Origin of the sequence: uncultured Chitinophaga sp. (genome assembly GCF_902168175.1) — a bacterium.
Taxonomy (GTDB): Bacteria; Bacteroidota; Bacteroidia; order Chitinophagales; family Chitinophagaceae; genus Chitinophaga.
Genome location: NZ_CABHOU010000041.1, coordinates 1 through 115,343, shown reverse-complemented (window position 1 = coordinate 115,343; position 115,343 = coordinate 1). Strand labels below are relative to the sequence as shown.

Below are 115,343 nucleotides of genomic sequence, written 5' to 3'. Positions count from 1 at the left end.
CATGTTATTAGATTTAGTTGTGAACAAAAATTGGATCCGCGTTTTTATCGGATGTTTGCTGTAAAGATTATACAGCGGGGCATTATGGGATGTCCCCGCGCTGAAGCGGAGCAGCATTTCCGCGTAATCTGTGGCGGGCACAGCACCTGCCACCAGGGCGTCGGCCTCATATTCGTGTACCTCCTTCAAAGCCTTACCGAGTCGGTATATAAATGGATTAAACCAGAAAACGATCTTCGCCACTTCTACCATCATTGTATCCACACTATGCCACAACCGGCGATGCGCCGCTTCATGTAACAGTATCATCTCCTCCTCTTCCTGTTGAATGCCCGCCTGTATAAAAATGTAGTGAAAGAAAGATGCATTTAACCGTGCAGTACGCACGATGTTCACCCCTCCCAGTACCTCGTGCCGACTGTTGCGGATGGTGCGAGCAATATTAGCCAGTCCTGCTGCGAAGATGATAAAGGCAATGGTAACACCTGCCAGGTAAATGACCAGCGCCCAGTTATCCCACTGAACACTCACGTCAGGAACCGCCGACCGGACGGGCGAAACGGGTATTTCGCTATGAGCCGCTACGCCTTCCATCGGCACAACAGCAGCGGCAACCTGCGGAGTATAAATAGTAAACACCGGCTTCTGCACCAGTGGCACTAACAACGAAATCACCAGGGAGGCTAAAAGGTAAATGCGGTTCCAGCGATAAAAGCTAAGATCACGCAGCCAGGCATTATACACCAGCCAGAAAAACAACAGGCTGCCGGAACTATATAACAAATAGGTAATGAAAAGCGTCATGGCTGTTTCTTTTTAGCGTCAATCAATTGCTGCAACTCCCGAATCTCCTCATTATCCAGGTCGCGCTCTTTCATTAATAAGGATAAAAGATTGGAAGTCCTATCGTTAAAATAGTTTTTTAACATCTTCTGTAAACTGCCCTTACCATATTCCTCGCGGCTCACCTGGGGTATATACTCATGCGTTTTGCCATACGCCTTATGGCCTACATACCCCTTCGTTTCCAGGTTACGAACGATCGAGGATACGGTAGTATAGGGCGGCTTCGGATCATCCATCTTCTCCAGTATATCCTTCACAAAAGCCCTTTCCAGTTGCCAGAGAATTTGCATGATCTGTTCTTCTGTATGATTCAGAGGTTCCATGTTCATCTATTGTGCAACAAACGTATAACTAATAATCCAGTTAAACAACTATTATTTAGTTATACAACTAAAATTAAGTTAACCGATGCGAAAAAGAGTATAGAATAATTGTAACGGGCAACACTCCTGATCCGCCCTTACTAAGAATAAAGGCTTGTTAATCCGACATTTAGCGCTACGTAAAAATGACTACCAGCGCTAACAATCGTATCTTTTTATAGCACAATTGTACTCCTGATTTTGTAACTTTCTGTACGTATCATATATTCATCAGGACCACAAACTATGCCCGAGTATGCCGCGTAAAAGCTACCTGCAGAACGTTGATTTAACACCGCCCCACCAGTTGCAGACCCTGGTGGAAAACAGGCGGGTATTTAATCTGAAGAATTGTGAACTGAACATTTTTGAATGTTACCAGCCAGCGTGGCACCTCCCCCTGGCCTTTTCCGATTTCGTTATCACCAGTATGATGCGGGGTAAAAAAGTAATGCACCTGTACGATGATCCCGCGTTCGACTACCTGCCCGGCGAAACGGTGATTATTCCGGCACATGAAACTATGCACATCGACTTCCCGGAGTCTACGACCGACACCCCTACCCAGTGTATGGCACTGGCGGTGGATGAAGGTTACATGCAGGACACCCTCTCGTATCTCAACAACTACTATAATAACAGTCCCGACGAAAACACGCCCTGGGATTTACAGTTTTCGCAGTACCATTTTTCCAACAACACGGAAATCACCGATCTTATTAATAAGATCATCCGTGTATGCAGCAGTTCCGACAAAACAAAGAACATATTCGCCGACCTGTCTATAAAGGAACTACTCATCAGGCTGATTCAAAACCAGCGGATGTACAAAGTGAGTGCAGAACGTACCATCAGCACAAACGAAACGCGCTCTCATTTTGTACTCAGCTACATACACGAGCATCTGTCAGAAAAAATAGCAGTGGATGTGTTATGCCGCAAGGCGTACCTTAGCCGAAACATGTTCTTTAAGTGGTTTAAGGAACAATTTGGTATCAGTCCGCTCGAATACATCAACAACGAACGGGTAAAACAAGCCAAACAGCTGCTTACTGCCGGCGGACAGGATATTCGTACCATCAGTGAAATGTGTGGTTTTAACGATGTAAACTATTTTACGCGGGTGTTTAAGAAAGTAGAAGGCATAACGCCCGGCGGCTACCGGGAATATGTAGGGAGATATCAACCTGACTCGATATAAGAAAGGCCTGCATCGCTGCAGGCCTTTCTATTAAATATAATAGTGAGCCAGGCGGCGGATATCGATTAAGCCCCCGTTGCGTCGCACACTTCAACAGTATTTACAACATGGGGCAAAAAAAAATCCCCCGGGCCAAAAGACCCAGGAGATTACTATATTAAATCAAATTAGTATACTATTCTAAAGCTCCGTTGTAATCAGATTCTTTCAACGGAATTTTCCAGGTCCATTTGTTGTTGGCTTCCGGAGTAATGGTAAGTGCCAGTACAGACAGGAAGTTACCACCACCAGCATAATCATGCCTTACAACAGGATCGCCCCAGCGTTTCAGATCGAACCAGTCAAAACCTTCGCCCCACAGTTCAATGGCGCGGTAAGTTTTGATCTCATCGAGCAGCGCCGTACCAGTTGCCACGCAGTTGTAGCTGGCATCGCGACCTGAAGTGGCCGTGAGTGCGTTCAATACCGCCTGAACTTCAGCTGCTGGTTTAGTCTGGAAATACTTGGCTTCTGCTTCGATCAGGTACATCTCCGCAGAACGGAAGTGGTTAAGGTTACCCACACCAGGCAGATCGTTTGCTTTCACTTTAAACTGCATATAAGCGAATGCAGAAGAAGTGCTGTAAATATCAGGATACAAAGCAAATGCCCTTGTTTTTAACGCCGCGCCTGCCGCACCGGTAGCAGTAGTATACGTGTAGCCGGTAGGGTCAAGGAACATACCTTTACGGATATCCGTTGCAGGAATTTTGTTATACAGTTCCCGGCTGATACATTTAGGCGTAGTTCTTACAGCCGACGCACTTGAGTTGTAAGCGATGTAAGACTGGTAAGAGTAGAAGTACAGTGTTTCATCAGAGGCACCGTAGCTACCCCAGATCCATTCCTGGTTAGGTGTGGAAAAACCAGCTTTATACTCGGTGTTAGTCATTAGTGCGTAACCTGTCCTTGCTTTTACAGCATAAGACTCTGCGGTAGGATAATCCTGCCTGTTGAGTGCTGCACGGGCGTAGATGGCGTACGCTACGTTTGCGTCCACTTCGTAGTTTTTAGTCCTTGCGTTGCCAGAAGTTGTGTACAACTCGATCGCCTTGTCAAGGTCGTCATAAATCAGCTCATAAGTTTCAAGCATGGTAGATTGAGGCAAATCACCGGTAGAAAGATCGACCCTTAACACCAGGCCTTTGGTAGCACCACTGTTGGTATCAGACCACCTGTTGCCGTACAGTTGCGCCAGCATCATGTAGCTGTAGGCCCTGTAAGTGTAAGCCTGCGCTTTAATGAATTGTTTATCCTTTTCCGGACCAGTAGCACCGTCAATGTTAGCGATGATAGCGTTTGCGTTACCGATGATCTTATAATAATAATACCATGGGTAGTACAGGTAAATGCTGGATACGTTTTCGTTATAAGTAGAGTTAATGATCGCAGCCCAACCAGAAAGGTTTACGAAAAAGTGGTTACCGGGGTAGTTGCCGTAGTACATCTTAATCGTACCCTCACCGTTAAAGCCTTGTGAGCTCAGGTATTGCTGGGTCATCATTTTTGCCAGTCCGTTAACCGCACCTTTTGCATTTTCAGTATTAGCAAATACAGTGGCAGTACTGGTAGAGTTTGTTGGTGTAGTGTCCAGGTAATCCTTCTTGCACGAAGCGGCCAGCAGGGAAACAGACAGTAAACCTATACTTAGTATCCTATTCATCTTCTCTTTAGTTTTTTTGTTATAAACCAATGTTTACACCTACAGACATTACGCGTGGCGTTACGAAAGCGTTTACGCTTCTACCGTTCCAGGACTGCTGTGGGTTCATACCCTGCAGTTTGGTGAAGGTGGCCAGGTTTTCAATGCCTGCGTTGATACGTACAGAGCTCAGATCGATCCTTTTGAGCAGTGATGAGGGTACGCTATAGCTTAGTGCAATGTTTTTTACCACGAAGTAAGAACCGTTCTGCAGGAAGCGGGTAGACATACCGTTATTCAGTATGCTCTTAGAGAAATCTACCACAGGAATACCATCAGGATCGATGCGGTTGGCCGAAGTTTCAGTCATACCTTCAGGAATACCGTCCCATGCTTTCAGCAGATCTTTATGCAGGTTGCTAACAGAACCAGACATGCTCATCAGGCTCAGGTAAGAGTCATCGTAAGTTTTACCGCCGATAGAGTAAGTAAAGATACCGGAGAGGGTAAAGCTTTTGTAAGATAAACCGGTAGAAAAGCTACCATACACATCAGGAATAGCACTACCGCTCCAGTCGCGTTTAGCGTACGTATTATTAGTGGTATAGTTTTTATCGCCGATCGTTACCAGGTATGGAAACCAGGCGCCACCGGTGTTTTTAGGATCAAATGCAACATCATCGGCCAGGTACAGTGATTTACCTGTCATCTGATCAACACCAGCGAACTGGTATGTCCAGAAGTCATAGATACCGTGACCTTTCAGCAGTTTGTAGTTACCAGTGATAATACCGTTTTCGGCATTTTCTTTAGGCAGTTTTACCACTTCATTTTTCATCCAGGTTGCGTTAGCACCAACGTTCCATCTCCAGTTTTTGGTTTTAACGATATCCACATCAAAAGTAACCTCGATACCTTTGTTAGAGATAGAACCGATATTAGCCGTTTGTACCGATTCAGCTGTACCAGAAGAAGTACCGCCTGCAGAAAGTGGCAGGTTTACGTCGAACAACAGGTTCTGAGAACGTTTATCGAAGTATTCTACAACGATGTTAGCCCTGTCGTAAATACGGGTTTCGAGGGCAGCTGTAATAGAAGAGGAAGTTTCCCACTGGAGGTTCTTCGCTTCATTCTGTATTTTATAGAGCGCTGCAGAGTTACCGTTCTGCTCCAGGGTGTACAAAGCCATCCAGGCATACGTATCAGCACCGGCATCGTTACCAACTTCACCGTAAGAAGCACGCAGTTTAGCGTAATCTACTACGTTAGTAAGCGGCAGGAAGAAGTTTTCTTTTGACAGTAACCAGCTACCACCTAAAGACCAGAAGTTACCCCAACGAGAATCTTCAAAGAATTTAGACGTTCCATCTCTCCTGTAAGAACCATCGAGGTAGTACTTTTCATTGAAATTGTAACGGGCGCGGGCAAGATAGCCTTCCGTTCTGTAATCTACCCTGTAACCATCAAGGTTAGTAATCTGGGTGAAGTTCGAGAAATCGGGCTGACCTGCAAAAGTCTGGTTAGTTTTATAACCATACAGGTAGTTATAGCTATCATAATAATTCTCGTGCGCTACTAATACATCTACATTATGCTGGCCAAACGATTTGCCCCAGTTCAGCAATTGCTGTGCAGTGTAATTTTTATAACGGTAGTTCTCTGAAGATGCGCGGCCGTTGTTACCGGAACCATCGCCAATAATCGCGTTGCTGTATGTATTGTTATCGTTGTTACGAACGTTCATGTCGCCTTTAAGGGTTAAAGTGAAATCCTTCAGGAATTTAACATCAATGAAAACCTGACCCTGCAGGGTGTTCCTGATCGTTCTGTCCTGGTTCAGTTCATTTTCCCAGATAGTGTGGCGGCCGATCAACTGGTTACGCGAGCTGGTACCGTCATCAAACTGTTTGTTTCCATCCGCATCTAGTGCAAAGCCGCCAGTGGCTTCGTCATGCAGGTATATAGGATAGATAGGCGCTATATTTCTTGCGAAATAAAACGGGTTTACGATAGATCCTGAACTACCGGTAGTACCAGGAGCACCGTTTGATTTCTGGTGAGAACCGGCGATGTTGAAACCGTATTTCATCCATTCCTTCGCTTGTATATCGGCATTAATCCTACCTGTTACACGCTGGAAGTCGGTAGTTTTTACATAACCCTTCTCATCGAGGTAACCCAGCGAGTAGTACAGGTTGCTCTTTTTGCTACGGGCACTACCGCTAAGGGTATAATCCTGGCGGTAACCAGTTCTTTCCATACCATCAAACCAGTCGAGGTCACCCCTGTAACCGTCGCGGATCTTAGCATTGGCCACCAGTTTACCATTCGCATCGAACAGCGCGCCGTCCGGCTGATCGTAAATATTCAGGTATAAGTAGTCAGAAATAAGGCTGGCAGTAGCTTTAGCACCTGCAGCAGCATCTGTAGGATACACTGTTGGGTTGGTAGACCGCAGGTTGTTCCTGTAACCTTTCCACATGGTTTCCATGTACTGGTTGGGGTTAAGAGTTTCGTACTCCTTAATACCACGGCCATAAACACCCTGGTTAATTACCAGGTTCATAGAACCATCTGCACCTTTGGCCCTTTTGGTGGTCATAATAACAACACCGTTAGAAGCCCTTGCACCGTACAATGCAGAAGAAGCCGCATCTTTCAGCACAGAAATAGATTCGATATCGTTAGGGTTGATGTCGGCAACGTTGCCTGCAAAAGGAACACCATCAATTACGTACAGCGGCGCGTTATTGGCATCGCCGCTAACAGTCGTAAAACCACGGATACGTATAGAAGGCGATGAACCAGGCTGACCGGTCGTGTTGTTTACCTGTACACCAGCAGCAGCACCTTCCAGTACGCTCATGGCGTTAGTAACAGGACGCTTCTCAATATCTTTGGCAGTAATGGCCGATACAGAACCGGTAAGTGACTCTTTCTTAGCCTTACCAAATGCTACAACCACCACCTCGTTAAGGTCGCCTGATTCAGCGGTAAGTATGATGTTAATAACATTGGAAGCGCCTACTGTAATCGTTTTCTCGGCGAAACCAATAGAACGTATCAGCAATTCCTTTCCTTGTGGAACCGTAAGGGAAAAGTTACCATTACCATCAGTTTGGGTGCCGGAATTAGTTCCTTTAATAATTACAGAGGTGCCTGGGATAGCACTTCCATCATTGGCGTCGGTAACTCTACCAGTTACCTTCTTGTCCTGCGCGAATGCCACTGTAACCTGTAGCACCGTCATTAAGAAAAAACCAAGCAATTTTTGCCTCATGTAGATTTTGATTTAGATTTAATATAGATAGTAGGAAACCCTATAAACAAAGTATAGAAGCTGGTATAGATGAAGACTCGCTTATAGAAGTGCCTTTACAGTGACGGTCACTGTAACATTACGCATAAATAAAACTTGTAAAAAGGGACGGTTTGCTGTACATGTACAGACAACGTTTACTTACTGTTAAATAAGCTTGCTTGCTCTCATAAACTTTTTTCCCTCAATCTCTTAATTGCTGTAATACGATTTAAATTCTGGTTTAGAAAAGGAAACAATGCGGTTATTCTATTAATAAATAACGACAGCTGCTTATTGCTCACTTTTAATTACTCACGTTCTAACTTCTCATAAACGATACGTCTCACAAACTTTCTCATATACAATTGCCTCAACAGAGACAAGACGGCTGCGTTAAACTTTTGTTGTAATTTTTCACCATCAAGACAAAAATCGTAAATTTTTGGATTAAATCGGTCAATTCTTAACAAAAATTTTAGTATCCGGTAACATTTACATCTTTTGTGTCACATTGATTAAAAAAAATACTGATTTATTATTTGCTTAATCTATAGACCTTATAGAGCTTACAACCCATGCGCTGTCATTACAGTTATTATAGTAATTTCGTTTCTTCATTAAGAATATTATGATTGGTAAACTGCCAGGGCATCATGACACAATAGTTGCAGTAGCAACAGCACCGGGAATAGGCGCTATCGCGGTAATAAGGTTAAGCGGGGTGGAGGCGATTACAATTACAGATAAACTATTCCCGGCGAAAGATCTTACAACCGTGCCGGGGCATACGTTGCACTTTGGTGTACTATTGCATCCGGAAACAGGTAAAGCGATAGATGAAGTAGTGGTGAGCATTTTTAAGAACCCACGTTCTTATACCGGTGAAGACGTTACAGAAATATCCTGTCACGGCTCTCCATATATACAACAGCAGATTATAGACGCCTGTATACAATCCGGTGCGCGTATGGCGCAGCCGGGTGAATTTACACAGCGCGCCTTCCTCAATGGCAAACTCGATCTTACCCAGGCCGAATCAGTAGCCGACCTTATTGCCAGCAATACCGCCGCATCGCACCAAACAGCTATGCAACAAATGCGCGGTGGTTTTTCGAAGGAGTTAAAAGCATTACGCGAACACCTGATCCGCTTCTCCGCCCTTATAGAGCTGGAACTGGACTTCAGCCAGGAGGACGTAGAATTTGCCGACCGCACGCAATTTTTCGACCTGGTCACATCAGCGACCGTCACCGTTAAACACCTCATCGATTCTTTCAGCATGGGTAACGTGATCAAGAATGGTGTAAACACGGCAATTATCGGCAAACCCAATGCAGGTAAATCCACGCTGTTAAATACCCTTTTGAACGAGAACCGTGCCATCGTAAGCGATATAGCCGGCACTACGCGCGATACCATTGAAGAAGTATTAAACATAAAAGGCGTTTTGTTCCGCCTTATCGACACGGCAGGCATCCGCGAAAGTGTAGACGCCATTGAAAGCATTGGCGTACAGAAGTCGCTCGAGAAAATGCGTGAAGCCGGATTAGTGATCTACCTGTTTGATGTAAACGAGTACAGTGCAGCCGACATTCAAAACCAGGTCACTGCATTTGAAGCCGAAAATATCAACTACTTACTCGTAGGCAACAAAACAGATATCACACCTGGCGCCACTGCAAAGTTTGCCGCCATCCCCAACATCCTTTTCATATCTGCCCGCAACCACAACGATATCGACCAGCTTAAAAATACACTGGTAGACAAAGTAATGAGCGGCAACATTAACACCGAAGACACTGTAATCACGAACTCGCGGCATTACGCTGCACTCCAGGAAGTGTTACGTGCATTACTGGATGTGCGCAATGGACTTGACAATAAACTACCCGGCGATTTGCTGGCATTGGATATCAGGATGTGTTTGCACCATTTGGGACTGATTACTGGTGAAGTGACGAATGAGGACAGGTTGGATTTTATATTCTCAAAGTTCTGTATCGGTAAATAATTACTACAATCACTGACAAATGGCTACACACCTTTTCGCTCAAAAGGATTGTAGCCATTTTTGTTTGTATCGAAGCCACGCAACCATTAATAATTCAACCGCTGCCGAAAATACTCACGCACACTGAATTCGCCAACCACTGCCACTGATTCTCCATTGCCACTTACAAGGTTTTGTTCAACATTTGCATAGTAAGGTAAAACGGACGAAACTCAAGCCCCAAAGGGGCATCGACCTTTTATTGCCATCACCCTGAAACGTTCTAAAAAATACATCATGCAAAGTGTAACCGCAACCGTTAATGCAACAAACGTCAGCACCCTGTTTGCTACCGCTAATGGTAAAAACATCGCTTACCGCTCGCTGGGCGAAGGCACTCCCTTTATATTATGTCAGCGGTTTCGCGGCAACCTCGATGATTGGGACCCTTTGTTTCTCGACCTGCTGGCCGTAAACTACCAGGTAATTATTTTTAATTATAGCGGGATGGGATCATCTACGGGCGAGCCTAACAGTGATATGAAATCCTTTGCACAGGATGTAATTGATCTGGCAGATTACCTGTCCATCGACCGCTTCCTGCTCGGGGGATGGTCGCTGGGCGGATGGGTAGCGCAAATCGCTACCACCTCTTTTCCTTCACGTGTACAGCAGCTCGTACTGATAGGTACTAAACCGCCGGGACAGGTAACGCATCCTGTGGAAGAAATTTTTCTAAAAACGGCTTACATAGAGGATTACACTTTTGAACATGAAATTATTCTCTTCTTCGAACCTATCTCCGAACGCAGCAAACAGGCCGCCTGGGCCAGTCACCAGCGCATCAATGCGCGTACCGACCGTGACCCTAAGGTAAAACCCGAAGTGTGGCAGTATTACGGAATGGGAGCGGAAGATTATTCAAAAGATCCTTACGATGCGAGGAGAAAATTAACGGAAACGAACATCCCCATCCTGGTGATCTCCGGCGATCATGAAGTGTGCTTTCCACCGGAAAACTGGTTCGAACTTAACCGCCAGTTGCCAACAACCCAGGTCGTAGTAATGCCCAGGGCCGGCCATGGACCGCATCATCAACATCCGGAAATGACAACGCGGTATATACATGCTTTTATAGAGGAGCATGCAAATGCCTAACTGCGCCGGCACCAACTTATAAACACACAAATTAATACATATGAAACGGATATTAACACTTATCTGCTGGGCCCTTATGCCCGCAACCGCCGCTTTCGCAGGAGAATATTGCGACTCCTGCCAGAAGTTAAAAAAGGAAAAATCGAACATCAACGAAACTGATTACAAAATAACAGGCGCCTCAGTTACGCACAACAAAAAGTGGGGCCAGTTAGAGTTTGAAATTAATGTGCAGGGACAAGCAGGCCGCAGTGTTTCTTCGCCCGCGGGACAAATGAACGGCGCGCCTGTAGATGGTTATGTGTTCCCCACCACCCTATCTTCAGAAGATATTGGGTTTAGTAAAACAGATGGCATTGTAGCCCTTGCCCTAACTGCCCATCCTGATTTCGACGACACCCCGCTTTGGGATGAAGACGGTGATGGAGACTATACCAACGACAAAATAATATGGCATCCGCACTGGGTGGTATTGGTAGAGGACAAACGCGTGCCGGGCGGTTTATCGGTGAAAGAATTTAACGCTGCCGACAAATCAGTTGTTCTTCCCAAAACCAATCCGGGCATGCCCATGTACATGGACTCTCCCGGCTTCCAGGTGGTTACAGAAGGGAAATCTATCAGGGTAGTGGTACCCGACTACAGGGTGCGGTTTAAAACTGATTTTAAGTATGATGCTGTGGGCGCTTATATGCAACTTTCTACCGGCGAAGGCGGCGCACACCTGGCAGATGGAAAAATGCCAATGCTCGGCGTTTACAAGGTGTACAGCGTGTTATCCAAAAACCTGTCGCTCCCCTACCAGGTAAAAGGGAAATAACATCGGGGGATGAATTAGATTTTGTACATTTCGTTACCTAATCTGATTACCCTATGACACCCGACAAGATAGAACTGATAGCTGTATTTAAACAGCCGGTGGAGCTGGAAGATGCGCAGGCACTCCTCCGCATCAAAGCAATAAGATATAGAACAGGGATGGACTCCAGCCGGGGCAAACTTTATTTTTACAGCACAGGCCCGAAGTTCATTCTTACTTTTCTAACAGACATAGAAAAGACCGATGCAAAAGCTTACCTGGAAGCACTGACTGAAATACATGAGGTGTATACACCGGACTGGGATAAATGTAAAGACTAATAAAAAAGCCGGCCCCTGACAGGCCGGCTTTTTTATTGATACAAACATTCCTACTTCTGCGGTTCCTGCGATTTTGTAAAATCCATGGATGATCCATCGTCATAATAAATATGCCATGATTTGATCTTACCGGCTTCCTTCTTAAATTCGATATCCGTATACTGTACCTGCTTTTTAGGGTACAGTTCATCGGCGCCGTACTTTTTGGTTTTACCGTTGTCAGAACCGCCGCAGGACTGGTACCCACGGTAGTTACCGGCGGCCGAATAGAATTTGAAACTGTTGTTGGTGAGATCGACTTCTACCGTACCTTCTTTGTAGCCCAACACCTGCGAACGGCAACCACTGTTGGTATTGGTGTAATAAAAATACTCCCTCGCCCTGCCATCTTTAAACAACATATAACCCACTGCCAGTTCGAAACCAGCGCCCTGGTAACTGCCATCGTAGCCCCAGAAACTTCCGATGGAAGTAGAGCCCGCCAGCCAGTAACCCACAAGATCGTCCGGAACAATTGTTTTGGGGTTGTTACCATAATTGCCATTTTCATCTTTGTCTTTTGAGCAGCTGTTCAGGGTTACCATCAATGTTGCAAACAGGATTAACGTCAATGTTTTTTTCATGCTTCTTTTAATTTTTTTGCGAAACTATCATTGCAGCAGGTAAACTTTTTTTGACGTATTACCGGGATGTATCAATTTTAAGCTGAGTTGTAGATATTACGGGTCAAATTAATTAGCACCTCCGCTCCACCCAGCGTACATCCGCCCCGCATCACCAGCACCCGCATACTAACGAGTAGCTATTTATACAACAGCTTCCCAAACAGTCATATATACACAGCCCGGCAAGGCCTTACTTTCATTATGTATCTCATCCCCCTAAACCCCGATCACCAATAACATAACATGTACGGTAAACGGAGCCGCCATTCACCGTTTATCCGAACATGTCTGTAAGCCAGGCGCTACAGTTGAACACCCGAATTCTACATCTCATCACCATTACCGCATTTATTAAGCGGGAAAGGGGGAACTTTGTGCCGGACAAAACCCCAATAATTATTAACCCCGAAAGCTGCCATTATTTACGAGTGTAACTGCTGACAACAACACTTCTTCGCCATTGCGTGGAGTGGCTTAGCATAAACGGAAACTAAAAAGAAACAACTTATGAATTTGAAATTGATGATGCCCCTGGTATGTTTGGTTCTCACATTGGGAACATCCTGCACAAAGGAAATTGACGGACACGGGCCCAGCAGAACAGAAACAAGAACGGTATCGGCATTTACTGACTTAGTAGTAGATGTTCCCGCCCGTGTGATAGTGACACAGGAACAAGATTACAGTCTCACCATTGAGGGCCAGCAAAATGTACTCAACGTCATTCGTACCTCGGTTGGTGCAGGCGAGTTGCGTATTAAGTTTTTAGAAAAAACTTCTATTGGCCGCCACAATCGGGTAGTGATCAGGGTAAGCGCGCCATTATTTAAAAAATTATTTATTACCGCCGACAGCGATTTAACCTGCGACGATGTACTCAATACCTCTAACATTAAACTGGAGGCAAAGGCCAATGCAAACATCAATCTGACCGGTGTGGAAGCAACCGGTCGTATAGATGCCTATATCAACGGTTCCGGCAACATCCAGATCCATTCCGGATATGCTGTAGCCGGTGAGATATCGATCAACGGAAGTGGCGATATGGAGATGACGGACCTGATCTTTAAGAAAGTAACTGCAATCGTAAACGGCTCTGGCGATATTCGCGCTGGTGTTTCGGATGAGTTGAATGCGAGAATATCGGGTAGTGGTTCAATTTACTACAAAGGTAATGCGGCCGTTACGAGTAAAATTAGTGGTTCGGGTGAGGTGAAGAAGTTGTAGGTTTTTAATATAGGACCCTCAATAGCTTCGACCGCCGGTTAATAACCCAGGCGTAGCAACACCTTCAGGTGATCCGTTGCAGCTCCGGTTGAAGTGCGGGTTATTCGTTTTAAATATTACTTCTTGTAAAAGCAAGGGCTGTCTCCGGTAAAAGGGACAGCCCTTTTTATATGGCACTGGTTATTATTTCAGCACTTCTGCTAACTTAAGGTCCAATGCTTCCCCATTAAGGTTTCTTGCAATAATCTTACCATCAGGCCCCACGAGGAAGTTCTGGGGAATAGCCATTACACTGTAAAGGTCAGATGCTTTCTCCTCGCCGAGATCAATCACCTGCGGCCAGGTAAGCTGGTCGTCAGCAATGGCCTTCAGCCAGGCAGACCGGCCTCTTTCCACATCGAGCGACACGCCGAGTATCTCGAAGTTCTTGTCCTTAAACGCTGCGTAAACTTTGCGCAGGTGTGGATTTTCCGCACGGCAGGGTTTACACCACGATGCCCAGAAATCGATCAGTACGTACTTGCCACGGAAGTCGGTCAGTTTAAGCGTAACGCCACTGGTATCTGCCTTTTCAAACAACGGCGCCAGTTCGCCTACGTCTGATTTCTGCAGTTTAGCGATATTGGCGGCATACAGTTTACCTTGTTTGCTATTTTTCACACCAGGCGAAAGGCTGTTAAATAATGGGCTGATGTCATGCGCTGCAGGCATAAATCCTACGTAATCCTTAATCACGTCCATACTAACGATCGTATTGGGGTGCGATTTGATGAAGGCGGCCTGCACGGCTTTCCGTTCTGCTTCCAGCGCATCCATTTTGGCAGCGCGGGCTTCTTTGTTTGCATCTGCACTTACCTCTTTTCTCTTTTTGTTGATGAGGGCCATCCGCTGTTTCAAGTCTGCATGCGCTTTGTTAGTGGCACCGGCTGTTACAGTAGCGCCACTCATCACCGTACCACTTTTTATGTTGATAGTGCCGCCCTCTATATAAAATGTAAGCCTGTCCGCATACGTTTCTTTTATACCAGGGCCTTTGACCAGGGTAAGATAACCTGATACAGGTTCGTCTACCTTTCCTTTGATGTTATATACACCTTTCACTACTGCGGCGGAATCCCTTACCGGTTTTCCATCCTGCACATAATATAGATAAACTTTGGCCGGAGCGTCTATACTGTCGGCATATCCTTTAATGGTAAAGGATTGGGCAAATAAAGCCCCTGGCGCAGCGATGGCTGCGGCTAAAAATAGTTGCTGAAACATATGTCCTGGTGTTTGTTAGTTAAAAGGTCTGGTGTCTGGCTGTAATCCCCATTGCGGATTAAAAAACAGGACGTTGTTGGAAATTGGCAGTACAAAAAGTGAGTGATCAATGGTGGCTTCAAATGTTTCTGCCCCCATAGTATGCATCACTTTTGTTTTTCCCCAGGGTTTACCCGGTTCCAGGCAAAAGCGCTTGAGGTCGAGCAAACGTTTGATGTGTCCCAGCGGTAATTCGCGGCGGCGTTCCTCCAGTACGATCTGTATCACTTCGTCCTGCGATGCGGGCGTTGGCAGGTCGGCGGTGCCGGTTACAAAGCGGTTGCGTCTCAGCAGGTTTACATCCGCCATGGCTTCCGTCAGTTTGTTCGTACGCGCATATCCCTCTGCTCTCATCAGCAATAACTCCGGATAGGTAAAACCTGCTGTCATCTGGAACCTGGATATTCCCGAAGTAGTGGTGCCGCGATAGTATTGTAGTCTTTTGCCATCATCGTACACCGTTCCGTTGTAAGTAGTTTTATACCCATTGGCCATCAGCAAAAAATACTTAAAACGGAGGTCACGGGCCTGGTCGAATAATGCGATAAATTCCTGAGAAGGATAACCGTTATTAGCCTTCCCTACACCGTTATCAGTACTACGGAAGAACAGGATTTCGCGGCTGTTGGGGAGTTGGATCTTACTGTCCGGGCTCCTGATCTGGCTCACCAGTTCATTGGCAGGATCGGCCAGTGAAAGCGTATTGTAATCGTACAATACCGTGTTTACTCCTTTAGCCGAAGCTGCCGTCCAGGCGAGGTTGGCGTAATACGCTACGCTGTCGTATTTGGCGGTAAACAGGTGGTAATAGGCCAGCATAGCCTGCGTAGCTGCCTTATTCGGGCGAGAGGGATAATTGGTCACCTCGGGCACGTTTGCCAGGCCGGCATGCAACTCCGCCAGTACTTTGGTAAACACCTCTTCCTGTGTAGAGAGGTCGGGCATTTTCGCCGCCACATCGCTGCTGGTGAGGTAAGGGATGGTTTTGGTAGTATTGGCGCCTCCCGGTTTATATACCGGCCCATATATAAGGGTGGTGTGAAAATAACTCCAGGCCCTGTTTACATAAGCCTGTGCAAGCACCGCATCGGCCTGCGCGGCATTATCCGCCGTACGTAGTTTGCTCACGCCATCTATTACATTGTTGAAGTATTTCATAGAGCGGTAAGTACCCCAATCCCAGAAATAGTCAACATTATTGGGATTTCTAAACGGCGCGCGAAAAGTATAGCCGTAAAAATTATCAATGTTAGGTGAATTATTGGCTTTGTAGTACACTTTTCCAAGTCCTTCCGACAGCTCCACATTATCGGTCATATAACCTAACATGCTGCCGTTGTTGTTATTCAGGAAAGGATATTGCACAATGTCCGCATTATCGAGCAGGTGATCGAATTCTGCAATGCTGGTGGGAATAAGTTTGCCTTTGGGTTTTACATCCAGGAATTTGTTGCAGGACGTAAGTGTTACACAGGCAGTAAATATGATGATGGATATTGATCGCATGAGCATTACTGTTAAAGTTTAAAGATTGATACGCAGGCCCAGGTAAAATTCAGGCATCGGGCGGAAGGGGGTGTACCCAAGTTCCGCATTCACCGGATCGGCGGCATTCAGCTCATAAGCTTCCGGATCGAGCTTATCGCTGTTAGCGGCAAGCAGCAGCAGGTTACGGCCCTGGAAGGTAACGCTGGCATTAGTTAGGCCAATTTTACGAAGCAGGATGCGGTCAAAATTATAAGTGAGCGATGCGTCGCGCAGCTTCAGGTAGTTGGCGCTTTCCATGAAAATGTCTGAATAGGGAAAATAAAACATCTCTACGGAATAGGGTACTAGCTTAGGATACATCACTGTAGCTTCATCACCCGCTTTTCTCCAGCGTTTTGCTACGTCTGCATGTTGAATGGCCGACCCGTCATACGCATATCTCCGCATCACCCCACCTGTTTTAGCCAGCAGCATGAACGAAAGGTCGAAGCTTTTATAATGGAATGTATTTGTAAGACTATATGCCGCTTTAGGACGGAAGGTACCGCTGTACACTACATCGCCCAACGCCAGCGCACCGCTATTAATCTTTTTACCCGACTTGTCCAGGTAAAGTGGCGTACCGTTGTTATCGATGCCACCAGCACGATAGGTAAATACAGCGTTGGCTGGATAACCTTCTCGGTTTACAGACAGCATGGTGAGTGAAGAATGGCTTGGATAACTGGCGTTGTACTCAATTACCTTATTGTTGTTAAAACTGGCGGTACCCAATACATTCCAGCTAAAATCGCCCTGCTTCATCACAGTACCATCTATAGTTATCTCCAACCCGTTATTATTGATCTGGCCTAAGTTGCGTATAAGACTGGCATAACCAAGCGTGGGATCTACCACGTTGGTAGCCAACAATTCTTTGCTTTTACGCAGGTAATAATCTGCCGATACATTGATGCGCGAAAGGAAGGTCATATCTACACCAAAGTTATTCGTGGCGGTTTTTTCCCAACGCAGTGAGTTGTTGGGCGGTGATACTATTCTCCATGAAATATCGCCGGTAAGGTTGGAATAAGTGCCCGGGGCAATAATCAGGAAAGGGCCTGCATCGAGGGAGATGTTACCGTTAATGCCATATGATCCTCTCACATAGAGTTTGGTTAACCAGCTTACGTCAAAAAACTGCTCATTCGATAACTTATAAGTGCCGCCTACCGACCATAACGGTTTGTAACGGAACTTTGGATCGGTACCAAAAAAGTTCGTCTGATCCAGACGAATACTGCCGCTTACCAGGAATCGGTTATCATACTCGTACGATCCATTGGCGTACCAGGAAACAAAACGGTTATCGCGGAATACGATGGAGCCAATATTTACAGGCGATTGCGGCTTGCTTGTACCGAGCATATCCGCGTTATACAAACCGGCGTTGTAGTCGGCATAGTTAAAGGTAGCGAAAGTGCCTGCCTGGTCGTTGTACCCGAAACGCGTAGGAAAGATGTTATTATCCCTTGTATCTCTCGACACTTCGGTACCGGCAATAGCAATTACGCTATGTTTACCAAACTCCCTGTTAAAATTAAGTTGGGCACGTACGGAGTAGGCCTGGTTAATGTTCCTGCTTTCTGTAACCATATCGCCTTCGGGCAGATAGTGTTTAGAAGGATTAGAGATAGAGGTACCGTCGTTGTAGCCTACACGCATGCGGTACGAGTCTTTACTGTACACGCTGCGGCTAAACAGGTTACCCCTCGTCCACGAGCCGCCTGCCTCTACATTCAGCCCCTGGGCCAGCAATATATTTATACCCCCGTTAAGGCGAAACTGCAGGTTCTGCGTTCTGCTCATCTCCTGGGCAAGATCTAATAGCGGGTTAAAAGTCATCGGTTTTAAACCGGGTATATTCGCATAACGCGCCATCTTTTTCGGGTTGATGGCGAACATCTCCTGCGGCTCGCCAGTGGCAGGGTCTACCACCAGGTCGTAGGGATGAAATATTTTATTCGACAGGTACTCCAGGAATTCGCCTGCCTGCCTCACCGGTGCCTTAGCGGTGCTATAGTTCACATTTGATAACAACCTAACGGAGATGCGCTTAGAAGGTTTCCAGTCGTTACGCAAATCAAGTATCAGCCTGTTATCGCCGGTAAAAAGCATATTACCCCTGTTGCCAATAAACTTGGCCGTGGCGGTGGTTTGCAATTTATCACTGCCGCCGGAAAGCGAAAGGTTATGTTGCTGCGTTTGCTGGTTGCGGAACAGGTGCTTTTGCAGTTGTCCTATTCCATCATAAGTTTTCATTCGTGCTATTTCGGCATCCACGTCTGCGGCGGGCATAAGACCCAGATCTTTTGCTACCAGCAGGTAGTTAACACGGGAAATATTACGGTCTACGTTATACGCGTTTTGCACCGATACCGGGTCTTGCTGGTAAATCTCCATTTCCGCATCTATATAATCCGCTGAATTGGCTCTGCGCAAATAGCCCAGGTCTGGTTTTTGGGTGATGCCATAAGAGCCGCTATAGGCAACGTTTAACGCGCCCTTGCGTCCTTGTTTGGTAGTAACAACAATTACTCCGTTAGAGGACCGTGCACCGTAAATAGATGCTGCCACACCATCTTTGAGTAACGTAATGGTTTCTATGTTTTCTACGTTCAGTGTTTCCAGTCCACCGGTGAGTATAAAGCCATCTACAATTACCAATGGCGCCAGCTCGGCGTTAAATGTGGATATACCACGCACCTCCAGGTTACCGTCATTCTTTAACACCATACCAGCTACCTGACCTTCCATGGCCGCTTTAAGGTCGGGCCGTATTTTATTCTCCAGTTGTTTGCTGGTAATGATAGAAAAAGCACCCGTAGCACGTTCGCGCGGAATACTTTGGTAACCGGTATTGAGTGTTACTGCTATTCCTGCCATGGTAGTACTTTCGCGGAGCATAGCGATCATTAGTGTACGTTCGCCGGCAAAACGAATTTCTTTTGTTTTGTAACCTACGTAAGAAATCACCAGCACATCGCCAGGCTCGGCCTGTATCGTAAACTGGCCTACGTTGTCGGATACTGTTGATGTTTCGGCACCCTTTATTCTGATACTCGCCCCCGCCAGTGGTATGCCTAAGGAGTCGGCCACAATACCGTTCACGGCTACCGGTACCGGTACGGGAGCTGCATTGCCCGTCGCTCTTTTACGAATAAAAACGGTTTGCTTTTCCACACTAAATTCGAGTGGCTGGCCTTTAAGCACCATCGACAGGAAGTTTTCCAGCGGCACATTTTTCGCGTCCACCGTAACGGGTGTAGCCTGGTTTAATAACTGTACACTTACAAACACTACATGCCCGGTTTGTTTTTCGATCTCAGTAAAAACCCTTTCCATCGGCACTTTTCGGCCGGAAAAAGTGATGGTTTGCGCTACACTGTTTGCTGTTACATGTAAACAAAAAGCAAGGAGCAGGAAAAAGGTCAGTTTCATGACACGTACCATTTTGGTTGCACACCGGGAGTATGGCGCCAGACTGGCTAAAAGCCATGTGGGCAGCACATAGTAATCCCGGTTACGAAAAGCTTGAAAAAACATACTTTTGTAACGGTTTTTGGTTGATTAAGAAAGGATCGCCTGAAACTTCCGCCGCTTCGTGATTCAGACGGAGCGGCTTCGTTTTTATCTTTATCTGTTATGGTAACACCACTAGTTTTTTCCCATTATTTTCTATCCTGAATTTTACACCTGCACCTTCCAATCCCTTCAGTACCTGCAACAGGCTCAGGTTGCGGCCCATCTTACCCCAGAACTCTGTCGTGGGCGCAGTGCCCTGGTACTCCACCTCTATATCGTACCAGCGCGATAGCTGGCGCATCACCTCTTTTAGTTCGGCATGACTAAAGTCGAACACCCCGTTTTTCCAGGCTACTACCTTGTTTACATTAACACTGTTCGTTGTCCTGATACCATTGGCTGCCTGTGCCTGTTCACCCGGTTTCAGTATGGCCGACTGCTGACCGTTCCATACCCTGACGGCACCAAACACCAACGTGGTTTTAATACTTTGCTCATCTTCATAAGCATTGATATTAAAACTGGTGCCCAGTACTTCAACCGTGTTCAACTCATCCACTTTTACACGAAAAGGCATAGCCGCATTTTTTGCCACTTCGAAATACGCTTCGCCCGTTACTTCCACTTTACGTTCATTACCATTAAACACCGTAGGGAAGCGGATCGACGATGCTGCATTCAGCCATACGCCTGTACCGTCGGGCAGCGTTAACTGGAACTGGCCGCCACGGGGCGTGCGCAACGTGTTATAACCTACAGTAGCCGCTCCGTCCTGCACATCGTATGAAAGTTTACCGCCTTGCTGGCGGATATTAACGGCACCTTTCACCAATACCTGGTTCCCGGCACTGTCCAGCGTTATTACAGCACCGTCATCCAGCGTAAGGGTGGCTTTTGAACTGCCGGGTAAGGCGTCGTTCACAACCGTTTGCTGCGCCAGTTCTGTTAATGGTTTGGCCGGGCGTAGCAGGAAGAACGTGCCTGTTGCCGCTAATAGTAGTACTGCGGCAGCAGCGGGCCAGTAAAACCTCATACGTTTCACTTTTACCGGCTGTTTTTCTACGGCCAGTACCGCCTCCACTACATGGTTAAGTTCACCCTGGTTAGCAGCAGGCAGGTGGTCCGGCAGGTCGTTTAATACCGCGTTTATTTGGGCTGTATAAGCACCTTCTTCGTCCTCCCGCAGGTACAACTGCAGTTCGGCCAAAACATCGGCCGTGGCACTGCCGTCCAGTACCTGTTTTAACAGTTGGCTGATATGAGTTGATTTATCCAATTTCCGGCAGATTGATAATGAGGAATAATTACGTTGGGGAGTCCCCACATACAGCAGATGCGCGGAAAATCATTTAGTACCTATCTGCCTGGAAAAAATTATGGAAGGTCCCTGAACATCATCAGGCAGAGGGGCAGGAACACGCCATGTTTAAGCAGGTACTCTCGTATGCTCTTAAGGGCACGGCTCAGGGTGTTCTTTACAGTTTGAAGGGAGAGTTGCAGCTCGTCGGCTATATCGGCCAGTTTACGGCCTTCGGTACGGCTTAACAGGTATACTTTTTTTGCCTGAGGAGGCAGTAATTCGATGGCCTCGTTTACCAGTCGGGCCATCTCCCTGAGTTCCACCGTTTGTTCCGTATAGGTTTCGCTTGTTTCCGTACCAACAGCACGGTTACGTACTGCGTTTTTACGCAGGTACCCGAAACAATCGTGAAAGGTGATTTTTAGTATCCAGGAGCGGGGATTCTCGATATCCGGCAACTGCCCCCTCGACATCCAAATCTTAAAGAAAACGTCCTGCAGGATGTCTTCGATGGAGTATTCTGTTTTGGTCAGTTTGTAAATAAGCGGGCGCAGTATGGGGGTATAAATACGGAAGAGTTCCCGGAAGGCATCTTCATCCCCTTCCGTTATCTGTAAAAACAGTGCCCGTTCTTTATCTCGTGTACTCTCCATTCCCATTAACCCGCATATAGAGCTTTGATATCTGGTTGATTTGCGGGTTAAAAGTAAATAAAAACAGCCGCAATTTATTGCTCATCCTGCGGCTCGGGGCCTGGCCCGCGTTCTATCATGGGTACTACGATACTGATCATATCCTGATATTGCTTAGTAGCGGTTAACACTGTTACGCGTTCGTATGCCGTTTTCAGCGCCTCCAGCATAGTAATATCCGTTGCCATGATCTCTTCGGCAGGCACCGTGGTCAGGTCTTCTGCCATCGGCCCCATATCGGATATCACGGCATTATAGAACTTCACCGACTCTTCCGCCATGCCTATATCTTCCATGGCCATGCCTACGGCTACCATATCGGGCCCCACGCTATGAGGGTAATGACTCATGATGGCAGTGGTGATGCTGCATTTATCATACAACACGCTGTAGCGGGCATCTTTATCTCCCGTTACTAAAAATCTGTCGGCCAGCACACCGCACCATTCTCTGATCACAGCACCGGCCATCCATACATTGGCTTTAATGGAAGTATTGGGGTAGTCGCCCGCGGCTTCCTGCATCTGGCCTGCCAGGTCTTCAGTTATCTCCAGCAGCAGGTCAACAAAATCGGGGCGGGCAGCTGCGTAACGGCCATTCTGTTCCAACGCCATGAATAACCTTACCAGTTCAGCAAACTGGGCATCGCCCCCCGTAACAGCGTTCAGTTTCGGGTCGGGCAGGCGGGTTTGGCCGGATAATATAACGCCGGCTATCTCCAGCGGGGCAGGAAACACTTTACCCGAGTGGGGCTTGGAGGCGGCAGCCTTATATGGTTTGATGAAGAAGCCGGCTTCCTCTATACGATTATCGGCAATTGCCTGCCACAGCGGCTGGTATTCGTCACTTGGTTTTATATGGGAGAACTGCGTCAACTGAGTGGTTTTGAGGGAGCAAAAGTAAGTAAAAAATCAGTTGCGGCTTGTTGGCAGCGGTCATGTTACAGCCAGAGCAGGTCAATAAGTATCAAAAAAAATCCCTCACCGGCTAACCAGTGAGGGATTTCTATTATGGAAGAGCAGGGTACTACTCTTGCAAAGTAAAGCGGATCGGCAGGTTAAACTGTACAGATACCTGGCGGCCGTTTTGTTTACCTGGTTTCCATTTAGGCATACCACGTACAACACGAACAGCTTCTTCTTCCAGGCCGCCACCTTTTTTGGCGCCTACAGTTTTAACGTCCTTAATATTACCATCCGAATCTACCACGAAGGTTACGAATACAGTACCAGAGATACCATTTTCTGTAGCCAGGTGAGGATAGCGGATGTTTTTGCTAAGATATTTGTTAAGTGCTTCCTCACCACCCGGGAAGGTTGGAGGTTGCTCCACAAATGTGAAAATCTCTTCTTTTGGAGGAGGAGGCGGAGCCTCTACTACACCAGTACCTTTGCTATCGCTCAGCAATCCGGGATCTATACCGTTTACATCGCCTTCAACAGTTTTGGTACTTACCGCTTTATCCTTGATATCTTCGATTTTTGGAGGTTCCTCTTCAGGTGGTACCTCGTTATCTTTTTTAATCACGGGCGGCGTGAACTGTACTGTTGGTTTTACTGGTGGTGGTGGTGCCGGAGGCGGCGGAGGTGGTGGAGGTGTTTTAGGATCCTCTGGTGGGATCTCTAAATCCTGCATCTTGATCTCCTCAACCTTAGGCTTGTTGCTGGCATCGTTATCGGCGGCGTTCAGATTACTATAAATCAGATAGCTGCCGAAAATCAATAAAGCCAGCGAGGCGGTCCCGATGATGGAATTCCGCACGCGCTTCTCATACTGCCTTCTCAGGTCGTATGCACCGTACTCCTTGTTCCTTTGTTCAAAAAGGATGTCAAGAAAGTCGGACTTTAAGATTTTAGCTGAATCCATTTGCTTGTTAATTTATGGATGCAAAATAAATTGCTTGATTATTTAATGCCGTTTGCAGTTTCGGTAGACGCAATCCATTGCTTGTCCTGGTCAGTAATGTCTACGGTCGCATACTTCTGAATGCGGTTGATAGCCATTTCATCGAGGATGTCCACGAAGTTCTGGTAAACAGCTTGGTCGTCAGCTTTGATCATGATCACTACGTCTTCGGGTTGTCCTTTTGCGTTACGCAGTCTGGCAACTTCATCCCTCTTTTTGATGATCACATCGCGGATACCGTCTTTGTTTGCAAAGGTGGTAGCCTTGAAGAAATCGGGGCTAGCCGAGGCGTTAGGGTCTTGAGCAAGACCTTCGTAATAGTAAACCTGGTTCTTTTTGCCAAGCAGAATAGTGAGTGCAGTACTTTCTTTTACTTTGTTCTGCTCTTCCACTTTTTCTGTGTCCTTCGGCATTATCAGGTCCATAGTCTTAGGCTTCGCCATAGTGGTGGTGAGCATGAAGAAGGTAATCAGGAGAAAGCCCAGATCCACCATCGGAGTCATGTCCACACGGGTACTCTGCTTCTTCGATTTCGTTCCGCCGTGTTTACCTTTACCACCACTACTGCTGGTATCCATTTCAGCCATGGTAACTTGTTTTTTTGGTTTTTAAATCACCGTTAACCTCTCCGGCTAACGACTATTTACTCTTCTCTTCTTTCCTGAAGATAGCTGCTGCCGATCCGGCCGGTGCTTCTTCCAGGTTTGTTACCAGGTTGAGTTTCTGGATTTTCTTCTCTTTGAAGGTGTCCAGCACTTTTTTGATAACAGGATAAGGCGTTTGGTTATCGGCCTTAATACAATACTTGAGATCTCTCAGGTCTTGTCCCTGTGCAACTCTACCATACTCGATCCAAACTGCCAGTTCATTGTTGGCAGAATCCAACGGTATACCTTTTTCAAAACCTTTACGATCGTCGGGCTTCATATTGAGCACGCTTTTCAGGGCTTTGATCTCGGTACCGAAGCTTGAACCCAGAGCGAAAGCAGTTTGCTCTGCGTCAGAAAGACCAAGATGATAACTTTCGTTAAGATCAGAGATCAGTCTTTTTCTTTTCGGCTGGCCGTCCATGCTAAAAAACACTCTGCCATCTTTATCGATCGTGATCAGGATCACGTCAGCATCGGGAAGCAGGGAGGTGTTAATAGATGACGGAGTAACTACCACTACCGGCTCATCCGGCTTAAACTTGGTAGCCAGCATGAAGAAAGTCAAAAGCAGGAAGGCCACATCACACATTGCCGTCATATCGATAGCAGTGCTCTTCCTTGGCATTTTAATCTTTGGCATGTTTACTCCTTTTTGTGTTTACTTTAATTAAGATTCAAATCCTCGCTAATTCCATACAGAATGTACGAAATTATTTGTGGTTAGCCGCGAAGCTCTGAGTTAAAGTAAAGCCAGACTCGTCAATAGAGTAAGTGATAGCGTCGATATTGGTAGTAAAGTAGTTGTACATTACGATCGCAATAGCAGAAGTACCGATACCTAAAGCTGTGTTAATCAAGGCTTCAGAGATACCAAGTGCCAGTGCAGATGAATCTGGAGCACCAGTGTTAGACATCGCAGAGAACGCCTTGATCATACCCAATACTGTACCGAACAGACCCACGAGGGTCGCTACAGAAGCGATGGTTGACAGGAACACCAGGTTTTTTTCCATCATTGGCAGTTCCAGGGCAGTTGTTTCTTCGATCTCATTTTTGATGGTCAGGATTTTCTGATCTGTGTCCAGCTCAGTGTTACCGATCATCTCTTTGTACTTTTTCAGACCAGCTTTCAGTACGTTACCTACAGAACCTTTCTGTTTGTCGCACTCAGCCAGCGCTGCGTCAATGTTTTTGTTAGCCAGGTGATACTGAACTTTTCTTACCAGCTCAGCACCGCTGAATTTACCTTTAGCTTTAGAGAGGTACATGAACCTTTCGATTACGAAAGTCAGGCACACCAACAAAATAGCAATCAGGACAGGTACTACCGCTCCACCTTTATAAATGGTACCAAACCATTTACCAATACCCTCAGCAACAGGGTGTCCCTCTGTTGTACCACCTTCAAAGTTTGCTGGGTTACCCAGTACAAAGACATAAAACAAAATTCCTATCGCGATGCAGATCGGCACAGCCAACACGGCAAACAGGTTAGAAGACTTCTTAGGTTGATGAGATGATGTTTTCGCAGTAGCTGCAGTCACAGTTGTTTTAGTCTCAGCCATGTTGATTGAATTTTTAGTGTTAAAAATTAACTGTTTGTTTTGTTAGTAATTATTTAAAAATCAGTGATTCGCAAAGTTATACGCTTACCCCAAAAAAACAAGTGCCGCTCAAAAAATGTCCCAAAATTTAACTCACCGTCGAAAGCCCTGTCAGTAGGGCGTTTCGTTCAATTACACATTTTTATGAGCAAACACTTAGATAACAATACAAAATATGGTAAACATGCCCTCCTTTGGGTCCACCGATTCCATGACGTGGGAATCGATTGGAAAATTTTCAAAGTTGGACGCACAATTTAAGAAAATTATTAAAAGTTCCAACAGAAATTTTGTTTTCCACATTATAGGGGTATTTCCCCGCTGGTATTGACAATGCCGCCTTTATCCATAACCTAGCATACCCGCTTATCATCGAAAATGTCATTTTGACCCTTTTTAACGCGTTCTCATTCCTACACCCCTCCTTATATATATAATAGTTATTTATGCAACACTTCCTACCCTCTCAAACCGCCTCTTTTTTCCATTCTTAACCCTTTTTAGACGTTTATGGAATTTACTGATAAGTTAACACTTTATGACTTTATTTGCATCCTGGCATTTTACCAACCATTTTTAGTAGTCTATGCCTGTTCCTAACTGTATATCGAAATCAAACAATCATTAATACCAGATCAAACATGCATTTACACGGCAAATTTGTGAAGGCCGTTACGGGTATCATATGCGCAACCTGCATATTTACCGCAAACGCCGACGCACAAAGAAAAAAGAAAAAAGATCAACCCACCACTCCTACGCCAGCCAGCACTACTGCCCGTAGAGACACTACAGCCAGACCAATGATGGGTCAGGGCGGCCCTTCTACCGGCGCCCCTAAAGCTGCACCTAAAAAATTCGCTGAGTTCATTACACCTAAAGCGGTTTCGGATTCGGGCCTCTTTAATGTGTACAAACAAGACGACCGTTACTTCTTCGAGATCGCTGATGCCCTGCTGGGTCGCGATATCCTCGTTGTAAACAGGATCAGCAAAGCTTCAGCTGATATGCGCTCGGGCATGAGCGGTTACGCCGGCGACCAGATCAACGAAAACGTGATCCGCTTCGAAAAAGGACCTAACAACAGGATATTCCTTAAAAACATCTCTTTCTCCGAAAGGTCGAAAGACTCCTCTATGCCTATGTACACGGCGGTGATGAACTCTAACCTCCAGCCGGTAGTTGCGTCTTTCGATATTAAGGCGTTCTCTAAAGGCAACAACGGTAGCGTTATTGATCTTACTGAGTATATCTCCGGCGATAACGATATCCTCTTCTTCGATGCCCGCTATAAAACTGCCCTGAGACTGGGTATGCCACAGGCGGATAAATCTTACATTCAGGATGTAAAATCTTTCCCGAATAACACGGAAATCAAAACGGTTAAAACGTACAGCAAATCCGGCGCCTCTCCGGTACCTGGCATGCCGCCTTCTGGTGGCGGTTCTGCTACCGTGGAACTTAACAGCTCGATCGTATTGCTGCCTGCCAAGCCAATGCAGCCGCGTTACTTTGATAACCGCGTAGGTTACTTCGCTACGGGTTACACCGACTTCGATGCCGATCCACAGGGTGTTAAAAGAATTGCGATGATCACCCGCTGGCGCCTGGAGCCTAAGGACGAAGACAGGGCTAAATGGATGAAGGGCGAACTGGTTGAACCTAAGAAGCCTATCATTTTCTACATCGACCCTGCTACTCCTGAAAAATGGCGTAAATACCTGATCCTCGGTGTTAATGACTGGCAAGCTGCCTTCGAACAGGCTGGTTTCAAAAACGCGGTAATGGCTAAAATGGCCCCTACCAAAGAAGAAGATTCTACCTGGAGCCTTGAAGACGCCCGCTACTCTGCGATCGTTTACAAACCTTCTGATATTCCTAACGCCAGCGGTCCTCACGTACACGACCCCCGCTCCGGCGAAATCATCGAAAGCCACATTAACTGGTACCACAACGTAATGCACCTGCTGCGCAACTGGTACCTGGTACAGTGTTCCCCTAACGATCCGCGCGCACGTTCTATGCAATTCAGTGATGAGCTGATGGGCGACCTGATCCGCTTCGTATCATCTCATGAAGTGGGTCACACCCTGGGCCTCCGTCACAACTTCGGTTCCAGCTCTGCCTTCCCTGTAGAAAAACTGCGTGATAAAGAATGGGTAAAAGCTAACGGCTTCGCTCCTTCTATCATGGACTACGCCCGCTTTAACTACGTAGCACAACCTGGCGACGGTATCACCGGCGCCGACCTGTACCCCCGCATTAACTTCTACGACAAATGGGCGATTGAATGGGGTTACAAATATGTACCTGCTAACTCTGCGGAAGAAGAAGTGCCTGTCCTCAATCAGTGGACAATCAACAGGCTGAAAGATAAAAAATACTGGTTCGGTACAGAGTCTAACCCCGACGATCCACGTTCGCAGAACGAAGACCTGGGCGACGATGCGATGAAAGCCGGCACTTATGGTATCAAAAACCTGCAGCGCATTATTCCTAATCTGCTCGAGTGGACTAAAGTGAAGAACGAAGGTTATACCGACCTCGCTGAAGTGTATAGCGAAGTATTAGGTCAGTTTGGCCGTTACAATGGGCACGTGGCTAAAAACATCGGCGGTGTTTACGAAACGCCTAAAACGGTAGAACAAACCGGTGCTGTGTACGAAATCGTACCAAAAGCTACGCAGAAACAGGCAGTGGCTTTCTTACAGACTAACCTGTTCACCACGCCTAAATGGATCATTAACACTGATATCATCAGCCGCATCAACGCCAACGCTACTACCCTGGTATTGTCCAGGCAGGAGCAGGTGCTTGCCCGCCTGTTAAGCAGCAACACGCTTAACAAAATGGTAAACGCCCAGGCTAACTATGGCGCGAAAGCGTACCCTGTAGACGAGTACCTGAACGACCTGAAAAGAGGCATCTTTAAGGAAGTGGCAGCGGGCCAGCCTATTGAGGTGTTCCGTCGTAACCTGCAGAAGTCTTATGTAACGGCAATGATCAACATCGTTAAACCTCAGGAAACTGCCCCTAACCCAATGGTAATGGCGATGGGCGGTGCAGCCAGCGCTTCTCCGATGAAGAGCGATGTATACAGCGTTTCCCGCGCTCACCTGGTAGCACTTCGTAACGAACTGCGCGCCGGTGCCGGTAACGCCGATGCCCTGAGCCGCTACCATGTTCAGGACCTGGTGGAAAGGATCAACAACACACTGGACCCTAAATAAGTTCGGTATATATACATTATAGCAAGGGGGCGACTAAAAAGGTATTATACTTTTTAGTCGCCCCCTTCTTCGTTTTAGAAGATGCTCACTATCGTTCCTAATTTGCTCCTATTTAAAAGGAAGCTGTAAGCGTTATTGAAACAGGGTTTTCAATTTTTCTTCGAGTTCTTTCCCATGTAGCGTTTTTGCAATAATCTTTCCGTCGGGGCCAATCAGGATATTGTCCGGAATAGCTTTGATGTTGTACAACCCTGCTGCTTCGTTTTTCCATATCCGTAGGTCCGATACATGGTCCCACGTGAGCCCGTCATCTGCAATCGCTTTTGTCCACGCCAGCGAATCTTTATCGAACGATACGCCAAGTATTTTGAAATTCTTATCGCTGAATTTCTCATAAATACGTTTCAGTTCCGGATTCTCGTCGCGGCAGGGCTTGCACCAGCTGGCCCAGAAGTCGACCAGCAGGTAGCTGCCTTTATAGTCGGCGGTGCTGATTGTTTTGCCTTCCGGGGTTTTGGACGAAAAGTGCAGTGCGGCCTGCCCGGGCTCCACCCGGCGTATAGTGGCCAGCTCCTGCTGCAATGCAACGCCAACGGCTGATGTCAGTAGTTTTGGCGACAGGCGGGCAGCGAGGCTGTCAAGTGTTGCCAGTGAACTGAATCGCACCATTTCCCGGAGTTTATACAAACTTACATAGCTGTCAGGATACTGTTTAATGAATGCCGGTAAGATCACACCGTATTCCTGCTGCTGCAGTTTTTCGAATACGCCAAGTAAACTATCTCTCTTACTCCCATCTTTTTGAAGCGCAACAAACAGCTCATCACTTCTTCTGCTGATCTCTGCGGTCGCTTTTTTATAGCGTTCGTACGAGACCTGTGTCGCTCCCCCGGCTACCTTTGAATAGGCCACGGAATCAGGTTTGATAAACACATTTGTTTCACCTGCATCCACGAAAAAAGACAGCGATGCTTTATTTTTCATATAAATAGATGCCTGCTGCGGATGTTCCAGTTTGCCGGTGAATGTAAACTTGCCATTAACGATCTGCGTGGAGTCTGTTGGAGAACTTACCCCCGTATTTCGGTACATGTATATCTTCTTCCCTTCTGCCCCATCTATATGGCCTTTTATTGTATAACCTTCACCCGTTTGCAGGTTAACCGCCATTAACAGGCACATTAAATTAATAACCATCATTCTGATCCAGTTTAATATTACGTGTTAGTTCAGTGGCCGGGAACGGGAAGTACAGGCGAGTGCTGTCGCGACCTTTATCCTTAAGAAATGGCAGGGCCGATTTAAAGCGGCGCATATCCTGCCAGCGCCTGCCTTCGCCCACCAGTTCACGGCGGCGTTCTTTTTCAATCTCAGCGAGAAAGGCTTCCGGACTGGCAAAATCGCCGGCTGACTGAATGCTGGCATTTCGTGCGGCACGCAGCTCGTTGAAATAGGTTACGTCTACAATACCCTGCCTGGCCGCAGCTTCTGCCGCAATCAGGTAGGCCTCGCTGATGCGCAGCTGGGGGTAAATACAGTACACATTGCCGGCGGCCTGTAAGGTGTCGCCGGAGTACTTCAGCAGGTAGTTCAGCTGCCTGCCTACAGTACCGTTCATCTGCATGCGGATCACTTCACGACGGGTATCGCTGGTTTCGTACAGGGCTACCAGCTGGTCATCCATCCAGGTAAGTCCGGTGCCGTTACCGCGGAAAGGAGCGGGAGGGCTATACAGGGAGAAGAGCCCGTAACGATCGTAGGCCGATTGTACCGGCCCTTCGGCAGTTTGAAACAGCATTTCACGCGCGCTGCTGTTAAAGCGGAAGATCGGCGAAAATGATCCGGTTAAAAGCTGTCTTTTACCGGATGTAATCACTGCAGTAGCGAGTGTCTGCGCTTCGGGCGCACGGTCGCGCTGCAACAGTACACGGGCCAGCAGCAGTTGTGCCGATTGTTTAGACATCCGGTTGGGGGAAGTAAAATCACCCATCAGCGGAATGGCTTGCTGCAACTGGCTGATAATAGTGTCATACACTTCCTGTTCGGGCTGTTTGTTGCGCCTGATGACATTTATATCGGTTTCACTTTGTGTGGTGATAATAACGCCGCCGAATATTTCCGCCAGTTGTAAAAAAGCGAATGCCCTTAAGGTAAGCGCCTCTCCTAATGCCTGATGAAGAGCAGGATTGTTGCGCTGGCGTATAAAGTTGATCAGGAAGTTTGCGTTGCCCACCGTACCATAGGCCGACGAATAATACCGGCCAATGCCGAAACCATCGGCCGGATAGGGTTCGCAGGCCTCGTAAGCCTGCGGGTTAAACTGAGCCGGGTTACCGCCCTGTATGGACACAATATCGTCACTGTAGATGTCCGTCATCGGGTAGGACTGTGGGGGCCACGAACTAAGTGTTGTTTTGTAAACACCGTTCAGCAATAATGGTACATCCTGTTCGGTGATCTGTTTCTGGCTGATGGCCGTATCGGGCACGGGCTGATCGAGGTAACGGTCGCAGGCTGTTAGCCCCGCTATCATGATAAAAAGTATGGTGATAATATTTTTAACAGACATGTTTGATCTTTTTTAAGGTGATGCTAGAAACGTATATCAAAGCCTATGGAAAAAGAGCGCGGCAGTGGTGCAACCGACTGCTGTATGCCGCTTTCCAGCGCCTGTTCGGGATCATCGGCAAGCAGGGCTTTATCTTTGATCGTAAATACGTTTTGTGCGGATACATACAATCTAACCTGCTGCATCGCTATTTTACCCGTGTACTGTGCCGGTACATCGTAACCGAATGTGATGTTCCGGCAACGCAGGTAAGAACCATCGAACAGGTAGTGGGTAGATGCCCGGGTATTCCAGTCGGTGGTACTGCCTTCGCCATGCGGACCTGTAATGGCCCTGGGATAATAACTTTTATCGCCTGGTGTTTTCCAGCGGTCCAGCACCCAGTCAGGCTTATTGCTCATTACGCCGGTATATATATCAAACCCATAGTTGCGTGCAGTTTGCTCGCTGAAGTTGAATATTTTGTTGCCAATGGTAAACGCAAACTGTGTATTCAGCGTAAATCCTTTCCAGCCTAAATCTGCGGTAAAGCCGCCGGTTGATTTAGGTTGTGCAACCGCTACAAATACCATGTCCGCGGGAGTAATCATCCCATCTTTATTACGGTCTTCGTACATCAGGTCGCCCGTTTCGGGATTCACGCCCAACGATTTATATAATTGCAGCATGCCCACGGGTTGACCCAGACGGATGAACCCCTGCGGACTGCCGGGGTAATACACGCCATAACCAATTACGGAATCGCGCAGTTGTGTTACTTTGTTACGATTAAAGTTGGCCACTGCGCTAAGCTCCCACTTAAACTGCTGCTTGCCCGAGGTTTTGTTACCGTAGGAAACCGACAGGTCTATCCCTTTATTTTCCATACCGCCGAGGTTCACACGCTGCGATATAAATCCGCCACTGGACCAGGGAATCTGCATACTGGTAAGCAACCCATCGGTTTTCTTCATATAATATTCAGCGGTAATGCTCAAACGGTCGTTCAGCAATTGTACGTCCAACCCTATATCGTACTGGCGCGTGCGCTCCCATTTCAGGTCAGGGTTACCCATGGTGGTACTCAGCCGGAGTGCGGGTGAATTAAGGTGGGGCACGCTGTTTACGAGGTCTTCCACATCAAACAATCCCAATGGCCTGATGTTACCGGTAATACCATAGCTGCCGCGTACTTTCAGCAGGTTGACCAGCGACTGTTGCTTCAGGAAAGCTTCTTCCGATAGTATCCATCCGCCGGAAACAGCCGGGAACCAGGCATACCGGTTATTACGGAGCTTCGAGGAGCCGTCGCGACGCAAACTTGCGCTCAACAGGTATTTGCCATCCCAGCTCATATTACTGCGCAGGAAGTAAGATTCGGTAAAGTCTTCGTATTTACGGTTGCCCGACATATAGTAATTGGTTACCGATGAGGCATTACCTGGTTCCCACAGACCAGACGACATGGGAAAGCCCTGGTAGTTAAATGCTGTCGTTTTATACTGGTTGCCGGTAAATTCCTGCCCCAATACTGCATCGCCCTTCAGTTTGCTGAACAGGAAGCGCCATGTAAGTACGTTATTCGCTGTATACCTTAAGCCGCTATTGCCTTCGCTGATATAATCGCCTTTTACGCCCTGGCCGCCATAACTGAGGGGCGACATGAAATATTCCTGGAGAATGTCACTTTTGGAGCCTGCAAGCATGGAGCGGAAGGAGATGTTCTTAGTAAGGCTGGCTTCTGCAAATACATTACCGGTATAGTTCCAGGCGTCGTTCTGGTTTTTATGATAACCTGTTAAAATGCCTAAAGGATGTTCCTGTAAGCCATAGGCGTATGCCCAGGTACCATCCGCAGTTACCGGAATAGAATCCGGCGTATCGGGGCGGGCGTTAATGGCGCCTCCGATGGCACTGAGAATGCCATCGCGTACCACTTTTGACACTGCCAGGTCGGCCCCCATTTTAAGCCAGCGGTTCACCTTTTGTGTAACGGCCAGTTTGCCTGAATAGCGATCGAGCTTCCCCACACCATCGGCCGCCGATTCGCTGTACTTTCCGAACGAAAAGTAATAGCTGGTTTGCTCGCTGCCACCGCTCACATTAGCCTGGATGTTGCTGAGTGGCGCGTTGCGTGGTACCACGCGGTCCAGCCAGTTAATATCCGTATCGCCCATTTGCAACTGGTTAATCTGCGATTGCATAATCTGCCTTTCGTTTTGCAGCTGCGTAATTTGTCCGGGTGTAAGCCCGCCGGCACCCAGTTGCCGGTCTATATCGCCGATGCGGTTGCTGCGGGCCTCTTTAAATACGGTTTCGTATTCCGCACTGTTAAGCGGCCTGTAACTAAAACGCGAACTGGCTTTACCCCAGTAACTGTTTACGGTTACCACGGGTTTGGCACCGAATGTTCCTTTTTTGGTGGTGATCAGTATAACGCCCTGTGCGCCACGCGCACCGTAGATGGCCGACGAAGCGGCATCTTTCAGTACCTCGATCGATGCAATGTCCTGAGGATTCAGGTTCATCATACTAAAGTTGGCGTTCGCACCACTCGGCGCCGCATCTATTACCAGTCCATCCACCACGATCAGCGGGTTGGAGCCGGAGCCGGATACATTGCTCTGGGTGGTTTGTATGCCGCGGATCATGAAGTTGGGCATGGAGCCGGGCCCCGAACCTGTATTTTGTACGGTAAGGCCTGCTACCCGGCCTTGTAATGCCGTAATGGAATTGCTCACCATGTTTTCTTCCGGCTTAAGCGTACCTATTTTGGCAATGGAGCCAGACAATTCCCTTTTCTGCTGGGTACCATACCCAACCACCACTACTTCATTTAAACGCGAACCGCCTGTTTGCAACGGTAGTTGTATAAAGAAGTCGTTGCGGGCGTCCAGCGCTACTTCCATTTGTTTGTAGCCTAATGAACTGATCACAAGCACTGCATTTTCGCCAACACCGTTTAAGGAGAAGTTGCCTTCTTCGTTGGTGATCGTTCCTAAACGCGTTTGTTTCAATATTACGGTAGCGCCTATTACAGGCTGCCCGTCGTCGCCGGTCACTTTGCCGGATATACTCCTGGAGGTGTCGGCGGTAGTAGTGGTTTGGGCCTGTACGAGTATGCGATTGTCTACCTGTTTAAAAGTAAGCGCGGCGGGCGAAAGCAGCGACCGGAGTACTTCGGCCAGGTTATGTTTACCCGGGCGGGTACTAAGGTGGCGAATGTTGCTGACATCCGATTTACGGTACATAAAACGGTAGCCTGTTTGCTTCTCGATTTTACGGAAGGCATCCAGCAGCGTTTCATCTTTCAGCGATAATTCGATCACCTGATCTTCGATACGCTGTGCATTTGCATTGGCTGCCAGCAGTATGTGTGTAAACAAAGTTACCAGGAAGGCGGCTAGTACGGATATGCGCATAATTTTAATCAATAGTGGCCATAGGGCTCGTATAAGAAAAACAAGCCCGTATCCTGCCTCGCGTGCAGAAAAAATCATAATTTTGGTTGTTAGAAGTGATACAAATTCCCGTTACAGCGGGTGTTTGAAAGCTAAAACATAAGCCTCTGCATAAAGCTTACCTGCAAGTAAGTTGAATGCGGAGGTTTTTTAATTAAGGTGGCTGGTTGTTACGGAACATACATTTCATTTGGTTGTTAGTTATTTACGGCTGATGCGCACGATTTTCTGATCTTTATCGTAAGTGTATGATGCGTTGTTGAAAGCGCAGATGCTGGTTAATACCTGTTCCAGGCTTTCGTTTTTGCCGAATGTGGTGGAGAAGCGCTGGTTAATGAGTTGTTCATCTTCGATTACGATGTTTACGCCAAAACGTTCTTCAAGCAGCAGTGCCGCATTTTTCAGCGTCACATCGTCGAATAACATATCATCGGCCTTCCAGGCCATCAGCAGTTTGGCGTCTGTTTTTTGCCGTATGGTTTCCAGGCTGGCGGTTTTAATCACAACCTGTTCATCCTTTGTAAGTACCGCCAGTGGCTGCTGCTGTTTCGTCACCTTTACCTTACCACTTACCACGGTTACAGTAATATTGTCCGCGCCCGGCAATGCCTGTACTTCGAAGGCAGTACCCAGTACTGTAGTTTGCAGGTTGCCGGTATGTACAATAAATATTTTGGATGATGCGTGACGAATGTCGAAAAAGGCTTTGCCTTCCAGGTATACTTCCCGTTTATCGTGACCTTCGAAAGAGGCCGGGTACAGCAGGCGGCTGCCCGGACTTACAATAGCCGTGCTGCCGTCCGGCAGTTGCACCAGGCTGTTTTCGCGCTCCGGTGCTACTTTTTGCTGATCAGCGATTACGGCCTGCTTTTCGGGCGACCGTTTCAATACCATTACACTCAATGTGCCGCCGGCCAGTATCGCAAATACGGCAGCGGCCTTCCACCAGCTAAAATAAACACGCCGCACAGCAGCCTTCTTACTTTCCTGTTGTGCAATTTTGTCCCATATGCCGGCGTGAAGCATGGTTTTGAGCCGCTGTTTTTCCGCGTCGGTAAGCAGGCCGGTAACGTCCTGCTGCGACTCAAAAATATCATAGTAGGCATGAATAAACCGTTCTTCTTCGGCAGTGGCAACACCTTCGCGGTAACGTTTTAATAATTCAAGAAAATAAGCTTTGTCCATAGATTGTAGTACGCTCTATGATAATGACAGGCGAAAAGAATAAAATCCCACGCGTCGGCAATTTATTTTTTCTGACGGGGATTACCGGGGCCTTCCCGCTATGGCAGATGAACAAAAGCGATCCCCCACATCAGCAGCGCCAGCGACGCCCGCAGTTGCGCGAGTGCTTTTCCTAACTGGTTCTGTACTGTTTTACGGGAAATCTGTAATTGAAGGGCAATTTCTTCTGTAGAAGCACCTTCTTCGTAACTAAGACGGAATATGGCCTGCCGGGCGGCGGGCATGGTGTTTACCAGCGCATTATAAGCCAGTAATAATTCATTTTTCAGCGCGTTCGCATCGGCCTGGTCGGCCCTGGAAGAGGGGAGTTCCATCAACAGTAGTTCGGGAATGGACACAAACTTTTTGCCCGCTTCTATTTGATTGAGCACCCGGTTGCGTACCGCGGTAAACATATAGGCAGGCAGGTTGCGGATCTCCAGTTCATGCCGTTTGGTCCAAAGCGTCAGGAAAATGTCCTGCGTAATATCTTTGGCCATATCGGCATCGTTCAGGCGTTTGAAGGCTGCGGAGTACACCTGTTGCCAGTAACGTTCGTACAACTGATTGAACGCATCACTGCTGTTGTTTTTCATCCTGCCCAGCAGCAATGCATCGTCCCCTGTATGTCCATTATTCACCATGTGTCCGCCATGAAGATAAAAATAGGATTTGACTTATTCCAATTTATGCAGCAGCGAATGATGGATGGCCATACGAACAGCAAGCGAATGATCTTCAAAATAAAGTGGGACAAGCTTTGGGAATTCTACTCAGCCGCCGTTGTGTCACTCCCTTCAGCGGGCACAACAACACTGGGCGGGCCATACAGTGCTACTATGATAATAACGGCGGCCCGGGTGACGTTCCTGCTGCCTGTTCCATATCTATACCCCTGTCGCAAACACACCCGTGTGCTAAAAACAGGTCTCACCCTCCGCTTCACCATACTCTCTCCTTACTTCCACCTAACTCCTGAACCTGTATTTACAGGGGGCTACCATGATGTTAAACTCCCTGCCCTTACCATACTCTCCGTCAAGGTGCATATCCAATGGCGCGGGCGACTCTATCCGTATACCACGGGTGCGTACGGAAGAGATGAAGGGAACGTTTTCGTGGCGGCCTGTCCTTACCTTGTGCAAATTAAACAGCCGGTCCCAAAGAGAGGTTTCGCGGATGAGTATCACGTCGAGCATAGCGTCGGCAAGGTTAGCGTCGGGGGCTATACGGAAGCCGCCGCCGTAAGAGGAGCCGTTGGCGATCGTGATCATGAAGAAATAACCGTTAAAGGCGGCGTTGTCGGTATTGATGGTGAGGTAACGTTCCTTATAGGAGAATAATAGCAGGAACACCTTGGTATAATAGGCGAGGTGGCCGCTGAGCCAGCTGCCGCGGCGCATGTTTTTCACTACTTTGCCGTCAAAACCCAGTCCCACGCCGTTCAGGAAAATGCGGTTGTTGCACATGCCGGCATCCAGCCAGCGCACCTTGCCCTCTATGGCTATCCGTATCTGCTCGTCGATCCCGAGGCGGGCACCGTGCAGGGAAAAGGCAAAGTCGTTGCCCGTACCGGCACTTATGAGGCTGATAGGTATGATAATCTCTCCGAAATGGTTCGCCACATGGTTGAGCGTGCCATCGCCGCCAATAACCAGCAGGTCGGTGAATGTGCTGAGCGAGGGTGGTAACTCGTTGTCAAAAACGGTGTAAAGGATGCCCTGCTTCCCGAAAGCGCTGCTCACCTTTTGCAGCAAAGTGCGCATATTGCCCGTTCCGGCAGTGGGATTGCCGTAAATGGCGAAATTTCTGGGGAAATTTTCAGTTCTTAACATCCAGGCGATTATAAGGAGTAGGGGTGTTTACTAAAGTTAAGGATAAAACCAGCGATATCGTATTAATTCCTTAATATAGCTACCGATTATAAGCACCCAAAGTGAAAGAACGTAACAGCACCAATAAAATAACGATCTACGACATCGCTAAAGCGCTTAGTCTTTCCGCTTCCACGGTATCGAGAGCACTGCAAAACAATCCCCTGATTAACGAGGATACGCGTGAAAAGGTGCAGCAAATGGCTACCGAAATGGGTTATGTACCCAACTGGATAGCTTCGAGCCTGCGCAAAAAGCGGTCGAACATCATCGGCCTTATTGTACCCCGAACCTCCATGTACTTCCAGAGCACCGCCATCAGCGGTATTCAGCACGAAGCACATAAGTACGGGTTCAGTATCGTTATAGGCCAGTCGGACGAAACCGTGGCCATGGAAAAAGAACTGGTACACACCTTTTACTCGCTGAGGGTAGACGGGCTGCTGGCCGTATCGTCCATGTTCACCACCAACTTCGACCACTTCAATCCCTTTGTTAAAAATAATATCCCCCTGATATTCTACGACCGGGTACCGGCCGATTTCAAGGGGTATACGATTACGGGCGACGACTTCAAAGGCGGTTTCCTGGCAACGGAGCATCTTATAGAACAGGGCTGCAAACGTATTGCCCACTTCTCCGGGGTGTTAACCTGTAACCTTTACCAGCAACGCCTGGCGGGTTATAAGGCGGCACTTGAAAAGTATGGCATCCCTTTCGACGAGAAACTCGTATCTGTTCATAACCTCACCCTGGACGCCGCACTGGAAGCCAGCGAGCAAATGCTGGCCGGTCCCGACCTGCCCGACGGACTGTTTTCTGCGAATGATATGTCGGCCGTAGGTTTCATACAGGAGGCCAGGAGGCGGAACATCGCGATACCGGAGCAGATCAAGGTGGTGGGCTACTCCAACGACCTTTCTTCCCGTATTATCACCCCCTCGCTTACTACCGTGGAGCAATCGGGGTATAAAATGGGCGAAAAGGCCATAGAAACGCTTGTACAACTCATTAACCAGGACGAGAAAAGCCGTATCATCAAAAATTATGTATTTGAAGTAGAACTCATCAAAAGAGATTCGACCCGGAAATAATGCCTGAATTGTAACATTTTCGACCATTCCAACATCTATATTACGTACCTACAATAAACTATATGAGAATCTATGTATTCCTGTGCCTGGCTGTTATTACCTGCGCCTTTAGCGCATGTACAGAAACCATGCATGTTTATGTGCCCAGCGCCGTAAACGTTCCCCTGTTAAAAGAAAAAAATGAAGTTAAAGGTCTCGTATCCCTCAACGCCGCTCAAATTGCCTACGCTCCCACCGATCACTTTGCCGTTATGGCTGGCGGACAGTGGGTATTTAACCGTAGCTGGCTGTATGGCGGCGATAATGGAGAGTACTATGGCGACGACGACGTGATCGACTACGATGCCCGGGGCAGCTCGGTGGAAGTAGGAGCAGGTTACTTTACCGCCCTCGATGAAAAACGCAGAGCGGTGTTCGATGTGTATGGCGGTGTTGGCATAGGTAACTTCCGCACCATCGACGATGCGTATTATCAAAACGCGGGCACCGATAAGAAAGTCGATTACAAGGTAGGCAGCCGCTTTACTAAATTCTTTGTGCAGCCTTCCATTGGCCTGTCGCATAAAGTAATTGAGGTAGCGTTTACGCCGCGCTTTTCTGTAGTACGCTTCCATAGTCAAACCAGGAACTCACTGGCGTTTGCCAATGATCCGGAGGGCCTGGCCAACTTTACTTCCCTTAACAATACCTGGGTACCTTTCCTGGAACCTACCGTTACTTTTAAGGTGGGTTACAAGTACATCAAATACTCTATGCAGCTCACCGTATCAAACGCGCTGCGCGATGATGAATACAGCGACACTTACATCACCGACTACTTTCAAAGGGTAGCCTTTAACGTAGGCGCATCGTTCAACTTCGGCAGTTGGCTGAATGCGAAAAGATAAAACACGCTCCCCTGTCGTTACCGCGGCAGGGGATTTTTAGTTTGGCCCAAAATCTATCACCGTATGAAACATTTATCGGCCCGGACTTCGCACTCAGCTGCTCCCGGTAATGAAGAGATCACCGCTAAATGACCGCAGCCATGAAATAAAAAATACCGATCTTTAAGCACTGTTATACTGATCTATAAACATCCTTTATCACGCTCAACCATCCCCTGCATGAAACAATCACTTATTCTGATTCTTTCCGCGTTTACCGCCATCCTCTGCTCCTGCTCCGACAAGATGCACATTTATGTACCAAACGCCGTAAATGCGCCTGTTTTACAGGAAAAGAACGAACTGAAGGCCAACCTTACGTTTACCAACTATCAGCTGGCCTACGCTGTTACCGACCACATAGGCATTATGGCCAACGGCCAGTACGTGTTCCGCTTTGACAACGGCAACAATCCCGACGACGATCCTACGTACCCTTATGATAATGATGTACGGGGCGGACTGTTTGAAGTGGGCGCCGGTTACTTTAACAGGTTCGGCAGGTCGCGCACCAAGGCTAAAGTGTTTGAAGTATATGGCGGTTATGGGCGTGGTAACTTCAGAACAGTAGCCGCTAATTATTACGATACAGAAGATCCGGTGCGCAGCACCAAACGTGATTACAAGATCACTGCCGGCTTCGATAAGTTTTTTATCCAACCTGGGTTCGGGATAGCGCACAAAGTGGTCGACTTCTCAATTGCCAGCCGCTTTTCGGTACTGCACTTTAACAAAGCGTCTATAGGCCCTCTGGCTTTCCAGGACGATGATTATTACCAGCAAAACTTCCTGGAATTCCGGGACAAGTGGATGGTAAACTGGGAACCTGCGGCTACTATCAAAGTAGGCTTTAAGTACGTGCGTTTTATGGGACAGATCGGGTTTGTTCTGCCGTTCGACAGGGCGCCGAACGTGACCGGCAGCAATAATGCCGAATATGACGACTGGGACCATGGCGAATACTTCCAGCCGATCAACTTTCACCTTGGCGTATCCTTCCACTTTGCCAAATGGCTGAACGAAATAAAGTAGAAAAAGCAGAAGGCCATCCGTAACGGAATGGCCTTCTGCTTTTCTATCTATTCAAAAATTATTACCCCAGTTTAATAGCTACTGCGTGTGAAAAAACACTTTTGCGGGCCGACGCTGGTATAGCGATCACGGTTTCATCGCCGTTCGCTTTCCAGGATAAATTTCCTTTAGCGCCCAGGATAGATACTTTCGTTCCTTTTTTCAGGTTCAGTCCTTTGAAGCTGATGGTGGCAGGCAGGCCTTCATTTTCCTCCAGCAGGTAGATGGCATAAATAGCGCCGCCGTTCTTCTTCTGGGTGAAACATACCTTTCCATCTTTGTAAGGCGCTACTGCACGGGTGCCATAAATCGCCTCACCGTTCTGTTTCATCCATGCACCTATTTCTTCCATGCGGGTATAAGCTTCGTTGTGCCACTCGCCGTTCGGGCCGGGGCCAACGTTGAGCAGGTAGTTACCGCCCTTGGCCACAATATCCACCAGGTTATGAATGATGGTATTTGTTGGTTTATACACATCATTCGGCACATACGACCATGAGCCGCCCATGGTCATACAGGTTTCCCATGGATAACTCAGTGGCTTCTCAGGGATCTGTTGTTCCGGCGTACGGTAGTTCTCGAACGGACCATGTACGCTGCGATCGACCACGATCAAACCCGGCTGATGCTGGCGCGCCATTTTAGTAATGCCGGCCATATCAATGTCCTGGTCCTGCGCAGGTGTTTTATTCCAGGAGAGTGATTCTTTGTTGTGCATATTCAGCGGACGTACCCAGCCGCCGTCCAGCCAGAGTATTTCCACGTTACCGTAACCCGTCATCAGTTCTTCGATCTGGTTATAAGTAAACTGCCGGAACTTCTTCCACCTGTCAGGATATTTAGCGATCTCGTAGTTCACGTTCCTGTCTTTCGGCGGGAAGTACGACCACCAGTAATTCTCCGTATTCCAGTCGGGCTTTGAAAAGTAAGCGCCTACATGGATACCTTCTTTGCGGAAAGCGCCGAATACTTCTTTGGTGATGTTCGCACGCGGGTTCTTGCTAAAAGGCACATTAGGTGCGGTTACACGATAGTCTGTTTGCTTCGTATCGAACATACAGAAACCATCGTGGTGTTTGGTGGTGAAAATCATGTATTGCATGCCGGCGCCTTTTGCCGCTTTGGCCCATCTTTCAGGGTCAAAGGCAGATGGGTTAAAGGTGTTGGCCAGGGCTTCGTACTTTTTAACATAGTCGTAGTAAGGAATGCCTGCGGGCGTACGCTGCGTCCATCCTTCATCCTCCGGGCAAAGGCTCCACGATTCAACGATACCCCACTGGGAATAAGTGCCCCAGTGCATGATCAGTCCGAATTTCCAGTCCTGCCAATCGTCCAGCTTCTTCGCCACCACCGGGTCCTTTTCGGGCACGTAAGGCGTTTCCTCCTGCGCTTTGGCGGCTGTAAAACACAGCATTCCAAGGCAACATGCAATCAATACTCTTTTCATATTGGTTAATTGTAGTTCTAATTATTTCCCGCGTTGTAAAGGCTGCTCACCTGCAGGCCTTTCTTCACCTGCTCCAGGCTGTTAGTAGTTGTTATCGTCACTGTTCTTTCCTCACCCGGCATCATGTCAAAGTAGTTATCGCCGAAATGGGAGGCATTGTCACTGTTTAAGAAAAGATACACGTTTTTCGCCAGCTTCTTTGTTTTCAGTGTTACGCTTATCACCCCATCCTTTTCACTTATTTCCTGCGTAATACCTGGTTCCGAAAGTGCCAGCGATTTCGGTTTAGCAAAATAAAACACATTATCGCCCGTTATCTGAGCGTTCTTTACCAATTTCGAATAGAATATTACCCTCGAAGTATCTACACCCTTTAATAACGCTGTTAAAGCGATGCTATGCTGCACCGCGCTGGTGTTCGCCTTTGCGGTAATCACCTGCTGCTTTTTCCAGATCACTTTACCCTCCAGGTCTGTTAGCGACAATTCCAGTTGCAGCTTTTCATCGGTGAGTTTGTCCGACACCACGTAAGTGTTTAGTTTATCTTTCTCTATTACGTTCGATACGAGTACCGGCTCGTAAGCTTTCTTCACGTAATAGTGCATTGCTTTCCATCTCCCGTAATAATCAATGCCCGACCACGAAGCGGCCGGCCAGCAGTCGTTTACCTGCCAGTACAGTGTTCCCATACAATAAGGCATCGCGCGACGGTGTGCTTCCATGCCCACTTTCATACCTTCCGCCTGCAAAACATGGTTGACGTATAAAAAAGATGAGAAGTCCTTTGGTTCATTGTAGTAATGTAACATGTAAGTGCGGATGGCCGCATTACCACGCGTAGTACTGCGCTGGTGAGCCATCATCACAAACGAATTGATATTATAATCACTTTCGTTCGCAAACCTGCGCACCGTATGCAGGTCGGGAAACGACTGAAAGCCATACTCACTCATAAAACGCGGCACTTTGGTCAGGAAAGCCTCAAACCATTCCATACCGTGCCATACTCCCCAGTAATGGTTATCGCCTTTGGTAAAATCCTGCGGCGTACCCCAGTTGCTGATAGGTGAGGAATGGAAATAGAAACGTTCCGGATCATTGGCTTTTACCTGGGCAGGCAACAGTTCTTTAAACAACTGATCATAACCTTTCAGCAGGGTGTTCCACTGCGCATCGGTATAACCATAACCATCTTTCCAGCCCCAGTTATTAATGGCAACACCAATTTCATTATTACCACACCAGAGTGCAAGCGATGGATGTGTGCGAAGGCGTTTGATATTTTGCGCAGCCTCTTCGGTTACCTGTTGCAGAAAGTCTTTGTCAGAAGGGTACAGTGAGCAGGCAAACATAAAGTCCTGCCATACCAGTATACCGTTTTCATCGGCGAGGTCGTAGAAGATATCGTTTTCGTAAATGCCGCCGCCCCATACGCGCACCATGTTGAAGTTGGCTTCTTTCATATCGGCAAACAGCTTGCGGTAGCGGGCGTCGGTAACACGTGGTAAAAAGTTATCCTGCGGAATGTAGTTGGCGCCTTTCATGAACACCGGCACGTTATTCACTTTTACGTAAAAGCTTTCGCCCAGGCTATCCGGCTTATTCACCACTTCGATGGAGCGCAGGCCTATTCTTTGGGTTTGGGTAGATAAGGTATCCTTACCATCCAGCAAGGCCACCTGCACATTATACAGTTTTTGCGCACCTAAGCCGAGCGGCCACCAGCGCTGCGGATTGCTGATGCTGAACGGCAGGGCCACGGTATGTTTTCCGGGCTGCAGGTCCAGTGGTAACACCTGATCTTTAAACGCTTTATCGAGGCTATGCACCAGCAAACGGTATTTACCGGCCTGCTGTACATCGATTACTGCGGTGGCGGAGAGGTCTGCCTTTTTATCGTCGAGTTTCAGTTGTTTCACCCACACGTCGTGCTGTGCGGCTTTTCCTCTCGCCTGCAGGTAAACCGGTTTCCATATACCGGAAGTGACAAGGCGCGGGCCCCAGTCCCAGCCGTAATGGTAGGGCGCTTTACGGGCGTAGATGCTTAAAGGGATGTCCATCTGGTCGTTGCCTGCGGGGTATAAGAAACCATCGCGCAGGAACTTCGGCATATCCTTTTTTATCGGACTGTGAAACACGATGCGAATGCTGTTGCTGCCTGCTTTCAGGTGTTGTTTTATTTCCGTTTGATGCGCCACGAACATGTTCTGCGACTGCAGCACCTGCTGGTCGTTTATGTATACATCGGCGTAGGTGTCCAGGCCTTCCGTTACCAGGTCAACAAACGGCTGTTGAAGCAGGCTGGCCGGGATATTTACATTAGTGCGATATTCCCAGTCGAGTTTATCCAGCCATTGCATTCCCTTTTCATTGGTACCGAAATAGGGATCAGGAATTTTCTTATTGTTGATCAGGTCCGTATGCACGGCACCGGGCACTGTGGCCGGCAACCAGTGGTTGTCGTCCAGGCGGCGGAATTCCCAGCCTTTATCCAGTGGAATACGTTGTGTTTGTGCAATAATGGTGTTCATAGCCCCCATCATTAAAAAGATCAAAATCACCGATCTGATCGAAAAAAGCCTGCTCTTCATGAAAAATCTTTGCATAAAAATGCTCAATTAATCACTGGCAGCCAAATTTGGGGGATATTTGCAGGAGAAAAGGACATTTATGAAAAGTATTTTTCAACAGATAGCGCAGTACCTGTTTCTCAGGAAAAAAGACCCATCGGCACCCGCGGGCATTAACACCCGCATGATGCATGGTATGAACAGGATATCCATCCTGCTGTTCCTGGTAGCATTGGTGATTATGATCATCCGCCTGTTCAGGCATCATTAAAGCATGTCTACAATTGCTTTGGCGGCGCGGCGCGAAGCGTTGCCTTCGCCCAGCAGCGTCCAGAGGGCAGCGTAGTCGGCTTTCATCTGCTGCTTTCTGTGTTCGTCTTTTAGCAGGAGGGTTAATTCTTTCAGCAGTTTTTCTTCCGTAAGGTCGTGTTGTATCAGTTCTTTCACCACCGGTTTATCCATGATCAGGTTGACCAGCGAAATGTATTTTACTTTAATCAGGCGTTTGGCCAGGAAGTAGGAGATGGAACTGCCTTTGTAACAAACCACTTCGGGCACACCGAACAAGGCGGTTTCCAGGGTGGCGGTGCCGGAAGTAACCAGTGCGGCACTGGCCTGCATCAGCAAAGAATATGTTTGTCCTTTTACCAGCGATACGTTGGGATAAGCTGATACAAAACTGTTCACGAAAGCATCGTCAAGACTAGGGGCCTGGGCTACCACGAACTGGTATTCGGGGAAGTAGCGGGCCATGGTGAGCATGATAGGCAGTTTCATCGTTACCTCCTGTTTGCGGCTGCCGGGCAGCAGGGCAATAACAGGCTTATCGGAAAACTTCGGCGCGGCAGGTTGTTCTCTCGCCTCTTTCACCACTTCTATCAGCGGATGGCCTACATATTCCACTTCGTAATTCCACTTATCCCGGTAATAGTCTTTCTCGAAAGGCAGTATCACCAGCATCTTATCCACCGTTTCCCTTATCTTTTTCACCCTTCCTTCTTTCCAGGCCCATACCTGGGGAGAGATGTAAAAAGCGACCTTGATTCCCTGCTGTTTTGCCCATTCGGCAATACGCAGGTTAAAACCGGGGTAGTCGATCAATACGAGAATATCAGGTTTATAAGCGAGTATATCTTGTTTGCAGATGTCGAGGTTCTTAAGAATGGTGCGCAGGTTCATCACCACCTCTATAAAGCCCATGAAAGCCAGGTCGCGATAGTGTTTCACTACTTTTGCGCCAGCCTGTTCCATCATATCGCCGCCCCAGCAACGTATATCGGCCGCTGTGTCCAGTTGCTTCAATTGTTTGATGAGGTTACTCCCATGCAGATCTCCCGAAGCCTCACCGGCGATAATGTAGTATTTCATGCTCCTTCTCCTTTCTAAAAAATAAGTTTGAGCAGCAAGATAACAATTGCGTACAACATGGTAACCAGGAAAATGCCTTTAGCCGTTACATCGCGGCGTTTGCGGGTGTACAGGTAAAACACCAGGCCATTGAGCAACAGCGATACGCTGATGAACTTAGGCAGCAGAAAACGATTAGTTCCCAGCAGCTCGACGAAACCGGTAAACGACAAACCTTTCGGTAAAAACGCGAGGAAATAATAGAGTATCATACCTACCACCGGGGTAAGCAGACCAAGTATGACGCCCAGCAGGAGGTTATCTTTTTTTAACATGGTATTAATGGGATTATTGGTCAGAACTTCCATTCGGATATAAGTTGTTGCTTTAGTTTATAATCGGTAAGATCATACTGTACAGGTACCAGCGATGTATACCCGTTTTCCAGCGCCCACACGTCGGTATCATCGCCCTCATCCAGGTTACGGAACTCACCGGTAAGCCAGTAATACTTCTTGCTATGCGGATCAACTCTTTCCTCAAACTCTTCTACCCATTTTGCATTGGCCTGCCTGCATATACGGATGCCTTTATAATCTTTAACGTCCAGCTTCGGAATGTTTACATTGAATAACGTTCCGGCCGGCAGTTTGGTATTGATCATTTTTGCTGTTACCTCGTGCGCTACCTGCTGCGGCAGGGTGAAATCCGCATCGTAGTTGTAATCGAGGTACGAGAAACCTACTGAAGGCACACCTTCCAGGGCTGCTTCCATCGCGGCCGACATGGTGCCGGAATAAATGATATTGATGGAGTGGTTAGCGCCGTGGTTAATACCGCTTACACAGATATCGGGCCTGCGGTGCAGGATTTTGGCCCGGGCCAGCTTTACACAATCTACCGGTGTTCCTGAACATTGCCAGGACTCTACTCCTTCGAAAACATCCACCTGGTCCAGCCGCAGCGGTGTTCCAATAGTAATAGCATGCCCCTTGCCCGACTGCGGACTGTCGGGCGCTACCACTACTACCCTGCCCAATGATTTTACCGCATTTACCAGCGCACGTATGCCCGGGGCGGTAATGCCATCATCGTTGGTAACCAGTATGGTTATTTCCTCATTTTTCAATTGTAAAGGCTTTAGACAACAAATTTAACCTCCGGCGGCTACAATCAGAAATATTAAATGTTAAATAAAAAAATATAGTATAAGAATATGAAAAAAAGGGAGGAAGATGGGAGATATTACCTCCCGCCTTCCTCCCTTGCTAAACCAGCTGTGATCTTATTACAGATCGGCCTTTGCCATTTTCCGGTACACCAGGTAACCGAACAGGCCTATATAAGCCACTATCGTAAGCGCATACACTGTAGGAGAATAAAGGCTTACGTTGGGTACCATTTTGTCCACTATCGGCAGGGGCATCATTTCATCGCCAGCCTGTATGGGCAGTAATGTAAATACCGATCCCACGTACTTCTTGCCTACCGCTACGATCAACTGCTCTACCCCCATGGTATAAGCCAGGTACAGCACCATGGCCAGTCCCGCACGTTTCACAAACATGCCGACAAACAACGCCATGGTTAACATCAGCACCATTTGGCCGAAATAGAACCACACGGCACTGAAATCGTCGAAGCCGATGTCGCTCTTGCCATACACCAGGCCCAGGCACAACCCGGTAATAACGGTGATGATCAGCGCAAATACGGAGAGGAACAATACCCAGAATACTTTGGAGAGCAGGAAATCAACCCGGCTCCAGCCATCGATTACGTTCTGGCGGTGTGTTTTAAAGGTGAACTCATTGGTAACCAATATAATAACCAGGAACCCGAAAAAGATGGTGAACAGGGACGTTACATTCCCCATCATGCGCCACACGGTATCGAAGTCGTAAAGGGCGATAGAAAACAGGCCTTTTGTTTCGCCTTTTATATTCCGGTTAAATTCGGCCACGATAATGTTAATGGCCGGTATAAAAAGCACGGCTACGCCAAACAGTACCCAAAATGTGCGGTACGTTCTTACCTTCAGCCATTCTGTACGTATAATATTGAACATGATGATTAAGCTTTGGTGATTTCAAAAAATGCCGCTTCCAGGCTCTTTTTGCGGATGATGAGATGGTTAAGACGTACGCCGTTCTCGAAGCACCAGGCGTTTACTTCTTCCGCGGTAGTTCCATTGTGGAAGCTTACCTGCAGCGTTTCTGTACTGGCTACAATGCTTGAAAAGGCAGGATGCCCGGCTATCACCTGCTTCAGCCTTTCCAGGTCGGCAGCACCCATCTCTATAAAATCTTCCCGGCTTATCACCTGCGATACAGGCCCGCTCATCAGCAGGTTACCTTTTAACATGATCGCCACATGATCGCACACCTTCTCTACCTCATCCAGCAGATGGCTGGCCATAATTACGGTTTTACCCATACCGGCCAGCTCCTTGATCAGGCGCCTTACTTCAGCAATACCCACTGGATCGAGGCCGTTGGTGGGCTCATCCAGCACCAGTACGCCTGGGTCGCCCAGCAGCGCGGAGGCAATGGCCAGGCGCTGTTTCATACCCAGGGAAAAGGTTTTGAATTTGGAGTGCTGACGCTCGGTAAGACCGGCAATGCCAAGTACACGTTGTATATCATCCTCGCCACGACCTTTAATAGCCGCTGCAATGCGCAGGTTATCGAAGGCCGACAGGTAATGGTAAAAGTTGGGCGTTTCCAGCAGCGTGCCTATTTGTTTACGGGCATCGGCACCCGCGGGGCCGTCAAACAGGGTAAAGGTGCCGGAATCGGCTTTGAGCACATCGGTTACTATACCTAACAGGGTAGTTTTACCACTACCGTTAGGCCCGAGTATGCCGAAAACGCTACCCGCCGGGACGTCGAACGAAACGCCTTTTAGCGCCTGTATACGTCCGTAGCTTTTAGCGATGTTGTTGAGGGATAGAATTGACACAGTTGATAAATTTTAGGTGAATATAGGGCGAGATATAAAAAAAGGGGTGTTTGTTTGACCAACACCCCTTTTCTATCACCCAACAGGTTAAAATTTCTAGTTACGGAGGGGTTTGCCGGTTTTAAGCATCGCCTGCAGGCGTTCGAGCGTTTTCCTTTCACCACAAAGGCTCAGGAAGGCTTCCCTTTCCAGGTCCAGCAGGTATTGCTCGCTCACCAGCGTAGGTTCGCTCAGGTCGCCGCCACACATTACGTACGCCAGCTTGCCTGCTATCTTAGCATCATGCTCGGAAATGTAATTACCGAACTTCATCCCGTTCACACCGGCCAGCATAGCGCCTAAACCACCGCGACCCAATACTTTCACATCGGTACGTTCTACCGGCCTGGTATAACCATCGGCCGCTATCTCTATCACACTGCGTTTCGCATCGGCAATCACCCGGCTTTGGTTAAGACTTATTTCATCTGTACCATGCCTTAAAATACCTAAGTCAAAGGCTTCGTGCGCGGAGGTACTCACTTTAGCGGTGGCTATTGTAAGATAACGCTCCTGGAGGATATTATTCTCCACTAATCCATCTTTAAATTCATCGGCTGCCCTTAAAGCCATTTCTTTAGTACCGCCGCCGCCTGGAATAAGACCTACACCAAATTCCACGAGGCCAATATAACTTTCTGCTGCGGCCTGCACTTTATCTGCATGTAAACTCATCTCGCAGCCACCACCTAACGTAAGACCATGAGGAGCCACTACTACAGGGATGGAGGAGTAACGCAGGCGCATGGTCGTACGCTGGAACAGGCGAACGGCCATGTCCAGTTCATCGTACTCCTGCTCTGCCGCAAACATAAATATCATACCCACATTGGCGCCTGCCGAAAACACGGCACCATCGTTCCCTATCACTAAACCAAGGAAATCTTTTTCCGCACGGTCTACTGCTTTATGAATTCCTTCCAGCACTTCACCGCCAATGGTGTTCATCTTTGTTTTCCAATCGAGGCAGGCTACACCATCGCCCAGGTCGTACAAACTACAGGCGGCGTTTTTCCAGATAACGTTGCCTGCATAGTTTTCAAGTATCACGAAGTTATCGGTACCCGGTATAGCTTCGTATTGCTGCGATACCTGGCTGTAGTAATACTTTTTACCGTTCTCTATTTTGTAGAAGTGCTTAATGCCTTTGCCCAGCATATCTTTCACCCATTGGGCAACGGTTAAACCTTTCGCTTCGATGGTTTTGATACCGCTTTCCACGCCCAGCAAATCCCAGGTTTCGAAAGCACCTATCTCCCAGCCAAAACCGGCTTTCATGGCATCGTCCACTTTATAAAGATCATCGGCTACTTCGGGAATACGGTGTGAGATGTAAGAGAAAAGATAAGCATGGAAAGATTGATAGAACTGCCCCGCTTTGTCGGTGCCATTCGCCACTGCACGTATCCGCTGTTTCAGGTCGTCTATCGGTTTGGCCGCTTCTATGCTGCCGAACCTTGCCTTCTGGCGCGGGCCATACTCCATGGTTTGCAGGTTTAGCGTCAGTATTTCTTTTCCGCCTTCTCCTTTTGTTTTCTTATAAAACCCCTGGCCTGTTTTATCGCCCAGCCATTTGTTGTCTACGATCTTTTGCAGGAAAGCGGGTATTTTAAATATCGCTTTTGCTTCGTCCTGCGGACAGTTTTGTTCCACTCCCACGGCCACTTTCACGAGGGTGTCGATACCCACCACATCGGCCGTACGGAACGTGGCCGATTTAGGGCGGCCAATTACAGGGCCGGTCAGCGTATCTATTTCATCCACGTTTAAGCCCATCTCCTCCATAATATGAAAGATGGCCATAATGGAAAATACGCCCACGCGGTTAGCGATGAAGGCAGGAGTATCTTTCGCCAGCACCGTGGTTTTACCCAGGTACAGGTCGCCGTAGTGCATCAGGAAATCCACTACTTCAGGATCGGTATGCGGTGTTGGAATTACTTCCAGCAGGCGCAGGTAACGCGGCGGGTTGAAGAAGTGCGTACCGCAGAAATGTTTTTTAAAGTCTTCGCTCCGGCCCTCCGTCATCAAATGAATAGGAATGCCCGATGTATTGGAAGTAATGAGGGTACCGGGTTTACGGAATTGTTCTACCTGTTCGAACACCGACTTCTTCACCTCCAGGTTTTCCACCACCACCTCAATGATCCAGTCGTAACCCGCAATATCTTTCATATTGTCGGTAAAGTTGCCCGTCCTGATATGTTTAGCCACCTCTTTATTAAAAACAGGCGAAGGGTTCGATTTTAAAGCAGCCTGCAAAGCCTCGTTTACAATACGGTTTTTCACAGCCGGATGATCAGTACTGAGGCCTTTCGCTTTCTCCGCGTCGTTCGGTTCTTTCGGTGCAATGTCCAGCAACAGTACTTTAACGCCAATGCCTGCAAAATGACAGGCAATTCTTGAGCCCATTACCCCTGATCCCAGCACAGCTACTTTATTGATTCTTCTTTGCATGTTTCCTGCTTTTATGCGGTTATTGAACTTGTGGAATAATAAATGAATTTAGTGTTTTTTGCCATTCGTACATCAAACAGGCAGATGAAACTTTGCCTCGCCCGCCAACCCGCGCTGGTAAACAAGCTACCGTACGCACCACCACTGTTTGCAGCAGAAAATATTGCCAATGCCGCTTTCACAACGCCCTATATAGTAACAATCAATTGATTGTGAACAACATTAAAACAAAAAAACACAACAAACGCTGACGCCTGTTGTGTTTTTAAAGCCTTTAAAGCAGTATTATAAACGGCCGTTGATAGGCGGCCATTCTTATTTCAGTAAGATTAGCTTACGTTACTACCGGGCGCTACCGCCTCGGCAGGGTTCACGAATACCAGGCGGCCATCTTCATCTTCCGCCATCAGTATCATACCCTGGCTTTCGATACCGCGCATTTTGCGTGGGGCCAGGTTGGCAACGAGCGTAACCTGTTTGCCTACGATATCCTCTGGTTTATAGTGCATGGCAATACCAGAAACTACAGTGCGTTGTTCGCTACCCAGGTCTACGGTCAGTTTCAGCAGTTTGTCTGCTTTCTCGACCTTCTCAGCCGCGGTAATGGTACCGGCTTTCAGTTCCAGTTTCGCGAAGTCGTCGTATTGGATTTCTGCTTTCTTTGGCGCTGCTGGTTTAGCGGGTTCTGCGGCGGCTTGTGCGGCGGCAGACTGCGCTAAACCTGCATGCAATTTATCTACTTGTTCTTTCACCTGTTCGTCTTCTATTTTCTTAAATAATAATTCCGGCGCGCGTAAAGTATAACCCACGCTCACCAGCTTCATGCTGCCGGCGTTGCTCCATTCAAGCATACGATCGACCACCTTCAGCATATGGCAGATTTTCTGCGCGGTGAAAGGCAGGAAAGGATTGGCGAATATCGCCAGGTTAGCGGTCAGTTGTAAACACACGTGCAAACAGTTATCGATCACCTTTTGATTTTCGGCCTGTAGTTCTGGTGTTTTTGCCAGCAGCCATGGCGCCTTTTCCTGTAAATAACGGTTGCCTTCACGCGCTACGTTCATCATTTCCGACAGGGCTTCCCGGAAACGGTAGTTTTCCAGCGAATCGGTGATTTTCTGTTTTGCGCTCTGCAACATCTGAAACACCGCATCGTCCCTTTCATCCTTCACATCCGCATGTATGGGCGGCACTTTACCCCCACACAGCTTGTGCATAAGCACCATGGTACGGTTCACGAAATTACCGAAGATGGATACCAGCTCGCTGTTATTGCGATCCTGAAAGTCTTTCCAGGTAAAGTCATTATCTTTTGTTTCCGGCGCAGTGCTGCATAATACATAACGCAGCACATCCTGCTGATCGGGAAAGTCCTTTACATAATCGTTTACCCACACCGCCCAGTTGCGCGATGTTGATACCTTTTCGCCTTCAATGTTCAGGAACTCGTTAGCGGGTACGTTTTCGGGCAACACGAAATTACCGTGCGCCTTCAACATAGCCGGGAATATAATACAGTGGAACACGATATTGTCCTTACCGATAAAATGTACCAGTTTGGTATCGTCCTGGCACCAGTACTTTTGCCAGTCGGGCGTCAGTTCTTTGGTGGCAGATATGTAACCGATAGGCGCATCGAACCAAACATATAACACCTTGCCTTCCGCATCCGGTAAAGGCACTTTAATGCCCCAGTTGCTGTCGCGGGTCATGGCGCGACTTTGCAGGCCACTGTCTATCCAGCTTTTACACTGTCCGTATACGTTATTTTTCCACTCTTTATGTCCTTCCAGCAACCATTCTTTCAACCATGGTTCGTACTGCTGTAAAGGCATGTACCAGTGTTTTGTTTTCCTTTTCACAGGCACTGCATCGCTCAGTGCAGATCTTGGGTTGATGAGTTCATCCGGGCTCAGCGAGGTGCCGCAACGTTCGCACTGGTCGCCGTATGCTTTATCGTTACCACATTTAGGGCAGGTACCGATAATGTAACGATCGGCCAGGAACACGTTTTTCACTTCATCATAATACTGCTCCGATTCTTTTTCTTCGAACAGTCCTTTTTCGTACATGTTGGTGAAGAAGGCAGAAGCGGTTTCGTGATGTACTGTATTGGAGGTACGCGAGAACACATCGAAAGATATACCCATCGCTGCGAAGCTGTCGCGTATGATCGCGTAATATTTGTCTACAATATCCTGCGGGGTTACGTTTTCCTTCATCGCCTTAATGGTGATGGGAACTCCATGTTCGTCCGTGCCGCATATGAATTTTACGTCTGCCCCGGTTGCCCGCAGGTAACGCACGTATATATCCGAAGGTAGGTAACAACCCGCCAGGTGCCCGATATGCACGGGGCCATTGGCGTATGGAAGCGCTGCTGTGACCAGGTATCTGTTAAACTGTTTCATCCGTACTTATTTGTCTTTTTTCCGGCGGATGAAACCTGGCAGTGTGAATTTATTTTATTCATTACCGGGTTTCAATTTCCGTCTTAAAATATTGCTTATACTTGTTGGCAATATTATGTCAATTAATCAGCAAAGGTAACTAAAGCACTTAAGAATGATAAAAATTCCACCATATCTGAAAAAAGGTGACCTGATCGGTATTACCTGTGCGAGTAGCAAAATGGAGTTGTACCAGGCCGAATACGCCGCCAGTGTGTTGGAATCGTGGGGGTACAGGGTACATCTGGGCATTACCGTAGGCACCAGTTTTCATAACTTTTCGGCCCCGGAGGAACTGCGCCTCGAGGAACTGCAGGACATGCTAGACGATCCCGAAATCAAGGCTATACTGTTTGGCCGCGGAGGGTATGGCATGATCTGTATCATCGACCAGCTTAACTTCTCAAAATTCCGTAAAAATCCTAAGTGGTTATGCGGCTACAGCGATGTTACTGTACTTCATGCCCATGTACATCAGAAAGTAGGGGTGGCCACCATCCACTCTATGATGAGCAGCGGTATTACCATCGCTACGCAGGAAGACCAGTACGTGCAGAGCCTTCGCCTGGCCCTCGCCGGCAAAAGTTATAAATACACTCATGGCCCGCACCCCATGAACCGCAATGGATCTGGCTCAGGCGAACTGGTAGGGGGTAACCTTACCCTGTTAGCCGCCTCCTCAGGCTCGCCTTCACAAATCGATACGAAGGGAAAAATATTGGTATTGGAAGATATCGGGGAGTACCGTTATAGTGTAGATCGTATGATGTACACCCTGAAACGGGCTGGCTGGCTCGATAAACTGGCGGGCCTCATTGTAGGTGGGTTTACCGACCCCCGTGAAACCGAAACGCCTTTTGGCCAAACAGAGTACGAAATCATTCGCCACGTAGTGAAGGAATTCAGCTACCCGGTATGTTACGGCTTCCCGGTAGGCCACCAGGAACAGAACTTCGCGTTAAAACTGGGCTTAAAACATGAGTTGAAGGTGGGTGCCACGGGTGTTAGCCTGAAACCGCTGAAATAATCGTTTACGATACTAAGTTAAATGCCTGCCGGTAACCGGCAGGCATTTTTTAATTATTTAAGATGGAATCTATCTTTTGTTCGTACACCTTAAACTTAGTTAATCCGTTATGATGCCCCTCCGGGATGGTGATAAACTCGTCCGTCGGCTTTAGTAACGGCTTCAGCTTCTCAGCCGACCCGTAAGGTACCACGGCGTCTTCTGTTCCATGAAATATGGTGATCGGCTCCTTTACATCTGGAATAAAAGAATACGTAGGAAATTTAAAGTTCATCAGGTAGTCGTACGGGTATAGTGGTGCGTACTGCATCACCACATCGGGCAAACTGTAATAAGGCGTTTCCAGCACCAGGGCCTTACATTCCCTTACAGAAGCCAGCTGCGAAGCAATACCGGTACCCAGCGACTTCCCGTAAACCACTATTTGCCAGGGTGCGTAGTGAGCGCGGGCCACTTTGTACATCTGCAGCGCATCTGCATAAAAGGTTTCTTCCTTTAAACGCCCCGTGCTTTTTCCAAACTGCCTGTAATCCATGATCAACGCATCATAACCGTTGCGGGTAAAGTACTTCATGTACCCGGCATAACGTTCTATATTCTGCCCGTTACCGTGAAAATACAGCACCATGCCACGGGGCTTGTCCGCTTTAAATAACACTGCACTTATCTTTTCCTTCTTATTTACAGGTATCAGCAACTCTTCAAAAGGTACATCGAACTTATACTGGTAGTTAACCGGTAGTACGGTGGGGTGAAAAATGAGTCGCTCCTGGACGTAGTACAATACTACCCCGCCACCGATATACAGCGCAATAATCCATAACAGTGCCCTTTTCCAGGGGAATTTTGATAACGATGCTTTCATGTACTGTTTAATGTTGCAAAATGTCTCTTATAAAGGCATGATACTCGTGAAAAACCGGCAGGTTGTTATGCCTCCCTCCTTCTATCCTGATAAGTGTAATCATGTTCGGATTGAGCGCCTGCAGATGCTCGCTGTGGCGGATAGGGATCAGCCGGTCTTTGGTGCCGTGTAAAATATAGGTGTGGCAGGTTACCTTTTTGATCCACAGGTCGGTACGCAGGTGATAACGCAGTACCCAGCGCAGGGGCAGTATTGGTAAAAACCTTTTTACTACCCGGGCAAAACTATAATAGGGAGCATCCAGTATCAGGTAGCGCGGGTGATTATCACTGGCCACTTTGGCGGCAAAACCACTGCCAATGCTTCTGCCGTACACCAATATGCAATGTTCCGGCTGGGCGGCTAACAGCGTGTCATACACGAACTGCGCATCTTTCAGTAACTGCTGTTCGCTGCGTTTACCGGTGCTTTTGCCAAACCCGCGGTAATCGATCATGATCACATCGTAACCATACCGGGTAAAATCTTTCGCGAACTTACCCCAGCCTTTAATGCTGCGGCTGTTGCCATGAAAATACAGGATGGTACCGTGCGGTTTATCTACCAGGAAATGTAACCCGTTAATGCGTACACCCGGCGCTACTTCGTAAAACAACTCCTCAAACGGCTGATCGTACTTAAAAGCGAAGTCCTGGCGCAGCTTTTCCGGCTTAAAGATAAAGAACTCCTGTACCAGGTAGGCCAGTACAATTAATGCCAGGTAGCCGGCAATGATATAGATCACCGTTGGGCTCATGCTTCCCTTAAGGTACGTAAAATCTAATCCTCCACGTCGGGCTCTATCACCATTCCGTATTCCTCAGCCGTAAGCAGGCCTTTGGCCAGCGTTTCTTCAATTACCACCGCGTCTGGTGTTATGCTTTCGATGTTGAATTGCTGGTGCAGGAAGTCGAAGCTGAACAGGCGACCAATACCTGGCACTTCCAGGATGTACTGGATAACCCCGTTTACGAGCTGGGTAGCCGCTGCACCATGCGTAAAGGCCAGGGCACCGGCGTCGAAATTGCGAAACTCATCAATCTTCTTACTCACACAACGGTAACTGGCGCTTTTGCTGCCACCTGCCAGCGGGAAGTTAAATCCACCCCACCAGGCTACCCAGTTATGCACTTCGCCTATAACGAAAGGTTTGCCTGTGGTTATACAGGCGTCGTTCACCACCAGGTGTGTGGGCTGGTGCTGACTGCAATCTATTATAATATCGAATTCACGGATTACGGTGAGTACGTTTTCGGGCTTTACCTGTATCAGTAAAGGATAGTGTTTGGTAAAGGGATTAAAGGCCCACATCCTGCTGGAGGCCATTTTCGCTTTATGTTTCCGGATGTCCTGTATCTGGAAAAGCGGGGTACGCGCCAGATCTTCTTCGAGCAGCACTCCATAATCGGCAATGCCTATTACACCTACGCCGGCGGCGCTCAGGTATTGTATTACGGTAGCACCTAAACCACCGCAGCCGATCACCAGTATACGGCTGTTCTTTATTTTGTCCTGCATATCAATACCTACACCGGGAACGGCAATAGGGTGTTTGAAACGCAGCAGTTCTCTTTCTGTTAATGCCATTTTTCCTTGCTGTTATAGTATTTAGTCCTGGGGGAATTCCAGTGTAAATTTACTGCCTTTACCGACGGCGCTCTCCGCTTTTATCTTTCCCTTGTGCGCGTCCACAATGGTTTTTACGTACGACAAGCCCAGGCCGAAGCCTTTTACATTGTGTACATTGCCCGTGTGCGCCCGGTAAAACTTCTCAAAGATACGTGAAACCGTATCCCTGGTCATACCTATACCATTATCGGAAATAGTGATAATGAGATGTTTGCGGGTATTATGGGTGTGGATTTTTACTTCCAGGTTCTGTTTAGAGTACTTGATCGCGTTATCCAACAGGTTAAAGATCACGTTGCCAAAGTGTACCTCGTCTACCTTCAGGATGGGCTGGATGGCCTGTAACTGCAAGTCTACTTTACCATTTTTACTGTCCAGTTGTAGTTGCAAATTTTCCACGGTATGGGTAATTAACTGGTGCACATCGATCACCTGCAGGTTGAGCGCGATCTCTTCTTTTTCCATCATGGCACTTTGCAGGATCGTTTCTACCTGTTTATTCATCCTTTTGTTCTCTTCTTTGATCATGCTGGAGAACTGGCGGATTTTGTCGGGGTGACCAATTACCTTTTCATTGCCGATGGCGTCGATGGCCAGTGAGATAGTGGCCAGTGGCGTTTTCAGCTCGTGAGTCATATTATTGATGAAGTCCGACTTTATTTCTGATAACTTTTTCTGGTTAAGCAGGGTGCGGATGGTAAGTAAAAAGGCCATGATAATGATGGTGGTAAACAGGATGCTGCCCACGATCATGAACCCGAGGTACTTAAAAATATAGGGGCTTTGCTGGGGAATAATTACCTGCAACGACTCGGGGGCTACCAGTGTGGGCATCTCCATATCGCTTAAAAACACCCCGTACACCCGGTAGCTGTTAGAGTCTACCACGGTAGCATTGTACACCATCTTCTCAAAACCTGCCGACTTTAAATGATAACTTCTTTCGCCTACCACTGCAAACTCAAAGTCCGTTTGGATCTTATTATTGGCCATGGCCCTTTTCAGCAAAGCTGTCACTTCGTCAGCCGAAAAACGGGCACCAATAGGTTCAAATAGTGGCATTATGTCACGGCTCAGCCGGATATTCCGGGAGTCGGCTAAGGTTTGGTCGAGGCGGAGTGTTTTAAAATTGCGGCTCATCATCGACCTGGCCACGGTATCCATAACGCGATACATACGCTGGTCGCGTTCTTCGCGTTTAATTACGGCTGCGTTCCTTATCCAGCTTACCTGTATGTAAATAATACCGGCGAGGGAGAGTGTGATCAGGACAACTATCAGGGGAAATGTTTTCTTTAAAGGCAACATGCTTAAATCTGGTGAATATTTTTTAAAGATAGCCAATCAAACTGACCGGGAAAGGCTACAATTTGTTAAAAATCAGCGTATAACCGCCATAGATGTGAACCCGGGCCATAGCAGGGCCATTGCTGACAATTATTATTGCTATAGCAACGATGATACAAAATTAAAGCGCTGAAAGGCGCATCCATACTGTTTTTACGAAAACACTATCACTTTAACGTAACTTTAACGCAAAATTTACATCATATTTCCCTGCACTTTACCTAACTTTGCTGAGCAATCTGGTACTAAATTTGATATTCTAGTACTGGTTGATAAAAAGATAAAAATTTATTTCTACATACATCGACGTGGATTCTTTCCATAAGCGATTTAGATTTTGGTTGATAAAATGGTAAGGGGGTTGTCTAGCCTCCTTCTTTTTTTTATATACCCCTCCCATTCTTCCCCTCAAATAGCTAAATTTGGTTAGACGCAAGCAAAAATTTAGTGTATGGTTCAGTTATCGCCAGGTATATTGCTTATTGCGGACCCTTTTTTGAAAGATCCGAATTTCGCCCGTGCTGTTATACTACTGTGCGAACATCAGGACAGAGGAAGTTTTGGCTTTGTGATCAATAAGCTGTTCGATCAGCGGCTCGACGAGCTTATTCCCGATATTATTCCCTCCAACATCCCGGTATTTAACGGCGGCCCTGTACAGCAGGACACAATTCATTTCGTACACCAGGTACCCGAGCTTATTGAAGGCGGCTTTGAGATCGTACCCGGCCTTTACTGGGGCGGGCGTTTCGATGCGGCTGTTGAGCTTATTAATGCCGGCAAAATGGATTTGAGCAAGATCAAGTTTTTCATTGGTTACTCCGGCTGGAGTACCGGTCAACTGGAAGCCGAGTTCAAGGATAAAAGCTGGATACTCTCCCATATTAGTGTACCGCTGGTATTTAAGGAAAAAGACCAGGACGTCTGGAAACTGGCGCTTAAGAACCTGGGGCATTCTTTTGCCATGATGGCTAACTTCCCTATCGACCCATCACTGAACTAGCATTTTTAAAATGAACAGGAATGAACAGCCCTTTATCTGCATATTGGGTTAACTTAGTTATGCTATAACTGTAAAAGGCGAAACACCCGTCCATGGCTGTTTTAGTCATTTCATACCAACCGTTATAAACGATTTAGGGGTTTAATATGCGCCAGGCAATGACTCATAGCGTTGTCTTCGTATATCTAAACGTAGGGTAACCCGGTCTGCATTCTTACCGGCCGGTTGTATTTCATCTTAGACTTTAATGGATTAAGTACAAAAAAAGGCCGGGTAATCTTACCCGGCCTTTTACTATCTGCTAATCTTACGATAATCGTAATTACTTGCCAGTTGGCACAACACCTTCTACCAGTACGGTAGCTTTGTTGTTCAGCACTTCTACGAAGCCGCCTTCAATAACATAATGTTCTGCATGCGTCTTGTCGGCCAACACCTTCATTTTGCCGTTAGCCAGCGCAGCAATCAGCGGCGCGTGCCTGTCGAGGATCTCGAAAGAGCCGTCTACGCCGGGCAGTTGTATACCGTATACTTCGCCTGTAAAAAGCTTTTTTTCCGGTGTTAATATTTCTAATAACATGATTGAATGCGTTGCGTTAATGGATCCTTTTTACACCGCTGTCCTCTCGGGCAGCTCTGTCCTTAGCGGGCAGATTCGAGCAGTTTCTTACCTTTCTCCATCGCATCTTCGATGGTACCTACCAGGTTGAAAGCCGCTTCCGGATAATCATCCACATCGCCGTCCATGATCATGTTGAAACCTTTGATGGTATCTTCGATCGGAACCAGTACACCTTTAAGACCTGTAAACTGCTCTGCCACGTGGAAAGGCTGTGACAGGAAACGCTGTACTTTACGGGCGCGGAATACGGTTTGTTTATCTTCGTCGCTCAACTCGTCCATACCCAGGATCGCGATGATGTCCTGCAGTTCTTTATAGCGCTGGAGGATCATTTTCACCCTTTGAGCACAGTTGTAGTGTGCTTCACCGATGATAGAAGGTGAAAGGATACGGGAAGTAGAGTCCAATGGATCTACCGCAGGGTAGATACCAAGGTCAGCGATTTTACGGCTCAATACCGTAGTCGCGTCAAGGTGGGCGAAGGTTGTTGCCGGAGCCGGATCGGTCAAGTCATCCGCAGGTACATATACCGCCTGTACGGAGGTAATTGAACCGTTTTTGGTAGAAGTGATACGTTCCTGCATCAGACCCATCTCAGTTGCCAGGGTTGGCTGGTAACCTACCGCTGATGGCATACGACCTAACAGCGCGGATACTTCAGAACCTGCCTGGGTGAAACGGAAGATATTATCTACGAAGAAGAGGATGTCTTTACCACCACCTGCAGTACCATCTCCATCACGGAAATATTCTGCGATAGTAAGACCAGACAGGGCTACCCTTGCACGGGCTCCGGGAGGTTCGTTCATCTGACCGAAGATAAAGGTAGCCTGTGATTGCTCCAGTTCCTTTTTATCTACAGCAGACAGGTCCCATCCGCCTTCTTCCATTGAATGTTTGAATTTCTCGCCGTATTTAACGATACCAGCTTCGATCATTTCACGCATCAGATCGTTACCCTCACGTGTACGCTCACCAACACCGGCGAATACAGACAAACCTTCGTAACCTTTTGCAATGTTGTTGATCAGCTCCTGGATCAATACGGTTTTACCCACACCAGCACCACCGAACAAACCGATTTTACCACCCTTTGCGTATGGCTCGATCAGGTCGATTACTTTAATACCGGTAAACAGCACTTCAGTATCAGTAGCCAGGTCCTCGAAGCGAGGCGGCTTACGGTGAATAGGGTAACCATTAGAAGCGTCTACGTTACCGAGACCGTCGATAGCCTCACCTACCACGTTGAACAAACGACCTTTGATCTGTTCGCCTACGGGCATTTTGATCGGGGAGCCAAGGTCTGCAACAGCCATACCGCGTACAAGACCGTCGGTAGAATCCATCGCTACTGTACGAACGCTGTCTTCACCCAGGTGCGTCTGAACTTCCAGGATCAGTTTCTGGCCGTTATCACGTGTAATTTCCAGGGCGTTGTAGATTTCGGGCAATTTTCCTTCAAAATGCACGTCCACTACGGGACCGATGATTTGTTTGATCTTACCTGTGTTAGGCATATTAATCGAAATTTATAGTGCGGTTTTATGAAATTTTGCGCAAAGGTAAGGGTTAGAAACAGAAATTCAAAAACCCCGGCAACCCTAATTGCCTGATTTTTTAAACTTATTTTCTGCCCGTTGAAAAACCTTGTAAAAGTCACGCAATATCGGTGATAATATTTATTTAACCTGCCTTTTATCATAAAACACTGGAAATAAATCTCCCACCGGCTATTTTTACGCACTCCTACCTAACACATATAAAAGATCTATTGAATGAAGAACAAACAACTTCACCGCCGCGACTTCCTCGGCAACCTCTCCAAAGCCGGCCTGCTGGGCACTATTGGTTTTGGGCTGGCCCCGGCGGCAAAAGCCGGCGGATTATTACGCCAGGAAGAGCCCCTAACTGAAGGCAACCACGTTTTTACCACTAAACCTTATCTGCAGTGCCCTACACCTACGTCTATGACCATTATGTGGATGACGGCCAAACCCTGCTATAGTTGGGTGGAGTATGGCGAAAAGGGCCAACGCGACAAAAAAGCCCATCACCTCACCAACGGTATGGTGGAAGCCTACGAGCGCCTGAATAAGATACGCCTCGAAGGACTTACACCCGGCACCACATACAGCTACCAGGTTAAATCGAAGGAAATAACCGAGTTCCAGCCCTATAAACTTACTTATGGCGAAACCATTGAAAGTGATGTACTGACTTTTACCACACCGGCCAGTAACCCGAAAGAGGTGAGCTGGCTGGTACTGAACGATATTCACGACCGCCCTGCCTCGTTCGCACCACTGGTGGCGCTTAACAAAGGCGAACACTTCGACTACCTGTTCCTGAACGGCGATATGTTTGATTACCAGACAGATGAACAGCAGATAGTAGACCACCTGCTTACCCCGCTGGGCGACACCTTCTCTTCTACCACCCCGTTCATATTTGTACGCGGCAACCACGAAACCCGTGGTAAATTCCGCATGCACCTGCACGAGTACTTCGATACACCGGAACACCGCAATTATTTCCAGTACACCTGGGGACCCGTACACTTTACCGTACTGGATACCGGCGAAGACAAGGAAGATACCGCCCCTGTGTATGCCGGCATCGTAGACTTCGACAATTACAGGAGCCAGCAGGCCGAATGGCTGAAACAGGTAGTAAAATCACCCGCTTTCAGGAACGCCAGGTTCCGCGTGGTAATGATGCACATCCCCCACTATCACTCCGGCGACTGGCACGGCCCTATGGACTGCCGCAAGAAGTTCGGCCCTATATTCGAACAGGCAAAGATCGACCTGCTCATTAGCGGGCATACGCACAAATTCGGCGTACATGAAGCCCAAACCGACCATAGCTACCCGATCGTCATCGGTGGCGGACCTAAAGACGGTAACAGAACACTGATTAAGGTAAAAGCGGACCAGAAGGAACTGAACCTGCAGATGTTGAAAGATGATGGAAGTGAGGTAGGAAAGCTAAACTTCAGGAGTAAACGATAGTTGATTGTGCCCCGGTGTTACAGCCGGGGCTTTCCTTTACCAGTTGCGTGCGGTGTATACACCGCCGCCGACATCAATCCTCCACATGCGGCCGGCACACATACACCTTCGTATGTAACTCCGACCTCACCCGGCGGAACACCTCGTGCCCATCCCCCATACCTTTATACATCAGCATCATGGGTATCGGGTCTTCACCCTGCCGGTAAGGCGGTTGCTCATAAGGATATCCAAAAGCGCGGAAGCCTGCCCGCTCGTAAAAGCGGATGCGGCGCTCCGCATCTGCATCACCTGGCAGCTCTACCTCCAGGATTATCGCATGAAAGGTTTTACAGAACAGTTCCATCACCTGGCTGCCCATCCCATTACCGCGCATAGCAGCCAGTACCGCAAAATGTTCGATATATGTAAAGCCATTCAGCGGCCAGTAAAACAGGAAACCGGCAAAGTCGCCGGCCTGTTGCAGCAGCGACAAACGCAGGTGACCATCGGCCAGGAACTGTAGTTGTGGTGCCCAGTCGCGCCGCTCGGCCAGCGGAAAACTTTCTTCATAGAGCAACTGTACGTCGGGTGTGGCTTCTGTAGCCGGTTGTAATATCAGCATAGTGCTAAGATAACGCAACCTGGCTGCACATGGTTCGCTGTGGGATAATCTGTATATTTGAGGCTAATGATCAAACCTGAACTAATGAGAAAAATAATATGCCTGATAGTGGCGGGCCTGCTTAGCACCGCTGCCGTTTTTGCCCAAAAAAACATCCCTTCGGCACAACCGGGTGCCACCTATGGCCGCACTATCGATGCCAGCCATGCTATCAAAATGAACGAACTGCAAACCAAACTGAAAACGGACAGTGTATATACCGGCAAGGTAGAAGCTACCGTAGTGGAAGTTTGCAAAAAGAAAGGCTGTTTCATGAAACTCACCCGCGCTAATGGCGAGCCTGTAATGGTACGCTTCAAAGACTATGGCTTCTTTATGCCGCAGGACATTGTGGGCAAAACTGTAGTGATAGATGGTATCGCCAAGGTGAAAGAAACCTCTGTGGAACGCCTGAAACACTTTGCGGAAGACGCCGGTAAAAGCAAAGAAGAGATCGAAAAGATCACCCAGCCTAAAACCGATATCGAGTTTATGGCCGACGGTGTATACATCGTAAAATAACCAGAACGGTATTATATAGCGAAGGGCTTCCACACTGGGAGCCCTTTTCTTTTACATAAAAAACCGCCCCATTTACACGGGGCGGCTGCTGATTGTTCCAGGGGTTGGCAATACTATTGCAAATTCGTGCACAGGTAAGGGTCCGGATCGTCGGCCGCCACCTTTTTATCTTTCGACCAACACAGGTTCATCGCCTGGCTGGTAATACTTTTTAACGCTACCTCTACTTTCATGCCCTTACGGCTGTTGCTCGCTTTCACGCTACCACGGCCCTTTGCGGAGATATTTTTGATCGCATATTCTTCCGTTTTAAATACCTTGCCCTTACTCTTCAGGTACGTCACCTTCACCACCACATTATCCACCGGGTACTCGCTCTGGTTTTGCACTACGATGTCCAAGTCCTTGATACCGCCCAGTAAGCCGGTCCGGTAATCGCTGGTCGTTACTGTGATGAACTGTTTCCAGTTATGGCGGTAATACGTACGCTGATCAACAAACTGATCTGCCTGGTGCTGCATCATGTCTTTACGATCGGCTATTTGCCGGGCAGTGCCGGATGTAAGTTCCAGATTGGCGCGCAGGTCGCGGTTTTCACGGAGCAAACGTTCATTCTCCTTATACAGCCGCGCCGACTGCCGGTTTTCGCGGCAGGCATTCACGCCAAAGATCAATACCAGCAAGGCAGCTAATCCAAAAAACAACAGGTTCTTTCGCTTCATGCCCATCAGTAATGAAAAAATAATGCCGGATTTTGGTAACCAACCACAGAATAAGCATGAGGCCGCCGTTGTGTCACTCCCTTCAGCCGCAACCACACTATCAACAAGCTTTTCAACACCTGATCCACTGTATACCGTCCGCACCGGATAGCTGCATCCTTTACAAATCCTTTAGAGATGTCCCGTATATGTCCCGTATATGAGCCGTATATGACCCGTAGATGAGCCGTATCTTTAAAGATATGGGACATCTATGACTTAACTATGGCTCATATATGACTCATATATGGGACATCTCTAAACGATCCCTATAGGATCTGACAACTACAGAGGGAGTATGCTGAAGCGTAGGACAAGACATATTTCAGTCAGGCGGGTGTGATTGCGACAGGTTAATTATACATGCCCGGTATTGTTCCAACCGCTGAAGGGAGTGACCTTTAGGTTTGTACCCGGTACCACATGTTATTGCAGCGAAAGCCCCCTAAGGATGCCCAATTATTCCATTGTGTGCCCGCGTTAGCGGGCATCACCCTGACCGTCATCGCGAGGAACGAAGCGATCCTCGTGCGCAGTCTTCGCATCAGTAAAACAGTGTGGGCCAGCGTATATCAGTACGGGCAAAGGAGTCGGGATTTCGCAAGGCACAGCCTATCATGCAGGTAATGCCCGCCTTCCTTACAACCAATTATTTCAGGCAATGACTACACAGGAGGATCGCTTCGTTCCTCGCGATGACGGGAAGGGAGTTGCCGCTGAAGGGAGTGACACAACGGCGGCCTCATGCTTATTCTACTGCCTGTCCCATCATTAAAAAACCCGCACCCGTTAGTACGGGGGCGGGTGTATAGCTGTTGATCACTTGCTTATTCTTCGAACTGGTAACTGATACGCTCGTTTTTCTCGAAATCATAGAGCGTGAGGGCGCGTACGGTGTAGTAGGCGTTCCAGAAAGAGCGGAGGGCACCTACGTAACTCTGGCTGGCGGTATTTTTCTCCTGTTGGGCCAGGTTAAGGTCTGTAATGGAGATTTTACCGATCAGGTAACGTTGTTTGGTGATCTCGTAACGCAGGCCAGCAATGGTATCGGCTTTGCCGGCGCTGGCGAGCTGCTTTTTCTGGATATTAAAAAGCTGTGTTTGCAGGTATACTTCCTGTTCGAAGCTACGCTCCTGTTGCTGCACATCTATCTCTACCAGTTCGGCGTTGGCCTTGGCCTGCTTTACGCGGTAGCGCGATTTACCCCAGTCTACGATCGGGATAGAAACACCCACCGACAACAACTGGTTCTGTTGCAGGGCGCGGCCTGCATAGGCATCTTTGATACTTGCACCACTCTGGCTTTGACCCAGGCTGGCGGCGAGATTAAACTGGTAACCGTTATTACCGCGGGCTTCGGCCACATCGCGTTCGGCCTGTATTCGCATACGGCGGAACTCAAGTACCGCCTGCCGGTTGTTGGCAGCTTCTAACACCGCACGTTCCAGCAATACGTTGAATTGCGGCACATCTGCGGGTGGCAACACTTCTATTTCTGCGTCCTTGGGCATGTTCAGGAAGCGGGTCAGTTCGCGGTAAGCCATTTGTTTATTTAGCTGCGCCTGTTCCAGGGCGGTTTGGGCATTCAGCAGGCTCAGTTCTATCTGCAACAATTCGTTTTCAGCGATCCTACCGAGTTCGTAACGGCCTTTGGATATTTTATACAGCGTATCCGTATTACTTACGTTGGCTTGTAAAATGGACTCATTCTGTTTAGCGGTCAGCGCATCGAAAAAGTAGCGGGTAGCTTCCAGCGCAGCGCGTTCCAGGTCTTCCACATAACGGCGGGTACTTTCCTCGTACAACAACGGGCTGATCTTCTTCTCCCATTTATATGGGTTGTACAGCAACATGGGCTGTGCATAACGAATGGCGAAGGGCGTAGACAGGAAACTCACCGTATCCGGGCGAAACAGGTCGTTTCGCTGCAGGTTCGTTTCCAGTGAAAAGGTACCACCGGTAAACGGCACTATCTGGTCGAGCGACATGCCCACATTGGTATAGGAGAAATAACTCCTGTTAAACGCATAACTACCATCGGGCTGGCGAATGCTGGATATATTACCCAGGAAGCTGCTCGTATTATCAGCCGCCAGTCTGAGTTGCGGGCGACGGTTAGCCACGTAATAACGGTAGGAATACAAACTATTCATGGCATTACTACGCGCACGATAGTACGAAGGTGAACTTTTCTGCGCCTGCGATATGACGCCGGGCAGCGTAAGCATTTGTTGCGAATAGCCAGTAACAGCCGTCAGCAAAGCAAAAAGATATATGACAATGATTTTCATGATCAGGTGTGTCTTAAACATTCAATAGGGTTCTGATTAGAAGCCTTACGGGCGGGCGATATACCGAATATGAGCCCTACCGAAGACGCCAGCACAAAGGAAATAAAGATGGAAACGCCGGAGATGAGCGTATTAATATCAGCAATTTTATCGACCAGGTAAGCACCCAGTACGCCCAGTATAATACCGATAATACCGCCACCCAGGCTGATTAACACCGCTTCGAACAGGAACTGCATCACGATATCTTTCTTCTGCGCGCCCATGGCCATACGTATGCCTATTTCCTTGGTACGCTCCAGCACAGAGGCCAGCATAATGTTCATAATACCAATACCACCCACCAGCAGTGATATACCTGCAATGGCGCTGAGTACAATATTGAAAACATCCTTGGTTTTCTGTTGCTGCTTCAGTAACTCCTCCGGTATGGCGATCTCAAAGTCCGTTACATCACTGTGGCGGCGTTTGAGCATACGGTTGATGATACCCGCTGTTTCCGTAAGCTGCGAAGCGTCGTATACCTTTACCACCAACTGATCGAGCTGATGCTGCGTTTGCGCTTTTTGCGCCATCGACTCCATATACTCGGGGCTGTAATACACACCCTCCTGCCTGCCGGCATTCAGGATAGCAGGGTTTTTATACCGTATGAGCATGGTGCGGATCGGGATATAAATATCCATGTTATAATCGCGTATACCCAGGTTCGATTTGGTAGCGCTGCTGATGTATTTTTCTTCGGTAACACCTATCACCTTTACCCATTGCAAACCGCACTTAATACTTTTTCCAATAGGATCTTCAGTAAGAAAAAACCGGCGTTTCACACCACTGCCGATAATACATACCGCTTCGCCAGTTTGCTGCTGTTCTGCATTAAACATGACACCCGACGAAAGCCCGATATTATTAATGGAAAAAAACGAAGGCTCTACACCCGCCATCTTTAACCTCCCGCTTTTACTGCGGTAAATGATATCCTCTTCCTCCAGCATTTCGGGGCTGATGGACTCTACAGAAGGCAGTGTGTTACGAATGTTCTGCGCATCAAGAATAGTGAGGCCGCGGCTGAAACGTTTCTTCTTTTGTTCCGTAGGTTGTTGCGAATCTTTGCTATCGGCCGACTCTCCCGAGTCGCCCTTATCATCGTTACCCTTTGCGTCTTCGCGCATGGGTTTAATTACAATATTATTGACCCCGACCAGTTTCATCTGGTTAAGAATTTCTTCCTTGGCACCTTTACCGATGGCCAGCATGGCAATTACGGCACCTACGCCGAAAATGATGCCCAGCGCGGTAAGGAACGATCGCAGCCGGTTAGCGGCGAGCGAGTCCAGTGCTATCTGGAGGTTATTAAGATTACGAGTGCCCCATAATGGTCGCATGCATGGTTAATTTAGGGGTGATGTGTTAAAGGCGTTTCACCTTATGATCTTTTGCAGCAGCGGGTTCGGCCAGTAATACTTCATCCCCTTCTTCCAGTCCCTTTTCAACAATCACCGCTTCGTCGTTAGAGCGGCCCAGTTTCACTTCTTTCTTGGTGGGCACGCCACCGTTCTTCAGGTATACAAAGCTGATATCCTTCCCATCTTCCTTGCTGGAAAACACGGCTTCCAGCGGGATCATCAGCTTATTCGGTATTTCATTAATGAGGATGTTATTGGCGGTGGTCATACCCGGTTTGAGGATAGAGTCCACTTTATTAAGGCGGATCATTACCTCGAATACTTTAGCATTAGAGCCGGGACGGTTTTCACCGATATTGGCCACCGACTTAACAATACCTTCCAGTTTAACATCAGGAAAGGCATCGAGTCCTATATTTACTTTCTGATCTTTTTTCAGTTTGCTGATATCTACCTCATTGATGTATGTTTTAGACAACATGCTGGAGAGGTCGGGCAACATGGCCAGGCGCGCATCCCATGGGCGGATAGACGAACCTGTTTTCTTTTTACCCCCATAGTCGTTGATATATACCAGCAGGCCGTTTTTAGGCGCTTTGATCTCGAAGCGGTTGCGGAGGTCGATAAGATCGTTGATCAAACTTTGATAACGGGAAACACCTGCAGCAGCCTGTTGCATTTTAGAAGCAGCCTGTCGGTTTTTCAGCAGGTAGTTTTCCTGCATCTGTTTCAGGTCGCGTTCCGCCTTTTCCAGGTCTATTTCCGCCTGGCGGATGGTAGCGGGAGGTTCGTACTTGCTAAGCTGGAGGGCAAGACCTTTTTGTTCCATCTGGAATTTGAGGTTAGTAATACCATCGCGGGCTTCGCGCATAGACAGGGCAGTGTCCAGCGCAGTTTGGCTTACCGTAGCTGCGGCGCGGTCCAGTTCTACCTGGAACTCCTGGATACGTTTGTTGACCAGCGTTGGGTCCAGGGAGGCTACACGATCGCCCGCCTTCACGAACGTACCTTCCGGCACCATGTCCTGGATTTTTACGTCCTCGTAAATCTGGTTCGACTGCATGTCGGACGGGCCATTGATGTATTCCGTATTCTCGGCCATTAATTCTCCCGGGCTCACCACCACATCGCGGAAGCTCGATTTTGCGACCTTCACGCTAACGCCCTGGTCTTCGGCCTTATTTCCTAAAACCACATAAGCAACGATTGCGGCCAGGATAACTAATGCGGCGATAAGCCACCATTTTTTCTTAAACATAGGTGAAACTGATAGTAATAAAAGAGTGAATTAACAATATGACGGTTAAATGTTGAATGTAAATGTTTGATAAGCTGCACAGGGACCAGATGCGACGGGTTCAATATTCCATAAAAATAGCGGCCGTATCTATAACGATTTGTTAATTGTGCCGAACGGGTGAATAACGAGGATAGACTCATCATTATTATTTATAAGATTAAAAATATCAATAAGATAGCCACTAGATAAGCAATACAAACTCCGCAAGTTTTTTCTTAACTATATTGTGCTTAATTTCGACATTTGGAGTGCAGTTAGCTTATGGAAAATTTCATCGTTTCGGCAAGGAAGTACCGTCCTCAGAATTTCTCAACAGTAGTGGGCCAGTCCCATATTACTACCACGCTTAAAAATGCGATACGTAACAGTCAGCTGGCGCATGCATTTTTATTCTGCGGCCCCCGTGGTGTGGGTAAAACCACTTGTGCGCGTATTCTTGCCAAAACAATTAACTGCGAAACGCCGCTGGCGGACGGAGAGGCCTGTAACCATTGCCAAAGCTGTCTGTCCTTCAACGACGGCGCTTCATTTAACATTCACGAGCTGGATGCCGCTTCCAACAACTCGGTAGACGATATCCGTACGCTCGTGGAGCAGGTGCGATTCGCTCCCCAGGCAGGCAAATACAAGATCTATATTATAGATGAGGTGCACATGCTAAGCTCCTCGGCCTTTAATGCCTTCCTGAAAACACTCGAAGAACCGCCATCCTACGCGATCTTCATCCTGGCTACCACCGAAAAGCACAAGATCCTGCCCACGATCCTGAGCCGATGCCAGATATTCGACTTCAAACGCATTACCATACAGGATACTGTTGACCACCTCAAAGAGATATGTGAAAAAGAAACTATCTCCGCAGAAGGCGACGCCCTGCACCTTATAGCGCAGAAAACCGACGGGTGTATGCGCGACTCTCTCAGTACACTTGACAAGATAGTAAGTTTCACTGCGGGCCAGCTTACATACCAGAATACCCTTGAGCATCTTAACATCCTGGATTACGATTACTTTTTTAAGGTGATGGACTGCGTTTTGCAGCAGGATATAGGCGGGGCGCTGCTCATTTTTGATGAGATATTGCAGAAAGGCTTCGAGGGCGACAACTTCCTGGGCGGCTGGGCCGAGTTCCTGCGTAACCTGCTGGTATGTAAAGACGAGAAGGTGTTACACCTGATGGAAGTATCGGCCAACCTGAAAGACCGTTACAAACAGCTTTCCGGCAAAGTGAGTGCCCAGTACCTGGTAACTGCCCTGCACCTGCTGAACGAAACAGAGATCAACTACCGTATGGCGCGTAACAAACGCCTGCATGTGGAAATGGCCCTGATCAAGCTGTGTTACCTCCAGCAGGCCGTTAGCCTGGTAAGCAACGACCAGAACGGTGAAGTATTAAAAAAAAACTTAGTTCCTGAAGCAGCACCGCAAAGGCTGCGGGCGCCTTTTATGGTGGCCGCATCGGGTAAAATAACTGCCTATACGGAGGCTGCTGAAACGCCGGCAAAGAACCCGGCTGCACGACCAGCCAATGGTGGCAGTCCGGCTACGGCGCCGAAACTCACTATAGAATCCGGCGTAACGCCGCCACCAGCAACAACTCCGCGCCCAACAGTGACGCCAACGCCCATCAGCAAACCGGCCACCGCACCGGCAGCTACCACCAGCGCCACAGCAGCCACCTCCGGCATTAAACTTACCGGGCTGGCAGCGATGAAGCAGGCATTGGCCGCAAAACAAAACGCCGAGGTAGTAACCAGCATACCGATTACCCTGGGCGCACTGTCGGTTTACTGGGACGAGTTTATCGACGTATACCGCCAGGCCAAACGGACCAGCGTGGTAAGTAACCTGCAGCTGGCCGAACTACAGCTGCCCGATCCCCAGGAAATAGCCATCATAAGCCGTAACATTGTAATGTTGCGCTTCCTGGAAGAAGAAAAGCTCGATATATCTGAGTACTTTAAGAGAAAGTTCAGGAATAAGGACATTACGGTTACCCTGTCGCTCGACGAAAGCAAGCAGGTAGATATCGATAACGGGCCACAACCCATGTCCAGCAAGGAACAATACCTGAAAATGCTCGAGAAATACCCGCTTATAGCGGAATTGAAGAATGGCTTGGGAATGGAACTGGATTTCTAGGAAGCCGGAAAACGAGGAAAGAGGAAAAAATATTATCTGAAAATATCACCCGATTTTTAAACACTCACCAACTCTTACTTTGCGTTTTTGCGCAAAATCATGTAGGTTTGGGCAAAATTTTGAAGAAACACTATGGCAGAAGTTATCAGAATGCCCCTTTTAAGCGACACGATGACCGAAGGGGTGATTGCGGAATGGCATAAGAAAGTAGGAGATACCGTTAAATCCGACGACGTTATTGCTGAAGTGGAGACAGACAAGGCTACCATGGAAGTAATGGGTTATGCGGACGGCACTATCTTATATATAGGTGTAGAAAAAGGAAAGGCTGCGAAGGTGAATGATATCATTGCCATTGTAGGGAAACCGGGAGAAGACTATAAATCGCTCCTGTCTGGTGGTAGCAGTGCGCCTGCTGCAACAGAGGCACCAAAAGCAGAAGCAGCTGCTCCTGCCCAGGAAGCCGCTCCCGCCGCCAAAGCCGACGACGCTGCTGTAGCAGAAGCTCTCAAAAACGCCACTGTTATTCGTATGCCGCTGCTCAGCGACACTATGACAGAAGGTAAAATCGTTGCCTGGAATAAAAAAGTAGGCGATACTGTTAAATCTGATGATGTACTGGCCGAAGTGGAAACCGATAAGGCGACCATGGAGGTTATCGGTTATGCCGATGGTACATTACTTTATATAGGTGTTAAAGAAGGTGAAGCTGCCAAAGTAAACGGCATTATGGCCATCGTTGGTAAACAGGGTACTAATGTAGATGCTATCCTGGCCGCCGAAAAAGGTGGTAACGCCGCTCCTGCAGCCAAAGCAACAGAGCAACCGGCAGCACCGGCCGCCAATGCAGCTCCCGCAGCAACAGCCGCTCCTGCCGAAGCACCAGCCGCCAGCAACGACGGTGGCCGTGTTAAAGCATCTCCCCTCGCTAAAAAACTCGCAGAAGATAAAGGCATCGACATCCGCCAGGTTACTGGTTCCGGTGACAATGGCCGTATCGTGAAAAAAGACGTTGACAGCTTTGTACCTGCCGCCAAATCAGCACCATCTGCACCAGCAGCTACCGGTTCCGGTTCTGCCGCAGCAGCACCACAGGTTGCAGCGTTCCTGCCTGCAGGCGAAGAGCGTTTCGAAGACATCGCGGTTACCACTATGCGTAAGGTGATCAGCAAACGCCTCAGCGAAAGCAAATTCACTGCTCCTGAATTCTACCTCACCATGGAAATTAACATGGACGAGGCTATGAAAAACAGGGAAGCGATCAATAAAGTATCTCCTGTAAAGGTTTCCTTCAACGATATGGTGATCAAAGCCGCCGCACTCGCACTGCGTCAGCACCCGTACGTGAACAGCAGCTGGCTGGGTGATACCATCCGCATGAACCAGCATGTTCACATCGGTTCTGCCGTGGCAGTAGAAGAAGGCCTCATCGTTCCGGTAATCCGTTTCGCCGATCAGAAGTCGCTGAGCCAGATCGCTGCCGATGCGAAAGAGCTGTACGGAAAAGCCAAAAACAAAAAACTGCAGCCGAATGAGTTCAGCGGCAGCACCTTTACCGTGTCTAACCTTGGTATGATGGGCATCGAACAGTTCACCGCCATCATTAACGCGCCTAACTCCGCTATCCTGGCAGTGGGCAGCATTAAAGAAGTGGTAGTATCTGACAAAGGCCAGTTCAAAGTAACCAACATCATGAAAGTGACCCTTACCTGCGATCACCGCACGGTAGACGGCGCTGTTGGTTCGGCCTTCCTGGTAACATTCAAAGGTTTCCTTGAGAACCCTGTTACCATGCTCGTTTAGTAATATTTATCATATTTTTCTATATAAAAGCGCGGTACTTACCGCGCTTTTTTTATATTTAGGCAAATTCTTATCCATGTACCTGTTGCTCGACGTTAATGCCTGGTGGGCAGAGAAAGCCGCCTTTGAAAGGATCTATTGGATCATCACCCTCGCTTTTACCCTTTTCTTCATATTACAAATGGGCATGACCCTGCTAGGCGGCGACCACGACGGCACAGTAGGCGATGCTGACGATGCCGTTTCCGGCGACGACGGGATAGGATTCCAATTCTTCACCATCAAAAATATGCTGGCCTTTTTCACCATCCTGGGTTGGACAGGACTGGCCTGTATTAATTCCGGCGTGAGCCCGATGGCCACCGTTGGCATCTCCGTATTCTGCGGCCTCGTGATGATGGTGATCATGTCGGCCTTGTTTTACTATACCAGCAAATTATCCCACAGTGGCACCCTCAATATCAAAAACGCGGTTGGCCAAACTGGCGAAGTATACCTGAAAATACCTGCAGCCCGTAGCGGCACGGGCAAGGTACTGGTCAAAGTACAAGGCTCCATCCGCGAGCTCGATGCCCTTACCGACGACTTTACCGACCTGCCCAGCCATAGCCGCATCCGCGTACAGCAATCACTTGGCGACGACCTGTTACTCGTTACACGGTTGTAAAAATTATCCCGTTATAAACAATTACTCTATATGCAATACACTTTCATCGCGATACTACTGAGCGTAGTATTTGTTTTCGTTTTTGTCTATGCGTTGTTCCGCCGTTACAAGCGCTGCCCCTCCGACCGTATACTCGTAGTGTATGGACGCGTAGGATCTAATGCAGAAGGAAACCTGAGCGCCAAATGTATACATGGCGGCGCGGCCTTTATCTGGCCTATTATCCAGGATTACGCCTTTATGGACCTTACACCTACTTCGATAGAAGTAAACCTTACCAATGCACTGAGTAAGCAAAACATCCGTATCGACGTACCCTCCCGCTTTACCATTGCCATTTCCACCGAACCCGGTGTAATGACCAATGCGGCAGAACGTTTGCTGGGCCTCCAACGTCCACAGATACACGATTTGGCGAAAGACATCATTTTCGGCCAGCTTCGTCTGGTGGTAGCCACCATGGATATCGAGGAAATTAACAGCAACCGCGATAAATTCCTTTCCAACGTAGCCGCCAACGTTGAAGCCGAGCTTAAAAAGATAGGTCTCAAGCTGATTAACGTGAACCTCACCGACATCAAAGACGAATCGGGTTACATTGAGGCACTGGGTAAAGAAGCAGCAGCAAAAGCCATCAACGAAGCCAAAAAGAGCGTAGCCGAGCAGGAACGTTTTGGTGAAATTGGTAAAGCAGAAGCCAACAAAGACAAAGACATCAAGATTGCCGAAACCATGCGCGACAGGGATACCAGTATCGCGAGCGCCAATAAAGACAAAGAGATACTGATAGCCGGTGCGCAGAGAGACGAAAGCATTGGCAGGATAGAAGCAGAAAGAGATACCCGTATCAAATCCGCCGAAGCCAACTCCAACGCCATCCAGGGTGAGAACCTTGCGAAAATCCAGATCGCACAGTCTGAAGCCACCAGGAGAGAACGGGAAGCAGAATCGCTGAAAAAAGCGATGGCAGCCGAAAAAGTACAGGCAGCAAAAGCCCTCGAAGAATCGTACGAGGCCGAGCAGAAAGCCGAAGCCGCGCGTGCCGCCAGGGAACGTGCTACACAGGAAGCCAACATCGTAGTAGCAGCAGAAATCCAGAAACAAAAAGCCATCATCGAAGCCCAGGCAGAAGCGGAAAAAATCCGTCAGCGTGCAAAAGGTGAGGCCGATGCGATATTCCTCAAAATGGAAGCCGAAGCGAAAGGTATGTTCGAGATCCTGACCAAACAGGCCGAAGGTATGAACCGTGTAGTACAGGCTGCGGGTAACAACAGCAAAGATGCGGCACTGCTGCTTATTGCAGACAAACTGCCTGAACTGGTACGCCTGCAAACCGAGGCAATCAAAAATATTAAGATCGATAAGGTAACGGTATGGGACGGCGGCGGAGCCGGCACTGACAGTAAAGGCTCTACGGCCAACTTCATCAGCGGCTTGTACAAATCCGTACCACCCCTAAAAGATATCTTCAACATGGCCGGTATGGACCTGCCCGAATTCCTGGGTAAGCCTAAAGAGGCCGGCGATACTAACGCCGAGATAGTTTCCTGATAAACGTTATAAGAAGGGCCGGTAATTTCCGGTCCTTCTTTGCTAAAAAAACAAAAAACATTTAGCCGTACTATTTAAAGTAGTATATTTAGTACACCCCTTCAAAACATCCAGAACTACATGGAAGCACCCAAGAACGCCATCAACTGGTTTGAGATTCCCGTGAATGACTTTAATAGGGCGAAGAAATTTTATACGACGATATTTGAATGCGAGATGCAGGAAATGGAGCTGGGCAGCGACAGATTAGCCCTTTTTCCTTACAATCCTGAACACGGCATAGGAGGCGCTATTGCCCATGGCCCGGACTATTTGCCCAGCCAGCGGGGCAGCCTTGTATACCTTAACGCCGGCGAAGACCTCTCCATCGTTCTAAACCGCGTACCCGATGCAGGCGGTAAAATAGAACTCGACAAAAAACTGGTATCCGACCAAAGCGACCTTGGTTACTATGCTATTTTCCAGGATACAGAGGGAAACCGTGTAGCCTTACATTCACGAAACTAAGGCCCTCATTCTAAAGCAAAAACAGTTGCCATTGCGGGCAAGAATGTGTTCACAACCGCCGGAACGGTTGATACTCAATTAACCCCTCAAAGCCCGCATCTACCTTGAAAAATAGTGTATCCCCCTGCCGTTAGTCCTTTATCAGACAATACCCAATGATATTTTTTATACATAATTTCAAATTCTTTTGAAAGTTCGGAAACTTACCATTATTTTTGAGCCATGAAGTTTACGGAGGCAAAAGCACAGTTTATACAAGCCTGGGGATCGTTAGGTGCACAGTGGGGCATCAACCGCACAATGGCACAGATACATGCCTTGTTGCTGATTGCACCTGAAGCATTAAGTGCCGACGAGATCATGGAGGAACTGAACATTTCGAGAGGTAACACCAACATGAATGTGCGTGAGCTGATTAACTGGGGAATAGTGGATAAAGTGCTGGTACCCGGTGAACGTAAAGAGTACTTTACCGCAGAGAAAGACATCTGGAAAGTGGGTACCGCTATTGCCCGTGAAAGAAAGAAACGCGAGCTGGACCCGATCTTAAAGATACTGACCGCGCTGCAAAACGTAGAAGGCGATCAAAAGGACAAGTACGTAAAATCATTCCGCGACTCTATACAAAACATCAGCAGGTTTGCACAGCAAACCGATGCCACGCTTAATACATTTATCAAAGCAGAAGAAAACTGGTTCTACAGCACCTTGCTGAAAGTATTCAAGTAATATTTTTTATCCCTATATTTCATTTTTTACTGAAAGTTCTGAACTAACCATGACTGGCAAAAAGATCATCCTGGCGGGCGGGACCGGCTTCATAGGCGAAGCCCTCGTAAAGTACTACGCCGCAGAGAACGAAGTAACCGTACTTACAAGAAATCCCGCAGCAGGCAAACCACCAGCGAAATATGTATACTGGAACGGAGAAACATTCGGAGGCTGGGAACAGTTGATCGATGGCGCCGACCTGTTGATCAACCTTGCCGGCAAAAGCGTAAACTGCCGGTACACCGAGGCCAATAAAGCCAGGATAATGGCAAGCCGGGTAAACAGTACAAAAATCCTGGGCGAGGCTGTAAAACAGGCAGCAAATCCGCCTGCCCTGTGGATCAATACCGCATCGGCCACTATTTACCGCCACGCCGAAGACCGGCCGATGGACGAACTTACCGGCGAGATACAAGACGACTTTTCTGTACAGGTTTGTAAACAGTGGGAACAGGCGTTTAATGCCGCCGACACACCGCGCACCCGCAAAGCCATATTGCGTACCGCCATTACCCTTGGCGCGCACGGCGGCGCGATGGAGCCCTTGCTGAACATGGCCAAATACGCGCTGGGAGGCAGGCAGGCCAGCGGACAACAGATGTTTAGCTGGGTACACATAGAAGACTTTTGCAGGCTGACAGAATGGCTATTTGAACATGAAAACGCAAGTGGCATCTACAACTGTTCTGCTCCCCAACCTGTTACTAATGAAACATTTATGCACACCCTGCGGAATGTTACCGGCAATAAAATAGGTTTACCCGCGCCGAAATGGCTGCTGCGCATAGGCGCCACGCTTATCGGTACGGAAATTGAACTATTGGTCAAAAGCCGCTGGGTAGTGCCCACAAGGTTAATGCAGGAAGGTTTCCGGTTCTATTACCCACAACTGGAACCCGCACTGGAAGAGATTGTACACGAACTACCGAGGCGGCGTTATCATTTGTTTTAATTCTCTTTTTTATGAAAGATCTGAAACTCACCGTAGTCATAGGCGCATCGCCAAACCCGGACAGGTATAGCTTTTTAGCGGTTAACAAGTTAAGAGCGCATAACCACCCGGTTGTAGCCATCGGTAAAAGGGCAGGCGATATTAATGGTACACCTGTTATTGCAGAACATCCGGCACTGGAAAACGTAGATACCATCACGTTATACATGAACCCAACACGCCAGCAGGAGTACTACGGTTATATTTTAAGCCTGAACCCGAAACGCATCATCTTTAATCCCGGTACCGAAAATCCGGAACTGGAAGCGATGGCCGAAAAACAGGGTATCAAAACCATGGAAGCCTGCACCCTCGTGATGCTGGGCACCGGTCAATATTAAAAGTTTGTACCTGTACCGAAACAAAACTTAATTCTCCCTTCATACTAGCACTTCATATTTTTCGTATATTCGGTTTAACGAAGTATGCATCCATTGCCATACAATAACGAAACCGATAACGACGGTTAACCCGCTACCATCAGACAGGCATAACATTCAGACAGGACGTATCTCCTTATCCGTACTTATTCACCCATTAAATAATAACTTTTATGAAGTGGAGACGATTCAACGGGGAGTCCATCAACCTACCCATCAAAGAAGAAGTAGAACACGCGATTGTGCGTGAAAGCCAGCATTTCAAGTTAAAAGTTTGCATTGGCACCGACTCCCAGGTAAAAGGACTGGAAACGGAATTTGCCACCGTAATTGTGTTCCTGCGTGAAGGGCACGGCGGCTTTATGTTTATCCACAACGAGAAAACACGCGATGTATATTCCATTAAGGAACGTATGCTCGTGGAAGTGGCCAAAAGCATAGAAATAGCCTACGAGCTTTGCGACCTGTTTACGTTGTACGATGTAGACATGGAAGTGCATGCAGACATTAACACCAATCCCCAGTTTAAGAGCAACCTGGCCTTACGGGAGGCCATGGGCTATATACTGGGTATGGGCTTCGCCTTTAAAGCCAAACCAGAAGCTTTTGCCAGCAGTAGCTGTGCAAACAAGATGGTGAACTGATTTTACCGGTAAACTGCCGGGAGCATCTATTTATTTTTTGGTGCGGACACGCGCCAGGAGGGACCGTCACCCTCATGCAAGCCCCCTGAACCTCGCATTTAACTCGTCTACAAAGGCGAGGATCTTGTCTCTCCCCATTCTTTTTACGGTAGAAGTTACATAGTGTGCCGGCAAAAATTCCCAGTTTTCGCGGAGTTTATTGAGGAAAGCCTTGATGTTACGGCTTACTTCGAGCTGTGTGGTTTTATCGGCCTTGGTAAACACCAGGCTGAAAGGTACCTGCCATTCGCCCAGTTGGTTCACGAAATCGAGATCGAGCTGCTGTGGGCTGTGCCGGCTGTCGATTAACACAAAAACATTTACCAGGCTGGTCCTTTTACGAAGATAATTTTCGATCATCTGGCTCCACTGCCGCCTTTGCGACTGAGAAACCTTTGCGAAGCCGTAACCCGGCAAATCCACGATATACCATTGGTTATTAATCAGAAAATGGTTGATTAGCTGTGTTTTACCCGGGGTACCAGAGGTTTTCGCCAGCTTCTCCCGGCCAGTGATCATATTGATCAGCGACGACTTGCCCACATTAGACCGGCCGATGAAGGCATATTCAGGCATATCAGGCGGAGGACACTTTTCCCAGTCGGGGCTGCTGATAATATATTCTGCTGATTTGATGTTAATATCCATTTTCTTCTATTTAAATTTTACCTGCCCTGGCAATTCAGGGCAACCGGGAGCTTCGCCGAAAACCTTTTTTAGCTAACTTTGCTGCCTATGGCAAATACCGAGACAGTTCAGAAAGTGATCCCTTTCAAGGAGTCAAAATTAAGCAAGAAGGAGCAGATAGCGAGCATGTTCGATCAGATTGCAGGCAGATACGACTTCATGAACCACTTTATGTCGCTGGGAATAGACCACATATGGCGCAGGATAGCCCTTCAACAGCTAAAATCCCTGAAGCCAAAAAATATGCTGGATGTGGCTACCGGCACAGGCGATTTTGCTATCAGGGCCAATAAAACCCTTAACCCCGACAAAATAACCGGCATAGATATATCCGAAGGCATGCTGGAACTGGGTCGGCAGAAGATCGAAAAACTCGGTTTGTCGCACAAGATCACCCTGCAGGCAGGCGATAGCGAAACAATAACTTTCCCCGATGAAACGTTTGATGCGATAACGGTTGCCTTTGGTGTGCGCAATTTCGAAAACCTGGAAAAAGGGTTATCTGAAATGAGGCGGGTACTGAGGCCTGGAGGAAAAGTAGTGATCCTGGAGTTTTCCAATCCTACCGCCTTCCCCGTTAAGCAGTTGTACAATTTTTATTTCCGCTACATTACCCCGCTTATCGGGAAGTATATAGCAAAAAGCGAAGCCGCCTACAGTTACCTACCCGATTCGGTAAAAGCTTTCCCACAGGGACAAGCCATGGTAAGTATACTTAATGGCCTTGGCTTTCAGTCCGTTACATGCAAAACACTAACTTTCGGCATATGCTCCGTTTATTGCGCTACCCGATAGGGCTGCTTATCCTGTGTTTAACCTATTTACCGGCCAGTGCGCAATTGAACATGGAAGAACATGATCAAAAGCCCTACTATTTCGGTATTACGCTTGCCACCAACCAGTCTAATTTCAAACTTTACCACTCCGATCGTTTCCTGACGCAGGACACCATAATGGTGATAGAGCCGTTGAAAACCGTAGGTTTTAACCTCGGATTGCTGGCCAACCTGCGGCTGAACAAACGTTTCGACCTTCGTTTTAACCCGCAGTTGATTTTCGCCTCCAAGCATCTTTATTATAAAGAGCAATACCCTTCGCAGGAAACCTCGAAAAACATCGAGTCCATCCTGCTGAGCTTTCCTTTCCAGATCAAGTTTAAGTCCGACCGTATACGGAACATGCGCGTGTACACCATTGCCGGCATGAAGTACGATTACGATCTGGCGTCGAACGCAAGGGCGCGCCGGGCAGAAGACCTGGTGAAGGTTAAAAAAGGCGACTACGGTTACGAAGTAGGCGCGGGCTTTGAATTTTACTTCCAGAGCTTCATTTTTGCCCCCGAGTTCAAGATCAGTAACGGTTTGGGAGATGTGCATGTGCGCGATAACGCGCTGCGCTATTCCAACAACGTAGAATCGCTTAAAACCCGCATGATCGTATTCTCCATTCACCTTGAAGGTTGATTTTTAATAGCCCCGGCTGCTGATAGCGCGCAAGGATTTAATACCTTTGCGGCATGCAAAATTATTTGATCAGGAATATTGCGGTGGTAAACGAAGGCCGCACGCAGGTACAGGATGTACTGCTCCGCAACGGGCGCATTGAGAAAATAGCCCCGCAAATCAATGAAAAAAGTAATTACACCGAGATTAACGGCGAAGGCAAACACCTGCTGCCCGGTGCTATAGACGACCAGGTGCATTTCCGCGAGCCTGGCCTTACCCACAAAGCCAATATCCACTCCGAAGCGCGGGCAGCCGTGGCGGGCGGCGTTACCAGCTTTATGGAGATGCCTAACACCAAACCCGAGGCCATTACCCAGGAACGACTGGAAGACAAATACACCATCGGCGCCAACACCTCCATCGCTAACTATTCCTTTTTTATGGGAGTGAGCAACGATAATGCAGAAGAAGTGTTGCGTACAAATGAGAAAAAAGACCGTGTATGCGGTGTAAAAATATTCATGGGTTCCTCCACCGGTAATATGCTGGTCGACAACTTCGTTACCCTGAACAAAATATTTGGGGGTACCGAGCTGCTGATTGCCACCCATTGCGAAGATGAGAAGATCATCCGCGAGAACATGGAGCAGTTTAAACGCAACAAAGGAGACCAGCTCTCCGCCGCCGATCATCCGCTGATCCGCAATGAAGACGCCTGTTTCGAATCATCGTTTACTGCCGTGCAGTTGGCCAAAAAATACGACAGCCGCCTGCATATACTCCACATCTCCACAGAAAAAGAGTTACAACTGTTCTCGAATATGCTGCCACTGGCGGAGAAACGTATTACCGCGGAAGTATGTGTACATCACCTGTACTTCACCGCCGACGACTACGCGAAATACGGCAACCTCATCAAATGCAATCCCGCTATCAAAGCGCCTAAACACAGAGAAGCGCTGTGGAAAGCCCTGGTAGACGATCGCCTGGACATTATCGCCACCGACCATGCGCCCCATACCTGGGACGAGAAAGAACAGCCTTACCTGCAATCGCCGTCGGGCGTGCCATTGGTACAACATACCGTATTAATGATGTTGGAAGCCGTGAAACAGGGCCGTTTTACCATTGAGAAGATGGTAGAGAAAATGAGCCATGCACCGGCCATCTGTTTCCAGATAAAAGAAAGAGGATACCTGCGCGAAGGTTATTTTGCAGACTGTGTAATTGCCGACCTTAACGCCAGCACAACCGTAACCAAAGATAATATCTACTACCATTGCGCCTGGAGCCCCTTCGAAGGTCACACCTTCCCGGCGGCACTTACCCACACCTTTGTAAATGGCCATCTTGCCTACCAGCAGGGTCAGTTTAACGAAAGTGTAAAAGGACAAAGGTTGTTATTTGCAAGATAATCAGACATGGCCGTCGCCGTTAAGGTGGCGGCCCTATCCTACCCCTGTTTATGGAAAAAAACCAACTTCGCATCTTCCCTTCCGAATGGCAGCAAGGCCTTTAATTTTATCCCTATTAACTGTAATTTCACTTAAAATACGTTGCGAATGGAACTGGACAAAACGACCTATCTCGACCTTTCTATTTTTAACCGCGATGAGGAGTATTCGCTGTTACACAAGCTGGATTTTACTACCACTTCGGGGGGACGGGATTATTTGCGGACTCTTTTTGCCAACCCGTTAAAAGACATACAATCCATCCAGCACCGGCAGGAAATGTTACAGTTTATCCTGGAACAGGAAAATCAGTGGCCGAGTACTATTACCAATGGTACTATAGTCGTGGTTGAAAATTACCTCACCGCTGACATTGAACCTATTTCCAGTGCCGACGGACTTGGCCTTGTGGTAAGCGCAACGATGATGAAAACCATTTATGCACCCGACTTCGGCTTCATCCGGTTTTCGTTTACACAGTTACTAAACCTGCTGCTGGGCTTCAGACAGTTGGCCGACACTTATAACAAGCCCGAAACCCCTTCTATTCTCCGCAGCCTGGTAGAGCGGGCGGCGCACCTGTTACGTCAGCGTGAGTTTGATGATATCATCGGAAAGGAAGCAGCCGGCACCCTTAATTACATACAAATACTGCGGTACGACAACCTTATCCGCAAAAAGCATAAAAAAGTATTGTGGGAACTAACGGAGCTGTATACACGACTAGATGCCTATTACAGCATGGCGATGGCCGTTAAGCGCTTCAACCTGAAGTTCCCGGTTTTTCGTGAGGGCAAAGATCCCTATATCGATGCAAAGGGACTTTACCATATTATTCTCCCACAGCCTGTAGCCTACGACACCACCTTTACAAAGGAGCACCACTTTATGTTCCTGACCGGTGCTAACATGGCCGGTAAAACCACCTTTATTAAAGCAGTTGGAGTGGCGGTGTTCCTGGCGCATATTGGCATGGGCGTACCTGCGCACAGGATGGAGCTGAGTTTCTTTCATGGAATACTTAGTAATATACAGGTGCAGGATAATATTTTTAAGGGAGAGAGTTATTTCTACAGCGAAGTGCAGCGTATTAAAAACACGATCATCAAAATCAGTGATGGAAAAAACTGGCTAATTCTTATTGATGAGATGTTTAAAGGTACGAATGTTGAAGACGCGAGAAACTGTTCCCTGGCCGTGATACGTGGATTACTACACAACCGCCATTCCCTTTTCATACTCTCCACCCACCTTTATGAAATTGCCGACGATCTGCAGAAAGATGGCAGTATTATCTTTAAACACTTCGAGTCGCAGGTAATTGACGATACTCTTTATTTTACTTACCAGTTAAAAGACGGCATTGCGAAAGAGAAGATAGGATACCTGATTTTGAAGCGCGAAAAAGTATTAGATCTGCTCGAAGGCATGAAGTCAAACTGACAATTTCTCAGTTCCACTGGAGATCGGATGCGATTGTATATGTATACACCGCATCCGATTTTGCGTTATTAAACGGATTGGTTTAATTGCTACATTCGCTGTAAACCAACCATTGTGCATGTTAATCAAAACCTTTGGCAGCGCTGTTTTCGGGATAGATGCCATTACCATATCGATAGAAGTAAATATAGTCCAGGGCACCAAAACTTATATCGTGGGTTTACCCGACAATGCGGTGAAAGAAAGCCAATACCGGATTGAAGCGGTGATAAAAAACATAGGTTACAGGCTGCCGCGTTTGCGCACTATCGTAAACATGGCGCCGGCAGATATCAAAAAGGCAGGTGCCGCTTACGATCTCCCCATTGCATTGGGTATAATTGCTGCATCGAAGCAGATCACTTTAAAAGATGATCCGCGCAGCTATGTTATTATGGGCGAGTTATCGCTCGACGGCAGTTTGAAGCCCATACGCGGTGCATTACCCATGGCTTTACAGGCAAGAAAGGAAGGATTCAGGGGATTGATATTACCGGCACAAAATGCCCGTGAAGCGGCAATGATATCGCAACTGGATGTGTATGGCGTCAACCATATTAATGAGGTTATCCAATTTTTTCAAGGGAACAGCGTACTACAGCCCGTAGTAGTACAAACCAGGGAAGAATTTTTCGCGACACAATACGATTTCGAGATGGACTTTTCAGAAGTGAAGGGTCAGCAAAATATTAAACGCGCACTGGAAATTGCAGCGGCGGGCGGGCATAATGCGATACTCATTGGTCCGCCCGGAGCAGGCAAAACCATGCTGGCCCGGCGAATGCCCACTATTTTACCACCGCTTACCCTCCAGGAGGCGCTGGAAACTACACGTATCCATTCCGTGGCGGGAAAGTTACCGGAGAATGCGACACTCGTTTCACGGCGGCCGTTCCGTTCGCCACATCATACTATCAGTGATGTGGCGCTGGTAGGTGGCGGGCATGGCATTCCGCAGCCGGGCGAAATATCGCTGGCACATAATGGCATTTTATTTTTAGATGAATTACCAGAGTTTAAGCGCAGTGTGCTGGAAGTAATGCGGCAACCGATCGAAGAAAGGCGTGTTACTATTTCACGGGCGCGTATGTCGATAGATTTTCCGACCGGTTTTTTACTGCTGGCAGCTCTTAACCCCTGCCCTTGTGGATACTTTAATCATCCCAGCCGGGATTGTACCTGTTCGCCAGCACTGGTACAAAAATATTTCTCCAAAATATCCGGCCCGCTGCTCGACCGTATTGATTTGCATGTAGAAGTAACACCCGTGGCCCAGTCGGAGTTCTCATCCACACAGAGCGCAGAACCGAGTGCCGCTATACGGGAACGCGTTATTGCAGCACGTAACATACAGCTACAGCGTTTCGAGGGGCAGGCAGGCGTTTACAGCAATGCGCAGATGAACAGCAAACAATTGAAAGAGATCTGCGTACTGGACACCCAGAGCCAGCACCTGTTAAAAACAGCAATGGAGCGACTGCATCTTTCAGCCAGGGCCTACGACAGAATATTGAAAGTCAGCAGAACTGTAGCCGATCTGGAAGCAAGTGCTGCCATTAAAAGCGAACATGTTGCAGCCGCCATTCAATTTCGCAACCTTGACCGGGAAAGTTGGGGCATTTAGTTTACTATACGTAAACTAACGTTTACGACTATTCTAACACAACTGGTTAAATTTCAGTTAACAACCGCCAATATGGATCGTTTACCAATAAAAAAACGACTTTCACGAATATGCATTTGTATAGTTAGTGCGCCTGACTATCTTTGCATTAGGTTTTTCATAGGATATGGTTAAAATAACTGAGGGTGGTATTCTTACCGCCCTTTATTTTTTCTCCTAACTGCCGGTTTCCTCTCCAACACTTCACCTCACAATTACCCATCTTCATTACTACTACTGCAGCCGATTGATGTTTCAATTTGTGTATTAGCGACTTATAGATTCTCGTTTAGTCCAGGCAGGGAAATAATACACCACTAACGATGGTTAAATTTCCGTTAACAGCCTCCATTACCACACTTTCACCAAGTAAAACACGACGTTCACTCATTTGATACCGCAACTTAAAATGCCAGCCATATCTTTGCATCAGGTTTTTCATAGGATATGGTTAAAATAACTGAGGGTGGTATTCTTACCGCCCTTTATTTTTTCTCCTAACTGCCGATTCCTCTCAAACACTTCACCTCACCATTACCCACTTTATTACTACCACTGCAGCCGATTGATGTTTCAATTTGTGTGTTAGCGACTTATGGATTCTCGTTTATTCCAGGTACACAACTAACGATGGTTAAATTTCCGTTAACAGCCTCCATTAACACACTTTCACCAACTAAAACACGACGTTCACTCATTTGATACTGCAACTTAAAATGCCAAGCATATCTTTGCATCAGGTTTTTCATAGGATATGGTTAAAATAACTGAGGGTGGTATTCTTACCGCCCTTTATTTTTTCTCCCAACTGCCGCTCCCTCTCCAACACTTCACCTCACCATTACCCATCTTCATTACTCCTACTGCAGCCGATTGATGTTTCAATTTGTGTGTTAGCGACTTATAGATTCTCGTTTAGTCCAGGCAGGGAAACAATACACCACTAACGATGGTTAAATTTCCGTTAACAGCCTCCATTACTACACTTTCACCAAGTAAAACACGACGTTCACTCATTTGATACCGCATCTTAAAATGCCAGCCATATCTTTGCATTAGGTTTTTCATAGGATATGGTTAAAATAACTGAGGGTGGTATTCTTACCGCCCTTTATTTTTTCTCCCAACTGCCGGTTCCTCTCCAACACTTCACCTAACAATTACCCATCTTCATTACTACTATTGCAGCCGATTGATGTTTCAATTTGTGTGTTATTGACTTATAGATTCTCGTTTAGTCCAGGCAGGGAAATAATACACCACTAACGATGGTTAAATTTCCGTTAACAGCCTCCATTAACACACTTTCACCAACTAAAACACGACGTTCACTCATTTGATACCGTAACTTAAAATGCCAAGCATATCTTTGCATTAGGTTTTTCATAGGATATGGTTAAAATAACTGAGGGCGGTATTCTTACCGCCCTTTATTTTTTCTCTAACACTAACCATGTACGCCATTTTGGGCTTCCATTTTCTTATAATCCTCCGCCAGCTTTTTCTGTAGTTCACCAGGTACTGGCGCATACTCTGCAAATACCGCTTTTACCTTCGCTCTGCCTTGTGTAACGTTCCGGAGAGCGGCGAACAACTTATCTAATTCTGCCTGCGGGGTTCGCGCCTTTATTACCTGGGAAGCATTGTTACTGTCCATCCCTGTGATAATACTGCGATGGCTTTGCAATTCGCTCATGATATCACCCATCATCACATCGGGTGCCGCTGCTTCCAGGTCGTATACGGGTTCCAGCAATTGCGGGGCCGCCTGGTGAAAAGCGTCGCGGAAGGCCATCATGCCGGCTATTTTGAAGGATATATCATTGCTGTCTACCGGGTGCATCTTACCATCGTACACACTAACCCGCACATCGCGTACGTACGAGCCGGTAAGCGGGCCTTCGTGCATCTTCTCCATTACCCCTTTTAATATCGATGGCAGGAAGCGGGTATCGATAGCACCGCCCACGATGCAATTGTTAAACACCAGCTTGCCTCCCCAGGCAAGTGCTATTTCCTCTGTATCCCGCACGGGATATTCCTTTAGCGGAGGCATCCCTTCGAAATAAGGTTCTATCTTAATGAATACTTCTCCAAACTGTCCGGCACCACCAGATTGCTTTTTATGCCGGTAAGAGGCCAGTGCCTGCTTCTGAATAGTTTCGCGATAGGGAATACGGGCTGAATGGAAATCGACCTGCATATTGTAGATATGCTCCAGCCGCCAGCGGGTGATGGCCAGGTGCAGTTCGCCCTGTCCGTGCAGGATTACCTGTTTCAGTTCACGGTTATACTCGATTTCCAGCGTAGGGTCTTCCATATGAATTTCGGCCAGTACTTCACTCAGCTTTTCATCGTCCGATTTGTTCCTGGCAACGATAGCTGTACGCACTTTGGGCGCGGGGAAGTGGAGCGGGTCCAGTTGCCAGCTGGCAGCTTTATCGTTGAGGGTGTGATTGGTAAATGTATTTTTCAGTTTGAGCGTACAACCGATATCCCCCGCCCGTAACCGGTTCACGTTATTCCTGTTCCGCCCATCTGCTATGAACAGTTGGTTCAGCCGTTCGGTAGTATTGCTTTTTTCGTTGTATAATTCCATTCCTGCCCTTACTTCGCCACTCATCACCTTAAAAAAAGATAACCGGCCTATATGAGGCTCTAAAAGCGTTTTAAATACAAAGAGGCTGGTAGGACCGGAAGGATCACATTTAATCTCTTTTCCATCTTCCGACATTTCCTGCGGCATGTCTACCGCCGAAGGGGCAACGTTATCGATAAAGCCCATTAGCCGCCCACTACCCATATTGTTCTTGGCGGACAGGCAGAAGAGGGGGAACACCTGGTGTTTCATCATCCCTATTTTGAGCCCTTGCCGGAGTTCGTCTTCGTCGAGGTTCCCCTTTTCGAAATACATTTCCATAAGGGCATCGTCGTTTTCTGCGGCTTTTTCCACCAGTTCATTGTGCAAACGGGACGCAGTTTCCTGTTCTTCCGGAGGGATGGGTAGCTTTTCGGGCTTCCCTCCGCCTTCGGGAAAGCGATAGAGGGTCATTTTAAGGAGGTCGATGATAGCGTTGAAGTCCGGACCCGGATTAACCGGGTATTGCATAACAGTTACGGCGGAACCAAAGAATTCCCTGGCCTGATCCAGTACCTGCTGAAAATTGGCTTTTTCGCCGTCCAGGCTGTTAACGGCCAGGATCGTTGGCTTTTTATAACGGTCCACATAGTCCCAGATCAGTTCCGTACCCACTTCTACCCCATACTGGGCATTCAGCAACAGCAGTGCAGTATCGCATACACGTACGGAGGCAGTCACTTCGCCGGCAAAGTCCTCCAGCCCCGGGGTATCAATAATATTGATTTTGTAGTCGCGCCACTCGGTGTGCAAAGTCGTGGCATACACCGAGTTCCCCCTTTCATGTTCTACTTCGTGATAATCGCTGACCGTGTTCCGTTCCTCTACGGAGCCACGTTTGGGGATAATGCCAGCTTCGAATAACATGGCCTCCGCCAATGTCGTTTTGCCGCTCTTGGCGGCGCCAATGAGCACAATATTTTTAACGTGTTTTTCATCATACATTTTCATAACGGTTACGTTTTGGGTGGGTGGAAGAGAAGATGGTCCGTGGCGCCTGGTGATGGCCGGTAGTGATGGTAGAAATGACCCTTTTATGCTGTGCTTAAGCCTGTTTGTTGTGGTACTGTTAAGTTACGATTTTTATCGATCGACCCTGCTGAGGGGGTTGCTATTCCGGTAGATGTGACAACATTTATCGAGCATGGTTTTTCCCTACCTTTGCGGCATGCGATTATTGCTCTCTTATCTAAAAAACTATAAGTGGCTCATTGTGCTGGCGTTGTTACTGGCCACTATTAACCAGGTTTTCTCTCTGCTGGACCCATACATTTTTGGTAAAATCGTCGACCGGTTTGCCTCTCATCCTACCACTGCGGCTCCGGCCGGTGTTACGCCGGAGGTGCCGCGCAGTAAAGGCGACTACCTGTTAGGGGTGGGGCTGTTGCTGCTGGCCTCTATTGGAGTGGCCATGGTATCGAGGATTGCCAAGGCCTTCCAGGACTATTTTGTTAATGTAATTATCCAGAAGTTTGGTGCCAAAGTGTATACGGATGGTTTACGCCACTCCCTCCGTTTGCCCTACCAGCAGTTTGAGGACCAACGCAGCGGCGAAACGCTTGCGGTATTACAAAAGGTGCGGCTGGACAGTGAGAAGTTCATTACCATGTTCATTAACGTACTATTTACTTCCCTGATCGGGGTGGTTTTCGTGATGGTATACGCCTTTACCGTGCACTGGACGCTGGTGCCGGTTTACTTTGTTGGCTGTTTCCTGCTGGCAGTGGTGATCAGCTACCTGAGCAGGAAGATCAAAACCATCCAGAAAACCATCGTAAAAGAAACCACTATGCTGGCCGGCGCTACTACCGAGTCGCTCCGTAACATAGAACTGGTAAAAAGCCTTGGCCTTACCCACCAGGAAATCAGGCGGCTGAACAGTACTACGATGAAAATACTGATGCTGGAACTGAAAAAAGTGCGGAGTGTGCGAAGTATCAACTTTGTGCAGGGTACTTTCGTAAACCTGTTGCGCTCCTGTATCTTATTCCTGCTGTTGTATATGCTGTACGGCCCTCCGGGTACCGCTACTGCTTCACTGGGACAATTATTTACACTACAGTTGTATTCCTTCTTTATTTTCGGTCCTATGCAGGAGCTTGGTAATATCATCCTGGCTTACCGCGAAACACAGGTATCGCTGGCCAACTTTGAGCAGATCTTAAAAACACCTGTTGAAGTAACGCCTGCCGACCCTGTACACCTGACCGCTATAAAGGAACTGGCATTCAGGAACGTAGGTTTCCAGCACCTTACTGCTAAAACCAAGGCGCTGGATGAGATCACGTTTACGGTGAACACCGGCGAAACCATTGCCTTCGTAGGCCCATCGGGCTCCGGAAAAACTACGCTGGTGAAGTTGCTCGTTGGCCTCTATAAACCGAAGCAGGGGAATATCCTGTACAACAACATCGACACAGATGCAGTAGATATCGAAGAACTGCGTCACCAGATAGGTTTCGTAACCCAGGATACGCAGTTGTTTTCCGGTACCATCAAAGAAAATATGCTCTTCGTAAATCCCCGTGCCACCGACGAACAGATCATGGACGCGCTGACCAAAGCATCAGCGTTCAGCCTGCTGTCGCGTGCGGAAAACGGGATTGATACGATGATCGGGGAAGGGGGAATTAAGATTTCAGGCGGCGAGAAGCAAAGGCTCAGTATTGCCCGCGCACTGCTGCGCCATCCAAGACTGCTCGTATTCGATGAAGCCACTTCGGCGCTGGACTCGCTCACCGAAGAGCAGATCACGCAAACGGTGCGTAATGTCACCTCTACCAAAGAACATATAACCGTGATGATCGCCCACAGGCTTTCCACCATCATGCACGCAGACCGTATATACGTACTGGAGAAAGGCCGCATCATCGAAACCGGCGACCACTACTCGCTGCTGGCCGAAAAAGGACTGTACTACGCCATGTGGAGGCAGCAGATCGGTGAAAAGAAGGAAGATGCAGTAACAGAGGCCAAATAGTCTTTCTCTGTCATAAAAAATGAGGAATGTCATCAAAGCACTGTAGGTAAAAGATTAACTTTGCGTACCATGAGCAACAAACCTAATTACTTCTTAAGCCTGCTTCAAATGAAATGCCCGCGTTGCCGAAAAGGTCACATGTTCCGGACCCGCAATCCTTTTCATTGGCGGTTTTCCAGAATATTCGACATGCACGACAACTGTCCTGTATGTAAACAGAAATTCGAACTGGAAACAGGCTTCTGGTTTGGTACTGGTTATGTTAGTTATGCGCTGGGCGTGGCGTTATCGGTGTTTAACCTCATATGGTTCTGGTTGTTTATCGGCCTTACCTGGAGAGATAACAGCATCATGGTTTGGCTGGCTGTGAACGGGGTGATATTACTCCTTTGCCAGCCATGGCTAATGCGTATTTCAAGAGTAATTTACCTTTACTTCTTTGTATACTACGACGAGGAAACAGCCAGTTTACTGGAAGAAAAATAATTGCTACAACAAGTTTTTATAAAAGATCAAGGGCCGTAAAAACGGCCCTTTTCTCTTTTCATCCAAAATCTGAGCAGTATGTCAGATCTATCTTTAATATCTTTTGTTGCTGAGTGTAATGTTGTAGATACGGCCGGAACAGGCCAGGTTAATGGAAAACAGGGATGAGGATTAAACGCTCAAAAGGCGTGTCCAAAGATATAACATTCATTTTTTAATTTTCCTACATATTTACCTGCGGTTATTAAAAAGGGAGTGGGATAATTCCCATCTCCCTCTCTAAATTATTGAAATACATTTCATTTACCTGAATTCCAGCGGCACAGAAACCTTCACACTGAAATTCCTGCCCATACCGAATACGCCCGTACGGCCTGTTATTACATTCTCACCCGCATACTTCAATCTGTTCAAATGATTCTGATATGCTTCGTCAGTAATATTGTTTGCCGCCACATGTAATGCAAACAATGTTTTGTTGCTTTTGTTCACAAATTCCGCGCCCACACCGGCATTCAGCAGGGCATAACCACCGGTTACCGTTTCCGTATTATAAGCACTGTATACATTTTTCTGATCGAACAACTTATCTAGCTGCACCTTTGCGTACACATTACGAATGCCTTTGCCATTCTTCCTGAAATCGCCACGTAATTCGGACAACCAGCGTAATGGTGGAATAGCAGGAAGATATTTCGTTGAATCATTTCCGTTAGCCAGCCTTGCTTCTACCCACGAAATTGAATTTTCGAAGTGCAGCCAGTGGATGGGATGCGGGTGGATATCGATCGTAAGTTCGCCGCCGTACAGGTAAGCCCTGCCCTGCTGGTATTTGAAAGCGGCATAACCGTCTTCATTCTCTGTAGCGGGGATAGAATCGGTACCGTCGGCGCCCAGGAGTTTGCGGGAGTAAATGTAATTGCTGATGTTATTATAGAACGCATTTACGCCAAAGCTCACATGCTCTGTATTCACTTCCAGACCGGCATCTACCTGCGTGCTGACTTCCGCGTCCAGTCCCGTATTACCGTATTCGTAACGGATAGTGCCTTCATGCACACCATTTGCTGAAAGCTCGGCTATATTAGGTGAACGGAAACCTCTCGCCACATTCAGCTTCAACGTAAGCTGGTCGATGGGGGCATAACTTAAACCCACGCTACCGGAAACATTGGAGAAGTCGCGTTCAAAACTTTCGAACCTCGTCACGCCATTTGTCACAGGGTTTGATACTGGTTTCTCGTCTTCGTCGAGGTACAGCGCATCAGATTTAATATTACGATAGTCAGAGCGCAATCCACCCGCGATGGTCAGTTTTCCGAACGATTTACGGGTGAGGGCAAATACGCCTGCATCAAACAAACTGTACGAGGGGATCAGGAATTCTGCGCCATGATTACTGTTTTGCTGTTGCATACCGTTAACGCCTACCGTTGTTTGCCAGCCATTCATGTCGGCAAAGAAGTATTTAAGACCGTAGTTGAATGTTTTGAGTTTGAAATACAGTGCCACTTCGTCGGGAGCCAGTACATCTTCGAACTCGCGGCGTTTATTTACCTGGTACCCGAGGTTCACTCCCAGCCTTGCTCCGTTTGAGAGATACAGGTTATTGTCCCAGATCAGCTTTTGATGATCAATTTTCTGTTTAGGAAAAAGGGGATGATAAGATTTGAAATCACCGTTATCTGCCGCCACTTCTTCCACCGAACCATTATCGTTTACCGGTTTGATGAATTTACCGTTCTCATCTCGTTCGCCCTCTACCAAACCTGGCTCCAGGCTGTAGGAGGAGAAAGACAGGCGGGAGTATCCCCAGCTTTTATTCAATCCAATGCCCGCTCCATAATTGGTGTTGCGGAATTTGGAGTTTAGCACATAGTCGTCGTACTTGTTTTTGTAATCGTGCGCCAGCTTTTGGGTGCCGTATAACTTCCAGTTAAAACCGTTCTGGTTACCGGCGATATTGGCGTGGTAACCGAACATCCCATTATTACTCTGGTAATTGGCGTCTATGCCACCACGGATCGTGCCCATAGGTACGGGCATATCTGAGATGATATTCACCACGCCGGCCAGCGCGTCAGAGCCGTACATCAGGGAAGCAGGGCCTTTCAGTATTTCGATCTTGTTCACATTATAATCGTCTACTTCCAGTCCATGCTCATCACCCCATTGCTGCCCTTCCTGGCGTACTTCATCGTTTACGACTACTACGCGGTTATAACCCAGCCCGCGGATTACCGGTTTAGATATTGCCGGACCGGTGCTTACCTGGCTTATACCGGGCAACTGGGAAATGGCATCCACCAGGTTGGAAGAAACGGTGCGGTCGAGATAGTCTTTGCGCACAATGCTGATGGGTGTTGGATTCTGGCGCAACTGTGTAGCCACGTTTACGCCGGTAACCACTACCTCGTTCTGCTCGGTTACAGAAACACCGAGTACAAAATCCATGGTCGTGTTGCCCTTAATTACCAGCTGGTTGGTAATAGCGGCATGACCGATATAGCGCACCTCCACCAGGAAACGACCCTGTGGCAGATGTTTTACGGAATATTTACCCTGTGCATCGGCCACTGCCCCAATTTTCAGGTCAGGAAAATAAATGGTGGCGCCGGGCAAGGGACTTTGATCAGATTTATCGGTAACAGTGCCCGAAAGCGTATTATCCTGCCCTGAAGGCGGATTTTCGTTGGCAAATAAAGAGAAAGGCAATATAAATAGCAGGCACATAGCCAGCAAACGTGTATAATTCATGTTTGACACAACTGAGTTGATATAATAAATACGGGATAACCGGACCTACATGAGGTCGCATCGGCTTAAACAACAGTTGTGCAAACAGGGGGGCCGCGTAAAGAAAAGAAATGTTTGTAAGCGGCAGTTACATAAGCGGGCAGTACCGGTTCGGCGGTGTTAAACTGTATATAGGCGCTTTCGAGGATGGTAATATGTGAAGAAAGATAGAGGTCTACCTCCCAGTGCAGCCATTCGCAATGACGGTGTTGTTCAGCCACCATGGTACCTTTGTACTCATTCTGAGCCATGTGTACCTCATCGGATGTATCAGTATGGCCGGCAAAATGGTGCAGGAAATCCCTGGGCGTAATATAAAAGCTGAATACGCCCAGCATGACCAATACCCCGATTTTGTGCAGCATTTTCCTCACTCCATCTTATTTACGGAGCAAATATAGGAAAGTATTGCAACAAAGTTGCAGGAGGTATCATTATCTCACTTTCAGCATGGTACGCACCTGCTGCGTAATACCATTCTGGAAACGGGCGTAATAAATACCGTTTGGCAGCATGGTAGCATCGAATTCCACGGTGTATTTACCCGCCACCAGGTCTTTATCCAGCGGTGTGGCCAGCAAACGGCCCATGGTATCGAATATTTGTATGAGGGTGTGACTACCTTTCGTTTCGTACGAAATAATGGTCTTAGTAGTGAAAGGATTGGGATAGTTGGTGATGAGGTTCTGCCCTGCGTTCTGGTTCACATCCGGATTGCTGGTTACCAGGCTGCAGGCAATGCTGTTCACGATGGGCAGGCTCTGGTAATTTTTGAGCATCACCTCGTTCAGGGCGGCTGGTTTTACGCAGAACCATTGTTCCAGTATGGAAGCATATACAGAACGGAAGTCGTACTGCATCGGGATGTTATCATTCACATTGGCCGTGGTAGGCATATCGGGCGTATTACCCAATACCCCGGGATTAATATAATCACCGAAGATGATCATGGGGGCAGAGGCGCCATGGTCGGTACCCATACTGCCGTTTGATTTAATACGGCGTCCAAATTCGGAGAAGGTCATGCCCACCACCCTTTTAGAGGCTTTAAGGCCTTTAAGGTCGGCCATAAACTCGCCGATAGCGTTTGACAGGTTGCCGAGCAGGTTGGCGTGTGCGCCAGTGGATGTATCGCCCGAGTTGGTTTGACTGGCATGGGTGTCGAAACCACCAATGCTTACCATGTACAAACGGGTTTTAAGTCCGCCTGCTATCAAACGGGCTACTATTTTTAATTGCTGGGAAATAGAAGTATTGCTGTAGGTGCCCTGGCTGGTTACTTTACCGGCCGCCAGTTTAATAGAGTCGGCAAACTTGTTCGACTGTTTGGCGATCATACGGATGTACTTCAGCTCTTTACCGGCTTTGGTATTGGGCACATCGTCTTCTTTACCTTCCAGCAGGTCGTAAAAACTGCTGGTGCTGGTAATGGCCATACCGGCATTGGTTACCGGGCCCTGGAAAGCGGGCGACACGATAGAACCTATCTGTATGGCCAACGGATCGGGCATTTCGGCATTCGGGAAACCAACGGGATAGTTAGGGTACTCGGTTTGCAGGTACCTGCCACCCCAGCCTGTGTTCAACACCTGGTTGGCGTCGGAGCCGGTGAGGTAAATATCGGTAGCACGGAAGTGCGAGAAGTTTGGAGATGGATAACCCACGCTCTGCACGATACACACCTTACCCTGGGTGTAGAGGTCCTGTACCCTGGTCATAGATGGGTGAATGCCGGCCTTTTTAACGTTGGTAAGCGGAAGTATTCTTCCTTCTGCGATCGCAATGTTTTTACGGGCATTAAAGTAGCCGGAATATTTATCGATGGGGATTACCATGTTAAGACCGTCGTTACCACCTGTCATCTGTATCATCACCAGCACATGGTCGTTGTCGGTAGCGGCGCCCTGTAAAGCGTTCAGTAATGGGGATGAGCCGAATGCCTTTACGGAGAAACCATTGATAAAAGACGGCAATATGGCTGCCGGTGCGGTATATTTAAAGAAATCTCTTCTTTTCATAGTAGGCTTTTCAAAAAGTTGATCAGGATAATTGATATTCAGACAGGTCCATAATGTACTTGTAGAACGGTTGCAAACGGTTCAGCACAACGCTTTTATTCATATCGTTGCTGGGATCTACTTTGTACGTGTTCCAGGCAACGGTCCAGTAGTAATCACTGGGTTCGCCGGACAAAAGGATCAGTCGGAGCTGTTCTTTCACCTCTGCTGAAACATCCATCCTGTGCAAAATAGCCAGCGATTCATCCCTTAACGTTATCAGGTCTTCGGGTGCGCTTAGCTGGTCGGCAAAGGCTATCGGATCAATTACGATCGTACCACCCCCGCGCGAATACCCGGAAGTGATCATCTGATCGGTGAACATATTACGTTTGGGGTAAGTATCTGTGTTAATCCACAACTCATGGAACTGCGGTTCCTGGAAGTAAGCTTCCCAGCCCGACACCAGCGGAGGATCACCAATGTTTTGCTGCTGACCTGCCGCAGCACCCTGCACAACGCTCCACACACCATATGCGGCCTCGTAATCGGTAGCAGCGGGGAAGGTTACGCCGTACTCACGGCAAAGTCCTACGGTGAGATCAACCGGGCTTTTAATTAAGCACGACATATTCAACGGATCGTAAAAATGTTCGCTTTTGAAAAGTGCGGAGAGTAGAGGTTTTATTTCATAATTACTTGTTCTGAATATTTCTGCCAAAGGTTCGATCACATTCGTTTCTGTAGCCGCATCGATTTCGTAGTACACGAAGAAACGATAGAATTTACGGCAGAGGAATTTGGCAACTTCCGGCTGCTGGAAAATGATGCTCAGCATTTCGTCGAGTTCCAGTACACCATTTGTGCCTGTTCTGCCGGAAATAACGCGGTTAGACAGGAACGCCGAGAAGGTTTTGTTTTCTATATCGTGTTTGGTAGCGTCAAAGAAATAATTGATGCCAGTGGGATCTACGCGGTAGCCTGTAAGCACCCGGGCGGCCGCTCTCACATCTTCTTCTGTGTATTTGGACTCAGGGCCCTTTCCGCAGGTGAACAACTCCAGCAACTCGCGTGCATAGTTTTCGTCCGCGGCTGTTTTCTCGTTCAGGTAACCGTTAAGATAAACCAGCATACCAGGATCGAGTGTTACTGCTTTGGTAAGGTCTTTGAAATTGCCCAGGGCGTTAGCGCGCAGCATTGTATTGTGTTTGTACACATAACGTGCGTCTTTTATCGTACTTGCTTCTGTTGCGAAGTGATTGTGCCAGAAGAGGGTCATTTTTTCGCGCATGCTCCTTGGCTGGCTCACCATCAATCCAATCCACCATGCTTTAAATGATTGCCTGCGTGCGTTCTCCAGGTCGTCCATATCGGTTACCGGTGGCGCTGCTACCCAGGTAGCACCTGCGGCGATATAAGGATCGGCTTCGTCTGCCTGGTAATTATTAACAGGCGGTGCCGGCGTTACGTCTGCAAAGTTAAGCAGCGCATCTACAGCGGCCGACATCGACATTCCTTTGAAGTGAGTAAGATCTGCCGGAGTGGCTCCGAACATGGCTCTTTTCAGGAGATGCACTACCTGGGGAGTGTCCCACGTGCCAGTGTAAGGGGCTAGTCCTGAAAGCGTACGCGCGGCTTTCACAGGCGCTTTTTTATTGCGCGATGGGGCGAGTGTTAAAAAACTTCTGCGATCCATGAGATACGGTTAGTGAATTGATGATGGTTTTTCAGGAACCAAATTAATAAATTCTTTAATTCAATTGTATTATTTTATATAATTCAGGAAAAAAGATGGCATTGGGACTGGATTTGAGCGATTTAGCGACGATTACATCCTGGGATTTCCTATTAACTATATATCAAATATTACCTGACTCAGGGCAATTTGGTAGTTGATAAACGTACGGGGCCATATTTAATTGTATGCAGACATAAAAAAAGTGCCGGCCCATGGCCAGCACCTCATTATAAAATAGTTAACTGATTACAAACGTTCTATCACACCCGCGATACCCTGTCCGCCACCCACACAGGCGGTTACAATACCATATTTTTTGTTCAGCCTTTTCAGATCGCTGAGCAGTTGTATAGACAGTTTTGCACCGGTACAACCCAACGGGTGCCCCAATGCAATGGCGCCACCATTGATATTCACTTTCCCGGGGTCCATACCCAGCTCGCGGATAACGGCTACAGACTGCGAGGCGAAAGCCTCATTCAGCTCCACCAGGTCGATGTCGTTAAGCGACAACCCTGCGCGGGACAATGCCTTGGGTACTGCTGCAATTGGACCAACACCCATGATGCGGGGATGTACACCTGCAGATACGCAGGATACAAGGCGACCAATGGGCTCCAGCCCCAGTTCCTTCATCATTTTGCCACTCATTACCACCACAAACGCTGCACCATCGGAAGTTTGCGAAGAGTTGCCCGCAGTTACAGAACCATTCGCAGCAAATACGGGTTTCAGTTTACCCAGCGCGTCCAGCGATGTGTCGGCGCGTGGCCCCTCATCTGTATCTACCGTATAACTGCGTTTTTGCTTTTTACCTTTTTCATCGAGGTACACTTCTTCCACATTAATAGGAAGAATACCTTCTTTGAAATGCCCGTTTTTAATGGCATTAATAGCGCGCTGGTGCGACTGGTACGAGAACTCGTCCTGCTGCTGGCGGCTGATATTGAATTCGTTGGCTACCGCTTCGGCGGTGAGGCCCATGCTGAGATAATAGTCGGGAGTAGTGCTGGTAACGGTGTAGTTGGGTACTGTTTTCCAACCGGCAACGGGTACAAGGCTCATGCTTTCGGTTCCCCCTGCGATAATACAATCGGCCTGGCCGCTTTGAATTTTGGCCGTGGCGATGGCAATGGTTTCGAGGCCCGAGGCACAGTAACGGTTCACCGTCATGCCCGGCACTTCTATTCCCAATGCACGTACCGAAATAAGACGACCTATTTGCAGGCCCTGTTCAGCTTCCGGTACGGCGTTACCTACTATCAGATCGTCGACCCGGCCCGGTTCCAGTTGAGGCACCGATTTTAATAACCCGGTAATCACATCCACGGCCAGGTCGTCGGGACGGTAAAAGCGGAATCCTCCCCGCTTAGATTTCGTCACGGCAGTCCTGTAACCGGCTACGATAAATGCTTCCTGCATGGCTAACTGATTTTGTCCATACCAAATTTAAGGTTTCCTGATCAATTTGCCTTAAACGGAACGCGGGTACTGTTAATACCTGCCACAATGCCATAACCGCCGGTTACATTTGAAAAAACCGTAGCTGGTTCAACCAGGGGATTCTCCACATTAGCACCCTGATACTGAAGGCTTTTCAGGTACTTGAAAGCCGTTGGGGTAAGCGCGGTGACTTCCACCACCAGGTACTGATCTGCCGGTAAAGGATTTTCTGTTTGCATCACTACATTTACCTCGCTGCCGCTAAACCTTTCGTCGCTAATGATATTCGTGACATAATATTCGCGGCTGAAGATATCGATGAACTCATTATTATAAGAAGGATCAAAACGCACTTTCAGCGGTGTTACCGGAACTGGCCGGCCGCCGGATACCTCTGCCAGGTAAATACGAAAGCGGTAATAATCGGTAAAACCTGCACGGTCCTGCAGCTTAAACTGAATTCTGTTACCACCCACAAAACCCGAGGGCAGACCTACCATAGGTTGCTGCGGCAGCGAATCAACAGCACTTACAGCAGTAAGATTATCGGCGGTGGCTTTTACCTTATAGTTGTAACCATATTTTATTTGCCGGGCAGATACAAAATATCCCAAACCATTAATCACTTTGCGGGTAACCGGAATTTCCTGGTCGTTCTCGAACAGCGACACCGTGGCCTTATCCAGTTCCGTAAATGAGTTGCTGCCCGGCGGCTCACTTTTGGTAACACGTATATACACCACACTATCTACCTGCATAAAGGCGTTTACCACTATTTTATCCCCATCATACGGCAAATCCATATCCACCGTCTTCAGGCAGGAAGTAAACAGGAAAGCGCTAATTATCAGCAATGTTATCTTTCTCATCATTAAAAACGCATTGAAAAAGTGAGACTCGGCAATACAGGGATCAGCGTTAACTGTGTAAGCTCCCGTTTTCCGGTTCCCTCATTATGAGCATAATAGTAATAGAACGGGTTCATTTGGTTATAAGCATTATACACGCTTAGGTTGATCATATAGGCAAATAGTTTCCGCTGCCAGTTATAACTAACGCTAACGTCCAGGCGATGCTGCTCGGCCATACGGAGTGTATTTCGATCTTTCACCAGGTCTACCTGTCCATTGCCAGGGTCCACGACCGGGTCGTACGGCGAAGCGCCAGTACCAGGTTCATAACTGGCCGAAGGCATCGTTAAAGGAACGCCCGAGGAAAATTCCCAGTTAGCAGCCAGTTCCCAGTTCTTTTTGAACTTATGCATAATGGTGAATTCCACATCATGCAAACGATCGTACTTGTAAGGGAAGACACGGCCGTTGTTGATAGTGGGAAAACTGCGGTTAGAGCGCGACAGCGTGTAGGCTACAGAACCCTGTGTACGACCGGTTTTCTTTTGCACCAGCAACTCCATTCCATAACTGCTGCCACTCCCTCTGATTACTTTTTCATCCCAGTTTTTTGAAGCAGACTGAAAATTCGATACCTGTTCTTCGTACTCAATTACGTTATTCAGCGACTTATAATAACCTTCCAGTGAAACTTCGTACTGCTGATCTTTACTGGTTTTGGCGAGTCCAATTGCCACCTGGTTAGACGTCATGGGTTTTACCTTTTCGGTAACCGGTACCCAGAGATCGGTAGGCAGGTAAGTATTGTTATTGGTGAGCAGGTGAATGTATTGCACCATGTTGGTATAAGACAATTTCACTGCCCAGTTACGCGGCAACATGTAACGAAAACCCAGCCGGGGCTGTACCGAAACATAGGTTTTAGGAAATATCATGAAGGCTGAGATATGCACGCCCAGGTTGAGGTGCAGGGAGTCGCGGATGCGCCAGTCGTCTTCGCCGTACAGCGACAACTCGAGTCCTCCGGGTTTCTGTTTGTTATAAACTGTATCCGTTTTAGGCCGGTCTTCTCCATCATCAGCAAACTGAGTGATACCCGGTTCAAAAATATGATAGGTACTATGCAGTCCGAAACGCACTGCATGATCAGGATGCGGCCTGTAATCAAAATCCATTTTTAAAGAGCCGTTCTGTGAACGGGAATAATACTTGCCGAACAGGTTATCTCTGTCGGGCACTTTGTACGACTCGTATCGATAACGATAGTCTGTCAGGAAAAAGAACTGGGAAAAGCTGGTGGTGACATTAGAAAACAGCCTTGGATTAAATATATGGTTCCAGCGTATGGAATAAATCTGGTTGCCCCAGCCTAACCTGAAATTGAGATATTCATTGAAACTTTTCACCCCATCTGCATCGAACTTATCAATGTCCTTCAGCACCTTCATATTATCCTGCCCGCCGTAAGCACTGATGAACAAACGGTCGCGCGAAGAAAAGATGTGGTTGATCTTAGCATTCACATCATAGAAGTAGGCGAAGAATTCACCTTTTTCGCCAAGTTCCAGTTCCTGGTCAGCCAGGTCGCTAAGATACATATCGAACAAGCTGCGCCGGCCGGTAACCACAAACGATGTCTTATTTTTCCAGATGGGCCCTTCCACCATAAACTTCGCAGAAAGTATGCCCAGCGATACCTCGCCATGATACTTACGCATATCTCCGTCTTTAAGTGAGATATCGGCTACCGACGACAAACGGCCACCATATCTGGCCGGGAACGCGCCCTTATACAGCTCGACATTCTTTACCATGTCCGGATTAAAAACAGAGAAAATGCCAAAAGCGTGGGAAGGATTATATACCGGCGTACCGTCCAGCAACACCAGGTTCTGATCGGGGCTGCCACCACGCACATTCAGTCCGCTAGCGCCTTCACGGCCGCCGCTTACGCCGGGCATCGACATCATTGCACGCATCACATCCGCCTCTCCCAATAACTTTGGCATCGCTTTTACACTCACCATTGGCAGGCTCACACGACTCATCTGCGTTTGGTCTTGCAGCTTGGGTGTAGACTCCGATACTTCTACCTGTTTTAACATATTCGATGGCGTAAGCTGCACTTTGATCTGCCGGCTCATTTTATCCTCCAGCCTTAATACCAGGGGGTCGTAGCCGAGGTAAGTAACAATCAGGGTAAGGGTATCTTTTTTAGTGGTGATACTATAGAAGCCATATTGGTTGGTAACCGTGCCCACCTGCAGCACAGGCGAATAAATGGTAGCACCGATCAGCCTTTCGCCCGTGCGCCCATCCTCTATATAACCATTAATGGTACGTTGTTCTTTCTTTTTCACCGTAAGTACGATCTGTTCACCGATCTTTTTATACTCCACCCCATTTTCTTCGAACAGCATTTCCATTACACGTTTGAGCGGAACGTTCTTCACATCAATATCTACCGGCTGCGACATTTTTACAATATCGCGGCTGTAGGCAAACAAAATACCGTATTCTTTTTCGAGATGACGACATACTTCGTGCAGGGGTTGTTTTTTGAGGGAAACAGATACACGTGTACGCCAGTTCCATGCCCACGACTGTAGCGGACAATATAGCAAAAGCATTCCCAACAGCAGTTTCCTGGCTAGCGGTTTCATTATAAGGCGTTACGAGTTATAGCTTTTATTATTCGATGATATACAGACCCGGGGCTTTAATTTCTATCGTTGTATTTGTCATAAATTCCAGCGTTTCCAATACCTTCTCTATAGGTTCGTTGCTGAAATTAGTTTTTAGAGGCATTTTTAACAGCGCCGCATCTTTCACTTCAAACTTCACGTTATACACCGTTTCCACTGTTTCCAGCACTGCCGAAAGCGGGGCGTCGTCAAACGACAATTCCTTTTTCTCTACGCTTACCACATGTTCTACTATCTGCGGTTTAACACCGGGCTTTTCCTGGTGCAGCAGCATGCCGGGCGTAAGCACTACGCTCCTGTTTTGTTTGCTGCTCATCACCATAATTTTACCACTTACTACGTGAATATTTAGTGGTATGTTCTCACGGAAGTCGATAGAGAACTGTGTTCCCAGCACCCTTACCTTCATATCGTCGTTCATGCGCACTTCGAAGGGGTGCTTTTCATCGGCCGTGATATCGAAAAAGGCTTTTCCTTTGAGATATACTACCCTGTCATTTTTGCCAAAATCGCCGGCAACTGTAATTTCGGAGAGGCTGTCCAGCTTCACCGTACTGCCATCGGGCAGGGTTTGTACCAGCGGGCCGGCCAGGGCCTTCACCACTGCATCCTCTTTATAAATCATATTATAAAGACCAAGTCCTACGGCGATAACCACCACTGCCGCCGCGGCATAATACCAGCGGAAGCCCGGCTTTTTGGTTTCGGGCAGCTTAAATACCGGTGTTTCCTGCACTTCAGGCTGAATGGTATTTAAAAGCCTTTGCCACGAAGCCTCCGTATCCACTGTTTGACTGCTGAACTGCGCCGGCATTGGCGCGTTCAGCATTTTACGCACCCCATCGAGCACCGCCTTATTGGCGGTGTTCCCCTGTAACCAGGAGTCCACCCATTGCCTTTCTACAGCGTCTGCTTCATTAAGCAGGTACTTGCAGAGCAGGGAATACAATGCCTCGTCGGGATGTAATTCGCTCATTTGAACAGTGTAACTTTTATATGTGACGCGTGGAGGGTAGGTAGCCCCCTACGCCGTTCTAATTTTTTTTCATGATCTGTAACAGCACCAGTAGCAGCGGCAGGTATTCCCTCAGTTCCCCGTGCAGAATTTTGAGGGCTTTCCCCATCTGGTTCTCCACGGTTTTAACAGAAATATCCATGACTACGGCTATTTCGGCATACTTCAGGTGCTGCTGACGGCTTAATACAAAAACCTCTCGGCAGCGTTCCGGCAACTTTTCAAGTGCCTTATGCAGCAACTTTTCCAGTTCGCGGGCCTGTACGTTCGATTCTATCGTAGCGGTCTGCAACTGGCCAAAGCCCGTTTCCCGGTCGCTGCGCACCTGTTGTTTACGCCACTGACTGATGGCAGTGTTGCGGATGGCGGTAAACAGGTAAGATTTTACGGAACCCGTAATAGCGATAGCCGCCCGCTTTTCCCATAACTGGGCGAAAACAAGCTGTACTACCTCCTCCCCATCCAGCGGATCGCCCGTATAATGCCTGGCGAAAGCCAGGCAGTGAGCATGGTATTCCTTAAATATCTTTTCGAATTCCCGTAACTCCATCTGTGCAATTAACAGGGCAAATGTAATTTGCCCAGCCCAAACTTCAAGTAGTCTGCGCGGAATTATAGTAAATATTGACGAAAGGTAATATACATCTGATATTTACCTATACTTTATCTTTGCACCACGCATGTACGGAATTATAAAGAAAATACTCTTCGGCTTTCCTCCTGAAAGCATTCACCACAGCGTTATGCGTGGTTTAAAAACGATCAATGGTCTTCCTTTTGGCAAGGACCTTTTAGGCGCATTTTGCAAGCCCGACAACAGCGGACTGCAAAAAGAAGTATTCGGCCTCACCTTCAGCAACCCTGTAGGTTTGGCTGCCGGCTTCGACAAAGACGCTAAATATATCGATGAGCTGGCCCAGCTCGGTTTTGGCTTCGTTGAAATAGGTACGGTAACACCAGTTGCCCAGCCAGGCAACGATTTGCCCCGCCTTTTCCGCCTGCCGGCCGACCAGGCGCTGATTAACCGGATGGGCTTTAATAACGAAGGCGCCAAAGCGGCCGCTAAACGTTTAACGCTGCGCAAGTCCAATATTATAGTGGGCGGCAACATCGGTAAAAATAAACTGACGCCAAACGAGGATGCTGTAAGCGATTACGAAAAGTGTTTCCACGCCCTGTACGACGGGGTGGATTATTTTGTAGTGAATGTTAGTTCGCCCAACACGCCAGGTTTACGGGCCCTGCAGGAAAAAGAGCCGCTTAAACAACTGCTGCACCACCTGCAAACCATTAACAATCAAAAGCCTAAGGCTAAACCCATACTGCTTAAAATTGCCCCGGACTTAACGCTGGAGCAACTGGACGATATTATCGAGATTGTACACGAAACTAAGCTGGCGGGCATTGTAGCCACCAATACCACCATCAGCCGCGAACACCTTGTTACGCCTGCCGCCGAACTGGAGAAGATAGGCGCGGGAGGGTTAAGCGGACTGCCGGTAAAAGAAAAAGCCACGGAAGTAATTCGTTACATCCACCGCAAATCGGGCGGCAGCATTCCAATTATTGCTGTGGGCGGTATTTTCACCGCAGCCGACGCCCAGGAAAAACTGGATGCCGGCGCCGCACTGGTACAGGTATACACTGGCTTCATCTACGAAGGCCCTGCTATCGTAAAGAAAATTTGCCAGGGACTTAAAAAGTAAATAACCCAACTAAAATAAATCATGGAACATCTGCTTACGGTTGATTCGCTAATCAGCCTGCTCACTTTGGTGCTGATGGAAGTTGTGCTCGGGATCGACAACGTAATTTTCGTATCTATTGTAATGAACCGCCTACCGGAGGAAAAAAGACTGGCGGCGCGTCGTATCTGGATGTTAACCGGCATTGCGGTACGTATTGTACTGTTGCTTTGCATCGGTTACATTGTAAGGGCGGTACACCCCCTGTTCACCATCTGGGGTCACGGTTTTAGTCTTCGCGACCTGATCATGCTGGCCGGTGGACTGTTTTTGCTGGTAAAAACAACGATGGAGATTCACCACAAGCTGGAGGGCGAGGAAGAAGCCACTATCCAGAAAGGCGCTGCGGGCGGTACCGCCAAGCTGGCCAATGTGGTAGGACAAATCATCCTTATCGATACTGTTTTCTCGTTCGACAGTATCATTACAGCCGTAGGTTTGGCCAAACATGTACCGATTATGATCATTGCGGTGGTGATCGCCATGTTCGTGATGTTCCTGTTCGCCCCTAAGATCAGCGACTTCATCCACAAACATCCTACGTTTAAGATGCTGGCACTCAGCTTCCTGGTAATGGTGGGTGTGGTATTGATCGTGGAAGGCTGGAGCGCGTCGGCGGCACATGACCTGCACCTGAAGAACTATGTATACTTCGCTATGGCCTTCTCGTTCCTGGTAGAACTGCTGAATATGAAGATGCGGAAGAATACCAAACCCGTTGAACTTCGGGAACCGAAGCTGGAAGAATAATATTACAAAGAGCCCCGCAGCATTGCGGGGCTCTTTGTTTAAATACTATCAGGTTGAGGGCAGGTCTGCTACACTATGGACCGACGATGAACCGACCATGAACCGACGAACCATGCTTTCACCTTGCTTTCTACCAGGGGTTAGGCAGGCTTGAGGAATCTTGTTCTTATATTATTTTGCCTGGCAGCTTACGCTTTGACCTATCCCTGCTTTTTAACAGCGTTGTGTTTCCCTTTCGGTACCATGTCATTTTAGAAAGGAAAAGCTGCCCGCTACGGCATACATACCACCGCGCTGAAAGACCTAAACTTTGCCCAGTGTTGTACCTACGGCTGAAGAGAGCGACGCAACGGCGGCTAAATAGTTGTTCAAAAGCCCGCCCATATTGAATAATAATTTATCCTTCCGGGTATTTCCGAATTAATCGTTGTTTACTTACCTTTGCACCCGAAAATGAGGGGTTTTGCCCTTTTATATAAATCCATAATATTATATGTCTGGACAGCTTAAAGAAGTTCGTAACCGTATAAAATCTGTACAATCTACCCAGCAGATCACTAAAGCCATGAAAATGGTGAGTGCTGCAAAACTGCGCCGTGCCCAGGATGCTATTCAGCAAATGCGCCCTTACGCAGTTAAACTGCAGGAAATGCTCCAAAACATCGTTAGCAGCACCGAAGGTGAGCTGGAAATGTCTTTGGCTGCTACCAGGCAGGTAGAAAAAGTACTGATCGTGGTAGTAACCTCCGACAGGGGACTCTGCGGCGCCTACAACTCCAACATCATTAAGCTGGCTAAACAAACTATCCGGGAGAAATATTCAGAGCAGTACGCGAAAGGCAATGTAGAAATACTGCCGATCGGTAAAAAAGGCTTCGAAGCATTCTCTAAAGCTGGTTTTAAAGTAAACGACGAACATTGGACCATTTTCGCCGACCTGAGCTTCGAAGCAGTTAAACATGCTGCAGCCGTTGCCCTTGAAGGTTATACAAAAGGTGATTACGATGCGGTGGAACTTGTATACAGCCAGTTCAGGAACGCTGCTACCCAGGTATTTACCGTAGAACAGTTCCTGCCTATCGCGAAAGTTGAAAACACGGAATCTAAAGGCCTTAAAGCCGATTACATATTCGAACCCGAAAAAGACGTGCTGATCGCCGAACTGATGCCGAAAATCCTGAACACACAGTTCTTCAAAGCTGTACTGGACGGTCAGGCTTCTGAACATGGTGCCAGGATGACTGCTATGGATAAAGCATCTGAGAATGCTGCCGACATCCTCCGCAGCCTGAAAATTTCTTACAACCGTGCCCGTCAGGCCGCTATTACAACGGAACTGACCGAGATCGTGAGCGGTGCTGCTGCCCTGGTTGGATAATTATTCACAAGAAATCAACAGCATTTTATTTATATTTTTGGAATAAGGTCAAAGACTGTATTTTCGGTCTTTGACTTTTTTCTTTTACGCCGGGGGCGCAGGTTCCCGCACATTCAAAGCACACGCACCCAATATGGAAATCTCCCAGCTCATCCCTCATGTGGAAGCCCTGATTTTTGCAGCCGACAGACCGTTGCCGGCCGCGGACATACTGGAACTCCTGAATAGCGCACTGGCCTTTTTAGAGGACCGTGCCTCTATGGAGCAGGTAGAAACCGCCATTGAAGCCATTTCCGAAAAATACAATTCAGAGTTTTACGCCTTCGAAGTGCGCGAAAGCGGCGGCGGGTATCAATTCCTTACTAAAAGGGATTATTACCAGACCGTAGCCCAGTTAAACGGCGAGAAGTATCTCAAACGACTTTCCACCGCCGCCCTGGAAACCCTGGCCATCATTGCCTACAAACAACCCATTTCCAAAGGCGAAATAGAACACATCCGCGGCGTAAGCACCGATTACTCTATCACCAAACTGCTGGAAAAGGAACTCATCGTGATATCTGGCCGTAGCGAGGATTTACCCGGTAAACCCCTGCTCTACCGCACCTCCAAAGCCTTCATGGATTATTTCGGCATCAACTCCCCCGCCGATTTACCCAAACTCAAAGAAGTTTTCGACGAAGAATATATCCAGCCCACCCTCATGGACCAAACCGAGGACAGCCCCACGGCCATCCCCGCATCCACAGAGGAAGAACTGGAGGCCGAAGGTCATTTCATCGTTTCTGAGGATGGAGAACTAACGAAAACCGTCACCCTTATGATCGATGACGAGGTAGCGGAAGAAGGCGAAAGCGAAGGTGACGAAGGCCCGCAGGGTATTGTGGTGCCTACAGAAGTTGCTGAAGGCGATGTAGTGGAGGATGAAGATTATGAAGACGACGCCATCGTTGATGTTTCCGCCGAAGAACCGACAGAGGAAATGCCCGGTGCGGATGCTGATGAAGATTCTGTTATAGAGGGTGAGGATGAGGAGGATGAGGAGATTTTAGATGAGTTGAATACGGGTATAGAGGTGGATTTGTCCACTACCGAAACGTTGGAGGACGGCTCGATCATTGAACACATACATATTCAGGAAATAATGCCGGACCCTCTTGAAATGGAGGATACTGGAGATGAGGAACTGTTTACAGAAGAATCATCTAAAGAAAAGAGCGAAGATGAGGAAGATGAAGATGATGAGGAGGAGGAAGATGAAGATGAAGATGATGAAGACGAAGATGAGGATGAGGAGGAAGATGAGGATGAGGATGAGGATGAGGAAGATGATGAAGAAGATGAGGATAGTGAAAATGATGATGACAAAAAGAAGTAATCATAAACGAAGCCGGTCACTGATGACCGGCTTTGTTATTTTATAAGCCCTGGCCCGAGGCTGGTGTGAGCTGCGAGCCTCTCCCAGCGCGTCATGGCGAGGAACGAAGTCTTCCTCGTGTGTAGTCATTGCCTGCAATAACTGGTTGTAGGGAAAGCGGGGAAGCGTTACATGCTTACCTTCACGGGGGCTGTGCCAGGCGAAAGTGCCGATGCTTCGCTCCTGCCAATTTACCCTGGCTCGCAAGCCTTTACTGAAGCGAAGACTGCGCACGAGGATGGCTTCGTTCCTCGCCATGACGATCGGGGTAAGCGTTGTTCCGGTAACACACCTGCGCGCAGCGCTTTTTACTGAAGCGAAGACTGCGCACGAGGATGGCTTCGTGCCTCGCCATGACGATTGGGGTAAACGTTGCTCCGGTAACACACCTGCGCACAGCGCTTTTTACTGAAGCGAAGACTGCGCACGAGGATGGCTTCGTGCCTCGCCATGACGGTCGGGGAAAGGCCGCCAGACCAACGAAGGAACGCTTCTCGCGCCTGACCAAAGCGACGGTTTCCTTCACTGCGTTCACGATGACGGGTAGCGAGATGCCCGGTATGTCAACGTTAAAACATACCTCGCGCCTGACTAACGCCAAGACCGAAGCAAAAGTGCCCTTCATTTCATTCGCAATGATGATCCGGAAGAAGCTTGCGGTGATCGACTACAGAGAAGTACCATCAAAAAAAATGACGAGCCTTTATCAAGCCCGTCATTCTACATTAAAAAGTTTATCGCTTACTTCAACTCCAACAACACCTGCACCGGAAAATGATCCGAAGGATATTTACCACGGTAAGTATCCGTCAAGATTCCCCATTTGGAAGCAGAGAACTGCGGGGTCACGAAGATGTGATCGATTACGCCTTCGTCATCTATCTGTTTTCCAAAACTGTTGTACGAAGAATTATTTGCGTAAGGGTATTTCACCATGCCGTAAGTGTCTTTAATGATGCCCGAAGTGGCCAGTATTTTATAGGGCTCGCTTTCTGGTTTAGCGTTGAAATCGCCGGTGAGGATTACCGGTGATTTACCGGCGATGGCGGGGATTTTTGCGAGTAACAATTTGCTGCTTTCGCGGCGCGCTACTTTGCCCTGGTGGTCGTAATGAACGTTGAAGAAGTAAAAGGTTTTCTTCGATTTGATGTCTTGTAATTTTACCCAGGAGCAAATGCGGTTGCAGCAGGTGGCATCCCAGCCGAGGCCTGGTTTATCGGGTGTTTCGGACAGCCAGAAGTCGCCTTTATCGAGCAGTTTGAATTTATCTTTTTTGAAGAAGATAGCAGAATGTTCGCCCGCATCGCCGCCATTGTCGCGGCCTTTGCCGTAACGTTCGTAGTTAGGCAGCGCGGTAGCAACGTCGTCCAACTGGTTTTTCAGCGCTTCCTGGGTGCCGAAAATATCGAAGTCGTGGTAACGGATCAGGTTAGCCACGATGGGGGCACGGTTTTTCCAGAGGTTACCCGTGTCTTTCGGGTTGTCGTAACGCAGGTTGTACGTGCCGATGTTCAGTTGCTGCGCCTGGGCCAGTGGCGCAAGCAGGGCGCAGAAAAGCAGCGTAGTCAGTATCTTCTTCATCCTTTCTAATTTGGTCTAAATATAAAACAAAGAATGTTGCAGCTACAGTAGTTTGTATGACCGGTATGTTAAGATTTGTGGACCAGCTTTAGTACTGCTATTGACCATCCGTTGCGACGCTCCGTTCAGCGGCGGGAAGGCTGGCCGGGCATAGAAATGCGGGAATTTAACTATCTTGTCGGCCAATTTTTACACACTTTGTTATATCTATACGCTAAATATACCGCGCGCACGGCGCTTAAGATATTCTCCAGCCGTTTATACATCGGCGGTTACGACTTCTCGCAAATCGAGGGACCGATCGTATTGGCCGTCAACCACTCCGGCTCTTTCCTGGATGCCATGATGCTGGGCGCGCTCTGGAACCGCGACATCCACTTCCTGGCCCGTGGCGATGCTTTTAAGAAGCCGCTGGCTAACAAGTTGCTCACCGCGCTGCACAATATTCCCATCTTCCGCCTTAGTGAAGGCAAAGAGAACCTCGGCAACAACGACGAAACGTTTGAACGCTGCCAGGAAATCTTCCGTAAAAAGGGTATTGTACTCATCTTTGCCGAAGGACTTTGCATACACGAATGGAAACTGCGCCCGGTAAAGAAAGGTACGGCCCGCATGGCACTCAGCGCCTGGGAAGATAAAACGACCGAAGATCTCACCATCCTGCCTATCGGTGTGAATTACAGTTCCTTCCACAACTTCGATGCCCGCATCTTTATTAATGTTGGCGCACCTATCAGTGCAAAAACAGTGGAAGAAGCGAAGGGCATGGTGAACCCTTTACAGGTAAACCGTGTACTCACCACGGCTATGGAAGAACAGATCTTCCACTTCCCGAACGAAGACGCTACGTATGCCGCTGCCTACGCCGCCATGCTGTACAACGCACCTACGACCAATAAAGACGTGATACATGCCATGGGCAAAAAGCTGGAGGCAACGCCGAAAGAAAAATTATCTTTCTTCCCCACGCCCGGCCATAAAGCCATTGCCTGGAACAGCACGCAACTCATCTTCTCATTCATTACCGCGTTAATACTCTGTATCCCTGCACTGGCAGGCTTCCTGCTTAATGCGCCTTACTACTATCCTGTCAGGAACTTCGCCCGCAAAAAGACCCGCAAAACGGTGTTCTTCGGATCAGTGTTCTTTGGTTTGCTGATGATCACGTACCCATACTATGCACTCATCCTCTCAGCACTGACCTGTATATTCCTCGGACCATGGGGATTATTAGGCCTGGTGGTACTACCATTCCTCGGCTGGACGGTGAATAAATTCCGTGATAGCTGGTGGAGATTAGTAAACTGGGGGAAACTGAAAAAAGAGGACAGGGAATATTTAAGACAACTATTCAACTAACATAAAAAGGAAAGCACCGCGGTTAATGCGGTGCTTTCCTTTTATTATTTCACTTTGCTCCAGGCCATACAACCGATCATCCAGTTGGGCAGGGGCTTTTGTACTTTACGTTTTGTGAGGTCTAAGTACCAGCCTATCTTTTTGAGGATGGGCACTTTATGTGTTTCCACCAATTCTATCAATGTACCATCCGGATCTTCCAGGTAGGCGAAACGGCCTGCGGCCTGGCCCATGGAAAAGGAATCGGCACTATCGATCGTAAAAGGGAAACCGGCTGCTGTAGCCTGCTCTTTCAGTTTCACCATATCAGTAACATCGAGGCAAAGATGAATGAAACCAAGGTCGCCCCAATAGCGGTTCTCGAATATTTTACGGGGACTGCGTTCGAGGCATTGCACCAGTTCAATTTCAACACCACCTAACAGACGGGAAAATGCACCGTTTTCTTTACCGGTTTTACGCAGTAATACACGACGGTATTTTTCGCCTGCATATGCTGGCTGCGGTATATCATCGAAATGACCGGTAACATCGTATATCACTTCATTAATACCCAGTACATCGCGGTATAACTTCAGGGCTTTATCAATATCGCTCACACCGATCACGGCACCGTAAACACCACCTACGTTGTGCGTAGGCGCAGGATCGCGGAACCATTCTTTGCTTTGTACGACGTTGAAGTAATTACCCTGAGGGTCTTGCAGCCAGAAGTGTTTATCGCCATGCGCACCTTTTACGATGGCAGATACCGTAGCGTTTTCGGCCAGGTAAAAACGGTGAGCAGCATCGATATCGTTGCATTTGATCTTAGCAGCAAAAGTACCCAGATCACCAAATGCAGGTGTGAAGTCGGCAGGAACTGGCGTTCTGCTCACGTACTGCCATATTTCCATACCACCGCCACCGGCAATGTTGAGGGTAAGCAGTGCGTGGCGGGAATGTACTTTACCGCCGGTATAGATGGTCATTAAAGGAGCTTCGGCCGCAT

93 protein-coding genes (1 of these 93 running past the window's edge) are annotated in these 115,343 nt (G+C 47.9%); 37 read left to right on the top strand and 56 right to left on the bottom strand.

What is annotated here, in order from left to right:
• Positions 1-804, bottom strand: partial view of a M56 family metallopeptidase gene (locus QZT80_RS08585; protein WP_295120523.1) — the 5' portion only. 483 nt of this gene lie to the left of the window's left edge; only the first 804 of its 1,287 coding nucleotides appear in the window; it begins with the start codon at positions 802-804; the stop codon falls past the left edge of the window.
• A complete protein-coding gene (locus QZT80_RS08580; protein ID WP_295120520.1) occupies positions 801-1,169 on the bottom strand; it encodes a BlaI/MecI/CopY family transcriptional regulator in 369 nt (122 codons plus the stop codon). The genes QZT80_RS08585 and QZT80_RS08580 overlap by 4 nt, the downstream gene beginning before the upstream one ends.
• Positions 1,170-1,464: 295 nt before the next feature.
• On the opposite strand from QZT80_RS08580, the gene QZT80_RS08575 reads away from it, so the two are divergent.
• Positions 1,465-2,409: an AraC family transcriptional regulator gene (locus QZT80_RS08575; protein WP_295120518.1), complete on the top strand. Its 945-nt coding sequence runs from the start codon at positions 1,465-1,467 to the stop codon at positions 2,407-2,409.
• A gap of 175 nt (positions 2,410-2,584) precedes the next feature.
• Here the strand turns inward: QZT80_RS08575 and QZT80_RS08570 are convergent, their stop codons facing one another.
• Both QZT80_RS08570 and QZT80_RS08565 read right to left on the bottom strand, forming a co-directional pair.
• Positions 2,585-4,111, bottom strand: coding sequence for a RagB/SusD family nutrient uptake outer membrane protein (locus tag QZT80_RS08570; protein ID WP_295120515.1), 1,527 nt, complete (start codon positions 4,109-4,111; stop codon positions 2,585-2,587).
• A gap of 19 nt (positions 4,112-4,130) precedes the next feature.
• A complete protein-coding gene (locus QZT80_RS08565; RefSeq protein WP_295120512.1) occupies positions 4,131-7,370 on the bottom strand; it encodes a SusC/RagA family TonB-linked outer membrane protein in 3,240 nt (1,079 codons plus the stop codon).
• A gap of 649 nt (positions 7,371-8,019) precedes the next feature.
• On the opposite strand from QZT80_RS08565, the gene mnmE reads away from it, so the two are divergent.
• The 4 genes from mnmE to QZT80_RS08545 all read left to right on the top strand — a co-directional run bounded on the left by mnmE (position 8,020) and on the right by QZT80_RS08545 (position 11,679).
• Positions 8,020-9,402, top strand: coding sequence for a tRNA uridine-5-carboxymethylaminomethyl(34) synthesis GTPase MnmE (gene mnmE, locus QZT80_RS08560; protein ID WP_295120509.1), 1,383 nt, complete (start codon positions 8,020-8,022; stop codon positions 9,400-9,402).
• Positions 9,403-9,678: 276 nt separating this feature from the next.
• Positions 9,679-10,539 (top strand): alpha/beta hydrolase, encoded by an 861-nt coding sequence (locus QZT80_RS08555; protein ID WP_295120506.1) that lies wholly within the window; start codon positions 9,679-9,681, stop codon positions 10,537-10,539.
• Positions 10,540-10,579: 40 nt separating this feature from the next.
• Complete coding sequence (locus tag QZT80_RS08550; RefSeq protein WP_295120504.1) at positions 10,580-11,359, top strand: hypothetical protein; 780 nt, start codon at positions 10,580-10,582, stop codon at positions 11,357-11,359.
• A gap of 53 nt (positions 11,360-11,412) precedes the next feature.
• Positions 11,413-11,679, top strand: a complete 267-nt coding sequence (locus QZT80_RS08545) for a hypothetical protein (RefSeq protein WP_295120501.1) — start codon at positions 11,413-11,415, stop codon at positions 11,677-11,679.
• A 50-nt stretch (positions 11,680-11,729) separates the two neighbouring features.
• On the opposite strand, the gene QZT80_RS08540 is transcribed toward QZT80_RS08545, so the two are convergent.
• A complete protein-coding gene (locus QZT80_RS08540) occupies positions 11,730-12,302 on the bottom strand; it encodes a hypothetical protein (RefSeq protein ID WP_295120498.1) in 573 nt (190 codons plus the stop codon).
• Between the two features lie 549 nt (positions 12,303-12,851).
• Here QZT80_RS08540 and QZT80_RS08535 point away from each other — a divergent pair.
• Positions 12,852-13,571, top strand: coding sequence for a head GIN domain-containing protein (locus QZT80_RS08535; protein ID WP_295120495.1), 720 nt, complete (start codon positions 12,852-12,854; stop codon positions 13,569-13,571).
• A 183-nt stretch (positions 13,572-13,754) separates the two neighbouring features.
• Here the strand turns inward: QZT80_RS08535 and QZT80_RS08530 are convergent, their stop codons facing one another.
• The 10 genes from QZT80_RS08530 to QZT80_RS08485 all read right to left on the bottom strand — a co-directional run bounded on the left by QZT80_RS08530 (position 13,755) and on the right by QZT80_RS08485 (position 26,037).
• Positions 13,755-14,834 (bottom strand): TlpA disulfide reductase family protein, encoded by a 1,080-nt coding sequence (locus QZT80_RS08530; RefSeq protein ID WP_295120491.1) that lies wholly within the window; start codon positions 14,832-14,834, stop codon positions 13,755-13,757.
• A gap of 15 nt (positions 14,835-14,849) precedes the next feature.
• Positions 14,850-16,379: a RagB/SusD family nutrient uptake outer membrane protein gene (locus QZT80_RS08525; protein ID WP_295120488.1), complete on the bottom strand. Its 1,530-nt coding sequence runs from the start codon at positions 16,377-16,379 to the stop codon at positions 14,850-14,852.
• An 18-nt stretch (positions 16,380-16,397) separates the two neighbouring features.
• Entirely contained in the window at positions 16,398-19,841 is a 3,444-nt protein-coding gene (locus QZT80_RS08520; RefSeq protein ID WP_295120485.1) for a SusC/RagA family TonB-linked outer membrane protein, read from the bottom strand.
• Positions 19,842-20,043: 202 nt separating this feature from the next.
• Positions 20,044-21,201 (bottom strand): FecR family protein, encoded by a 1,158-nt coding sequence (locus QZT80_RS08515; protein WP_295120483.1) that lies wholly within the window; start codon positions 21,199-21,201, stop codon positions 20,044-20,046.
• Positions 21,202-21,299: 98 nt separating this feature from the next.
• Positions 21,300-21,878 carry a sigma-70 family RNA polymerase sigma factor gene (locus QZT80_RS08510; protein WP_295120480.1) on the bottom strand — a complete coding sequence of 193 codons (579 nt, stop codon included), beginning with the start codon at positions 21,876-21,878 and terminating at the stop codon, positions 21,300-21,302.
• A gap of 74 nt (positions 21,879-21,952) precedes the next feature.
• Positions 21,953-22,792, bottom strand: a complete 840-nt coding sequence (locus QZT80_RS08505; RefSeq protein WP_295120477.1) for a hypothetical protein — start codon at positions 22,790-22,792, stop codon at positions 21,953-21,955.
• A 151-nt stretch (positions 22,793-22,943) separates the two neighbouring features.
• A complete protein-coding gene (locus tag QZT80_RS08500; protein WP_295120474.1) occupies positions 22,944-23,783 on the bottom strand; it encodes an energy transducer TonB in 840 nt (279 codons plus the stop codon).
• Between the two features lie 38 nt (positions 23,784-23,821).
• A complete protein-coding gene (locus QZT80_RS08495) occupies positions 23,822-24,409 on the bottom strand; it encodes a biopolymer transporter ExbD (RefSeq protein WP_295120471.1) in 588 nt (195 codons plus the stop codon).
• A gap of 52 nt (positions 24,410-24,461) precedes the next feature.
• A complete protein-coding gene (locus tag QZT80_RS08490; RefSeq protein ID WP_295120469.1) occupies positions 24,462-25,112 on the bottom strand; it encodes a biopolymer transporter ExbD in 651 nt (216 codons plus the stop codon).
• 70 nt (positions 25,113-25,182) lie between these two features.
• Positions 25,183-26,037 carry a MotA/TolQ/ExbB proton channel family protein gene (locus QZT80_RS08485; RefSeq protein WP_295120467.1) on the bottom strand — a complete coding sequence of 285 codons (855 nt, stop codon included), beginning with the start codon at positions 26,035-26,037 and terminating at the stop codon, positions 25,183-25,185.
• 680 nt (positions 26,038-26,717) lie between these two features.
• Between QZT80_RS08485 and QZT80_RS08480 the strand changes: the two genes are divergently transcribed.
• Positions 26,718-29,306, top strand: a complete 2,589-nt coding sequence (locus tag QZT80_RS08480; RefSeq protein ID WP_295120465.1) for a zinc-dependent metalloprotease — start codon at positions 26,718-26,720, stop codon at positions 29,304-29,306.
• Between the two features lie 132 nt (positions 29,307-29,438).
• Here QZT80_RS08480 and QZT80_RS08475 read toward each other — a convergent pair whose 3' ends face one another.
• From QZT80_RS08475 to QZT80_RS08450, 6 genes are all read right to left on the bottom strand, one after another.
• Positions 29,439-30,506 (bottom strand): TlpA disulfide reductase family protein, encoded by a 1,068-nt coding sequence (locus tag QZT80_RS08475; RefSeq protein ID WP_295120463.1) that lies wholly within the window; start codon positions 30,504-30,506, stop codon positions 29,439-29,441.
• Positions 30,493-31,875: a RagB/SusD family nutrient uptake outer membrane protein gene (locus QZT80_RS08470; protein ID WP_295120461.1), complete on the bottom strand. Its 1,383-nt coding sequence runs from the start codon at positions 31,873-31,875 to the stop codon at positions 30,493-30,495. Before QZT80_RS08470 ends, QZT80_RS08475 begins: the two co-directional genes overlap by 14 nt.
• A gap of 23 nt (positions 31,876-31,898) precedes the next feature.
• A complete protein-coding gene (locus QZT80_RS08465) occupies positions 31,899-35,276 on the bottom strand; it encodes a SusC/RagA family TonB-linked outer membrane protein (RefSeq protein ID WP_295120460.1) in 3,378 nt (1,125 codons plus the stop codon).
• A 240-nt stretch (positions 35,277-35,516) separates the two neighbouring features.
• Positions 35,517-36,500 carry a FecR domain-containing protein gene (locus QZT80_RS08460; protein WP_295120458.1) on the bottom strand — a complete coding sequence of 328 codons (984 nt, stop codon included), beginning with the start codon at positions 36,498-36,500 and terminating at the stop codon, positions 35,517-35,519.
• Positions 36,501-36,598: 98 nt separating this feature from the next.
• The gene (locus QZT80_RS08455; protein WP_295120456.1) at positions 36,599-37,183 is read right to left on the bottom strand and encodes an RNA polymerase sigma-70 factor; all 585 of its coding nucleotides are present in this window, start codon (positions 37,181-37,183) and stop codon (positions 36,599-36,601) included.
• Positions 37,184-37,507: 324 nt separating this feature from the next.
• The gene (locus tag QZT80_RS08450; RefSeq protein WP_295120454.1) at positions 37,508-38,374 is read right to left on the bottom strand and encodes a diacylglycerol kinase family protein; all 867 of its coding nucleotides are present in this window, start codon (positions 38,372-38,374) and stop codon (positions 37,508-37,510) included.
• A 101-nt stretch (positions 38,375-38,475) separates the two neighbouring features.
• Between QZT80_RS08450 and QZT80_RS08445 the strand changes: the two genes are divergently transcribed.
• The 3 genes from QZT80_RS08445 (at position 38,476) to QZT80_RS08435 (ending at position 41,465) form a co-directional block, all read left to right on the top strand.
• A complete protein-coding gene (locus QZT80_RS08445) occupies positions 38,476-39,507 on the top strand; it encodes a LacI family DNA-binding transcriptional regulator (RefSeq protein ID WP_295120452.1) in 1,032 nt (343 codons plus the stop codon).
• Between the two features lie 62 nt (positions 39,508-39,569).
• On the top strand, positions 39,570-40,394 hold the full coding sequence (locus QZT80_RS08440) for a hypothetical protein (protein ID WP_295120450.1): 825 nt from the start codon (positions 39,570-39,572) through the stop codon (positions 40,392-40,394).
• A gap of 219 nt (positions 40,395-40,613) precedes the next feature.
• Positions 40,614-41,465, top strand: coding sequence for a hypothetical protein (locus QZT80_RS08435; RefSeq protein ID WP_295120448.1), 852 nt, complete (start codon positions 40,614-40,616; stop codon positions 41,463-41,465).
• A gap of 61 nt (positions 41,466-41,526) precedes the next feature.
• Here the strand turns inward: QZT80_RS08435 and QZT80_RS08430 are convergent, their stop codons facing one another.
• Together QZT80_RS08430 and QZT80_RS08425 are read right to left on the bottom strand one after the other, a co-directional pair.
• Positions 41,527-42,951: an alpha-L-fucosidase gene (locus tag QZT80_RS08430; RefSeq protein WP_295120447.1), complete on the bottom strand. Its 1,425-nt coding sequence runs from the start codon at positions 42,949-42,951 to the stop codon at positions 41,527-41,529.
• Positions 42,952-42,968: 17 nt separating this feature from the next.
• Positions 42,969-45,482: a glycoside hydrolase family 2 protein gene (locus QZT80_RS08425; RefSeq protein ID WP_295120446.1), complete on the bottom strand. Its 2,514-nt coding sequence runs from the start codon at positions 45,480-45,482 to the stop codon at positions 42,969-42,971.
• Between the two features lie 139 nt (positions 45,483-45,621).
• Here QZT80_RS08425 and QZT80_RS08420 point away from each other — a divergent pair, with 139 nt between their 5' ends.
• Positions 45,622-45,792 (top strand): DUF6728 family protein, encoded by a 171-nt coding sequence (locus tag QZT80_RS08420; protein WP_295120445.1) that lies wholly within the window; start codon positions 45,622-45,624, stop codon positions 45,790-45,792.
• On the opposite strand, the gene lpxB is transcribed toward QZT80_RS08420, so the two are convergent.
• The 7 genes from lpxB to metG form a co-directional block, all read right to left on the bottom strand.
• Positions 45,789-46,889 carry a lipid-A-disaccharide synthase gene (gene lpxB, locus QZT80_RS08415; protein WP_295120444.1) on the bottom strand — a complete coding sequence of 367 codons (1,101 nt, stop codon included), beginning with the start codon at positions 46,887-46,889 and terminating at the stop codon, positions 45,789-45,791. The genes QZT80_RS08420 and lpxB overlap by 4 nt on opposite strands.
• Positions 46,890-46,903: 14 nt before the next feature.
• On the bottom strand, positions 46,904-47,236 hold the full coding sequence (locus QZT80_RS08410) for a hypothetical protein (protein WP_295120443.1): 333 nt from the start codon (positions 47,234-47,236) through the stop codon (positions 46,904-46,906).
• On the bottom strand, positions 47,224-47,997 hold the full coding sequence (surE, locus tag QZT80_RS08405; protein ID WP_295120442.1) for a 5'/3'-nucleotidase SurE: 774 nt from the start codon (positions 47,995-47,997) through the stop codon (positions 47,224-47,226). Before surE ends, QZT80_RS08410 begins: the two co-directional genes overlap by 13 nt.
• A 159-nt stretch (positions 47,998-48,156) precedes the next feature.
• The gene (locus QZT80_RS08400; protein ID WP_295120441.1) at positions 48,157-48,936 is read right to left on the bottom strand and encodes an ABC transporter permease; all 780 of its coding nucleotides are present in this window, start codon (positions 48,934-48,936) and stop codon (positions 48,157-48,159) included.
• Positions 48,937-48,941: 5 nt separating this feature from the next.
• Complete coding sequence (locus QZT80_RS08395; protein WP_295120440.1) at positions 48,942-49,829, bottom strand: ABC transporter ATP-binding protein; 888 nt, start codon at positions 49,827-49,829, stop codon at positions 48,942-48,944.
• A 96-nt stretch (positions 49,830-49,925) separates the two neighbouring features.
• A complete protein-coding gene (locus QZT80_RS08390) occupies positions 49,926-52,325 on the bottom strand; it encodes a 3-hydroxyacyl-CoA dehydrogenase/enoyl-CoA hydratase family protein (RefSeq protein WP_295120439.1) in 2,400 nt (799 codons plus the stop codon).
• Between the two features lie 329 nt (positions 52,326-52,654).
• A complete protein-coding gene (gene metG / locus QZT80_RS08385) occupies positions 52,655-54,736 on the bottom strand; it encodes a methionine--tRNA ligase (RefSeq protein WP_295120438.1) in 2,082 nt (693 codons plus the stop codon).
• Between the two features lie 154 nt (positions 54,737-54,890).
• Between metG and QZT80_RS08380 the strand changes: the two genes are divergently transcribed.
• Entirely contained in the window at positions 54,891-55,802 is a 912-nt protein-coding gene (locus tag QZT80_RS08380; protein ID WP_295120437.1) for an LD-carboxypeptidase, read from the top strand.
• A gap of 49 nt (positions 55,803-55,851) precedes the next feature.
• Here QZT80_RS08380 and QZT80_RS08375 read toward each other — a convergent pair whose 3' ends face one another.
• The 4 genes from QZT80_RS08375 to QZT80_RS08360 are packed head-to-tail and all read right to left on the bottom strand — an operon-like array spanning position 55,852 to position 59,643.
• Positions 55,852-56,667, bottom strand: coding sequence for an alpha/beta fold hydrolase (locus QZT80_RS08375; RefSeq protein WP_295120436.1), 816 nt, complete (start codon positions 56,665-56,667; stop codon positions 55,852-55,854).
• 7 nt (positions 56,668-56,674) lie between these two features.
• Entirely contained in the window at positions 56,675-57,463 is a 789-nt protein-coding gene (locus tag QZT80_RS08370) for an alpha/beta fold hydrolase (RefSeq protein WP_295120435.1), read from the bottom strand.
• A gap of 23 nt (positions 57,464-57,486) precedes the next feature.
• Positions 57,487-58,293 carry a ThiF family adenylyltransferase gene (locus QZT80_RS08365; protein WP_295120434.1) on the bottom strand — a complete coding sequence of 269 codons (807 nt, stop codon included), beginning with the start codon at positions 58,291-58,293 and terminating at the stop codon, positions 57,487-57,489.
• A 21-nt stretch (positions 58,294-58,314) separates the two neighbouring features.
• Complete coding sequence (locus QZT80_RS08360; protein WP_295120432.1) at positions 58,315-59,643, bottom strand: HAMP domain-containing sensor histidine kinase; 1,329 nt, start codon at positions 59,641-59,643, stop codon at positions 58,315-58,317.
• 490 nt (positions 59,644-60,133) lie between these two features.
• On the opposite strand from QZT80_RS08360, the gene QZT80_RS08355 reads away from it, so the two are divergent.
• Positions 60,134-60,685, top strand: coding sequence for a YqgE/AlgH family protein (locus tag QZT80_RS08355; RefSeq protein WP_295120430.1), 552 nt, complete (start codon positions 60,134-60,136; stop codon positions 60,683-60,685).
• A gap of 322 nt (positions 60,686-61,007) precedes the next feature.
• Here QZT80_RS08355 and atpC read toward each other — a convergent pair whose 3' ends face one another.
• Together atpC and atpD are read right to left on the bottom strand one after the other, a co-directional pair.
• Positions 61,008-61,265 carry an ATP synthase F1 subunit epsilon gene (gene atpC, locus QZT80_RS08350; RefSeq protein ID WP_295120428.1) on the bottom strand — a complete coding sequence of 86 codons (258 nt, stop codon included), beginning with the start codon at positions 61,263-61,265 and terminating at the stop codon, positions 61,008-61,010.
• Between the two features lie 62 nt (positions 61,266-61,327).
• On the bottom strand, positions 61,328-62,827 hold the full coding sequence (gene atpD, locus QZT80_RS08345; RefSeq protein ID WP_295120425.1) for a F0F1 ATP synthase subunit beta: 1,500 nt from the start codon (positions 62,825-62,827) through the stop codon (positions 61,328-61,330).
• 258 nt (positions 62,828-63,085) lie between these two features.
• Here atpD and QZT80_RS08340 point away from each other — a divergent pair, with 258 nt between their 5' ends.
• Complete coding sequence (locus tag QZT80_RS08340) at positions 63,086-64,321, top strand: FN3 domain-containing metallophosphoesterase family protein (RefSeq protein WP_295120422.1); 1,236 nt, start codon at positions 63,086-63,088, stop codon at positions 64,319-64,321.
• A gap of 73 nt (positions 64,322-64,394) precedes the next feature.
• On the opposite strand, the gene QZT80_RS08335 is transcribed toward QZT80_RS08340, so the two are convergent.
• Positions 64,395-64,925, bottom strand: a complete 531-nt coding sequence (locus QZT80_RS08335) for an N-acetyltransferase (RefSeq protein WP_295120419.1) — start codon at positions 64,923-64,925, stop codon at positions 64,395-64,397.
• Positions 64,926-65,009: 84 nt separating this feature from the next.
• On the opposite strand from QZT80_RS08335, the gene QZT80_RS08330 reads away from it, so the two are divergent.
• Positions 65,010-65,486 carry a DUF4920 domain-containing protein gene (locus QZT80_RS08330; RefSeq protein WP_295120416.1) on the top strand — a complete coding sequence of 159 codons (477 nt, stop codon included), beginning with the start codon at positions 65,010-65,012 and terminating at the stop codon, positions 65,484-65,486.
• A gap of 113 nt (positions 65,487-65,599) precedes the next feature.
• On the opposite strand, the gene QZT80_RS08325 is transcribed toward QZT80_RS08330, so the two are convergent.
• The 4 genes from QZT80_RS08325 to QZT80_RS08310 form a co-directional block, all read right to left on the bottom strand.
• The gene (locus QZT80_RS08325) at positions 65,600-66,208 is read right to left on the bottom strand and encodes a hypothetical protein (protein ID WP_295120413.1); all 609 of its coding nucleotides are present in this window, start codon (positions 66,206-66,208) and stop codon (positions 65,600-65,602) included.
• Between the two features lie 866 nt (positions 66,209-67,074).
• Positions 67,075-68,538 carry a TolC family protein gene (locus QZT80_RS08320; protein ID WP_295120410.1) on the bottom strand — a complete coding sequence of 488 codons (1,464 nt, stop codon included), beginning with the start codon at positions 68,536-68,538 and terminating at the stop codon, positions 67,075-67,077.
• A 2-nt stretch (positions 68,539-68,540) separates the two neighbouring features.
• Positions 68,541-69,926: an ABC transporter permease gene (locus tag QZT80_RS08315; RefSeq protein ID WP_295120408.1), complete on the bottom strand. Its 1,386-nt coding sequence runs from the start codon at positions 69,924-69,926 to the stop codon at positions 68,541-68,543.
• Positions 69,927-69,951: 25 nt separating this feature from the next.
• Positions 69,952-71,205, bottom strand: coding sequence for an efflux RND transporter periplasmic adaptor subunit (locus tag QZT80_RS08310; RefSeq protein ID WP_295120406.1), 1,254 nt, complete (start codon positions 71,203-71,205; stop codon positions 69,952-69,954).
• A 303-nt stretch (positions 71,206-71,508) separates the two neighbouring features.
• On the opposite strand from QZT80_RS08310, the gene QZT80_RS08305 reads away from it, so the two are divergent.
• The 9 genes from QZT80_RS08305 (at position 71,509) to QZT80_RS08265 (ending at position 80,703) form a co-directional block, all read left to right on the top strand.
• A complete protein-coding gene (locus QZT80_RS08305) occupies positions 71,509-73,389 on the top strand; it encodes a DNA polymerase III subunit gamma/tau (protein ID WP_295120404.1) in 1,881 nt (626 codons plus the stop codon).
• Between the two features lie 132 nt (positions 73,390-73,521).
• Positions 73,522-75,192 carry a pyruvate dehydrogenase complex dihydrolipoamide acetyltransferase gene (locus QZT80_RS08300; RefSeq protein WP_295120402.1) on the top strand — a complete coding sequence of 557 codons (1,671 nt, stop codon included), beginning with the start codon at positions 73,522-73,524 and terminating at the stop codon, positions 75,190-75,192.
• A gap of 76 nt (positions 75,193-75,268) precedes the next feature.
• Positions 75,269-75,859: a hypothetical protein gene (locus QZT80_RS08295; protein ID WP_295120400.1), complete on the top strand. Its 591-nt coding sequence runs from the start codon at positions 75,269-75,271 to the stop codon at positions 75,857-75,859.
• Between the two features lie 30 nt (positions 75,860-75,889).
• Entirely contained in the window at positions 75,890-77,410 is a 1,521-nt protein-coding gene (locus tag QZT80_RS08290; RefSeq protein WP_295120398.1) for a flotillin family protein, read from the top strand.
• A gap of 120 nt (positions 77,411-77,530) precedes the next feature.
• Positions 77,531-77,917 carry a VOC family protein gene (locus QZT80_RS08285; RefSeq protein WP_295120396.1) on the top strand — a complete coding sequence of 129 codons (387 nt, stop codon included), beginning with the start codon at positions 77,531-77,533 and terminating at the stop codon, positions 77,915-77,917.
• Positions 77,918-78,139: 222 nt separating this feature from the next.
• Positions 78,140-78,646: a MarR family transcriptional regulator gene (locus tag QZT80_RS08280; protein WP_295120394.1), complete on the top strand. Its 507-nt coding sequence runs from the start codon at positions 78,140-78,142 to the stop codon at positions 78,644-78,646.
• Between the two features lie 49 nt (positions 78,647-78,695).
• The gene (locus QZT80_RS08275; protein ID WP_295120392.1) at positions 78,696-79,640 is read left to right on the top strand and encodes a TIGR01777 family oxidoreductase; all 945 of its coding nucleotides are present in this window, start codon (positions 78,696-78,698) and stop codon (positions 79,638-79,640) included.
• An 11-nt stretch (positions 79,641-79,651) separates the two neighbouring features.
• On the top strand, positions 79,652-80,020 hold the full coding sequence (locus QZT80_RS08270) for a CoA-binding protein (protein WP_295120391.1): 369 nt from the start codon (positions 79,652-79,654) through the stop codon (positions 80,018-80,020).
• Between the two features lie 212 nt (positions 80,021-80,232).
• Positions 80,233-80,703, top strand: a complete 471-nt coding sequence (locus tag QZT80_RS08265; protein ID WP_295120389.1) for a ribonuclease H-like YkuK family protein — start codon at positions 80,233-80,235, stop codon at positions 80,701-80,703.
• Between the two features lie 72 nt (positions 80,704-80,775).
• On the opposite strand, the gene yihA is transcribed toward QZT80_RS08265, so the two are convergent.
• Positions 80,776-81,390: a ribosome biogenesis GTP-binding protein YihA/YsxC gene (yihA, locus tag QZT80_RS08260; protein ID WP_295120387.1), complete on the bottom strand. Its 615-nt coding sequence runs from the start codon at positions 81,388-81,390 to the stop codon at positions 80,776-80,778.
• 87 nt (positions 81,391-81,477) lie between these two features.
• Between yihA and ubiE the strand changes: the two genes are divergently transcribed.
• The 5 genes from ubiE (at position 81,478) to QZT80_RS08235 (ending at position 87,434) form a co-directional block, all read left to right on the top strand.
• On the top strand, positions 81,478-82,224 hold the full coding sequence (ubiE, locus tag QZT80_RS08255; RefSeq protein ID WP_295120385.1) for a bifunctional demethylmenaquinone methyltransferase/2-methoxy-6-polyprenyl-1,4-benzoquinol methylase UbiE: 747 nt from the start codon (positions 81,478-81,480) through the stop codon (positions 82,222-82,224).
• The gene (locus QZT80_RS08250; RefSeq protein WP_295120383.1) at positions 82,197-82,892 is read left to right on the top strand and encodes a porin family protein; all 696 of its coding nucleotides are present in this window, start codon (positions 82,197-82,199) and stop codon (positions 82,890-82,892) included. The genes ubiE and QZT80_RS08250 overlap by 28 nt, the downstream gene beginning before the upstream one ends.
• Before the next feature lie 53 nt (positions 82,893-82,945).
• Positions 82,946-84,289 carry a dihydroorotase gene (locus QZT80_RS08245; RefSeq protein WP_295120381.1) on the top strand — a complete coding sequence of 448 codons (1,344 nt, stop codon included), beginning with the start codon at positions 82,946-82,948 and terminating at the stop codon, positions 84,287-84,289.
• 147 nt (positions 84,290-84,436) lie between these two features.
• Positions 84,437-85,771 (top strand): DNA mismatch repair protein MutS, encoded by a 1,335-nt coding sequence (locus QZT80_RS08240; RefSeq protein WP_295120379.1) that lies wholly within the window; start codon positions 84,437-84,439, stop codon positions 85,769-85,771.
• A gap of 118 nt (positions 85,772-85,889) precedes the next feature.
• Positions 85,890-87,434: a YifB family Mg chelatase-like AAA ATPase gene (locus QZT80_RS08235; protein WP_295120377.1), complete on the top strand. Its 1,545-nt coding sequence runs from the start codon at positions 85,890-85,892 to the stop codon at positions 87,432-87,434.
• Between the two features lie 328 nt (positions 87,435-87,762).
• Here the strand turns inward: QZT80_RS08235 and QZT80_RS08230 are convergent, their stop codons facing one another.
• From QZT80_RS08230 to QZT80_RS08220, 3 genes are all read right to left on the bottom strand, one after another.
• The gene (locus QZT80_RS08230; RefSeq protein ID WP_295120374.1) at positions 87,763-87,915 is read right to left on the bottom strand and encodes a hypothetical protein; all 153 of its coding nucleotides are present in this window, start codon (positions 87,913-87,915) and stop codon (positions 87,763-87,765) included.
• Positions 87,916-88,066: 151 nt separating this feature from the next.
• Positions 88,067-88,222, bottom strand: coding sequence for a hypothetical protein (locus tag QZT80_RS08225; protein ID WP_295120372.1), 156 nt, complete (start codon positions 88,220-88,222; stop codon positions 88,067-88,069).
• 698 nt (positions 88,223-88,920) lie between these two features.
• Positions 88,921-91,062, bottom strand: coding sequence for a translation factor GTPase family protein (locus QZT80_RS08220; protein WP_295120368.1), 2,142 nt, complete (start codon positions 91,060-91,062; stop codon positions 88,921-88,923).
• 217 nt (positions 91,063-91,279) lie between these two features.
• Here QZT80_RS08220 and QZT80_RS08215 point away from each other — a divergent pair, with 217 nt between their 5' ends.
• A complete protein-coding gene (locus QZT80_RS08215) occupies positions 91,280-93,091 on the top strand; it encodes an ABC transporter ATP-binding protein (protein ID WP_295120365.1) in 1,812 nt (603 codons plus the stop codon).
• Between the two features lie 189 nt (positions 93,092-93,280).
• Positions 93,281-93,577, top strand: coding sequence for a hypothetical protein (locus QZT80_RS08210; protein ID WP_367112859.1), 297 nt, complete (start codon positions 93,281-93,283; stop codon positions 93,575-93,577).
• Between the two features lie 303 nt (positions 93,578-93,880).
• Here the strand turns inward: QZT80_RS08210 and QZT80_RS08205 are convergent, their stop codons facing one another.
• From QZT80_RS08205 to QZT80_RS08165, 9 genes are all read right to left on the bottom strand, one after another.
• Positions 93,881-96,334 (bottom strand): TonB-dependent receptor, encoded by a 2,454-nt coding sequence (locus QZT80_RS08205; RefSeq protein WP_295120362.1) that lies wholly within the window; start codon positions 96,332-96,334, stop codon positions 93,881-93,883.
• A gap of 65 nt (positions 96,335-96,399) precedes the next feature.
• Positions 96,400-96,747, bottom strand: coding sequence for a hypothetical protein (locus QZT80_RS08200; protein ID WP_295120360.1), 348 nt, complete (start codon positions 96,745-96,747; stop codon positions 96,400-96,402).
• 60 nt (positions 96,748-96,807) lie between these two features.
• Positions 96,808-98,391 carry a DUF1501 domain-containing protein gene (locus QZT80_RS08195; protein ID WP_295120358.1) on the bottom strand — a complete coding sequence of 528 codons (1,584 nt, stop codon included), beginning with the start codon at positions 98,389-98,391 and terminating at the stop codon, positions 96,808-96,810.
• Between the two features lie 22 nt (positions 98,392-98,413).
• On the bottom strand, positions 98,414-100,066 hold the full coding sequence (locus tag QZT80_RS08190; RefSeq protein WP_295120355.1) for a DUF1800 domain-containing protein: 1,653 nt from the start codon (positions 100,064-100,066) through the stop codon (positions 98,414-98,416).
• Positions 100,067-100,354: 288 nt separating this feature from the next.
• Positions 100,355-101,530 (bottom strand): acetyl-CoA C-acyltransferase, encoded by a 1,176-nt coding sequence (locus tag QZT80_RS08185; RefSeq protein WP_295120352.1) that lies wholly within the window; start codon positions 101,528-101,530, stop codon positions 100,355-100,357.
• Positions 101,531-101,571: 41 nt separating this feature from the next.
• Positions 101,572-102,423: a DUF4249 domain-containing protein gene (locus QZT80_RS08180; protein WP_295120349.1), complete on the bottom strand. Its 852-nt coding sequence runs from the start codon at positions 102,421-102,423 to the stop codon at positions 101,572-101,574.
• Positions 102,423-105,065, bottom strand: a complete 2,643-nt coding sequence (locus QZT80_RS08175; protein WP_295120346.1) for a TonB-dependent receptor — start codon at positions 105,063-105,065, stop codon at positions 102,423-102,425. Before QZT80_RS08175 ends, QZT80_RS08180 begins: the two co-directional genes overlap by 1 nt.
• A gap of 28 nt (positions 105,066-105,093) precedes the next feature.
• Positions 105,094-106,083, bottom strand: a complete 990-nt coding sequence (locus QZT80_RS08170; RefSeq protein WP_295120343.1) for a FecR family protein — start codon at positions 106,081-106,083, stop codon at positions 105,094-105,096.
• Positions 106,084-106,141: 58 nt separating this feature from the next.
• Positions 106,142-106,672: an RNA polymerase sigma-70 factor gene (locus QZT80_RS08165; RefSeq protein WP_295120340.1), complete on the bottom strand. Its 531-nt coding sequence runs from the start codon at positions 106,670-106,672 to the stop codon at positions 106,142-106,144.
• 130 nt (positions 106,673-106,802) lie between these two features.
• Here QZT80_RS08165 and QZT80_RS08160 point away from each other — a divergent pair, with 130 nt between their 5' ends.
• The 5 genes from QZT80_RS08160 (at position 106,803) to QZT80_RS08140 (ending at position 111,824) form a co-directional block, all read left to right on the top strand.
• Complete coding sequence (locus QZT80_RS08160; protein WP_295120337.1) at positions 106,803-107,828, top strand: quinone-dependent dihydroorotate dehydrogenase; 1,026 nt, start codon at positions 106,803-106,805, stop codon at positions 107,826-107,828.
• Positions 107,829-107,849: 21 nt separating this feature from the next.
• Positions 107,850-108,617, top strand: coding sequence for a TerC family protein (locus QZT80_RS08155; RefSeq protein ID WP_295120334.1), 768 nt, complete (start codon positions 107,850-107,852; stop codon positions 108,615-108,617).
• Positions 108,618-109,110: 493 nt separating this feature from the next.
• Positions 109,111-109,995: an ATP synthase F1 subunit gamma gene (atpG, locus tag QZT80_RS08150; protein WP_295120331.1), complete on the top strand. Its 885-nt coding sequence runs from the start codon at positions 109,111-109,113 to the stop codon at positions 109,993-109,995.
• Between the two features lie 133 nt (positions 109,996-110,128).
• Positions 110,129-111,373, top strand: coding sequence for an SMC-Scp complex subunit ScpB (gene scpB / locus QZT80_RS08145; RefSeq protein WP_295120328.1), 1,245 nt, complete (start codon positions 110,129-110,131; stop codon positions 111,371-111,373).
• Positions 111,374-111,650: 277 nt separating this feature from the next.
• A complete protein-coding gene (locus tag QZT80_RS08140; protein ID WP_295120325.1) occupies positions 111,651-111,824 on the top strand; it encodes a hypothetical protein in 174 nt (57 codons plus the stop codon).
• 329 nt (positions 111,825-112,153) lie between these two features.
• On the opposite strand, the gene QZT80_RS08135 is transcribed toward QZT80_RS08140, so the two are convergent.
• The gene (locus QZT80_RS08135) at positions 112,154-112,993 is read right to left on the bottom strand and encodes an endonuclease/exonuclease/phosphatase family protein (RefSeq protein ID WP_295120323.1); all 840 of its coding nucleotides are present in this window, start codon (positions 112,991-112,993) and stop codon (positions 112,154-112,156) included.
• Positions 112,994-113,191: 198 nt separating this feature from the next.
• On the opposite strand from QZT80_RS08135, the gene QZT80_RS08130 reads away from it, so the two are divergent.
• The gene (locus QZT80_RS08130) at positions 113,192-114,352 is read left to right on the top strand and encodes a 1-acyl-sn-glycerol-3-phosphate acyltransferase (RefSeq protein WP_295120320.1); all 1,161 of its coding nucleotides are present in this window, start codon (positions 113,192-113,194) and stop codon (positions 114,350-114,352) included.
• A gap of 44 nt (positions 114,353-114,396) precedes the next feature.
• Here the strand turns inward: QZT80_RS08130 and QZT80_RS08125 are convergent.
• A partial coding sequence (locus tag QZT80_RS08125; protein WP_295120318.1) for a VOC family protein occupies positions 114,397-115,343 on the bottom strand: 947 nt, incomplete at its 5' end.

What these genes read in the sequence shown, in the direction of transcription:
- mnmE (WP_295120509.1), top strand. Translation starts at nt 8,020, where the DNA reads ATGATTGGTAAACTGCCAGGGCATCATGACACAATAGTTGCAGTAGCA.
- QZT80_RS08290 (WP_295120398.1), top strand. Translation starts at nt 75,890, where the DNA reads ATGCAATACACTTTCATCGCGATACTACTGAGCGTAGTATTTGTTTTC.
- QZT80_RS08545 (WP_295120501.1), top strand. Translation starts at nt 11,413, where the DNA reads ATGACACCCGACAAGATAGAACTGATAGCTGTATTTAAACAGCCGGTG.
- QZT80_RS08320 (WP_295120410.1), bottom strand. Translation starts at nt 68,538, where the DNA reads ATGAAAATCATTGTCATATATCTTTTTGCTTTGCTGACGGCTGTTACT.
- QZT80_RS08220 (WP_295120368.1), bottom strand. Translation starts at nt 91,062, where the DNA reads ATGAAAATGTATGATGAAAAACACGTTAAAAATATTGTGCTCATTGGC.
- QZT80_RS08325 (WP_295120413.1), bottom strand. Translation starts at nt 66,208, where the DNA reads ATGAAGCGAAAGAACCTGTTGTTTTTTGGATTAGCTGCCTTGCTGGTA.
- QZT80_RS08335 (WP_295120419.1), bottom strand. Translation starts at nt 64,925, where the DNA reads ATGCTGATATTACAACCGGCTACAGAAGCCACACCCGACGTACAGTTG.
- QZT80_RS08475 (WP_295120463.1), bottom strand. Translation starts at nt 30,506, where the DNA reads ATGATGGTTATTAATTTAATGTGCCTGTTAATGGCGGTTAACCTGCAA.
- QZT80_RS08375 (WP_295120436.1), bottom strand. Translation starts at nt 56,667, where the DNA reads ATGAAAGCATCGTTATCAAAATTCCCCTGGAAAAGGGCACTGTTATGG.
- QZT80_RS08510 (WP_295120480.1), bottom strand. Translation starts at nt 21,878, where the DNA reads ATGGAGAGTACACGAGATAAAGAACGGGCACTGTTTTTACAGATAACG.
- QZT80_RS08140 (WP_295120325.1), top strand. Translation starts at nt 111,651, where the DNA reads ATGGCTTCGTTCCTCGCCATGACGATCGGGGTAAGCGTTGTTCCGGTA.
- QZT80_RS08165 (WP_295120340.1), bottom strand. Translation starts at nt 106,672, where the DNA reads ATGGAGTTACGGGAATTCGAAAAGATATTTAAGGAATACCATGCTCAC.
- QZT80_RS08440 (WP_295120450.1), top strand. Translation starts at nt 39,570, where the DNA reads ATGAGAATCTATGTATTCCTGTGCCTGGCTGTTATTACCTGCGCCTTT.
- QZT80_RS08540 (WP_295120498.1), bottom strand. Translation starts at nt 12,302, where the DNA reads ATGAAAAAAACATTGACGTTAATCCTGTTTGCAACATTGATGGTAACC.
- QZT80_RS08195 (WP_295120358.1), bottom strand. Translation starts at nt 98,391, where the DNA reads ATGAAAAGAAGAGATTTCTTTAAATATACCGCACCGGCAGCCATATTG.
- QZT80_RS08295 (WP_295120400.1), top strand. Translation starts at nt 75,269, where the DNA reads ATGTACCTGTTGCTCGACGTTAATGCCTGGTGGGCAGAGAAAGCCGCC.
- QZT80_RS08570 (WP_295120515.1), bottom strand. Translation starts at nt 4,111, where the DNA reads ATGAATAGGATACTAAGTATAGGTTTACTGTCTGTTTCCCTGCTGGCC.
- QZT80_RS08235 (WP_295120377.1), top strand. Translation starts at nt 85,890, where the DNA reads ATGTTAATCAAAACCTTTGGCAGCGCTGTTTTCGGGATAGATGCCATT.
- QZT80_RS08550 (WP_295120504.1), top strand. Translation starts at nt 10,580, where the DNA reads ATGAAACGGATATTAACACTTATCTGCTGGGCCCTTATGCCCGCAACC.
- QZT80_RS08155 (WP_295120334.1), top strand. Translation starts at nt 107,850, where the DNA reads ATGGAACATCTGCTTACGGTTGATTCGCTAATCAGCCTGCTCACTTTG.
- QZT80_RS08450 (WP_295120454.1), bottom strand. Translation starts at nt 38,374, where the DNA reads ATGTTAAGAACTGAAAATTTCCCCAGAAATTTCGCCATTTACGGCAAT.
- QZT80_RS08425 (WP_295120446.1), bottom strand. Translation starts at nt 45,482, where the DNA reads ATGAACACCATTATTGCACAAACACAACGTATTCCACTGGATAAAGGC.
- QZT80_RS08460 (WP_295120458.1), bottom strand. Translation starts at nt 36,500, where the DNA reads ATGGACAAAGCTTATTTTCTTGAATTATTAAAACGTTACCGCGAAGGT.
- QZT80_RS08485 (WP_295120467.1), bottom strand. Translation starts at nt 26,037, where the DNA reads ATGGCTGAGACTAAAACAACTGTGACTGCAGCTACTGCGAAAACATCA.
- QZT80_RS08435 (WP_295120448.1), top strand. Translation starts at nt 40,614, where the DNA reads ATGAAACAATCACTTATTCTGATTCTTTCCGCGTTTACCGCCATCCTC.
- QZT80_RS08245 (WP_295120381.1), top strand. Translation starts at nt 82,946, where the DNA reads ATGCAAAATTATTTGATCAGGAATATTGCGGTGGTAAACGAAGGCCGC.
- QZT80_RS08520 (WP_295120485.1), bottom strand. Translation starts at nt 19,841, where the DNA reads ATGAAACTGACCTTTTTCCTGCTCCTTGCTTTTTGTTTACATGTAACA.
- QZT80_RS08355 (WP_295120430.1), top strand. Translation starts at nt 60,134, where the DNA reads ATGGTTCAGTTATCGCCAGGTATATTGCTTATTGCGGACCCTTTTTTG.
- QZT80_RS08305 (WP_295120404.1), top strand. Translation starts at nt 71,509, where the DNA reads ATGGAAAATTTCATCGTTTCGGCAAGGAAGTACCGTCCTCAGAATTTC.
- QZT80_RS08280 (WP_295120394.1), top strand. Translation starts at nt 78,140, where the DNA reads ATGAAGTTTACGGAGGCAAAAGCACAGTTTATACAAGCCTGGGGATCG.
- QZT80_RS08170 (WP_295120343.1), bottom strand. Translation starts at nt 106,083, where the DNA reads ATGAGCGAATTACATCCCGACGAGGCATTGTATTCCCTGCTCTGCAAG.
- QZT80_RS08160 (WP_295120337.1), top strand. Translation starts at nt 106,803, where the DNA reads ATGTACGGAATTATAAAGAAAATACTCTTCGGCTTTCCTCCTGAAAGC.
- QZT80_RS08580 (WP_295120520.1), bottom strand. Translation starts at nt 1,169, where the DNA reads ATGGAACCTCTGAATCATACAGAAGAACAGATCATGCAAATTCTCTGG.
- metG (WP_295120438.1), bottom strand. Translation starts at nt 54,736, where the DNA reads ATGAAACAGTTTAACAGATACCTGGTCACAGCAGCGCTTCCATACGCC.
- QZT80_RS08465 (WP_295120460.1), bottom strand. Translation starts at nt 35,276, where the DNA reads ATGCGCATATCCGTACTAGCCGCCTTCCTGGTAACTTTGTTTACACAC.
- QZT80_RS08575 (WP_295120518.1), top strand. Translation starts at nt 1,465, where the DNA reads ATGCCGCGTAAAAGCTACCTGCAGAACGTTGATTTAACACCGCCCCAC.
- QZT80_RS08455 (WP_295120456.1), bottom strand. Translation starts at nt 37,183, where the DNA reads ATGGTGAATAATGGACATACAGGGGACGATGCATTGCTGCTGGGCAGG.
- QZT80_RS08495 (WP_295120471.1), bottom strand. Translation starts at nt 24,409, where the DNA reads ATGGCTGAAATGGATACCAGCAGTAGTGGTGGTAAAGGTAAACACGGC.
- QZT80_RS08300 (WP_295120402.1), top strand. Translation starts at nt 73,522, where the DNA reads ATGGCAGAAGTTATCAGAATGCCCCTTTTAAGCGACACGATGACCGAA.
- QZT80_RS08370 (WP_295120435.1), bottom strand. Translation starts at nt 57,463, where the DNA reads ATGAGCCCAACGGTGATCTATATCATTGCCGGCTACCTGGCATTAATT.
- QZT80_RS08480 (WP_295120465.1), top strand. Translation starts at nt 26,718, where the DNA reads ATGCATTTACACGGCAAATTTGTGAAGGCCGTTACGGGTATCATATGC.
- QZT80_RS08270 (WP_295120391.1), top strand. Translation starts at nt 79,652, where the DNA reads ATGAAAGATCTGAAACTCACCGTAGTCATAGGCGCATCGCCAAACCCG.
- QZT80_RS08135 (WP_295120323.1), bottom strand. Translation starts at nt 112,993, where the DNA reads ATGAAGAAGATACTGACTACGCTGCTTTTCTGCGCCCTGCTTGCGCCA.
- QZT80_RS08380 (WP_295120437.1), top strand. Translation starts at nt 54,891, where the DNA reads ATGATAAAAATTCCACCATATCTGAAAAAAGGTGACCTGATCGGTATT.
- QZT80_RS08180 (WP_295120349.1), bottom strand. Translation starts at nt 102,423, where the DNA reads ATGATGAGAAAGATAACATTGCTGATAATTAGCGCTTTCCTGTTTACT.
- QZT80_RS08330 (WP_295120416.1), top strand. Translation starts at nt 65,010, where the DNA reads ATGAGAAAAATAATATGCCTGATAGTGGCGGGCCTGCTTAGCACCGCT.
- QZT80_RS08390 (WP_295120439.1), bottom strand. Translation starts at nt 52,325, where the DNA reads ATGCAAAGAAGAATCAATAAAGTAGCTGTGCTGGGATCAGGGGTAATG.
- lpxB (WP_295120444.1), bottom strand. Translation starts at nt 46,889, where the DNA reads ATGAAATACTACATTATCGCCGGTGAGGCTTCGGGAGATCTGCATGGG.
- QZT80_RS08230 (WP_295120374.1), bottom strand. Translation starts at nt 87,915, where the DNA reads ATGAAAAACCTGATGCAAAGATATGGCTGGCATTTTAAGTTGCGGTAT.
- QZT80_RS08525 (WP_295120488.1), bottom strand. Translation starts at nt 16,379, where the DNA reads ATGCGATCAATATCCATCATCATATTTACTGCCTGTGTAACACTTACG.
- QZT80_RS08500 (WP_295120474.1), bottom strand. Translation starts at nt 23,783, where the DNA reads ATGGATTCAGCTAAAATCTTAAAGTCCGACTTTCTTGACATCCTTTTT.
- QZT80_RS08275 (WP_295120392.1), top strand. Translation starts at nt 78,696, where the DNA reads ATGACTGGCAAAAAGATCATCCTGGCGGGCGGGACCGGCTTCATAGGC.
- QZT80_RS08340 (WP_295120422.1), top strand. Translation starts at nt 63,086, where the DNA reads ATGAAGAACAAACAACTTCACCGCCGCGACTTCCTCGGCAACCTCTCC.
- QZT80_RS08535 (WP_295120495.1), top strand. Translation starts at nt 12,852, where the DNA reads ATGAATTTGAAATTGATGATGCCCCTGGTATGTTTGGTTCTCACATTG.
- QZT80_RS08240 (WP_295120379.1), top strand. Translation starts at nt 84,437, where the DNA reads ATGGAACTGGACAAAACGACCTATCTCGACCTTTCTATTTTTAACCGC.
- QZT80_RS08175 (WP_295120346.1), bottom strand. Translation starts at nt 105,065, where the DNA reads ATGAAACCGCTAGCCAGGAAACTGCTGTTGGGAATGCTTTTGCTATAT.
- QZT80_RS08420 (WP_295120445.1), top strand. Translation starts at nt 45,622, where the DNA reads ATGAAAAGTATTTTTCAACAGATAGCGCAGTACCTGTTTCTCAGGAAA.
- QZT80_RS08210 (WP_367112859.1), top strand. Translation starts at nt 93,281, where the DNA reads ATGCACGACAACTGTCCTGTATGTAAACAGAAATTCGAACTGGAAACA.
- QZT80_RS08410 (WP_295120443.1), bottom strand. Translation starts at nt 47,236, where the DNA reads ATGGAAGTTCTGACCAATAATCCCATTAATACCATGTTAAAAAAAGAT.
- ubiE (WP_295120385.1), top strand. Translation starts at nt 81,478, where the DNA reads ATGGCAAATACCGAGACAGTTCAGAAAGTGATCCCTTTCAAGGAGTCA.
- QZT80_RS08310 (WP_295120406.1), bottom strand. Translation starts at nt 71,205, where the DNA reads ATGTTTAAGAAAAAATGGTGGCTTATCGCCGCATTAGTTATCCTGGCC.
- QZT80_RS08315 (WP_295120408.1), bottom strand. Translation starts at nt 69,926, where the DNA reads ATGCGACCATTATGGGGCACTCGTAATCTTAATAACCTCCAGATAGCA.
- QZT80_RS08205 (WP_295120362.1), bottom strand. Translation starts at nt 96,334, where the DNA reads ATGAATTATACACGTTTGCTGGCTATGTGCCTGCTATTTATATTGCCT.
- yihA (WP_295120387.1), bottom strand. Translation starts at nt 81,390, where the DNA reads ATGGATATTAACATCAAATCAGCAGAATATATTATCAGCAGCCCCGAC.
- QZT80_RS08185 (WP_295120352.1), bottom strand. Translation starts at nt 101,530, where the DNA reads ATGCAGGAAGCATTTATCGTAGCCGGTTACAGGACTGCCGTGACGAAA.
- QZT80_RS08265 (WP_295120389.1), top strand. Translation starts at nt 80,233, where the DNA reads ATGAAGTGGAGACGATTCAACGGGGAGTCCATCAACCTACCCATCAAA.
- atpC (WP_295120428.1), bottom strand. Translation starts at nt 61,265, where the DNA reads ATGTTATTAGAAATATTAACACCGGAAAAAAAGCTTTTTACAGGCGAA.
- QZT80_RS08555 (WP_295120506.1), top strand. Translation starts at nt 9,679, where the DNA reads ATGCAAAGTGTAACCGCAACCGTTAATGCAACAAACGTCAGCACCCTG.
- atpD (WP_295120425.1), bottom strand. Translation starts at nt 62,827, where the DNA reads ATGCCTAACACAGGTAAGATCAAACAAATCATCGGTCCCGTAGTGGAC.
- QZT80_RS08530 (WP_295120491.1), bottom strand. Translation starts at nt 14,834, where the DNA reads ATGTTTCAGCAACTATTTTTAGCCGCAGCCATCGCTGCGCCAGGGGCT.
- QZT80_RS08430 (WP_295120447.1), bottom strand. Translation starts at nt 42,951, where the DNA reads ATGAAAAGAGTATTGATTGCATGTTGCCTTGGAATGCTGTGTTTTACA.
- QZT80_RS08250 (WP_295120383.1), top strand. Translation starts at nt 82,197, where the DNA reads ATGCTCCGTTTATTGCGCTACCCGATAGGGCTGCTTATCCTGTGTTTA.
- QZT80_RS08360 (WP_295120432.1), bottom strand. Translation starts at nt 59,643, where the DNA reads ATGTTGCCTTTAAAGAAAACATTTCCCCTGATAGTTGTCCTGATCACA.
- QZT80_RS08215 (WP_295120365.1), top strand. Translation starts at nt 91,280, where the DNA reads ATGCGATTATTGCTCTCTTATCTAAAAAACTATAAGTGGCTCATTGTG.
- atpG (WP_295120331.1), top strand. Translation starts at nt 109,111, where the DNA reads ATGTCTGGACAGCTTAAAGAAGTTCGTAACCGTATAAAATCTGTACAA.
- QZT80_RS08225 (WP_295120372.1), bottom strand. Translation starts at nt 88,222, where the DNA reads ATGAAAAACCTGATGCAAAGATATGCTTGGCATTTTAAGTTGCAGTAT.
- scpB (WP_295120328.1), top strand. Translation starts at nt 110,129, where the DNA reads ATGGAAATCTCCCAGCTCATCCCTCATGTGGAAGCCCTGATTTTTGCA.
- QZT80_RS08565 (WP_295120512.1), bottom strand. Translation starts at nt 7,370, where the DNA reads ATGAGGCAAAAATTGCTTGGTTTTTTCTTAATGACGGTGCTACAGGTT.
- QZT80_RS08400 (WP_295120441.1), bottom strand. Translation starts at nt 48,936, where the DNA reads ATGTTCAATATTATACGTACAGAATGGCTGAAGGTAAGAACGTACCGC.
- QZT80_RS08190 (WP_295120355.1), bottom strand. Translation starts at nt 100,066, where the DNA reads ATGGATCGCAGAAGTTTTTTAACACTCGCCCCATCGCGCAATAAAAAA.
- QZT80_RS08490 (WP_295120469.1), bottom strand. Translation starts at nt 25,112, where the DNA reads ATGCCAAAGATTAAAATGCCAAGGAAGAGCACTGCTATCGATATGACG.
- QZT80_RS08365 (WP_295120434.1), bottom strand. Translation starts at nt 58,293, where the DNA reads ATGGCATTAACAGAAAGAGAACTGCTGCGTTTCAAACACCCTATTGCC.
- QZT80_RS08470 (WP_295120461.1), bottom strand. Translation starts at nt 31,875, where the DNA reads ATGTCTGTTAAAAATATTATCACCATACTTTTTATCATGATAGCGGGG.
- QZT80_RS08285 (WP_295120396.1), top strand. Translation starts at nt 77,531, where the DNA reads ATGGAAGCACCCAAGAACGCCATCAACTGGTTTGAGATTCCCGTGAAT.